The 109548-nt window shown below is 66.4% G+C and carries 96 protein-coding genes, 5 tRNA genes, 4 pseudogenes and 1 riboswitch; of the genes and pseudogenes, 52 read left to right on the top strand and 53 right to left on the bottom strand.

Going from position 1 to position 109548, the window contains the following annotated elements; all coding sequences use genetic code 11:
- Positions 1–123 precede the first annotated feature (123 nt).
- The 8 genes and pseudogenes from AVKW3434_RS20150 to AVKW3434_RS20120 all read right to left on the bottom strand — a co-directional run bounded on the left by AVKW3434_RS20150 (position 124) and on the right by AVKW3434_RS20120 (position 11316).
- Entirely contained in the window at positions 124–483 is a 360-nt protein-coding gene (locus AVKW3434_RS20150; protein WP_284407231.1) for a hypothetical protein, read from the bottom strand.
- Positions 484–692: 209 nt separating this feature from the next.
- The gene (gene imm45, locus AVKW3434_RS20145; RefSeq protein ID WP_284407230.1) at positions 693–1025 is read right to left on the bottom strand and encodes an Imm45 family immunity protein; all 333 of its coding nucleotides are present in this window, start codon (positions 1023–1025) and stop codon (positions 693–695) included.
- 263 nt (positions 1026–1288) lie between these two features.
- Complete coding sequence (locus tag AVKW3434_RS20140) at positions 1289–1756, bottom strand: hypothetical protein (RefSeq protein WP_284407229.1); 468 nt, start codon at positions 1754–1756, stop codon at positions 1289–1291.
- An 11-nt stretch (positions 1757–1767) separates the two neighbouring features.
- Positions 1768–3156 (bottom strand): annotated as a pseudogene (locus AVKW3434_RS24295) (RHS repeat-associated core domain-containing protein); the annotation flags it as partial.
- Between the two features lie 2304 nt (positions 3157–5460).
- A pseudogene (locus AVKW3434_RS24290) lies at positions 5461–6222 on the bottom strand (DUF6531 domain-containing protein); the annotation flags it as partial.
- A 337-nt stretch (positions 6223–6559) separates the two neighbouring features.
- Positions 6560–6991, bottom strand: coding sequence for a DcrB-related protein (locus AVKW3434_RS20130; RefSeq protein ID WP_284407227.1), 432 nt, complete (start codon positions 6989–6991; stop codon positions 6560–6562).
- A 56-nt stretch (positions 6992–7047) separates the two neighbouring features.
- A complete protein-coding gene (locus AVKW3434_RS20125) occupies positions 7048–9615 on the bottom strand; it encodes a type VI secretion system Vgr family protein (protein ID WP_284407226.1) in 2568 nt (855 codons plus the stop codon).
- A 228-nt stretch (positions 9616–9843) separates the two neighbouring features.
- Positions 9844–11316 (bottom strand): aminotransferase-like domain-containing protein, encoded by a 1473-nt coding sequence (locus tag AVKW3434_RS20120; protein WP_284403006.1) that lies wholly within the window; start codon positions 11314–11316, stop codon positions 9844–9846.
- Between the two features lie 127 nt (positions 11317–11443).
- Here AVKW3434_RS20120 and AVKW3434_RS20115 point away from each other — a divergent pair, with 127 nt between their 5' ends.
- From AVKW3434_RS20115 to AVKW3434_RS20045, 15 genes and pseudogenes are all read left to right on the top strand, one after another.
- Complete coding sequence (locus AVKW3434_RS20115; protein WP_284407225.1) at positions 11444–12043, top strand: LysE family translocator; 600 nt, start codon at positions 11444–11446, stop codon at positions 12041–12043.
- An 82-nt stretch (positions 12044–12125) separates the two neighbouring features.
- Complete coding sequence (locus AVKW3434_RS20110) at positions 12126–13115, top strand: DMT family transporter (protein ID WP_284407224.1); 990 nt, start codon at positions 12126–12128, stop codon at positions 13113–13115.
- A 109-nt stretch (positions 13116–13224) separates the two neighbouring features.
- Positions 13225–14415: an aminotransferase-like domain-containing protein gene (locus AVKW3434_RS20105; protein WP_284407223.1), complete on the top strand. Its 1191-nt coding sequence runs from the start codon at positions 13225–13227 to the stop codon at positions 14413–14415.
- 3 nt (positions 14416–14418) lie between these two features.
- Complete coding sequence (locus AVKW3434_RS20100; protein ID WP_284403002.1) at positions 14419–15039, top strand: glutathione S-transferase family protein; 621 nt, start codon at positions 14419–14421, stop codon at positions 15037–15039.
- A 14-nt stretch (positions 15040–15053) separates the two neighbouring features.
- Positions 15054–15920: a PhzF family phenazine biosynthesis protein gene (locus tag AVKW3434_RS20095; RefSeq protein WP_284407222.1), complete on the top strand. Its 867-nt coding sequence runs from the start codon at positions 15054–15056 to the stop codon at positions 15918–15920.
- 218 nt (positions 15921–16138) lie between these two features.
- Entirely contained in the window at positions 16139–17014 is an 876-nt protein-coding gene (locus AVKW3434_RS20090) for a PhzF family phenazine biosynthesis protein (protein ID WP_284403000.1), read from the top strand.
- Positions 17011–17715, top strand: a complete 705-nt coding sequence (locus AVKW3434_RS20085) for a VOC family protein (protein WP_284407221.1) — start codon at positions 17011–17013, stop codon at positions 17713–17715. Before AVKW3434_RS20090 ends, AVKW3434_RS20085 begins: the two co-directional genes overlap by 4 nt.
- A pseudogene (locus AVKW3434_RS20080) lies at positions 17715–17858 on the top strand (LysE family translocator); the annotation flags it as partial. The gene AVKW3434_RS20085 and the pseudogene AVKW3434_RS20080, both read left to right, overlap by 1 nt.
- 107 nt (positions 17859–17965) lie before the next feature.
- On the top strand, positions 17966–18922 hold the full coding sequence (locus tag AVKW3434_RS20075; protein WP_284407234.1) for a threonine dehydratase: 957 nt from the start codon (positions 17966–17968) through the stop codon (positions 18920–18922).
- 402 nt (positions 18923–19324) lie between these two features.
- Entirely contained in the window at positions 19325–20068 is a 744-nt protein-coding gene (locus AVKW3434_RS20070) for a hypothetical protein (protein ID WP_284407220.1), read from the top strand.
- Positions 20065–20415 carry a hypothetical protein gene (locus AVKW3434_RS20065; RefSeq protein ID WP_284407219.1) on the top strand — a complete coding sequence of 117 codons (351 nt, stop codon included), beginning with the start codon at positions 20065–20067 and terminating at the stop codon, positions 20413–20415. Before AVKW3434_RS20070 ends, AVKW3434_RS20065 begins: the two co-directional genes overlap by 4 nt.
- A 3-nt stretch (positions 20416–20418) precedes the next feature.
- Complete coding sequence (locus tag AVKW3434_RS20060) at positions 20419–21525, top strand: hypothetical protein (protein WP_284407218.1); 1107 nt, start codon at positions 20419–20421, stop codon at positions 21523–21525.
- Between the two features lie 84 nt (positions 21526–21609).
- The gene (locus AVKW3434_RS20055) at positions 21610–22659 is read left to right on the top strand and encodes a hypothetical protein (RefSeq protein ID WP_284407217.1); all 1050 of its coding nucleotides are present in this window, start codon (positions 21610–21612) and stop codon (positions 22657–22659) included.
- A gap of 141 nt (positions 22660–22800) precedes the next feature.
- Positions 22801–23472 carry a histidine phosphatase family protein gene (locus AVKW3434_RS20050; protein WP_284407216.1) on the top strand — a complete coding sequence of 224 codons (672 nt, stop codon included), beginning with the start codon at positions 22801–22803 and terminating at the stop codon, positions 23470–23472.
- Between the two features lie 304 nt (positions 23473–23776).
- A complete protein-coding gene (locus tag AVKW3434_RS20045; RefSeq protein WP_284407215.1) occupies positions 23777–26326 on the top strand; it encodes a hypothetical protein in 2550 nt (849 codons plus the stop codon).
- Between the two features lie 52 nt (positions 26327–26378).
- Here AVKW3434_RS20045 and AVKW3434_RS20040 read toward each other — a convergent pair whose 3' ends face one another.
- Entirely contained in the window at positions 26379–27266 is an 888-nt protein-coding gene (locus AVKW3434_RS20040) for a LysR family transcriptional regulator (RefSeq protein WP_284407214.1), read from the bottom strand.
- 155 nt (positions 27267–27421) lie between these two features.
- Here AVKW3434_RS20040 and AVKW3434_RS20035 point away from each other — a divergent pair, with 155 nt between their 5' ends.
- Positions 27422–27814: a carboxymuconolactone decarboxylase family protein gene (locus tag AVKW3434_RS20035; protein WP_272566867.1), complete on the top strand. Its 393-nt coding sequence runs from the start codon at positions 27422–27424 to the stop codon at positions 27812–27814.
- A 14-nt stretch (positions 27815–27828) separates the two neighbouring features.
- Here the strand turns inward: AVKW3434_RS20035 and AVKW3434_RS20030 are convergent, their stop codons facing one another.
- Positions 27829–28689, bottom strand: a complete 861-nt coding sequence (locus AVKW3434_RS20030) for a creatininase family protein (protein WP_284407213.1) — start codon at positions 28687–28689, stop codon at positions 27829–27831.
- 7 nt (positions 28690–28696) lie between these two features.
- Positions 28697–30025: a sulfatase family protein gene (locus AVKW3434_RS20025; protein ID WP_284407212.1), complete on the bottom strand. Its 1329-nt coding sequence runs from the start codon at positions 30023–30025 to the stop codon at positions 28697–28699.
- Between the two features lie 235 nt (positions 30026–30260).
- Here AVKW3434_RS20025 and AVKW3434_RS20020 point away from each other — a divergent pair, with 235 nt between their 5' ends.
- Positions 30261–32054 carry a methyl-accepting chemotaxis protein gene (locus AVKW3434_RS20020; RefSeq protein WP_284407211.1) on the top strand — a complete coding sequence of 598 codons (1794 nt, stop codon included), beginning with the start codon at positions 30261–30263 and terminating at the stop codon, positions 32052–32054.
- An 81-nt stretch (positions 32055–32135) separates the two neighbouring features.
- On the opposite strand, the gene AVKW3434_RS20015 is transcribed toward AVKW3434_RS20020, so the two are convergent.
- The 3 genes from AVKW3434_RS20015 to AVKW3434_RS20005 all read right to left on the bottom strand — a co-directional run bounded on the left by AVKW3434_RS20015 (position 32136) and on the right by AVKW3434_RS20005 (position 35728).
- Entirely contained in the window at positions 32136–34205 is a 2070-nt protein-coding gene (locus AVKW3434_RS20015) for a TonB-dependent receptor (RefSeq protein ID WP_502869133.1), read from the bottom strand.
- A 139-nt stretch (positions 34206–34344) separates the two neighbouring features.
- The gene (locus AVKW3434_RS20010; RefSeq protein WP_284407209.1) at positions 34345–34704 is read right to left on the bottom strand and encodes a DUF2946 domain-containing protein; all 360 of its coding nucleotides are present in this window, start codon (positions 34702–34704) and stop codon (positions 34345–34347) included.
- 70 nt (positions 34705–34774) lie between these two features.
- Complete coding sequence (locus tag AVKW3434_RS20005) at positions 34775–35728, bottom strand: LysR family transcriptional regulator (RefSeq protein ID WP_284407208.1); 954 nt, start codon at positions 35726–35728, stop codon at positions 34775–34777.
- Positions 35729–35829: 101 nt separating this feature from the next.
- Here AVKW3434_RS20005 and AVKW3434_RS20000 point away from each other — a divergent pair, with 101 nt between their 5' ends.
- The 5 genes from AVKW3434_RS20000 (at position 35830) to AVKW3434_RS19980 (ending at position 42209) form a co-directional block, all read left to right on the top strand.
- Complete coding sequence (locus AVKW3434_RS20000; protein WP_284407207.1) at positions 35830–36846, top strand: zinc-binding alcohol dehydrogenase family protein; 1017 nt, start codon at positions 35830–35832, stop codon at positions 36844–36846.
- Between the two features lie 58 nt (positions 36847–36904).
- Positions 36905–38410 (top strand): MATE family efflux transporter, encoded by a 1506-nt coding sequence (locus tag AVKW3434_RS19995; RefSeq protein WP_284407206.1) that lies wholly within the window; start codon positions 36905–36907, stop codon positions 38408–38410.
- Complete coding sequence (locus tag AVKW3434_RS19990; RefSeq protein ID WP_284407205.1) at positions 38407–39210, top strand: alanyl-tRNA editing protein; 804 nt, start codon at positions 38407–38409, stop codon at positions 39208–39210. Before AVKW3434_RS19995 ends, AVKW3434_RS19990 begins: the two co-directional genes overlap by 4 nt.
- A 47-nt stretch (positions 39211–39257) precedes the next feature.
- Complete coding sequence (locus AVKW3434_RS19985; protein ID WP_284407204.1) at positions 39258–41468, top strand: protein-disulfide reductase DsbD family protein; 2211 nt, start codon at positions 39258–39260, stop codon at positions 41466–41468.
- 132 nt (positions 41469–41600) lie between these two features.
- The gene (locus AVKW3434_RS19980; RefSeq protein ID WP_284407203.1) at positions 41601–42209 is read left to right on the top strand and encodes a thioredoxin family protein; all 609 of its coding nucleotides are present in this window, start codon (positions 41601–41603) and stop codon (positions 42207–42209) included.
- Between the two features lie 89 nt (positions 42210–42298).
- Here the strand turns inward: AVKW3434_RS19980 and AVKW3434_RS19975 are convergent, their stop codons facing one another.
- Together AVKW3434_RS19975 and AVKW3434_RS19970 are read right to left on the bottom strand one after the other, a co-directional pair.
- On the bottom strand, positions 42299–42457 hold the full coding sequence (locus AVKW3434_RS19975; RefSeq protein ID WP_272566856.1) for a hypothetical protein: 159 nt from the start codon (positions 42455–42457) through the stop codon (positions 42299–42301).
- A gap of 21 nt (positions 42458–42478) precedes the next feature.
- Positions 42479–43462 carry a TerC family protein gene (locus AVKW3434_RS19970; RefSeq protein ID WP_284402447.1) on the bottom strand — a complete coding sequence of 328 codons (984 nt, stop codon included), beginning with the start codon at positions 43460–43462 and terminating at the stop codon, positions 42479–42481.
- A gap of 229 nt (positions 43463–43691) precedes the next feature.
- Between AVKW3434_RS19970 and AVKW3434_RS19965 the strand changes: the two genes are divergently transcribed.
- The 3 genes from AVKW3434_RS19965 to priA all read left to right on the top strand — a co-directional run bounded on the left by AVKW3434_RS19965 (position 43692) and on the right by priA (position 48579).
- The gene (locus tag AVKW3434_RS19965) at positions 43692–44606 is read left to right on the top strand and encodes a LysR family transcriptional regulator (protein WP_284407202.1); all 915 of its coding nucleotides are present in this window, start codon (positions 43692–43694) and stop codon (positions 44604–44606) included.
- A 79-nt stretch (positions 44607–44685) separates the two neighbouring features.
- Entirely contained in the window at positions 44686–45798 is a 1113-nt protein-coding gene (gene hemE, locus AVKW3434_RS19960; protein WP_284407201.1) for a uroporphyrinogen decarboxylase, read from the top strand.
- Between the two features lie 639 nt (positions 45799–46437).
- Positions 46438–48579, top strand: a complete 2142-nt coding sequence (gene priA, locus AVKW3434_RS19955; protein ID WP_284407200.1) for a replication restart helicase PriA — start codon at positions 46438–46440, stop codon at positions 48577–48579.
- A gap of 72 nt (positions 48580–48651) precedes the next feature.
- On the opposite strand, the gene AVKW3434_RS19950 is transcribed toward priA, so the two are convergent.
- The 5 genes from AVKW3434_RS19950 to AVKW3434_RS19930 all read right to left on the bottom strand — a co-directional run bounded on the left by AVKW3434_RS19950 (position 48652) and on the right by AVKW3434_RS19930 (position 51837).
- Positions 48652–49602 (bottom strand): AEC family transporter, encoded by a 951-nt coding sequence (locus AVKW3434_RS19950; RefSeq protein WP_284407233.1) that lies wholly within the window; start codon positions 49600–49602, stop codon positions 48652–48654.
- A gap of 135 nt (positions 49603–49737) precedes the next feature.
- Complete coding sequence (locus AVKW3434_RS19945) at positions 49738–50097, bottom strand: hypothetical protein (RefSeq protein ID WP_272566851.1); 360 nt, start codon at positions 50095–50097, stop codon at positions 49738–49740.
- 85 nt (positions 50098–50182) lie between these two features.
- Complete coding sequence (locus AVKW3434_RS19940) at positions 50183–50584, bottom strand: roadblock/LC7 domain-containing protein (RefSeq protein ID WP_272566850.1); 402 nt, start codon at positions 50582–50584, stop codon at positions 50183–50185.
- 6 nt (positions 50585–50590) lie between these two features.
- Positions 50591–51133 (bottom strand): GTP-binding protein, encoded by a 543-nt coding sequence (locus AVKW3434_RS19935; RefSeq protein ID WP_284407199.1) that lies wholly within the window; start codon positions 51131–51133, stop codon positions 50591–50593.
- Positions 51130–51837, bottom strand: coding sequence for a DprA-like winged helix domain-containing protein (locus tag AVKW3434_RS19930; protein WP_284407198.1), 708 nt, complete (start codon positions 51835–51837; stop codon positions 51130–51132). Before AVKW3434_RS19930 ends, AVKW3434_RS19935 begins: the two co-directional genes overlap by 4 nt.
- Positions 51838–52108: 271 nt before the next feature.
- Here AVKW3434_RS19930 and AVKW3434_RS19925 point away from each other — a divergent pair, with 271 nt between their 5' ends.
- The 4 genes from AVKW3434_RS19925 (at position 52109) to AVKW3434_RS19910 (ending at position 56242) form a co-directional block, all read left to right on the top strand.
- Positions 52109–54172 carry an ATP-dependent helicase gene (locus tag AVKW3434_RS19925; RefSeq protein ID WP_284407197.1) on the top strand — a complete coding sequence of 688 codons (2064 nt, stop codon included), beginning with the start codon at positions 52109–52111 and terminating at the stop codon, positions 54170–54172.
- Positions 54169–54372, top strand: a complete 204-nt coding sequence (locus AVKW3434_RS19920) for a hypothetical protein (protein ID WP_284407196.1) — start codon at positions 54169–54171, stop codon at positions 54370–54372. Before AVKW3434_RS19925 ends, AVKW3434_RS19920 begins: the two co-directional genes overlap by 4 nt.
- A 14-nt stretch (positions 54373–54386) precedes the next feature.
- Positions 54387–55616: a phospholipase A gene (locus AVKW3434_RS19915; RefSeq protein WP_502869130.1), complete on the top strand. Its 1230-nt coding sequence runs from the start codon at positions 54387–54389 to the stop codon at positions 55614–55616.
- Positions 55617–55855: 239 nt separating this feature from the next.
- A complete protein-coding gene (locus AVKW3434_RS19910; RefSeq protein ID WP_272566840.1) occupies positions 55856–56242 on the top strand; it encodes a hypothetical protein in 387 nt (128 codons plus the stop codon).
- Between the two features lie 16 nt (positions 56243–56258).
- Here the strand turns inward: AVKW3434_RS19910 and AVKW3434_RS19905 are convergent, their stop codons facing one another.
- A complete protein-coding gene (locus AVKW3434_RS19905; RefSeq protein ID WP_272566839.1) occupies positions 56259–56744 on the bottom strand; it encodes a universal stress protein in 486 nt (161 codons plus the stop codon).
- A gap of 131 nt (positions 56745–56875) precedes the next feature.
- Here AVKW3434_RS19905 and tgt point away from each other — a divergent pair, with 131 nt between their 5' ends.
- Together tgt and AVKW3434_RS19895 are read left to right on the top strand one after the other, a co-directional pair.
- The gene (gene tgt, locus AVKW3434_RS19900; protein WP_284402457.1) at positions 56876–58048 is read left to right on the top strand and encodes a tRNA guanosine(34) transglycosylase Tgt; all 1173 of its coding nucleotides are present in this window, start codon (positions 56876–56878) and stop codon (positions 58046–58048) included.
- Between the two features lie 99 nt (positions 58049–58147).
- Entirely contained in the window at positions 58148–58837 is a 690-nt protein-coding gene (locus AVKW3434_RS19895) for a glutathione S-transferase family protein (protein WP_284407194.1), read from the top strand.
- 44 nt (positions 58838–58881) lie between these two features.
- Here AVKW3434_RS19895 and AVKW3434_RS19890 read toward each other — a convergent pair whose 3' ends face one another.
- From AVKW3434_RS19890 to AVKW3434_RS19875, 4 genes are all read right to left on the bottom strand, one after another.
- Entirely contained in the window at positions 58882–60015 is a 1134-nt protein-coding gene (locus tag AVKW3434_RS19890) for a zinc ribbon domain-containing protein (RefSeq protein WP_284407193.1), read from the bottom strand.
- Between the two features lie 98 nt (positions 60016–60113).
- Entirely contained in the window at positions 60114–60917 is an 804-nt protein-coding gene (locus tag AVKW3434_RS19885; protein WP_284407192.1) for a DUF2145 domain-containing protein, read from the bottom strand.
- Positions 60918–60928: 11 nt separating this feature from the next.
- On the bottom strand, positions 60929–61399 hold the full coding sequence (locus AVKW3434_RS19880) for a hypothetical protein (protein WP_284407191.1): 471 nt from the start codon (positions 61397–61399) through the stop codon (positions 60929–60931).
- A 95-nt stretch (positions 61400–61494) separates the two neighbouring features.
- The gene (locus AVKW3434_RS19875) at positions 61495–62022 is read right to left on the bottom strand and encodes a YiaA/YiaB family inner membrane protein (protein WP_284407190.1); all 528 of its coding nucleotides are present in this window, start codon (positions 62020–62022) and stop codon (positions 61495–61497) included.
- 217 nt (positions 62023–62239) lie between these two features.
- On the opposite strand from AVKW3434_RS19875, the gene AVKW3434_RS19870 reads away from it, so the two are divergent.
- Together AVKW3434_RS19870 and AVKW3434_RS19865 are read left to right on the top strand one after the other, a co-directional pair.
- Positions 62240–63832, top strand: a complete 1593-nt coding sequence (locus AVKW3434_RS19870; RefSeq protein ID WP_284407189.1) for a surface layer protein NpdA — start codon at positions 62240–62242, stop codon at positions 63830–63832.
- Between the two features lie 282 nt (positions 63833–64114).
- Entirely contained in the window at positions 64115–65728 is a 1614-nt protein-coding gene (locus AVKW3434_RS19865) for a surface layer protein NpdA (protein ID WP_284407188.1), read from the top strand.
- A gap of 139 nt (positions 65729–65867) precedes the next feature.
- Here the strand turns inward: AVKW3434_RS19865 and AVKW3434_RS19860 are convergent, their stop codons facing one another.
- Positions 65868–66389 (bottom strand): Lrp/AsnC family transcriptional regulator, encoded by a 522-nt coding sequence (locus AVKW3434_RS19860; RefSeq protein ID WP_284407187.1) that lies wholly within the window; start codon positions 66387–66389, stop codon positions 65868–65870.
- A 219-nt stretch (positions 66390–66608) separates the two neighbouring features.
- On the opposite strand from AVKW3434_RS19860, the gene AVKW3434_RS19855 reads away from it, so the two are divergent.
- Together AVKW3434_RS19855 and mdeB are read left to right on the top strand one after the other, a co-directional pair.
- The gene (locus AVKW3434_RS19855; protein WP_272566827.1) at positions 66609–67625 is read left to right on the top strand and encodes a 1-aminocyclopropane-1-carboxylate deaminase; all 1017 of its coding nucleotides are present in this window, start codon (positions 66609–66611) and stop codon (positions 67623–67625) included.
- A 25-nt stretch (positions 67626–67650) separates the two neighbouring features.
- Entirely contained in the window at positions 67651–70347 is a 2697-nt protein-coding gene (gene mdeB / locus AVKW3434_RS19850) for an alpha-ketoglutarate dehydrogenase (protein WP_284407186.1), read from the top strand.
- Positions 70348–70393: 46 nt separating this feature from the next.
- On the opposite strand, the gene AVKW3434_RS19845 is transcribed toward mdeB, so the two are convergent.
- Together AVKW3434_RS19845 and AVKW3434_RS19840 are read right to left on the bottom strand one after the other, a co-directional pair.
- Entirely contained in the window at positions 70394–72337 is a 1944-nt protein-coding gene (locus tag AVKW3434_RS19845) for an MFS transporter (protein WP_284407185.1), read from the bottom strand.
- A 26-nt stretch (positions 72338–72363) separates the two neighbouring features.
- Positions 72364–73335, bottom strand: a complete 972-nt coding sequence (locus AVKW3434_RS19840; RefSeq protein ID WP_284407184.1) for a hypothetical protein — start codon at positions 73333–73335, stop codon at positions 72364–72366.
- A 154-nt stretch (positions 73336–73489) separates the two neighbouring features.
- On the opposite strand from AVKW3434_RS19840, the gene AVKW3434_RS19835 reads away from it, so the two are divergent.
- Entirely contained in the window at positions 73490–74221 is a 732-nt protein-coding gene (locus AVKW3434_RS19835) for a helix-turn-helix domain-containing protein (RefSeq protein ID WP_284407183.1), read from the top strand.
- A 91-nt stretch (positions 74222–74312) separates the two neighbouring features.
- Here AVKW3434_RS19835 and AVKW3434_RS19830 read toward each other — a convergent pair whose 3' ends face one another.
- Positions 74313–75065, bottom strand: a complete 753-nt coding sequence (locus AVKW3434_RS19830; protein ID WP_284407182.1) for a hypothetical protein — start codon at positions 75063–75065, stop codon at positions 74313–74315.
- 386 nt (positions 75066–75451) lie between these two features.
- On the opposite strand from AVKW3434_RS19830, the gene AVKW3434_RS19825 reads away from it, so the two are divergent.
- The 12 genes from AVKW3434_RS19825 (at position 75452) to AVKW3434_RS19770 (ending at position 82250) form a co-directional block, all read left to right on the top strand.
- The gene (locus AVKW3434_RS19825) at positions 75452–75772 is read left to right on the top strand and encodes an FAD-binding monooxygenase (protein WP_272566816.1); all 321 of its coding nucleotides are present in this window, start codon (positions 75452–75454) and stop codon (positions 75770–75772) included.
- A gap of 122 nt (positions 75773–75894) precedes the next feature.
- Positions 75895–76212, top strand: a complete 318-nt coding sequence (locus AVKW3434_RS19820; protein WP_272566815.1) for a R body protein — start codon at positions 75895–75897, stop codon at positions 76210–76212.
- 35 nt (positions 76213–76247) lie between these two features.
- Positions 76248–76751 (top strand): hypothetical protein, encoded by a 504-nt coding sequence (locus AVKW3434_RS19815; RefSeq protein WP_272566814.1) that lies wholly within the window; start codon positions 76248–76250, stop codon positions 76749–76751.
- A gap of 72 nt (positions 76752–76823) precedes the next feature.
- Complete coding sequence (locus AVKW3434_RS19810) at positions 76824–77201, top strand: hypothetical protein (protein WP_284407181.1); 378 nt, start codon at positions 76824–76826, stop codon at positions 77199–77201.
- Positions 77198–77539, top strand: coding sequence for a hypothetical protein (locus AVKW3434_RS19805; protein ID WP_284407180.1), 342 nt, complete (start codon positions 77198–77200; stop codon positions 77537–77539). Before AVKW3434_RS19810 ends, AVKW3434_RS19805 begins: the two co-directional genes overlap by 4 nt.
- Entirely contained in the window at positions 77536–77739 is a 204-nt protein-coding gene (locus tag AVKW3434_RS19800; protein ID WP_284407179.1) for a Ras family protein, read from the top strand. The genes AVKW3434_RS19805 and AVKW3434_RS19800 overlap by 4 nt, the downstream gene beginning before the upstream one ends.
- A 1-nt stretch (position 77740) precedes the next feature.
- On the top strand, positions 77741–77962 hold the full coding sequence (locus AVKW3434_RS19795) for a hypothetical protein (protein ID WP_284407178.1): 222 nt from the start codon (positions 77741–77743) through the stop codon (positions 77960–77962).
- A gap of 10 nt (positions 77963–77972) precedes the next feature.
- A complete protein-coding gene (locus tag AVKW3434_RS19790) occupies positions 77973–78668 on the top strand; it encodes a hypothetical protein (protein ID WP_284407177.1) in 696 nt (231 codons plus the stop codon).
- A gap of 47 nt (positions 78669–78715) precedes the next feature.
- Positions 78716–78856 carry a hypothetical protein gene (locus AVKW3434_RS19785; protein WP_284407176.1) on the top strand — a complete coding sequence of 47 codons (141 nt, stop codon included), beginning with the start codon at positions 78716–78718 and terminating at the stop codon, positions 78854–78856.
- 143 nt (positions 78857–78999) lie between these two features.
- Positions 79000–79422, top strand: coding sequence for a YXWGXW repeat-containing protein (locus tag AVKW3434_RS19780; protein WP_284402473.1), 423 nt, complete (start codon positions 79000–79002; stop codon positions 79420–79422).
- Between the two features lie 148 nt (positions 79423–79570).
- A complete protein-coding gene (locus tag AVKW3434_RS19775) occupies positions 79571–80590 on the top strand; it encodes a Bug family tripartite tricarboxylate transporter substrate binding protein (RefSeq protein WP_284407175.1) in 1020 nt (339 codons plus the stop codon).
- 151 nt (positions 80591–80741) lie between these two features.
- Positions 80742–80852, top strand: a riboswitch (glycine riboswitch).
- 93 nt (positions 80853–80945) lie between these two features.
- On the top strand, positions 80946–82250 hold the full coding sequence (locus AVKW3434_RS19770; protein WP_272566804.1) for a D-amino acid dehydrogenase: 1305 nt from the start codon (positions 80946–80948) through the stop codon (positions 82248–82250).
- A gap of 146 nt (positions 82251–82396) precedes the next feature.
- Here AVKW3434_RS19770 and AVKW3434_RS19765 read toward each other — a convergent pair whose 3' ends face one another.
- Both AVKW3434_RS19765 and AVKW3434_RS19760 read right to left on the bottom strand, forming a co-directional pair.
- Positions 82397–83713 carry an FIST signal transduction protein gene (locus tag AVKW3434_RS19765; protein WP_284407174.1) on the bottom strand — a complete coding sequence of 439 codons (1317 nt, stop codon included), beginning with the start codon at positions 83711–83713 and terminating at the stop codon, positions 82397–82399.
- A gap of 73 nt (positions 83714–83786) precedes the next feature.
- The gene (locus AVKW3434_RS19760; protein WP_284407173.1) at positions 83787–84689 is read right to left on the bottom strand and encodes a PhaM family polyhydroxyalkanoate granule multifunctional regulatory protein; all 903 of its coding nucleotides are present in this window, start codon (positions 84687–84689) and stop codon (positions 83787–83789) included.
- A 277-nt stretch (positions 84690–84966) separates the two neighbouring features.
- On the opposite strand from AVKW3434_RS19760, the gene AVKW3434_RS19755 reads away from it, so the two are divergent.
- Complete coding sequence (locus AVKW3434_RS19755; RefSeq protein ID WP_284402479.1) at positions 84967–85461, top strand: HU family DNA-binding protein; 495 nt, start codon at positions 84967–84969, stop codon at positions 85459–85461.
- A gap of 96 nt (positions 85462–85557) precedes the next feature.
- Here the strand turns inward: AVKW3434_RS19755 and AVKW3434_RS19750 are convergent, their stop codons facing one another.
- Positions 85558–86310 carry a tyrosine-protein phosphatase gene (locus AVKW3434_RS19750; protein WP_284407172.1) on the bottom strand — a complete coding sequence of 251 codons (753 nt, stop codon included), beginning with the start codon at positions 86308–86310 and terminating at the stop codon, positions 85558–85560.
- Between the two features lie 380 nt (positions 86311–86690).
- On the opposite strand from AVKW3434_RS19750, the gene AVKW3434_RS19745 reads away from it, so the two are divergent.
- The 3 genes from AVKW3434_RS19745 (at position 86691) to AVKW3434_RS19735 (ending at position 89430) form a co-directional block, all read left to right on the top strand.
- Complete coding sequence (locus tag AVKW3434_RS19745; RefSeq protein WP_284407171.1) at positions 86691–88097, top strand: diguanylate cyclase domain-containing protein; 1407 nt, start codon at positions 86691–86693, stop codon at positions 88095–88097.
- A 190-nt stretch (positions 88098–88287) separates the two neighbouring features.
- Entirely contained in the window at positions 88288–89121 is an 834-nt protein-coding gene (locus tag AVKW3434_RS19740) for an alpha/beta fold hydrolase (protein WP_284407170.1), read from the top strand.
- Between the two features lie 3 nt (positions 89122–89124).
- Positions 89125–89430, top strand: a complete 306-nt coding sequence (locus tag AVKW3434_RS19735) for a cupin domain-containing protein (RefSeq protein ID WP_284407169.1) — start codon at positions 89125–89127, stop codon at positions 89428–89430.
- A gap of 178 nt (positions 89431–89608) precedes the next feature.
- Here the strand turns inward: AVKW3434_RS19735 and AVKW3434_RS19730 are convergent.
- From AVKW3434_RS19730 to AVKW3434_RS19635, 20 genes and pseudogenes are all read right to left on the bottom strand, one after another.
- Positions 89609–89684 (bottom strand) — tRNA-Phe (locus AVKW3434_RS19730).
- Positions 89685–89735: 51 nt separating this feature from the next.
- Positions 89736–90437 carry a response regulator gene (locus AVKW3434_RS19725; RefSeq protein WP_284407168.1) on the bottom strand — a complete coding sequence of 234 codons (702 nt, stop codon included), beginning with the start codon at positions 90435–90437 and terminating at the stop codon, positions 89736–89738.
- 38 nt (positions 90438–90475) lie between these two features.
- On the bottom strand, positions 90476–92752 hold the full coding sequence (locus AVKW3434_RS19720) for a sensor histidine kinase (RefSeq protein WP_284407167.1): 2277 nt from the start codon (positions 92750–92752) through the stop codon (positions 90476–90478).
- Positions 92749–93372 carry a DUF4390 domain-containing protein gene (locus AVKW3434_RS19715; RefSeq protein WP_502869129.1) on the bottom strand — a complete coding sequence of 208 codons (624 nt, stop codon included), beginning with the start codon at positions 93370–93372 and terminating at the stop codon, positions 92749–92751. Before AVKW3434_RS19715 ends, AVKW3434_RS19720 begins: the two co-directional genes overlap by 4 nt.
- The gene (gene rsmB / locus AVKW3434_RS19710) at positions 93362–94696 is read right to left on the bottom strand and encodes a 16S rRNA (cytosine(967)-C(5))-methyltransferase RsmB (protein ID WP_284407232.1); all 1335 of its coding nucleotides are present in this window, start codon (positions 94694–94696) and stop codon (positions 93362–93364) included. The genes AVKW3434_RS19715 and rsmB overlap by 11 nt, the downstream gene beginning before the upstream one ends.
- A gap of 191 nt (positions 94697–94887) precedes the next feature.
- Positions 94888–95421 carry a LemA family protein gene (locus AVKW3434_RS19705; RefSeq protein WP_284407166.1) on the bottom strand — a complete coding sequence of 178 codons (534 nt, stop codon included), beginning with the start codon at positions 95419–95421 and terminating at the stop codon, positions 94888–94890.
- Between the two features lie 119 nt (positions 95422–95540).
- Positions 95541–99776: a DNA-directed RNA polymerase subunit beta' gene (gene rpoC / locus AVKW3434_RS19700; RefSeq protein WP_272566789.1), complete on the bottom strand. Its 4236-nt coding sequence runs from the start codon at positions 99774–99776 to the stop codon at positions 95541–95543.
- A 17-nt stretch (positions 99777–99793) separates the two neighbouring features.
- Positions 99794–103906, bottom strand: coding sequence for a DNA-directed RNA polymerase subunit beta (rpoB, locus tag AVKW3434_RS19695; protein ID WP_284407165.1), 4113 nt, complete (start codon positions 103904–103906; stop codon positions 99794–99796).
- Positions 103907–104181: 275 nt separating this feature from the next.
- Positions 104182–104559 carry a 50S ribosomal protein L7/L12 gene (gene rplL / locus AVKW3434_RS19690; RefSeq protein ID WP_272550599.1) on the bottom strand — a complete coding sequence of 126 codons (378 nt, stop codon included), beginning with the start codon at positions 104557–104559 and terminating at the stop codon, positions 104182–104184.
- A gap of 39 nt (positions 104560–104598) precedes the next feature.
- The gene (rplJ, locus tag AVKW3434_RS19685; RefSeq protein WP_272566785.1) at positions 104599–105123 is read right to left on the bottom strand and encodes a 50S ribosomal protein L10; all 525 of its coding nucleotides are present in this window, start codon (positions 105121–105123) and stop codon (positions 104599–104601) included.
- Positions 105124–105359: 236 nt separating this feature from the next.
- Positions 105360–106055: a 50S ribosomal protein L1 gene (gene rplA / locus AVKW3434_RS19680; protein WP_272566783.1), complete on the bottom strand. Its 696-nt coding sequence runs from the start codon at positions 106053–106055 to the stop codon at positions 105360–105362.
- A 1-nt stretch (position 106056) separates the two neighbouring features.
- Positions 106057–106488, bottom strand: coding sequence for a 50S ribosomal protein L11 (gene rplK / locus AVKW3434_RS19675; RefSeq protein WP_092941599.1), 432 nt, complete (start codon positions 106486–106488; stop codon positions 106057–106059).
- Between the two features lie 106 nt (positions 106489–106594).
- Positions 106595–107188 (bottom strand): transcription termination/antitermination protein NusG, encoded by a 594-nt coding sequence (nusG, locus tag AVKW3434_RS19670; RefSeq protein WP_272566782.1) that lies wholly within the window; start codon positions 107186–107188, stop codon positions 106595–106597.
- Positions 107188–107571 carry a preprotein translocase subunit SecE gene (gene secE / locus AVKW3434_RS19665; protein ID WP_272550594.1) on the bottom strand — a complete coding sequence of 128 codons (384 nt, stop codon included), beginning with the start codon at positions 107569–107571 and terminating at the stop codon, positions 107188–107190. The genes nusG and secE overlap by 1 nt, the downstream gene beginning before the upstream one ends.
- Positions 107572–107660: 89 nt before the next feature.
- Positions 107661–107736: transfer RNA gene (locus AVKW3434_RS19660), tRNA-Trp, on the bottom strand.
- 11 nt (positions 107737–107747) lie between these two features.
- Positions 107748–108938 carry an elongation factor Tu gene (gene tuf, locus AVKW3434_RS19655; protein WP_272549654.1) on the bottom strand — a complete coding sequence of 397 codons (1191 nt, stop codon included), beginning with the start codon at positions 108936–108938 and terminating at the stop codon, positions 107748–107750.
- A gap of 76 nt (positions 108939–109014) precedes the next feature.
- A tRNA-Thr gene (locus tag AVKW3434_RS19650) sits at positions 109015–109089 on the bottom strand.
- A 51-nt stretch (positions 109090–109140) separates the two neighbouring features.
- Positions 109141–109214 (bottom strand) — tRNA-Gly (locus tag AVKW3434_RS19645).
- 45 nt (positions 109215–109259) lie between these two features.
- Positions 109260–109345 (bottom strand) — tRNA-Tyr (locus tag AVKW3434_RS19640).
- Between the two features lie 58 nt (positions 109346–109403).
- Positions 109404–109548 (bottom strand): annotated as a pseudogene (locus tag AVKW3434_RS19635) (MerR family transcriptional regulator); the annotation flags it as partial.

The raw sequence follows: 109548 nt of genomic DNA, 5'->3' as shown, positions 1-109548 counted from the left end.
CCCGCCGCCGCGTTCGCTTCGCCGTCATTCCCAAGCCCAGGCTGTGCTGCTTCATGTGACTTATCGTCTCAGGGCTTCATCTCCATGCCAAGCATGTCGTGGGGCGATTTATGCAGACCGTCCCTAACTTTCAAAGCAATTTTTATAAACAGTACAGCCTTGGAAAATTAAATACTTTACGGGTAGGCACAAGGAGAAATTCGACCCCTCCTGTTTTATAAAAAATCCGCCACCCTCTGGAATCATAGAGCTTTTTGCAAAATCAAAATCAATTTGATTTTTCAGAACGATATCTCCATGTTTCTTGCCCAACAGCTCAGCAACAATTACATTGTAATCAACACCCCACACACCCCATTTTTCAACCTCTATTGCAGGTCTATTTTTAACAGGCAAGCTGACCGTCACCCGCCCCCCAACATCAAAACCAAGTTGTCCATAAAAAACTTCTCCAAAATCTCCTTCTGGGAAAAGTTTTTTCAAAAAATCATTCCTATCTATATATTCAATCATAAGTGCAAGGAGATCTTATACAGCCACAAAATTCATGCATAACCTCAATTTATGAATTTTCATTGCATTATCCTTTGTAAAAAATCTTCTCGCCAGCTGCTTTATTGCAGGCTACCTACTGACGACACCTGATTGCCGCTTAAGTCCTCAGGCAGCACGCCCTCCATGAGCAATAATTTTCAATCGAAACTTTCTGGAGGTTTATTTTCAATAACAAAAACCTCATTTAAGGGGCACTCAAAATACCCCCATTTTTGCCAATTAGCCGTCAACCACTCCAAATCAACAGCATATCCATCATTTCCAGAAGGCAGAGACTCCAGAGGGAGCACAGCATAAGTAATTCCAGCCTTATACCCGGAAGAGACCATTAAATAATAGTTGCCATCAGCTTTATTAAAACACTCTACAACCATAAAATCCACAAAATCCTCATAAGGACTCTTCCCGGTGCATCTCAAAATTGTGCCGCGGGACAAATTCCCAGAATAGTCAATTAACTTGATAGCCATACAACTCCATTATTAACATTTTAAATTGTGCTTTCCAGAGCTATCTGCGGGCTTTGTTTTTCCCGTCAATTAAAATCATCCATATGACGACCTTTACTATCCGTATGCTCTATTCGTCCATGCTGGGTGTCCGCAGCCCTTAGATCTCCTGAGGCCGTTCTATATACTGCATGCGTCATCCGGTGCTTCGCGTCGTACCGGAAGTGCTGCTCGTTATGTGCACCGATCTATTATATAAAATTTATCTTGACATAGATCACTCATTAACTCTCGAAGAATTTAAAATCACAATCGTAAAATTTTATGAATATCCGCCCATCGGACAATGCGATCTCATGATTCAATAAACCATCTTCGCCAACTGTGACCTCATCTATTAACCATTCACCATGAGTACTGTCACCCAAAGGCCAATTGGTTTTTCTTTTTCTCACAAGATATGATTGAACGCCATAGTAAAAAATTTCAGTCCGACCTCCATACGAACCTTCCAATTCGATAGTCAAGCCAACTTCAGGCGAGTCATTTTTCAAAAATTCTCTTGCGGTTATGCTAATTATTTTTGCATCATGAGGACACTTCTCATTACGATGATCATAATGCCAATCAGCGGAGGCAAAAGCATATGCTTTTACAGGAAACTTATCCTTATAATTCTCTAGATACTTTTCATAACCGCTACTATCTAAATAATAGCCGGATTTCGTAACCTCACATTTAACTATTTTCACTTCATTGATCCTTAGCAACCTGGCTTTTGAGGAACTCCGGAGTTACCGCCTGCGCGGATCTTCTCTGTATACTCTCTGACAGCACGTCTACTACCAGGTGTTCCCTTTGCCGGCAATCCACCATTTTTCCTCAATTCATCCACATTAATTCCATTCAAAGCATTAAATACTTTTTCCGGTATGACGACCTGATTTCCCTTTGTGCCGTGCTTATTGAAGAATCCATCTGGCCCATACACACCCACTTCCTTTCCATTAGGTGCATAAACATGAGTTTCGAAAGAGGTTCCAGATGAAGTATTAAATCTATCTGTCCTGCCTCTATAGCCGTCAGGTAGCGATATCGGAGCTTTTGTATTCGGCGCCAGCCCCCAAGGATCAACCCAAGCAATCGGATTCGGCGCATATTGATGCAGGTTCATTCCACCCGCTAACCCAATCGGGTCTGGCGTCGTGAACGCTCCCACCTCCGGTTCGTAATACCTAAATGTGTTGTAGTGCAACCCCGTCTCGCGATCCAGGTACTGCCCCTGCATCCGAAGGTTCTGCGGTGCTACCGCTTGCCCGCCAGCAACAGCCTGCCCCATCGGGCGTCCCACATCGTCAAAGGCCTGCCAGCTTTCGCTGACGGCACTTCCCCAGGTTTTGTATTGCGCCCGCCAGACCAGATTGCCCCGGTTATCGCTCAACTCCTCTGGCAGTCCGTTGGGCTGGTTGTGGAAGTAGTACACCTGCGCATTGGGCACGGCTGCGTTGCGGCTGAAACTCGGCTCCGGTATCTGGGAGTGAGATTTGCCGCCCTCATTCGCGTCGTTGGCCGCAACCACGTTGAACCGATCCTCCCAATCTGGATTCGTCGTCGGAACAGACTGCGCCTTCCCTTCTTTCGCATTGGCCCCGAACGCATGCTGCGCCGCAGGGTGGGGTTCGATCGCCCCCTGCCCGTCGATCCGTGCCAACGGGCTGTAGCTGTCAGGCTCGTACAGGTAAGTGCTGCAGTGTTCGCCCCGGCGCTCCTGCAGCAGCCGCATACCTTCCCACGTGAACAGCGTGGTACCGAAATCATCCGACTTGGCGATCCGCCGACCAAGCGCGTCGTAGTGGTAGCAGAACACTTGCCGCACAGGCTCACCATTGCCTCCTGCTCGCACCACTGCTGCATGCGTCATCCGGTGCTGCGCGTCGTACCGGAAGTGCTGCTCGGTATGTGAACCGATCCGCTTGCGGATCAGCCGGCCGAAACCGTCGTAGTCGTAGCGCTTGTCCTCCAGAACCTTCACCCGGTTGTCGCGCACCCAGCCACGTCCCTGCGTCGCGAGTGCGCCGGCTTCCAGGGCGTTGATCCGGTTGCCTGCCGGGTCGAAATGGAATGATTCGTTGAGTTGCGGATGTCCAGTGTGCTGCGCACTGGTAACGCGGCCACTCGCGTCATAAAGGTAGCGGGTCTGCCCATTGCGGCTGTGGTGAAGGCTGTGCAGTTCGCCGTTGCGGTCGTAGTCGTAGCGCTTGAGCAGGGTGTCATCCAGGCCCGGCTGCTGCAGCCGCGCGTTCCACTCGGCGCTTTGCGGGCTCCACTGGCCAGTGCCATTGCCGACCCGGAGCATGGCCGGGCGTACCCAGGCCGCGCTTCTACGGCCTGCACCGTCATAAGCGAACCGGCTGGCCAACCGCCCCTGCGTGCGCAGCACTTCGCGGTGCAGATCGTCACGCTCAAAATCCGCCACGACGGCGCCGTCCAGGTTGATCTGGTGCAAATGCCCGCTGCCGTAGTGAAGGTGGTTGATGGTGCGTCCATCGGGCAGCACTGTGGCGATGCGATTGCCCAGTGCGTCGTATTGGTAGCGCACGGTGCTGCTGTGCGGAGCGCCGGGCACCACAGGGTGCACCGCCGTTTCTTGCAGCAATTGGCCCGCCTTGTCGTACTGCCATGCATGGCGAGACAGCAACTGACCCTCTGCGGTTTTCTCTTCCGCCTGCATCAGTTCCCCGGTTGGGCTGTAGGTGTATGCGGTTTGCATCTGCACCTCTGGCTGCTCGGTTTCAGCACTCAGTGATGCCACCGTCTTTTTCACCAGTTGGCCGCCTGCGTCACGCACCAGACGGGTGCGAACCGGTTGTATCGGAGCATGGCCCGGCACTTCGTCACCCCCGCCGGGCATGGGATATTCCGTCACCCCCACCACCTGACCAGCGGCGTCGCGCTCGAGAACCTGCCGCGTGCCGTCGATGCGGGTTTCGCTGACGAGCCGGTCAGCGGCGTCGTAGGCGAACTGGTAAGCCTGTCGGTTTTCGTTGATTAGAACGGCCAACCGGTGGGCTGCGTCGTAGCCCAGTTGGATGTTGCTGTGCTGCGATCCCACGGTGCGGGTGCGACCGATCAACTGGCCGCGGGCGTTGTAGCTGTAGCTCGTGCCATGCCCCATCGCGTCGGTGGCGATGACGCACTGGCCCGCCGCGTTGTATTGGTATTGGTAGGAGCTGCCATCAGGCCGCGTGATGCGCAGCAGACGGCCTTTGGCATCGTGTTCAGTGCGGGTCGATTGCCCCAGCGCATCCGCTTCCGTCAGCGGATGGCCGCGGCGGTCATAGGTGAAGCGGGTGGTCTTGCCCGAGCAATCGGTGTAGGCCGTCAGCAGGCCTCGGGCGTCCCAAGCCAGCCTTTTGCGCCCTCCGTGTGCGTCGGTGATGACCAGCGGCAGGCCGCGCTCATCGTTGGCATAGGTGGTCTGCTGCCCCAGAGGGTCGGTTTCTCCGAGCAGGTTGCCGTAGTCGTCGTAGCGGTATTTCCAGGCGGCGCCTGCAGCATCGATGCTCGACTGCAGCAGGCAGGCCGGGGCCGGGGTCCACCGCATGCGCTGGATACGGCCCAGAGGGTCGGTCTCAGCGGTGACGTTACCGGCGTCGTCATAGGTCCACGTCGTCGTTCGGCCCAATGGATCGGTGTGCTGCAAGAGCTGCTTGGTGTCGCTCCATGCCTGGGTCCAGACACGGCCCAGGGTGTCGGTGTAAGAGACGATCTCGTGATCGGCATTCCAGGTCCAATGCTGGGTTCGGCCCTGAGCATCGGTCACGCCGGTGGTCTGCTTGGCTAGGTCATACGCGAACTGGTATCGCTCGCCATCGTCGGTCCAGTGCTGCACCACTCGAAGGTGCGGGCCCTTGCGCTCGCCCAGCGCCGCATCGAACCGCTCCCACGCGTAGTGGCAGACCAAACCCGTAGGCAGCCTGTGGCTGATCATGTGGCCCTGGTCGTAGGCAAAGCGCCGGACGACTTCCCCGTTACGGTCGATCACCTGCGCGAGTTGGGAATGGCCGGCATCTTGGTGATGCTGGTAACGCACGAGCACTTCCGGTGTTTCGTCTTCCGAGCCGATACGCAGCACGATCTGCCGCAGACGGCGGCTGGCCTCCGCATATTCGAACTCCAGCAGCCGGCCCGTGCTGTCCGCCACATGGGTAAGCCGGTAGTCCGCGTCGTAGCGCAGGGCATGGAAATTGCCGTTTCGGTCCTCGATGCGCCGCAACTGCAGCACGCCCTGGCCTCTTGTCCCGCCCGGTACGGCATCTTCAGGTGCACCGAACCACTGGTATTGACCATCGCCGGTCACCGCAAAGTAATCACCACCCTCGCTACGGAAAACGCCGAAACCTTCCGCCACGCTGAAATGGCCCTCGCCGTGCGCCGGAGCGGCAAAAGTGACATCGCGCCCGTCCATATCGAAATAAGTGACCGTCGGCTCTCCCTGCGCATTGATGCCCAGGTGCAGTTGCACACAGTAAGGGGTGCTCCAGCCTTGGCCGAATGGGCCTTGCGTGCGCAGGTCCAGGCTGTTGTAGGTACGCTGCCAGACAATGGGCAGCACGCCTGGCAACACGAAATCCAGGTCATTGCCACCCGACAGCAGCTTGGCCCCGGTCGCGATGTGCACCGGATTGCCCAAAATGGCGGGCAGCGTCATGGCCGCAGAGCCTGCAGCCTGTGCAGCCTTCAGCAGACAGTTGATGTCCTTCAGGACGGCCCTCGGATTCTTCGCCATCCTCCAGAGACACTTGGCGTTCTTATAGAAACGGCGAGCTTCGAGCACGAAAAGTGCCGCACGCAGGGCGAACGACACTTCGTCATCGTAGTCCCGTACGGTTTCCGGCTCGCCGCCGATGAACACGTTGGCGGACCCTTCATGGATCGACGCTCCGCAAATTACCTTGTCACCTTTGCGCGCGGCCAGCGCGTCGTTGATGATGGTTTGCTTGGGACCCTGGGCCGCTCCTTGTGCAATCAGATTGACGGGTTTGATGGTGTGCTTGCCACATTCGACCTCATCCAGCGGCACCTCATCGGTCGCCCGAGCGGCTCCCTTGCCATTGATGATCACGTCCTGAGAGGCCGTCAGGATCTTGCCGGTGACCTCCCAACTCTCGGGAACGATCGCATCTGCAATCTTTTCGCCAATGGCTCCACCCACCATGCTGACTGCCACCGAAGCCAGCGCACCGGTGGCCACCACAGCGCCCACCAGAATGGGCGCAGCCAGCCCACCACTGACCACCGTGCCAACAGCGGCAACACCGGCCGCCACACCCGCCGCAATGGTGCCGGCGCAGACAGCACCCAGAATGGCAGCACCTGCAGCGATGCCCACCACTTTCGCCAGCAGTCGAGAATTGGCATTGCTGTGCGCGATCGGATCGTGGAGACGGGCAGCTTGCGGAAATTGGCTCATGGATGGTTTGGCAAAAGGCGATTTGCACGGTGCGCATTGGCACGGGAATGCAAGGCAACGGATGCCCTGCCCAACAGCAGGCTCAATCGCGTGGCTGGAAGCTGGCGCAGATGGTTTTCCAACGCTGCATTTGCGTGTCGGTGATAGGCGCCACCGATGCGGCCGTCAACACCAGCACCCGGACTTTGTCCGGCAGCAGCCACGAGCGCTGGCGCTGATAAACCCATTGGCCGTTTTGCTTGAACTTCTGCGAAACCTCCAGCCCGATGAGTTCATCCTGAGCTGCAGATTTCTGCTCGTGCCTCTCCGTGACTTCGAAATCTTTCACCTGCAAAGTCACGGACTTGATCTGGCGCTCCATGAACGCGCCATAACTCTCGCCAGCATCAAGGCGGTCGCGCGTCACTATCAAGCTCAGGTCCAGCCCGCTCGTGCCCGTCATCAGCATGTTCATGCTGTTGTCCTGAAGGCCTGCGGGCAATTCGAACGTGCCCTCTTGGATATGAAACTGCATTCCGTGCTTTCGGTTTTATGGGGGAAAAGCGATCGATCGGCGGGCGGCGTTCCGCCTTACTCACCGGATGAGCAATTGAGTTGAATGGGCGCGCCGTGCACGTCCAATAGTTCAGAAAGATCGATCAGACCGTTCTTGCCCTTGATGACGACCACGCCCTGATCGGTCAGCTTGATCGACGCATGGCCCTCGCCTTCGCCAATGGTCAGGGTGATGCTTTCCCCGGCCTGCAGACGGATGTGCTTGGCGGCCTTGATAAGCACGGAGTCGCTCGTCGCCTGCACGTTGACGTTCTGGTTCCCGATCACGGTAGCCGTGTCGGCTTTGGAGGCCAAGGTGATGTTGTGCTGCGCGGTGAGGTTCATGTTGCCCGTCTGGGCTTCCGACGCCACATCGCCCTGCGCCACGGTGTTGCGCTGGCCGCCTTCGGACACGTGGGTCAGCATGCCGCTCTTGGCCAGTTGCGTGAGCTGTGCACCGCTGGACACCGTGATGTGCTCTTTGGCATGCATGGACGCGCTTTGCCCCGAGCTGATGACAATGGGCTTGGGACTGATCATCGAATGCCCTTCAGGGCTCACGATCGACACGATCGGCTTGGTGATGTCCTTTGACAGTTCACGCAGGGCCTGTGCCTGCGGCATTGCCGGGTCGGTGTTGGAAGGCAGTAGCATTTCAGGACCACCACCACCGCCGCCGTCGCCACCCGATCCGCCGCTGAACGCGGACAGCGCCGCTGAGGCCTTGGACAGCGTGGCGACTGCCGCTTTGCCCCCGGTCATGGCGGCAATGCCTGCGCTCAGTTCCATCATGTGCGAGGTCTTGAGCCCATTGATGGCGCCAATGGCGCTGTTCATTGCGTTGACCGCTTGGCCGGCTTCCTCCATCAACGCCGCAGTCCCCGCCAGCCCATCTCCCAGTTGATCGAACCCATCCGGGTTGTTGCTCGCCACCTTGGAGGTGAAGTCCTGCGGGTACGTGGTGATCAGCAGGCCCTTGTCCGCCCGGATCGACCCCCACAGGTCCGTGCGCAGCTCGAACCCGTACCCGCGCTGCGAGCCGCTGCCCTGGTGCATCAGGTACCCCATGTTCAGGTACGTGTTGCCGTAGGTGTTGGACAGCTCCAGGTGCTCGATGCCCTTCTTGTCCTCAAAGCGCAGCATGCTCGCCCCGCCCCCGCCCTTGCTCCAGTTCGTGAGCGTGCCCGACTGCGTCTTGTTGTCCGGCAGCTTCCACGGCGGCATCTGGATGCCGTTGTACACCCGCCCGGTGATGATGGGGTAGTCCGGATCGCCGTTCAGAAAGTCCACGATGACTTCCTGCCCGATGCGCGGGATGTGGATGCTGCCGTAGTTCAGCCCCGCCCAGGGGTGCGACACCCGCACCCAGCAGCTGGAGTTCTCGTCCATCGCCCCGATGCGGTCCCAGTGGAACTGCACCTTCACCCGGCCGTACTGGTCGGTCCAGATCTCCTCGCCCGGCGGGCCCACCACCACCGCGGTCTGCGGGCCGGTGGTCTTGGGCTTCGGGGTGGTGCGCGCGGGCGTGTACGGCAGGCTGGTGGGCTGGGCCTGCAGGGTGAACTTCTGGAACGAGCCCTCCTCCTGCGGCGTGCCCTTGGTGCCGGGCGCCACGGCGCTGACCTGGGGGTTTTCCTTGAAGTGATATTCCAGCCCGGTCAGCAGGTATTGCTGGTTCTGGTCCTCGCGCGGGTGGTTCTCCAGGGTGAAGGTGTAGCCGGGCGCCAGCGCCCGGTGGCGCGACTCGCCCCGCACGGTGCTGTGCCCGGTCAGGCTGGACTGCAGGCGCGAGCGCGCGTAGGCCTCGCCATCACCGAACTCGGTGTACCCGCCCGGCCATTCGTAGATCTCGTGGCTGTCGTGCGCGTGCCCCGGCGGGGTCTGGCGCATGTTGGACAGGTCGGCCTTGGGTTTCTTGAAGTCGTAGTCGTCGTTGTAGTGCCGCCCGGGCTTGATCTCCTGCGCCAGCTGCCAGGCGTGGATGTTCTCCTTGTCGGCGACGGCGGCCTTCTCGGGCGGGTAGAACGGGATGACGGCGGCGCCCGCGAGCGGGCTGTGCGAGGCGACGATGTCGTCGGCCAGGGTGAGCACGTGCTGGCCGGCGCTGTGCTCGTGGAAGTAGTAGATGCCCTCGTGCTCCATCAGGCGCGAGACGAATGCGCAGTCGGTCTCGTTGTACTGCACGCAGTAGTCCCAGGTGCGGTAGCTCTGGGTGAGCTTGCGCTGCAGCGGGTAGCCGTATTTGCCGAGCACCTCTTCGATGATGTCGGGCACGGTCTTGTTCTGAAAGATCTTGAAGTCGCTTTGCCGCGTGGCCAGCCACAGCCAGGGGCTCAGGCGGGCCTTGTAGGTGTAGAAGCGGTGGTCCTGGCCCTGCAGCCCGAAGCGGGTGACGATGCCGTCCAGGTAGCGCGTGCCGCCCCCTTCGGTCTCCACCACGATGGTGGCGCTCTTGCCCAGCAGGGCCTTGGGGTCGATGGATTTGCTCTCGCTCAGCAGGTCCACGTCCAAGGAGAACAGCTCGGAGAGCGCTTCTTTGCCCTGCAGCTGGCGAAACTGCAACTGCTCGCCCAGGGGCGTCTGGATGGTGACTCGGCGTGTCATGGGTGCAGCGGCCGCGAAGGGCCGGTGGGTCGGATTGGAATGGGCCGAATGATAGTGCGCGGCTGAGCGCATCCCACCCCCCGGAAATCCCCCCGCCAGCGGGAAAATGCCTCTAGATGTAACCAATTGCGGCCGTTTCGGCCGCAACGTACACGAAATCACACAGACCGCCGCCCCATCTCCAGGCCCATGGGGCACCGCCCGGCGGCCACCGGGCCTCCCCCGCAGTCACCCCCGCACGCCCCCGGCCAGGGCTGCTGCCTGCTGCTGGAACACGCGCCAGAACGCCGCGTCCTGCGTGGTGGTGAAGTTGATGCGCATGAGCGTGCACGGCTGGCGGCTGGCGTGGAACAGCGCGCCCGGCGCGAGCAGGTAGCCCTCGTCCAGCATGCGCTGGGCCAGCACGTCGGTATCCACGCCCGTCTCGACCCAGCCGAACATGCCGGCCGGCTCGGCCGCGAAGGTGCAGCCGGCCTCCAGCGCCAGCTGCACGCTGCGCGCACGGGCCTGGGCCAGCCGCTGGCGCATGCGGTCGCTGTGGCGGCGCAGCATGCCCTGCTCGATGCACAGGGCCATGGCTTTTTCCAGCAGCGAGGGCGTGGTCAGCGTGGACAGCAGCTTGGTGTCCAGCAGCGGCTCCACCAGATCGGGCGGCGCGGCCAGGTAGCCGATGCGCCAGTTGGGCGCGAGGATCTTGGCGAAGCCGCTCACGTAGATGGTGCGCGCCAGGCCGTCCAGCACCGTGAGGCGGGTGGCGTGTTCCGGCGCGATGTGGCTGTAGGTGTCGTCTTCGACGATGTGAAAGCCGTGCCGCCCGGCCAGCTGCAGCACCTGGTGTGCGCTGCCCGGCGTGAGGCAGTAGCCGGTGGGGTTGTGGAACACGCTCACGCTCACGAAGAGCTTGGGGGCGTGTACCTCGCAGTAGCGCTCCATCACCGCGAGGTCGGGGCCCTGAGCGCCGCGCGGCACCGGCAGGATGCGCATGCCCAACGCATCGAGCCGCGCGAACTCCACCGACCAGCCGGGTTCTTCCACCATCACGGTGTCGCCCGCCTTCAGCAGGGTGCGGCTCACGATGTCCAGCGCATGCGTGGCGCCCATGGTGGTGATGACCTGGCTGGCCTGCGCGGGCACGCCGAAGCCCTGCAGGCGCCGGGCCAGCACCTCGCGCAGGGTGGGCTCGCCCATGGGGTCGCCGTACTGCAGCGAGCTGTCCTGCAGCGCCCGGCCGCTGGAGACCTTGCGCACCGCCGCGCCCATGAAGGTGTTCTCCAGCCAGTCGCGCGGGAACACGCCGGCCCCCGGCTGCGGGTGGCTGGAGGCCTGGTGGAACATGCCCCGGATCAGTGCCGTGGCATTGACGCACGAGCCCGAAGGCAGCGGGGAAAGCACGGGGGACGATTTGCGGTCGTTTGCTATTTTTTCTATAGCACCATGCCCTAGTGGAATATGTCCTTCAGGCATTTTTTGTGCAATATCGCGCACATAGAAGCCCCGCTGGCTGCGGGCCTCCACCAGGCCCTGCGCGAGGAGCTGGTCGTAGGCGGCCACCACCGTGTACGCGCTCACGCCCTGCAGCCGAGCGCATTCGCGCACCGAAGGCAGCCGCGCACCGGCGGGCAGTAGCCGGGCCCGGATGCGCTCGGCGAAGCGCTCGGCCAGTTGTTCGGTCAGGGATCGGCGGGCGGTGCGGGTCAGCATGGCGGGTGGGCTCCTTCACTGTGCTGATGCAAACACCAATACAGATCATGAAATTGTCGAAATAACTGTATTGCAACTGTAATGGAATCTGCTCCTACATTGGAAGCCACAACCCCTACAACACCCCATGCCCTTCGTCGAATTCACCGCCCTGCTGGCCCTGGCCACCGCCATGAGCTTCAGCCCCGGTCCCAACACCACGCTGGCCACGGCGATCGCCGCCAACCGCGGCCTGCGCCACGCGATGCGCTTCGTCTGGGCGGTGCCCCTGGGCTGGAGCGCCCTGCTGCTGGTGTGCGCGGGCGGTGTCGGCGCGCTGGTGATGGCGGTGCCGGCGGTGCGCCTGGGCATCAAGGTGCTGGGCATCGGCTACCTGCTGTGGCTGGCCTTCAAGCTGAGCCGCAGCGCCCAACTGGGCCAGGCGCAGGCCGGGCGCATGGACGTGGGCTTCTGGCAGGGCGCGGCGATGCAGTTCGTCAACATCAAAGCCTGGCTGCTGGCGCTGACCATCGTGGCCGGCTGGATCGCCGGGCGCGACGATGCCCTGGCGCGGCTGGGCGTGGTGCTGCCGGTGATGGTGGTGTTCGCCTTCTCCAGCAACCTGGTGTATGCCGCCACGGGCGCGCTGCTGCGCCACTGGCTCGCCCAGGGCTCGCGGCTGCTGTGGTTCAACCGCGCCATGGCGCTGGTGCTCGCACTCACCGCCGCATGGATGGTGAACGCATGATCGTCCACCGCCGCCTGGATGGTGAACGCATGACCGCCCGCCCCCGCCGCTTGCGCGCCCTTTGTTTCACCGGACCCCGCCCATGACGCACCCCGCCATCTTGCCGAGCGACCCCGGCGCCCCCACGGCCCCGGCCACCGGCTGGCAGTCGCCCGAAACCCGCGGCCTGCTGTGGGGCCTGCTGGGCGTCACCATCTTCGCCTTCACCCTGCCCATGACGCGGCTGGCCGTGGGCACGCCCGAGGCGCCGCAGATGTCCGGCGTCTTCATGGCCATGGGCCGGGCGGCGATCGCGGGGGTGCTGTCGGCACTGCTGCTGTGGGCGCGCCGCGCGCCCTGGCCGCGGCCAGAGGACTGGCGGCCGCTGGCCTTCACCGCGCTGGGCGTGGTGTTCGGGTTTCCGCTGCTCACCTCGCTGGCCATGCGCCACGTGGGCGCGGTGCATGCCAGCGTGATCATCGGCATGCTGCCGCTGGCCACGGCCGGCGTGGGCGCGTTGCTGCACCGCCAGCGCCCGTCGCCGCGCTTTTGGCTGTGCGCGCTGCTGGGCACGGCGATGGTGGTCGCGTTCGCGGTGCTGCGCTCGGGCAGCGCAGGCCTGTCGCTGCACCCGGCCGACCTGCTGCTGTTCGCGGCCGTGCTGTGCGCCGCCGTGGGCTACGGCTACGGCGCGCGGCTGTCGCAGCGCATGCCTTCGGGCTCGGTGATCTGCTGGGCGCTGGTCGTCTCGCTGCCCGCCACGCTGCCGCTGGGGGCCTGGTCGTGGCCCACGGCGCCCATGCCGGCATCGGCGTGGGGCGCGCTGGCCTATGTGTCGGTGTTTTCGATGTGGCTGGGGTTTTTCGCGTGGTACCGGGGCCTGGCGCTCGGCGGCACCGTGCGCGTGAGCCAGGTACAGCTGGTGCAGCCGTTCCTGGGCATGCTGTTTTCGGTGCCGCTACTGGGCGAATCGCTCGATGCGGTCAGCCTGGGCTTCGGCATCGCAGTGATGGCCACGGTGGTGGTCAGCCGACGCGCCCCGGTGCGACAAGGCCCCGCCAGGAACCCCCAACCCGCCGCGATGCGCGGTTAAGCTCTTTCCCCGGCGGGCCCACCCGCATGCCCGCCACCCGCCGCACAACGGCTTCCTCAACGACGACCCCGGCGCCCCGGAGAACAAGCGCCCCCTGGAGATGCACTCAATGACGAACTGGACCCTGGCCGCACGCGCCGCGAAGATGAACCCCTCGGTGATCCGCGAGATCCTGAAAGTGACCGAGAAGCCCGGCATCATCAGCCTGGCGGGCGGACTGCCCTCCCCCAAGACCTTCCCCATCGACGACTTCGCCAAGGCCTGCAGCGCCGTGCTGTCGCAGGACGGCCAGTCGGCCCTGCAATACGCCGCGAGCGAGGGCTACCAGCCGCTGCGCCAGGCGGTCGCCGACTTCCTGCCGTGGGACGTGAGCGTCGAGCAGGTGCTGATCACCACCGGCTCGCAGCAGGGCCTGGACCTCGTGGCCAAGGTGCTGATCGACGCCGGCAGCCGCATCCTGGTGGAAACGCCCACCTACCTCGGCGCGATCCAGGCCTTCGCGCCCATGGAGCCCGAAGTGGTGAGCGTGGCCAGCGACGACGAAGGCGTGCAGATCGACGACCTCGCCACCAAGGCCGGCAGCGGTGCCGACAAGGCGCGCTTCTTGTACGTGCTGCCCAATTTCCAGAACCCCACCGGCCGCACCATGAGCGAGGCGCGCCGCGCTGCGCTGGTGGCCAAGGCCGCCGAGCTGAACCTGCCGCTGATCGAGGACAACCCCTACGGCGACCTGTGGTTCGACCAGCCCCCGCCCGCGCCGCTGACCGCGCGCAACCCGGAAGGCTGCATCTACCTGGGCTCGTTCTCCAAGGTGCTCGCCCCCGGCCTGCGCCTGGGCTTCATCGTGGCGCCCAAGGCCGTGTTCCCCAAGCTGCTGCAGGCCAAGCAGGCGGCCGACCTGCACAGCCCGGGCTTCAACCAGCGCATGGTGCACGAGGTCATGAAGGACGGCTTCCTGGGCCGCCACGTGCCCACCATCCGCGCGCTGTACAAGCAGCAGCGCGACGCCATGCTGGAGGCGCTCACGCGCGAGATGGCCGGCCTGGACGTGCACTGGAACAAGCCCGACGGCGGCATGTTCCTGTGGGTGCGCCTGCCCGAAGGCATGAGCGCCATCGACCTGCTGCCCGAGGCCGTGGACCGCAACGTGGCCTTCGTGCCGGGCGCGGCCTTCTATGCCGACAACGCCGACCAGCGCACCCTGCGCCTGTCGTTCGTGACGGCCAGCGCCGCGCAGATCAACACCGGCGTGGGCGCGCTGGCCGCGGCCATCCGGGCGCGCGTCGCCCAGAAGGCCTGACGCATGCTGCGGCTCTGGGGACGGCTGTCGTCCATCAACGTGCGCAAGGTCGTGTGGACCGTGCAGGAGCTGGGCCTGGAGCTGCAGCGCACCGACGCGGGCGGGCAGTTCGGCATCGTGTGCGAGCCGCAGTTCCTGCGGCTCAACCCGAACGGCATGGTGCCGCTCATCGAGGACGACGGCTTCACGCTGTGGGAGTCGAACGCCATCGTGCGCTACCTGTGCGCCAAGCACGCCAGCGGCACCCTCTACCCCGAGGACCTGCGCACGCGCTTCGTGGCCGAGCAGTGGATGGACTGGCAGCAGACCACGCTCAACCCCGCGGGGCGCGACGCGTTCCTGCAGTGGGTGCGCACGCCCGAGGCGCAGCGCGACCCGGCCGCCATCGCGCGGTCGGTGGCGGCCACCGAGCCGCTCCTGGACCGGCTGGAGGCGCACCTGGCGCAGCAGCCGTGCCTGGCCGGCGAGCGCTTCACCATGGCCGACATCGTGGTGGGCTGCGAGATCCACCGCTGGTGGGGCCTGCCGCAGGAGCGCGTTGCGCGCACCCACCTCGACGCCTGGTACCAGGGCCTGCTGTCGCGCCCCGGCGCACGCGGCGTGATCGACCAGCCGCTCGCCTGACCCCATCGCCCGCCATGCGCCAGCGCCCCTTCAAGCAGATCGACGTGTTCAGCCACCGCCCCGGCGACGGCAACCCGCTGGCCGTGGTGCTGGACGCGCAGGGCCTGGACGACGCCGACATGCGCCGCTTCGCCGCGTGGACCAACCTGTCGGAAACCAGCTTCCTGCTGCCGCCCACCGAGGCGGGCCGTACGGCGGGGGCCGACTACCGCGTGCGCATCTTCACGCCGCGCGGGGCCGAGCTGCCGTTCGCCGGGCACCCCACGCTCGGCACCTGCCACGCCTGGCTGGAGGCCGGCCACGTGCCGCGCGATGCCGGCCTGGTGGTGCAGGAGTCGGCCGGTGGGCTGGTGCGCATCCAGCGCAGCGGCGACCGGCTGGCGTTCGCCGCGCCGCCGCTGCGCCGCAGCGATGCCAGCCCCGCGCTGGTGCCGCTGATCGCCGGGGCCCTGGGCATCCGGCCGCAGCAGATCGAGGCCGCCCAGCTGCTGGACAACGGCCCGCGCTGGCTGGGCCTGGTGCTCGACAGCGCCGAGACGGTGCACCGCCTGCGGCCCGACCACGCCCGGCTCAAGGACCTGGGCCAGGATGTCGGCGTGATCCACGTCGGCGCCGACGCCCACGATGCCACGCAGCCCGGCGTGGTGGTGCGCGCCTTCGCCGCGCCCATGGGCAACCCCGAAGACCCGGTCACGGGCAGCCTGAACGCGAGCTTCGCGCAGTGGCTCATCGCCGAAGGCCGCGCGCCGCACAGCTACCTCGTGGCCCAGGGCGAGAGCCTGGGCCGGGCCGGCCGTGTGCACATCCGCCAGGACGCGCAGGGCCAGGTTTGGGTCGGTGGCCGCAGCCTCACCTGCATCGAGGGAACCGCCCGCCTATGAGCTGCGCCCCGCCCGCCACCGCACCGCCGCGCCAGATCCCCACCGGCTGACGCGCCGCCCCCTTTTTTGAATGGTCGATGGGTCCCGGCGCCGGCCGCGCCGCGCTGCCGCATGGGCGCGCGGCGCGAAACGCCGGCCTGCCGACCCGCTTCCACCCCGTTTTTCATCGCCCCCGGCCCAGCAGCCGGCCTTTCCTCCCTCGCAAAGAAGCCCACACCATGCGCCAACGCCCTTTCAAGCAAGTCGATGTGTTCACCCAGCAGCCCTACCTGGGCAACCCGCTGGCCGTGGTGCTCGACGGCTCGGACCTGTCCACCGAGCAGATGCAGCACTTCACCAACTGGACCAACCTGTCCGAGGCCACGTTCCTGCTGCCGCCCACCGAGGCCGGCCGGGCCGCTGGCGCCGACTACCGCGTGCGCATCTTCTGCCCGGGCCGCGAGTTGCCGTTCGCGGGGCACCCCACGCTGGGCAGCTGCCACGCCTGGCTGGAGGCCGGCGGCCAGCCGCGCACCGAGGGCGAGGTGGTGCAGGAATGCGCGCTGGGTCTGATCACGCTGCGCCGCGACGGCGACCGACTGGCCTTCGCCGCGCCGCCGCTGCTCAAGAGCGGGCCGCTGGCCGAAGAGGACGTGGCCCTGATCGCGCGCGGCCTGCGCATCGAGCGCAGCGACATCGTGGCGCATGCCTGGTGCGACAACGGCCCGAACTGGCGCGGCGTGATGCTCGCCAGTGCCGAGCAGGTGCTGGCCCTGCAGCCCGACAGTGCCGTCCTCGGCCAGCTGGACATCGGCGTGGTGGGGCCGCGCGGCAAGGTGGGCGTGGTCGGTGCGCATGCCGACGAGGGCATCGCCTTCGAGGTGCGGGCGTTCTTTCCGGGCAACAACGGCCTGGCCGAAGACCCGGTGACGGGCAGTCTCAACGCCGCCCTGGCGCAGTGGCTCATCGGCGCGCACCTGGCACCGCCCAGCTACGTCGCCAGCCAGGGCACGGCAATGGGCCGCGCCGGGCGCGTGCACGTGCATCAGGACGGCGAGCGCATCTGGATCGGCGGCGGTTCGGTCACCTGCGTGAACGGCGAGGTACGGCTGTGAACCTGCCCGACGCCTGCATCGACCATCTCGTGGTGATGGCCGACCGCCTGGACAGCGGCGTGGACTGGTGCCGCCGCACCCTGGGCGTGGTGCCGGCCATGGGGGGCGAGCACCCGCTCATGGGCACGCACAACCGCCTGCTCAACCTCAGCGGCCCGGCGCACCCGCGCACCTATCTGGAAATCATCGCCATGAACCCCGGCGCCCCCGGGCCGGCGGCGGGCACACGGCGCTGGTTCGACATGGACGACCCCGCTCTGCAGGCGCGCGTGGCGCGCGACGGCCCGCAGCTCATCCACTGGGTGGCCTCGGTGCGCGACGTGGCCGCCGCCCATGCGGCGCTGGCCGCGCGCGGGCTGGACCGGGGCGAAGTCGCCACCGCCAGCCGCCCCACGCCGCTGGGGCTGCTGCAGTGGCAGATCACCCTGCGGCCGGACGGCCAGCGCCTGCTGGGCGGCTGCCTGCCCACGCTGATCCAGTGGGGCGAGCGCCATCCCTGCTACAGCCTGCCCGCCGCCAGCGGCGTGCAGCTGCAGTCGCTGCGGCTGGAGCACCCCGAGGCGCCCGCGCTGGCCAGCGCCTGCGCCACCCTCGGCCTGGGCACGCAGGTGACTGTGTCGCCCGGGGCCGCGCCGCGCCTGCAGGCCGTGCTGGCCACGCCCCGCGGCCCCGTCACCCTCGCATCGAAGGAGCCCGTCTGATGTTTCTCTTCACCTTCCAGGACATCCTACTGTTCGCGTTCGCCGCGCTGGTGCTCGTGCTCGTGCTCACGCCCGGGCCCAACAGGGTCTATTGCGTGTCCCGCAGCCTCACGCAGGGGCCGCGCGCGGGCCTGCTTGCGCTTCGCATCCTGTCCGAAAAGAAAGCCACCGCATGAACGCCCCCACCACCGCCATCGACGCCTTCGCTCCCGCATCGGCACCCGCCACGGACAGCGCCGGTTTGCACGCCATGGCCGCACTCCCCACCCTCGCCGACATCGAGGCCGCCGCACAGGTGGTCTACGCGGACTTCGCCCCCACGCCCCAGTACCGCTGGGCGCTGCTGAGCGAGCGGCTGGGCACCGAATGCTGGCTCAAGCACGAGAACCACACGCCCGTGGGAGCGTTCAAGATCCGCGGCGGGCTCACGTACTTCGACCAGCTCGCCCGGCGCGGCGCGCTGCCGCGCGAGGTGGTCAGCGCCACGCGCGGCAACCACGGCCAGAGCATGGGCTGGGCCGCGCGCCGCCACGGCGTGGCCTGCACCATCGTCGTGCCGCGCGGCAACTCGGTGGAAAAGAACGCCGCCATGCGCGCCCTGGGCGTCACCCTGATCGAGCATGGCGACGATTTCCAGGAAGCGCGCGAACACGCCATCCAACTGGCGGCCGACCGCGGCGCGCACATGGTCCCCAGCTTCCATGCCGACCTGCTGCGCGGCGTGGCCACGTACTGGTGGGAATTTCTGCGCGCGGTGCCGCAACTGGCGGTGGCCTATGTGCCCATCGGCCAGGGGTCGGGGGCGTGCTCGGCCATCGCGGCCAAGCGCGCGCTGGGCCACGGCGTGCGCATCGTCGGCGTGGTCAGCGCCCATGCCACCACGTATGCTGACTCCATCGCCGCCGGCCACGTGGTCGAGGCGCCGGTCACCACGCAACTGGCGGACGGCATGGCCTGCCGCGTGGCCGACCCGGCCGCGCTCGCCATCCTGGCACCGCACCTGGACCACGTGGTGAAAGTGACCGACGCCGAAGTGGCCGCCGCCATGCGCGCCCTGTTCACCGACACGCACAACGTCGCCGAAGGCGCGGGTGCCGCCGCATTCGCCGCCGCGATGCAGGAACGCGCATCGCTCGCCGGTCTGCCCGTGGGGCTGGCGCTCACGGGCGGCAACGTGGATGCGGCGATGTTCGCTGGCGTGCTGTAACGCAGCCGATCCCCCAGTCACCGAACGACACGAAGGGAGGAGGTATGAATCAGGGGGGATGTCGATAGGAAAGAACCTCCAGCACAATAAAGATGCCGGCGTATCGTTATTAAAAAATAGCGATTGATTTTGAATTGCCCTGCGCCATACGGCTGGAAGCGAATGAGAAAGTCTGCCGTCACCAAAGCGCTCAAGACGGTGTCGCAATTTTTCTTTTTCAACGGCAGGGAAGGGGCTTGCAGAAATTGCCGCATGTTCGATTGTTGGCCCGTTGACAGGGCGCCTGCATCTGGTCGCAAAGAAAAGCCTGGAGAATCTGCGCGCGCGGCTACAACGTTGCAAAAAAGCTGCAAGAATCACTTCCAGTCGTGGTAACTTTCGGGACTTTTCCGAAAGTTAATCTTGAGCAAAATAATCCATCAACGCGCGCTATCTTTGGTGCTGGTGGCAATGGCGGCTCCCACGGTGCAGGCACAGATCACCGTGCAAGGATGGACGGTTGGGAGTTGGGGATCGGATGGCAGAAGTTGCTACCCCTCCATCCAGGAAGCCTGCACCATTGGCGGGAATGGCCAATTGAGTCCGTCACCGACGGCTGGTACGGGATATACCTGCCGGGAAATGGGCACAGAAGGCCCCTACTGGGCGGCCATCAATAAGTGCTACTACCAGCAATTTCCCACCTTGATCGCTTTGTCGGGACCATCGGAAACGCGCCCCGCCGCCACGGGCGGTTCTGCCGAAATCACCTTGATTGCCAAGGTCACCAACAGCACCGCCGCCAAGTCCGGTGTGGCGCTCGGCTTTTCGGTCGATGTCACCCCCAATTCTGGCGGGCATGAACACCACGACGTGGCCCGGCCCAAGGGCTTGTTGAACGCAACCCAGGGCGTCACGGATGCCAATGGCGAAGTCAAAATCGCCTTCAAAGCTCCCGAAGTGGCGGGGATTCATACGATCCAAGTCGCTTGCGCCGTTTGCTTCAACAGCCCGGTTTCCAAAGAGATACAGGTCAAGGTGCCAGACCTGCTGCCCATTTCTCCGAATCCACCCCAGAATGCAGATGGGACTTTCGTTTATGCATTGACCAGTGTGGATAAAACCCACCAAGGCAATGGGCGGTATCACCACAATCAATACTATTGACACAACAATCGTTGCAAAATCTGCTCGGTTTGATTGGCTCTTTTGCTGCCGAAGGTTGGGGCACTGTGGCATTGAACGATGCCAGCCTATTTTGGGGTGGCCGCTATGACATCACTTCCAACTGGCGCGGGCCACATGCGGGGCATCGAGAAGGTCGTGAAATAGACATTTCATTTGCACGTGCCAACAACCCGATTTCAGCATCTAAACAAAATGACTTTTATGATAAATTTTGCAAAAACAAAAAAGTGAATTTTCCTTTTTCACTTCTTCATCACTACGTGAATGCCCCACACTTTCATGTGTATCTAGAAAAACAAACAGCCTGCTGGAAATCGGAACATTAAATCATGAATATCATTAAGTACACACTCCTTACCTTGCTGACTCTATCATTAGGCACAGGCCAAGCCAACGCTCAAGACAGTGCGGTTTATGATGCATCACTAAATTTGTGGAAGCTCTACTTTCAAGATCCCGAATCCTCTCAATGGATTAAAAGAACCTATGAAGCACGCACAGCCATTCGCCCGGCTATTCAATCAAGCATTACAAAAAATGGCAAACAGCTCACTTACAAATACATCATCCGCAATCAGCGAGGCGCAAAACAAAATATCAGCATTATTAACATCTGGGGAATTCCTATGGTTTATGACGTTCCGAATTTACCCCTAATAACCTCAAGTGCGCAAACAGAGAATGACAAGTGGACCCAACAGTATTGGGATCAATTGACCGCGAAGAGAAGTTTTGAACAAACTGTTGTCAAAGCGCCAAAGGGCTGGAGTGCCGGACTGCGGGTTGACGAAGAAGCAGGGCAGACCAGCTTTGTCTGGACTTTGGGGTTGAAAGACACGGACTCCTATGGGATAGAGCCAGGACACTCGCAGAGTGGATTTACGGTATCCAGGGTCGAATTACCCGGCATAGCACGGACCTACCTACAGGGACGCATTGCCGAGCCTTGGGGCCTGGATGGACTGCCAGACACTCCGTTCTGGAAAGCGAAGGTCGATGAAATCGAAGAACTGGATTATCTGTTAGTGCCTGTTCTAGCCCCCATCATTCCCATCCCCGATCCGTACAACGCTGGCGAACTTGCGCGGCGCCTCAAAGCGCATGTACAAACTTGGCCAAAATACGGCCATGCGAGTACAGACACGCTGGCACGACTCAACCGCCAGTTCGATGTCTTGATTCCCGCGCTGGAAATGAACAACAAGCCAACAGCGCGTGCAGCTATGGCAGCACTGCGCAAGGAATGCACCGATCTCCATCGCGATCTCATGGATGCCAAGGCCGGCGAAGACGATGACACGCAAGCCTCGGTCGCGTTGCCACGCACACCCGCACAACGCAGCGCCACGCCCGCTCCGGCGCTCGATCGCCTAGCGGCCAGGGCGCTGATTTTTGATTTGAGCTATTTGATGGATCGGATGGACTCAGGGCGTTGACTGACTGAATGGTCTTTGGAATAGAGCAATGGAGATTATTCAATTCGTTCGGGCAATGTCGTTGGCACCACTGATTTTTTCGGTTTGGCCCATGCCCAAGACAGCGCCATCTTCGACGCACAGAAAAACGCATGGAAGCTCTACTACCAAGACCCAGAAACTTCGCAGTGGGTGAATAAGACCTACATTCAACAGAATGCGATCAAACCAGGCATCAAGTCTGCCATACAAGCTAGCGGATCAGAGTATATATACCGTTATCGACTAAGCAACAGCCGCGAAGCAAAACAGGCAATCGATCTCTTCCGGATTTGGGGGATCCCACTGGTATATGCAATACCAAATTTACCAGCGGTGACGGCAAACGCAAAAACAGAAAATGACAGATGGACACAGCAATACTGGAATCAATTAATTTCCAAAAGAAATTTTGAAACCAAAATAATCAAGGCGCCCACAGGCTGGAGCGGAAACTTGCGCGTTGACGAGAATGTGGGGCAGACCAGTTTCGTCTGGACTCCGGGCTTGAAAGATACTGATCCGGACGGCATTTCTCCAGGAAAAACACAAGATGGCTTTGTCGTGACCCGTGTAGAGCTGCCCGGCATGGCACGTGCCAAGCTGACGGGGGCCACCGCAGAGCCTTGGGGCTTGGATAACCTGCCTGATACACCCTACTGGAGTCAGAAGATCGACGAAATTCAAGATTTGGATTACGTCTTGGTCCCCGTTCTGGCGCCAGTGATTCCAGTGCCGACGCCATATAGTGGGGCGGAACTGGCTCGCAGGCTAAAAACACACGTTCAGTCCTGGGTGAAATACGAGCATATCCATGCCGATGTGCTCACACGACTCAACCGCCAGTTCGACGTTTTGATTCCCGCATTGGAAATGAACAACAAGCCGACAGCGCGTGCAGCTGTGGCAGCGATGCGCAAGGAATGCACCGATCACCATCGCGATCTGGTGGATGCCAAGGCCGGCGAAGACGATGACACGCAAGTTTCGGTGGCGTTGCCGCGCACACCCGCACAACGCAGCGCGACGCCCGCTCCGGCGCTCGACCGCCTAGCGGCCAGAGCGCTGATGTTCGATCTGCGCTACCTCCTGGATCGGATGGATACGGTCCGTTGATGCCCCGCTGCGGATTCTGCGCAACACCCGCATCGGAACGGCCGCCAGCACAATGAAAACGCCGGCATGCAGCTATTAAAACGATAGCATTCGTCACCCGGGAGACAAAGGCGCGCCCAGGCCCCGCCCAGAATCGCCGGCATGGGAACCCTCTACCTCGTGCGCCACGGCCAGGCCTCGTTTGGCGCGGATGACTACGACCAGCTGAGCCCGCGCGGGCGCGAGCAGGCGGTGCGCCTGGGCGAGTACTGGCGGGCCCGCAACGTGCGCTTCGATGCGGTGATCACCGGCACGCTGCGCCGCCATGTGCAGACGCTGGAGGGCATCGCCGAGGGCCTGCAGATCACGCCGCAGCCACTGGCCCTGCCCGCCCTGAACGAGTACGACAGCGCGGCGCTCATCGCCGCCATCCATCCCCACCCGCTGCCCCCGCCCGACACGCCCGAGCGGTACCGGCACCACTTCCGGCTGCTGTGCGATGCGCTGGCGCAGTGGATGGGCGGCACGATCAGCCCGGCGGGCATGCCCAGCTGGGTGGCGTTTTCCAGCGGCATCCGCGCGGCGCTGGAGCATGTGCGCCGCCATCACGTGGGACACCACGTGCTGCTGGTGTCCAGCGGCGGGCCGATCTCCACCGCTGTGGGCGAGGTGCTGAGCACGCCGCCCGAAGTGACGATCGCGCTCAACATGCGCATCCGCAACAGCGCGGTGACCGAGTTCAGCATCGCCCCCAAGCGGCTCATGATGCAGACGTTCAACACGCTGCCGCACCTCGATACCGAAGAACATGCGATCTGGGTGACGCACGCATGAGCGCGGACTGCGCGGGCACTTGGCAGCCTGTTCTGCCCGCCTCTTCCTGCATGGAGGTGGACGACCCAGGCCGACGCAGGCAACTTCGGATGCGCTGACGCGCTTTCGCGCTACCGAGCGCTCGCCACTCCTTTGCCAGCGATTCTGGTGCATTGTTATTGGTGAAACCATGCCCACTCGCGCACTTGCTGCAAAACCGCCCACGCCCCAACCCTTGCCTCCCCGGCCGCGCCAGCCCGCCAACGCCACAGCATGCCGCCCTTCGGTGTCATCGTCACATGGCTGGCCGCTCGGACTGCGCTCCATGCGGGAGGCCAGAGAGCGCGCCGGGCACAAGCCCGACCCGGAACACCATGCCGAACTGACGCCTTTGGCGATCATCGATGCGGAGGAGGCTGGCTCGAATCTCCTGGCCGCAGTGAAGTACATGACCGATCCATTGCACGGGGCATCCGAGAAAGCCGTGGAATTGGGAACGGAGGGCGTGAACGGCGAGCAAGGGGGAGAAACCTCCGCGGAAGGCGCGGACGGAGGCACGTCCGCCAGCGGAGCGGAAGGGCACCATGCCCAGGATCCGTCCCAGACCACTGCGCAGCAGGGCGCGGACGCAGGCAACCGCCATGGCGCCAGCGTCGGCACGGAAGACGCGGCCCCCCATGCCGATGCGCTGCATAAGCTTGCAGAAGAAGGCACGCCCAGTGGCGTGAGCGACCTTGCGACCACCCTGGGACTGGGCGCGGCCATGCTGCCGCTGTCGGCGTTGGCGATACACACCGGCTACCGGGAATTGCGCGAGGTGGCCGAGCAGCGCACGATCCTCGAACAACAAAAGGATGCGCTGCAGCACCAGCGCGACAGCCTGCCCGCCGCGGCGCAATCCGGCCCCGCGCAGGCGGCGGTTCAAGCCCAGACGCTTGCGCTGGACCAGACCATCGACGACGTGGCCCACCAGCAGCTCATCAACCGGCACGACGGCCGCGTCGCGGGTGCATCCGTCACTTCGGCCAGTCTGATCTTCGCCAAAACTGCAGTGGAAACCTCGGTGCAGGCGGGCCTGTCGATCGCTTCGGGCCATGCCAATGCCGCCAATCTGGTCGCTCACAGCGCCAGTGCAGCCGGCGCGGCGTCGGCCGCCACGGTCGCCAGCACCTTCGTCCTCGGGCCCGCTGCCAGCGTGATGGCGACGGTGCTGGGCGGAGTTTTTCTGCACCAGTCGCACGTGGAAAAGAAGCGTTTTCGTGCCGACTTCAAGCGTGTCAGCGCTTTTCTGGACGGCGTGAGTGCCAAGGGGCTGAGTGGAGAAACAAAGCAATACCATGATTTCCTGAAAACCAAGTTCGACCAGCGCAACCGCTTCGTGAACGGGTTCAACAACTGGAACAAGGGATTCGTCGTTGGCGGCGTGACTTACACCGCCAGCACCGCGGCCAAGGTGGGCGTCGGCATCGCAACGGTGGCGGGCGCCAGCGCCGTGGCTGGACCCGTCGGCCTTGGCCTGCTGATCGGCGTCGGGCTGCTGGGCGCTGTGACCATGGGCGTCGGCTCGCACCAGTTCGTGCTCACCCACGGCAAGGTCAAGCGATATCGAAACTATGATCGCGAGGACGCGGCGGGCATCGACCGGGCCTTCCTTGCCATGGCGGACCTACTGCCGGCAGCAACCCGCAGGGGGCCGTCGGCGCTGGCGGAAACGCCAGCAGCGCAGGAGGGCACCGTTCCATCCATCCACGCGGATTCGGACGCTGAATCCCCAACCGAAATTTCGTCCTATGCGTCGGCGCTCTCGCGAAGGCTATCGGAACCAGACGACACCGCTCCATCCCTGCCTGCGGATTCGGATATCGATTCCCGATCGGAAATTTCGTCCTATGCCTCGGCGCTGCCGGAAACGCCATCGGATCTGGACGAAACAGAGGCATCCATGCACGCGGATTCGGGCATCGAATCCGGGACGGAGATTTCGTCGCATGCCCCACCGTCGCCGATGCAGCATGCCGGCCCAGTGCCCGCTGAGCCCCAGGGATTTGTGCTGCGCAGCGCCCTCTACCAAGCCACCGATGGCCACGAGCGCGCACTGGGCGGGTTTCTTCGGCAAGCGGCAGAGAGCCTGCAAAAGCGCTACAAGGACAAGGGCCGCTCCACCGATCAAGCCCCTCCCGCGGCGCCCACGCACAAGCGTTCCGTGCAACGCGAGGCCAAGGCTGTCCTGCACGGCGGGCTGGCCTACGGAAAGTCGCTGCTGACCGGCCACAAGCCGCGTGAAGCGCGTGACCAGGCCCGCCAGGCGCACGCAAGCAAGACAGGCCGACTCACCGAGACCGTGCTGGCGCAGTGGCTGGACTCTCCGCAGTCCAGGCAAATACAGGTGGATTACATGCGGACCGCGGTCGATCTGCAAAAGAGATACCTGGAAACCAAGTTGGATGCCCGCGAATCGCTGCGGGACCTGGAGGACTTGCTGGCCGGCTCCGACGCAAGCCTTCTGCCCTCTGCATCCGCAGAATCCCTGGAAACGCCGGCATCCCTTTCAGCCAAGCTTCGCAAGGCCCGCGCCGACGACCAGACCCAATTGCACATGCTGCAGTCGCTCCACGGTGATCTTCAGATGAATTTGATCGATGGCCCTTCTGCCCCGCTGCTGCTGCAGTCCGTCAGGCAGCACTTCCTGGTATCCCAGACCGGCAAGGCGCACAGCCCGGAACACACCGCCCGGCCTTTCGCGCACTACTGCATGAAGCAAGCGCAAACACAGGCCACTGCAGTGCGCGGTACCCTGCTCGCCACGGAAATGCAGGCGGCACGCGTTCGTGACCGCGAGCGGCAAGTGCGCGTCGCGGACGTGGCACAAGCGTGAGCGGGAAAGGGGGGACTGGATTGAACCGCCCCTTCTGACGAACCAGTGGCGCTCAGGCAGGGGCCACACCCGCCGCCGCGATCAGCACATCGCGCAGCGGCTGCCGGCCCTCCCGCGTCGCCAGCCCGATGCCGACCGCCAGCGCCTCGCCCTCGGCCAGCGCCCGGTACACCACACCGGGCCGCCGCAGCGCGGTGAACGACCGGGGCAGCAGCGCCATGCCGCGCCCGCTGGCCACCTCCGCCAGCAGGACATGGTGGTCCGCCGGCTCCCGCAGCTTCGGTGCGGCGAACCCATGGCGTGAAAACACCTGCTGGCAGTGGTCGTAGAACGCGGGCTGGCGCGCGCGCTCGAACCAAAAGAGCGCCTCGCTCGCCAGGTCGGCGAGGCGAACCGACCTGCGTCGGGCCAGCGGGTGGGATGACGGCATCGCCAAGACCATGGGCAGGCGATCCAGTTCCTGCACGTCGAGCCCGGGGGCCCGCGTCGGCAGCGCGACGAAGGCGGCATCCAGTTTGCCAGCGCCCAGTTGCCGCACCAGCTTCGGCGAGGCATCGGACACCACCGACACCGTGGTGCCCGGCTGCGCCGCCTGCACCCGCTGCACCAGCCCGCGGAACCAGGCCGGCTCGACTGCACTGGTCAGGCCCAGGCGCAGCGTGGCCGGCATGCCCTGGGCCGCTACCGCCGCTTGCGCATCGCGCAGCAACTGGCCGACGCGGCGCGCGTAGGGCAGCAGCCGGCGCCCGGCCTCGGTGAGCGCCACGCCCTGGGTGGTGCGGTCGAAGAGCCGCGTTCCCAGCCGCTCCTCCAACTCGCGGATGGCCCGGCTCAGGGGCGGCTGGGACAGGTGCAGGGTTTCGGCCGCCTGCCGGAAGCTGAGGGCATCCGCCACCGCCAGAAAAAGCGCGAGGGAGCGGGAATCGAGAAGGTTTGGCATACCAAAAAGGTATCACGAATCGGGTCATTCCCTGGCTGAACGACCCTCCCTAGAGTGGCGGCTTCCATCCACTTTTCGAGAACCGCCATGACCCGTTATCTCCCTGATTTTTTCGCCCGCCAGAACTGCGCGCAGCAGCGCCAGAGCGGCGCCCGATGAGCGCCGGGCGCTACGAACGGGGCCGGCGCATGCTGGCCGCCGTGGACGGCCCTGCCGGCCTGGCGGTGGTCGAAGCGCTGGCCCAGTCGTTTCCGGACTTCGCGCGCTACCTGCTGGAGTTTCCGTTCGGCGACATCTATGCCCGCGAAGGGCTGGGCCTGCGCGAGCGCGAGCTGGCCACCGTGGCGGCGCTGTGCGCCCTCGGCCATGCGCTGCCGCAGTTGAAGGTGCATGTGCACGCCGCGCTGCACGTGGGCTGCCAGCCCCAGGAAATCGTAGAGGTGGTGATGCAGATGGCGGTGTACGCGGGCTTTCCGGCCGCGCTCAACGGGCTGTCCGTCGTGCGCGAGGTGTTCGCGGAGTCGGGCATCGCACTGCCGCTGGCGTGATCGCCAGCGCCTCGTCAGTCCCCGCCCCCGGGCCGGTCCACCACGGTATCGAGCGGCAGCGCGTGCAGCTCGCCCAGCAACTGCACCAGCGCGGCTGCCGCGGCCTGCACCACCGCCCGGCCTTTTTCCGCCGTGGCGCCCGCGGCGTTTCCCACCGCGCCGGCCGGGTGGTAATCCTGCATGGCCCAGCCCATCTTGGCGCTCTTGCCGTTGCCCAGGAGGGCGTAGCGCTCCGCGCGGTCCTGCGAGGTGGAGCGCCAGTGCTGCGCCTGCGCCATGTGCACGGTGCCGGGGGCGAGGTGCAGCATCATCGATGTCTCGATCTCGCCGCCGTGGATGCCGAAGCGGTGCTCCTCGGCGCTGAACTGCGCGCTCACGGCCTCGGGCAGCGGCAGGCTGAACCAGCTGGCGCTGTACACCAGCAGGCCGCAGTGCTGGCGCAGCTCGCGCGCCACGATGTCCATCACGCTCACCTGGCCGCCGTGGCCGTTGAGCAGCAGCAGCTTCTTCACGCCCGCGCGGGCCACGCATTCGCCCAGTTCGGTCCACAGCGCGATGAGGGTGGCGGGCCTGAGCGTGAGGGTGCCGGCATAGGCCGTGTGCTCGGTGCTCAGGCCCACGTTCTGCGGCGGCAGGAACAGCGCCGGCACCTCGGCCGGCAGTTGCGGCAGCGCGGCATCGATCACGCCCTGCAGCAGGGCGGCATCCACGCTCAGCGGCAGGTGGGGGCCATGCTGCTCGATGGCCGCCACCGGCAGCACGGCGACGGTTTGCGCCGCCCGGCCCGAGGCTTGCGCCTGCGCGAAATCGCGGGCGGACCATTCGGCCCAGAAGCGGGAAGGCGGGGCCGGGGGAGCGGTGCGGGGTGAGGTCATGGGCGGTTCAGAAGGTGGCCTGCGGCAATTCGTTGCGGGTGAACACGAGCGAGACCTTGGCCTCCGGCGGGATCGCGGGAAGCGCTGCATCCCACGCCTGCCACGCGGCGCGCAACTCGGCCAGGCGCGCGGGCTCGCGATCGCGCAGGTTGGCGCGCTCGCGCGGATCGGCCACCACGTCGAACAGGTATTCCACGCCGTCCACCTGCAGGTACTTGTGGCGGCCGCGCACCAGCGCGCGCTGCTCGCGGTGCTTCATGCGCCAGCACAGGTCGCGCTCCGGATTCCACGCGGGGTCGTCGAACAGCGGCAGCAGGCTGGTGCCGTCCAGCGGGTAGTCGGGGTGGGCCGCCACGCCGGCCGCGTCGAGGAAGGTGGCGGTCCAGTCCATGGTGAGGCTGGGCGTGTCGCTCACGCGGCCCGGAGCGATGCGGGCGGGCCAGCGCGCCAGCAGCGGCACGCGGATGCCGCCCTCCAGCAGGTCCATCTTCTGGCCCACGAACGGCCAGTTGTTGGAATAGCGCTCGCCGCCGTTGTCGCTGGTGAAGACGATCAGGGTGTTTTCAGCCAGGCCCTTTTCCTGCAGCGCATCCAGCACCCAGCCGATGCCTTCGTCCATGTGGTGGACCATGCGCTGGTAGGTTTCCAGGCTGCCGCCGTCGATGTGCTTGCCGAAGCCGGCGAGCCGCTGCGATTCGGCGCGGTCGTCCCGCGTGAGCCAGGGCCAGTGGGGCGCGCTGTAGTGCAGGCTCAGCAGAAAGGGGCGGTCCGCCGACTGATCGCGCACGAAGTCCACCGCCCGGCGGCTGAGCAGGTCGGTGAGGTAGCCGTCTTCGGTGTGCTCGGTTTCGTTGACCCAGAAGTCCGGGCGGCCGCGCGGGTCGCAATGCGCGAAGTAGTCCGAGCCGCCGGCATGGAAGCCGTAGAACGTGTCGTAGCCGGACATGCGCGGGCCGAAATGCGGCGGGTAGCCCAGGTGCCACTTGCCCACCAGGGCGGTGGCGTAGCCCGCGTCGCGCAGCAGCGAAGGCAGCGTGGGGTGGCCGGGTGGCAGGCCCAGCACCTTGTCGCCGTGCACGCTGGCCAGCGGCTCCTCGGCCGCGCCGCGCAGGCGGTACTGCCAGCGCCCCGTGGCCAGTGCGAACCGCGTGGGCGAGCACACGGCCGAATTCGAGTAGCCCCGCGTGCATCGCAGGCCTTCAGCCGCCAGCGCGTCCAGGCGCGGTGAGACATCCACGGGCACGCTGTAGGCATCGCGGGCGCCGGTGCAGCCCAGGTCGGCATAGCCCAGGTCGTCGGCAAGGATGAAGATCAGATTGGGGCGGGAGGACGTCATGGACCGGTCGCAGTAAGGGGATTGGCGCGAAATTGATGCGGCGCAAACCAGCAAGGGACCGTCGATTGTCGCCGCCTGCCCGGCACCTGAACCCTCGTCCGCTCGCCATCCGCGCACCGGCAGGCTGGTTTGTGTCCTACAGATCGATTACATCAGAGGATTAAAAATTACACATTGACACACACCCATCCCGCCGGCCAAATCGGCATTCGACTCTAGCGAAAAGGCTGCATCCATGAACTTCTTCCAACGCATGAAACTGGGTACCTTGCTGGGCTCGGGCTTTGCTCTCGTGATCGCCATCGGCTTCCTGGTGGCCGCCTTCGGACGGGTACAGCTCGATCACATCGGTGGCAACATCAAGCTGCTGTCGCATGAACGCATCGCCAACCTGCTGGTGCTTCAGGAGATGAAGGACGGCATCAACACGGTGGCCCGGGCCGCACGCAACATCGCGCTGCTGGAAGACATTCCGCAGATGGCCGATGAAAAACGCCGCATCGACAAGGCCCAGGCACGCAATGCCGAACTGCTCAGCCAACTGAACCAGCGCATGACCAGCCCCGAGGCGAAAGCCCTGGTTGCCCAGATCGGGCAGGCGCGGCCGGCCTATGTGGAGGCCCTGAACAAGGCCGTCGACCTGGGCCTGGCCAACCAGAACGATCAGGCACGCGAGCAGTTGCTCGGCCCGGTGCGCCCTGTGCAAGCCGCTTATTTCAAGGCGCTGGACGACCTGGTCGACTACCAGAAGGCCGCCACGGTGCGCACGGCCGACGAGTCCGAGAAGGACGCGGTCGCTGCAGGCACGCTGATGCTCGCGCTGGCCGCCCTCGCGGCCGCCGCTGGCGCCATGGTGGCCTGGGCCATCACCCGGCAGATCAAAGGACAGCTGGGCGGCGAGCCGGCCTATGCCTCCGAAGTCGCGCAGCAGGTGGCCAACGGCAACCTGGCGGTGGGCGTGCAGTTGCGCCAGGGCGACACCCACAGCGTGCTGGCGGCCATGAACGCCATGCGCACCAGCCTGAGCGGCATCGTGAGCCAGGTGCGCGAGAGCAGCGAATCCATCGCGACCGGCGCCGGGCAGATCGCCACCGGCAACGCCGACCTGAGCCAGCGCACCGAAGAGCAGGCCTCCAACCTGCAGCAGACGGCGGCGTCGATGGAAGAGATGAACTCCACCGTCAAGCAGAACGCCGACACCGTGCGCACCGCCTCGCAACTGGCGAGCTCGGCCAGCGCCACGGCCTCCAAGGGCGGCGAGGTGGTGGACAACGTGGTGCGCACCATGGAAGACATCACCGCCAGCTCGCGCCGCATCAGCGACATCATCGGCGTGATCGACTCCATCGCGTTCCAGACCAACATCCTCGCGCTGAACGCCGCGGTGGAAGCCGCCCGCGCCGGTGAGCAGGGCCGCGGCTTCGCCGTGGTGGCCAGCGAGGTGCGCAGTCTGGCGGGCCGCTCCGCCGATGCCGCCAAGGAGATCAAGGCGCTGATCGGTCAGAGCGTGCAGACGGTGGAGCAGGGCTCGGCGCTGGTGAGCGAAGCCGGCGCCACCATGAACGAGATCGTCGACCAAGCCCGCCGGGTGGCCGACCTGATCGGCGAAATCGGCGCCGCCACGCGCGAGCAGGAGCAAGGCATTTCGCAGGTGAGCGATGCAGTGAACCAGCTCGACCAGGTGACGCAGCAGAACGCCGCGCTGGTGGAGGAATCCGCCGCGGCCGCCGACAGCCTGAACCACCAGGCGACCCGCCTGGTGGAGATCGTGAGCGTCTTCCAGCTCGAAGAATCGGCCTCCAGCGCCGTCATCCGCCGCGCGCAGGCGCAAAGCCGGACGGCGCCGGTGCCGACGCCCTCGCTGGCCTCGGCGCCTGCCCCGGCCACCAAGGCCCCGCGCGCCATGCCCGCCCCTGCGCGGAAACTGCAGGCCTCGCCGGCCAAGGCCCCGTTGGTAGCGGCGCCTGCCAAAGCCGCCAAACAGCCAGCAATGGCGGGCACGGGCGCGGACGACTGGGAAACCTTCTGACGCGGCCACTCCCTGCGCCACCGAACGCCGCCCCACGCCCCTCCGGCCGTGGGGCTTTTTTTTGGGTGGCCCGCGCGGCGCCTAGAACCGCCAGCCGAGCGAGGCCGACACGCTGCGGCCATCCCCCGGCGAATAGCCCGACGAGCCGCTGTCGTACCACGCATAGACGTAGCGGCGGTGGGTGGCGTTCTTCACCTGCACCGACACGTCCATCGCGGGCGTGAGGCGCCAGGTGGCGCCGAGGTTCAGCAGCGCGTAGCGGCCAGCGCGGCCCTGCGTGTTGGTGCGGTCCAGAAAGTAGTCGCCCTGCGCGCTGGCCGAGGCGCTCAGCTCCCATTGCTCGCTGGCGCGGTAGGTGATGCCGGCGGTCGCCAGGTGGTGCGGCACGTTCTCGACCTCGCGGCCCGCCGTGGCGGGCGCGCTCGGGTCGGGCGTGGTGATGCGCGCCACCTGGCGCGAATAGGCGAACCAGCCGGTCCAGCGGGCGTGCAACTGCGCGTTGAGCTGCAGGTCGTAGCCCTTGCGCAGCGTGCGGCCCACGTTGCCGAGCCCCCCGGGATCGGGAACTCCATCCACCCCCAGCACGCGCGCCACCTCGCCCGAGGCGCGCTGGCGCCAAAGCGCCGCGCGCGCCTCCAGCCAGGGCAGCGGGCGGAACTTGGCACCCACCTCCCAGCCGTCGTTGATCGAGGGATCGAGGTTGCGCGGCTGCGTGCGGTAGGCATCGATGCCCGTGCCGATCTGGAAGGTGCGGCCCCAGTTGCCGTACACGCTGTTGTCGGGCGTGAGCGCGTAGGCCACGCTGAGCTTGGGCTGGCGAATGGTGCCGTAGTCGTGCACGGGCGCGTTGGTGCCCGCGAGCCCGTCGGAAAAATGCCCGCCGATGCGGTCGACCCGCAGCGCGGGCACGATTTTCAGCGCCGCCACGGGCCGCACCACCGCCTGCAGGTAGGCGCCGCGCGTGTCCAGGTCGAAGTTCCAGTCGCGAAACATCGAGGTCCGCACGCGCTCGATGGTGCGGTAGCGCTGCGCGGCGTTGCTCTGCCACTGGGCATCGACACCGCCTTCGAGCGTGAACTCCTGCGCCCATTCCACCCGCGGGCGCCAGGTGAGCGACGTCATCGCGCCCCGGTGCGTCTCGTCGTTGTCGCGCTCCTGCTGCACGGCGGCCTGCGAAAAGCGCACCCAGCGCTGGTTCTCGTAGTGATTGCCATAGGCCTTGGCGGACCAGGAGAGGCGGTCGGCCAGCTCGCCGTCGATGTGCAGGGCGAGCTGGCCGGTCTCGCGCTCGCTGCGGTCGGCGCTGGCGTAGGCGGGGGACGAGCGCGCCGCGGCCTCGGCCTGCTCGCGCGTGAGGTAGCCCGATTCGAGCGCGCGGTTGCGGTAGTAGCGGGCGGTCAGGCCCGTGCGCCAGCGCCCGTCGTCGCTGGTGTAGAACCATTTGCCCGACAGCGCGCGCTGCGTGCCGTCGGCGTGCGCCCGGTAGCCGTCCGACTCGCGCCAGGCCAGCGTGTAGTTCTGGCTCCAGTTGCCGCTCTCGATGCCCTTGGCCACCTGCACCTCGCGCGTGCCGAAGCTGCCGACCGTGGCGATGGCCCGGCCCTCGTTGCCGCCCGTGCGCGTGACCACGTTGGCATTGCCCGCGATGTTGTTCAGCCCGTAGCGCGGGTCGTTGGTGCCGCGCACGACCTCGATGGCCTCGATGTCGATGGGAAAGACCGCATCGAGGTAGGGCATGCCGCCCGCGTTGTCGTTGGAAGGAATGCCGTCGATCAGCAGCTTGACGGCATTCACGCGGCCCTCGCCGTTGAAGCCGCGCATCGAAAAGCGCCCCGCATCGGTGCCCTGGCGGAACGGCGTGACCTGCACGCCCGGCGCGCGCGCGAACAACTCCCAGGCGTGGTCCACATGCGGGTCCTGCAGCACGCTGGCGCCCAGGATGTCGACCGAGCTGAACACGTTGCGCACGGGCAGCGGGCCCGCGCTGGCGGCCTGCACCTGCACGGTACCGAGCGTGAGGGCGGCATCGGCCGTGGGTTCGGCCGCAGTGCCGGGTGCGGGTTGCGCATGGGCCGCGAGGGCCGTGGCGGTGGCCAGCGCAAGGGTGTGGCGCGCAGCGCCCGAGGGAAAGGAAAGTCGTTTCATGGCCATCGTCCGTGGGCCCTCTCCCGCATCGGCCGGTGCGCGGCGATGCAGGGCAAGGGCGAAGAAAACCGAAGGGCTGCGCCCAGGCGCTCGCCCACGCGCCGCCCCCGGTCCAGCCCCGGGGTGCGGCGCACGATTCAAGGCATCACGAAACGAACGGTGGCCCGCGTGCGGGCAGCGGCGCGCCCACCAGCGCGGCGATGCGCGCAGCCGCCACGGGCTGAACGGCATGGGCCAGCGGCTGCGCCGGCGCGGCGCGCACCCGGAGCGCCGGCGGCGGGGCGCCGCCCGGCAGGCACAGCGCGCAGTCGAGCGTGTGCAGGCCCCCGCCATCGGGCACAGTGCCATCGTCCTGCGCCACGAGCTGGAACACGCCCGCGGCACTGCACACCACCATCAGCGACTGCGGGTGCACCAGGGGCGACACCGCGGCCACGCCCAGCGCCAACGCGAACCACGCCAGGAGCCAGCGGGCGGTGAGGAAGGGCGTGCGCAGCGCATTCATGGGCGGGGGGATTATCGGCGCCCAGGCCGGGCGCGCATGGCGGCCCGGCCATCAAAAAAGGCGCGCGGCGTCACGGCAGGGCCACCCAGCCGGGATGGCCGGGCATCGCGGCTTCTTCGGCCACCAGGGCTGCGCAGCACTGCGCCACGTGATCGACCAGCGCACGCACGCGCGCCGGCACGAACCGGTGGCTGGGCAGCACGGCGTGCAGGGCATAGCGCTGCCCCCGCCAGTCGGGCAGCAGCGCGACCAGGGCGCCCGAGAGCAGGCTGGCGCGCACGTCGATCGCCGACTTGTAGACGATGCCGCCGCCCGCCAGCGCCCATTCATGCGCAATGGAGCCATCGTCCACGCTGCGCTCGCCCTCCACGGTCACCGAGACCGCCTCGCCATCGGCCGCCCGCTCGAAATGCCAGCGCACCTCCCGCCGGCCCGCAATGTGCAGTGTGAGGCAGTCGTGACCCGCCAGGTCGGCGGGGTGCCGGGGCACGCCGCGCCGCGCCAGATAGGCCGGTGCGGCGCAGGCCACGCGCCGGGTGATGCACAGCGGCCGGGCAATCAGTTGCGAGTCGGCCAGCGCACCGTAGCGCAGGGCCACGTCCACCGCATCGCGGCGCACGTCCTGCACCCGGTCGCTGACCGACAAGGCCAGGTGCACGCCCGGGTGCTGCTGCAGGAAGCCGTCGAACCACTGCAGCAGCAGGCTGCGCGACAGGTCCGACGGCGCGGCCACGCGCACGGTGCCGCGCAGTGCGCCGGCCTCCGAGGCCGCCTGGCTCGCGCCCTCCTCCAGCAGTTCGAGCGCCCGCGCGGCGTAGTCCAGCAGGGTCTGCCCCTGGTCGGTGAGCCGCATGGCGCGGGTGGAACGCTCGAACAGGCGCGCGCCCACCTGCGCCTCCAGCCGCTTGAGCATGGCGCTGGCCGCCGCGGGCGTGATTTCCAGCACCCGCGCCGCGGCGGTGAGGCTGCCGCCCCGGGCGGTTTCCACCAGCACGCGCAGGTCGGAGATATTTTCAAATTTCATTTGAAAGAGATAGAGATTCAAGCCGGCTTATCAAATCCATTTTGCCAACCTACAGTGCATCCATCGCTGTTTTTCCCATTTCTTTTCAGAGAAAGTCGCCCATGAAAGCCATCGGCTACCACGCCCCCCATGCCATCGACCACCCCGAAGCCCTGGTGGACCTGGACCTTCCCGCGCCGATCCCCGGCGAGCACGATCTATTGGTGCGCGTTCACGCGGTGTCGGTGAACCCGGTGGACACCAAGGTGCGCGCCAGTGCGGCACCCGAAGGCGGCGCGGCCAAGGTGCTGGGCTGGGACGCCGTGGGCACCGTGCAGGCGCTGGGCAGCGCGGTGCAGGGCTTCGCCGTGGGCGACCGGGTGTACTACGCCGGCGCCATCGACCGCCCCGGTTCCAATGCCGAATTGCATACGGTGGATGCGCGCATCGCCGCCCATGCGCCCGCCACGCTGTCCAACGCGCAGGCGGCCGCCATGCCGCTGACCGCCATCACGGCCTGGGAAATCCTCTTCGACCGGCTGCATATTCCGGCCGGGGATGGCGCGGCGGCAGGGCAGTCGCTGCTGGTGGTGGGCGGCGCGGGCGGGGTGGGATCGATCCTGATCCAGCTCGCGCGCCAGTTGACCGGCCTGCGCGTGATCGCCGCCGCCTCGCGCCCCGAGACGCGCCAGTGGTGCCTGGACATGGGCGCGCACGACGTGATCGACCACCACAAGCCGCTTGCCCCGCAACTGGCCGCGCTGGGCGCGCCGCAGGTGGACCATGTGGCGGCCCTCACCCACACGCCGGCCTACATGGCGCAATATGTGGACTGCGTGCGGCCTCAGGGGCAGATCGCCGTGATCGACGACATGCCCTCGCTGGATGTGATGCCCCTCAAGCGCAAGAGCATTTCGCTGCACTGGGAAATGATGTTCACCCGCTCGCTGTTCGGCACGCCCGACCTGCACCGCCAGGGCGAGCTGCTGGCCGAAGTGGCGCGCCTGCTGGACGCCGGGCGCCTGCGCAGCACCTTCACCACCGACGGCGGGCGCATCGACGCGGCCCACCTGCGCCAGGCGCATGCGCTGGTGGAAAGCGGCCGCGCCATCGGCAAGGTCGTGCTGCAGGGGTTCTGATGACGGGTGCCGGCATCGGCCGACAGCCGGGCCGCCCGGGCGGCTGGCACCATGCCGCATGCCAAAGCCCCCCACGCGCGACCTGACCCAAGGCCCCATCGGCCGCACGCTGCTGGTGTTCGCACTGCCCATCCTCGCGGGCAACGTGCTGCAGTCCCTCAACGGCTCCATCAACGCCATCTGGGTGGGGCGCTATTTGGGGGAGGCGGCGCTCACGGCCACGGCGAATGCCAACAACATCCTCTTCCTGCTGATCGGTGCCGTGTTCGGCGTGGGCATGGCGGCCACCATCCTCGTGGCGCAGGCCATGGGCGCCAGGAACCTGGCGCAGGCCCAGCGCGTGATGGGCACCAGCGCCACGTTCTTCGGGGGCACCTCGGTGCTCATCGCACTGGTGGGGCTGCCGCTGTCGCGCCAGATCCTCGGCTGGATGGGCACGCCGGCCGACGCGTTGCCGCTGGCCGAGGCCTATCTGCGCACGCTGTTCCTGGCGATTCCGCTGCTGTACCTGTTCGCGTTCGTGTCGGCGGTGCTGCGCGGCGCGGGCGACACGCGCACGCCGTTCCTGTTCCTGCTGCTGGTGGTGGTGCTGGACACGGCGCTGAACCCGCTGCTCATCTTCGGCCTGGGGCCGCTGCCACGCATGGGGATCGCCGGCTCGGCCATGGCCACGCTGGTGGCCAATGCCCTGAGCTTCGCGGCACTGCTGGCCTGGCTGCGCTACCGGCGCCATCCGCTGTGGATCGGCCGCTCGCAGTGGCGCCTGTTCGTGCCCGACCCCGCCATCCTGCGGGCGCTGGTGGTCAAGGGCATTCCGATGGGCGTGCAGATGGTGATGATCTCGCTGGCGATGCTCATGGTGATGGGCATGGTCAACGCCCAGGGCGTGGTGACGGCCTCGGCGTATGGCGCGGCGCTGCAGCTGTGGACCTACGTGCAGATGCCGGCCATGGCCATCGGCGCCGCGTGCTCGTCGATGGCGGCGCAGAACGTGGGGGCCGGCCGCTGGGACCGGGTGGACGGCGTGGCGCGCAGCGGCACGCTGTTCAACTTTTTGCTCACGGGCGCGCTGATCGCGCCGCTCATCCTGCTGGACCGCATGGCGCTGTCGCTCTTTTTGCCCGAGGGCAGCGCCTCGCTGGAAGCCGCCCGGCACCTGAACCACATCGCCGTGGGATCGTTCCTGTTCTTCGGCGTGACCTTCGTGCTGTCGGGCGTGGTGCGGGCCACGGGCGCGGTGGTACCGCCGCTCGTCATCCTGGGGCTGGCGCTCTGGGGCATCCGCCTGCCGATCGCCTACGGGCTGCAGCCGGTACTGGGCGCGGATGCGATCTGGTGGAGCTTTCCGGCCAGCGCGCTGTGCGCCATGCTGATGTCCATCGCCTACTACCGGTTCGGCCGCTGGCGCCAGGCGCGCATGCTGCCGCCCGGCGAATCGGTGGCCACGCCCGCCGAGGTGGGCGGCCTTCCGCCCGCACCGGTGTGCACGCCGGCGCACGCCACGCCCACGGCGCGCCGCACGGAGGGCGCTCCCGCAGCCGCCGCCGTTACCATCGGGCCATGACGACCGAAGACCGCTCCGCCCCTGCGACCTCCCCCACCCCCACGCTGGCCACGCAAGACCTCTTCCGCGAAGACGCCTACCTGCGCGAATGCCAGGCCACCGTGGTGGCGGTGCAGCCGGACGGCGGCATCGTGCTGGACCGCACCGTGTTCTACCCGCTCGGGGGCGGCCAGGCCGGCGACAGCGGCGTGCTGGTGCGGGCGGACGGCAGCACCGTCGCCATTGCCGACACGCGCAAGGGCAAGGACGCCGAAGGCCGGCCCACGGCCGCCATCGTGCACGTGCCCGCACCGGGCGAGCCCACGCCCTGGACGGTGGGCGAGGCCGTGACCGCGCGCATCGACTGGGAGCGCCGCCACCGGCTGATGCGCTTTCACACCACCACCCACCTGCTGTGCCACCTGGTGGCGCAGCCCGTGAACGGCTGCTCGATCACCCCCGACTACGCGCGGCTCGATTTCCACATGGACGGCGCGCTGGACAAGGACGCGCTCACCGCTGCGATCGCGCGGCTGGTGGCCGAGGGCCATGCCATCACCCTGGGCACCGTGACCGATGCCGAACTGGACGCCAACCCCGCCCTGGTCAAGAGCATGAGCGTGCAGCCGCCGCGCGGCACGGGCCAGGTGCGCACCGTGCGCGTGGGTGGCACCGGCGAGGCGGGCGCGCCGCAGATCGACCTGCAGCCCTGCGGCGGCACGCACGTGGCGCACACCGGCGAGATCGGCGCCGTGGTCGTGACCAGGATCGAGAAGAAAGGCGCCCTGTCGCGCCGCGTGGTGCTCGGCTTCGCTGCCTGACACCGGCCCAGGAACCAAACCCCGGGCTGCGGCTCCCACCCTGCGACATGTCAAACCGCCTGCTCCAGCGCTTGCTGCCCGCTCTTTTCTTGATAGCTGCCAGCGCTTTTCACGGGGGCGCCGGGGCCCAATTGGGCCCCAAGACCACCGGTGCCAGCAGCGGCAGCAGCACCATCACCACCCCCCATGTGCAAGCCGAGCTGGTGGCCCACGCGCCCGAGGGTGTGGTGCCGGGCAAGCCGCTCTGGCTGGGCCTGTCGATCACGCACCAGCCCGAGTGGCACACCTACTGGATGAATTCGGGCGATTCGGGCCTGCCCACGCAGCTGGAGTGGCAGGTGCCCGCCGGCATCGAGGCCGGCGACATCGCCTGGCCCGTGCCGCGCAAGATCCCCATCGGCAACCTGGCCAACTACGGCTACGAGGGCACGGTGCTGCTGCCGGTGCCCATGGCCGTCTCCGATGCGTTCGCGCCCGGCCCGCTGGCGCGCACCGCCACCTTCCACCTGCGCGCCTCCTGGCTGGTGTGCCGCAAGGAATGCATCCCCGAAGAAGGCGACTTCACCCTGCAGTTGCCGATCCGCAGCACCACGGCGCTGAGCGCCGGGGCCTTCGATGCCGCACAGCAGGCGCACCCCCAGCCGCTGCCGGCGCCGGCCACCGGCGCCCCGGCCAGCAGCGCCCGCGTGGACGGCGGCGCCATCGCCCTCACCGTGGCCGGGCTGCCCGCCGCGCTGCGCGGCAAGGCGCTGGAGTTCTTTCCCGAGACCACCGGCGTGATCGAGACCGCGGCCGACTGGACGCAGGCCTGGCAGGGCGACGTGTGGACGGCGCGCGTGCCGCTGTCGCCGCAGCGCAGCGCCAGCCCCACGCCCATGCCCGTGGTGCTGGCCCATGCCGGCCAGGGCTGGCGGGCCGAACTGCCCCTCACGGGCGGCTGGCCCCCGCTCGCGGCGATGGCCAGCGTCTCGCCCGCGCTGGAGGCGGCCTTGCGCGCCAACGCGGCCCAGGGAGGCGGCGCACCGGCCGCGCCCGCCGTCACCGCCGCGCCGCTCGGCACCCTGCTGGCGGCGCTGGCGGGCGCGCTGCTGGGCGGGCTCATCCTCAACCTCATGCCCTGCGTGTTCCCGGTGCTGGCGATCAAGGTGGTGGGCTTTGCCCAGCATGCGAACCACCGCCGCGCCCACCGCATCGGCGGGCTGGCGTACACGGCGGGCGTGGTGCTGTCGTTCATGGCGCTGGGCGCGCTCATGCTCGCGCTGCGCGCCGCGGGCGAGGCCGTGGGCTGGGGCTTTCAGCTGCAGTCGCCCGGCGTGGTGGCCCTGCTGGCGGCGCTGTTCACGGTGATCGGGCTGAATCTGGCGGGCGTGTTCGAGTTCGGGCGCTTCCTGCCCAGCTCGGTGGCCAGCCTGCAGGCCCGCCACCCGGCGGTGGACGCCTTCCTGACCGGCGTGCTGGCCGTGGCCGTGGCCTCGCCCTGCACCGCACCGTTCATGGGCGCCTCGCTCGGCCTCACGGCCACCTTGCCGGCCGCGCAGGCGCTGGCGGTGTTCGGCGCACTCGGCCTGGGGCTGGCGCTGCCGTATCTGGCCGCCAGCTGGGTGCCCGCGGTGGCGCGCGCCCTGCCCCGCCCGGGCGCCTGGATGGACACGCTGCGCCGGTTCATGGCGTTCCCGATGTTCGCCACCGTGGTATGGCTGGTGTGGGTGCTGGGCCAGCAAAGCGGCATCGACGGCGCGGCGGCCCTGCTGGCGCTGCTGGTCACGCTCAGCATGGCGGTATGGGCGCTCACGCTGGCCGGGCGCACCCGCTGGGCGATTGCTCCTATTTCGATAGCACTCCTGGCATATTTGACTATGGCATGGGCACCAAAAGTGCTTGAAATCGCGCCGACTTCGGCCGCAGCGGCGCCCTCTGCCAGCGGCTGGCGCCCCTGGCAGCCCGGCCTGCCCGAGGAACTGGTGGCCAAGGGCCAGCCAGTGTTCGTGGACTACACCGCCGCCTGGTGCGTGACCTGCCAGTACAACAAGAAAACCACCCTGGCCCACGAGGACGTGCTGAAGGACTTCGCCGCCAAGAACGTGGCCCTGCTGCGCGCCGACTGGACGCGCCGGGACCCCGCCATCACCGCCGCGCTGGCGCAACTGGGGCGCAGCGGCGTGCCGGTGTACGTGCTGCAGGCGCCGGGCCGGCCACCCGTGGTGCTGTCGGAAATTCTGGGCGTGCAGGAAGTGCGCGCAGCCATCGCCGGCCTGTAAGCGCTTCGTTCATCGAGAGCGCCATCGCCCTGCCGGCACGGGGGTTTTGGGTGGCGGCGCGCTGGAGGCTCGGTGACACTGGGCCGCCTCGGGGGCCCCGGCCCCGCTCGTTCTTTCGACAGGAGAAACGCCATGCTTCGACGGACCCTCTTCGCCTGCCTTTTCCTTGCCGCGGGCGCTGCCCAGGCAGCGGCCACCGTGGGCCAGCCCGCGCCCGACTTCGCGCTGAAGGACGCCACCGGCAAGACCGTGCGGCTGTCGGACTTCAAGGGCAAGCACGTGGTGCTGGAGTGGACCAACCCGGGCTGCCCCTTCGTGCGCAAGCACTACGACAGCGGCAACATGCCGGCCACGCAAAAGGGCGCGGTGGACCAGGGGGTGGTATGGCTGTCGGTGAACTCCACCGAAAAAGCCAGCAGCGACTATCTGGCACCCGCGCAATTGGCCGCCTGGTTCACCGAACGCAAGGCCGTGCCCACCGCCCTGCTGCTGGACGAGGAAGGCACCGCCGGCCATGCCTATGGCGCGCGCACCACGCCGCACCTGTACATCGTCGATCCCAAGGGCACGCTGGTGTATGCGGGCGGCATCGACAGCATTCCTTCGGCCCGCCCGGCCGACATTCCGAAGGCAACGAACTACGTGAAGGCCGGCCTGGCCGACGCCCTGGCGGGCAAGCCGATCGCGGTGTCCACCACGCAGCCCTACGGTTGTTCGATCAAATACAAATCGCCGGCATAGGCCGGCGACGGGGCCGGCGACGGTTTATGCCATCCGCCGGCGATGGGCATGGCAGCACGGCCCCGGGCGGGCCGCGTGCCGTGATGCGCTCAGACCACCAGCGCGGTCGCGGCGCCCACGCCGCACAGCGCGGTCAAGCCCGCGAGCAGCCCCACATCGCGGCGCTCGTTGCCCGCGTGCCAGCCGAGGAACGTGGTGATGACCAGGGTCGCCAGCAGGCACAGCAAAATCAATTCGATCATGGACATGGCAGGGCTCTCCTCGGGGGCTCAACGGGGGTCGTGGGGCAAGGCGGGCGTTTCGCGGGGCTGGCCGCGCGAGGTCCACAGCGAGGCGGCGACCGAGCCGGCGATCAGGCCCGCGGTGACCAGCAGCGCATAGCCGATCGGGATCTTGTACAGGTCGATCAGCAGCATCTTCGCGCCGATGAACACCAGCACCAGGGCCAGGCCATAGGCCAGCAGGTGGAAGCGGCTCGCCAAGTCGGCCAGCAGGAAGTACAGCGCCCGCAACCCCAGGATGGCGAAGATGTTGGCGGTCAGCACGATGAACGGATCGTTCGTGATGGCGAAGATCGCTGGAATGCTGTCCACCGCGAAGATGATGTCGGTCGTGCCGATCAGCACCAGCACCACGAAGAGCGGCGTGTAGTGCTTGACGCCGCCGATCATCGTCGTGAGCTTCTCGCCGTCGAAGGTGTCGGCGATGCGCATGCGGCCCCGCAGGAACTTCAGCACCGGGTTGGTGGCGATGTCGGGCTCCTTGCCCGCGGCCAGCCACATCTTCACGCCGGTGATGACGAGGAAGGCGCCGAACACGTACAGCAGCCAGTGGAACGTGGCCAGAAGCCAGGCACCGGCCAGGATCAGCACGGTGCGCAGCACGATGGCACCGATGATGCCGACGATCAGCGCACGCTTTTGGTATTCCGCCGGGACGGCGAAGTAGCTGAACAGCATCAGGAACACGAAGATGTTGTCCACCGACAGGCTTTTTTCCACCAGGTAGCCGGTGATGAACTGCATCGACACCGTGTTGGCCACCTCCCGGCCCTGCGAGCCGTTGAGGTACCACCACAGAATGCCGACGAACACGAAGGCCAGCGAGAACCAGAGCACGCTCCAGCCCACGGCCTCCTTGGTGGTCACCTTGTGCGCCCCCTGGCGCTCCATGACCAGCAGGTCGATCCCGATCGCGACGACCACGAAGACGGCAAAACCCGCCCACATCCACCAGGTTCCAATGGTTTCCATGGCTTTAGCCTCCGATCGGTTGAAAGCCGTGCGGTGACGGCGGTTGGGGGAACGCCGAAGGCGGCGCAAGGGAAACGGGCTGCAGGTGGTTCATGGCTTGTTGGAAAAGTAATTGGAGGGAGAACGAACCGGACTGTGGGGCCGCCGCTGCCAGAAAAGAAGATACCTTCCCGGTACCATTGCTTCGGTTTTTCCGAACCATTCCATTTTCCCCACCGCCCGCCCCGCCATGAGCCAGAGCTTCAACTACCGCCACCTGTACTACTTCTGGGTGGTCGCCAAGGAAGGCGGCGTGGCCCGGGCGGCCGAACGGCTGGACATGGCGGTGCAGACCATCAGCGCCCAGGTCCGGTCGCTGGAAAAGGACCTGGGCGTGGCCCTGCTGCGCAGCGAAGGGCGCAACCTCGTGCTGACCGATGCCGGCGTGGCGGCGCTGCACGAGGCCGACCACATCTTCGCGCTGGGCGAGCAGTTGCCCCTGCGCGTGCGCGAGGCCACCAGCGGGCAGGCGGTGCGGCTGAACCTGGGCATCTCCGACGGCATCGCCAAGCTGGCCGTGCACCGGTTGCTCACCCCGGTGCTGGATGAGCCCCACCTGCGCCTGCTGTGCCACGACGGCGAATTCCAGCCCCTGCTGGCCGAACTGGCGCTGCACAAGCTCGATGCGGTGCTGGCCGACCGCCCCGCCCCGCCCAACCCCGCCCTGCGCACCACCAGCCAGTTGCTGGGCACCAGCGCCATCGGCTGGTATGCGCCGCCGCTGTGGGCCCGCGCCGCCTCGCAGAACTTTCCGCACAGCCTGGCCGTGGTGCCGGTGATCCTGCCCACGGCCCACGCCGCGCTGCGCGCACGCATCGACCACTGGCTGGAGCGCGAGCGCATCCGCCCCCGGCTGGCCGGGGAGTTCGAAGACAGTGCCCTGCTCAGCACCTTCGCCGCCGCCGGCATGGGCGTGATGCCGGCGGCCCTGCTGCTGGGCGAGCACCTGCAGCGCACCTACGGGCTGGAGCCGGTGGGCACCACGGCGGACGTGCACGAGCACTTTCACCTGATCTACAGCGCGCGCAAGGTGATCCACCCCCTGGTCACCCGGCTGGCCGAGGCCGGCGCGGCAGGGCTGCTGGGGGATGCGGCCACGGATTGAAAGGGATGAACCGGCCGCCGGGGCCGGGCATGGACCTGGCGCAAAAACCCGGCCTTGCGGCTACGCCACAATCAGGGGCATGAGCTTCGCCCCCCTCCAGAACGACACCTTCCTGCGCGCCTGCCGGCGCCAGGCCACCGACTACACCCCCCTGTGGCTGATGCGCCAGGCCGGCCGCTACCTGCCGGAATACAAGGCCACGCGGGCCCGGGCGGGCAGCTTCATGGGGCTGGCCACCAACGTGGACTACGCCACCGAGGTCACGCTGCAGCCCCTGGAGCGTTTTCCACTCGATGCGGCCATTCTGTTCAGCGACATCCTCACCGTGCCCGATGCGATGGGCCTGGGCCTGTCGTTCGCTGAGGGGGAAGGCCCGCGCTTCGCCCACGTGGTGCGCGACGAAGCGGCCGTGGCGGCCCTGGCCGTGCCCGACATGGACAAGCTGCGCTACGTGTTCGATGCGGTCACCAGCATCCGGCGCGCGCTCGACGGCCGCGTGCCGCTGATCGGCTTTTCCGGCAGCCCCTGGACGCTGGCCTGCTACATGGTGGAGGGCAAGGGCAGCGACGACTACCGCCTCGTGAAGACGCTGATGTACAGCCGCCCCGACCTGATGCACCGCATCCTGGCCGTCAACGCCGACGCCGTGGCCGCCTACCTGAACGCGCAGATCGACGCGGGCGCCCAGGCCGTGATGGTGTTCGACAGCTGGGGCGGCGTGCTGGCCGACGGCGCCTTCCAGGCCTTCAGCCTGGCCTACACCAAGCGCGTGCTGGAGCAGCTCCAGCGCACCGGCGTGGACGGCACCGACGTGCCGCGCATCGTGTTCACCAAGGGCGGTGCGCTCTGGCTGGACGCCATGAAGGACCTGGACTGCGAGGTGCTCGGACTGGACTGGACGGCCAACCTGGCCCGTGCCCGCGCCCTGGTCGGCGGCGCGGTGGGTGGCCCCGGCAAGGCGCTGCAGGGCAACATCGACCCCAACGTGCTGTTCGCCCCGCCCGAGCAGATCGCGCTGCACGCGCGCGCCGTGCTCGACAGCTTCGGGCCCCCCCACACCGACCGGGCCACCACCGGTCCCACGCACATCTTCAACCTGGGCCACGGCATCAGCCAGTTCACGCCCCCGGAGCATGTGGCGGCGCTGGTCGAAACGGTGCACCGCCATTCCCGCGCGTTGCGCCAGGCTTGACAGGCCTTGACAGCAGGGAATGCAGGCGGGCGAGTTATGCACACTGCGCGCACCACGTTGGCGCACGGCCTGCATTCCCGGGAATCTTTTCGATGGGCGTCAAAATAATTGGTCAGCGCCTGTAAGCCATTGATTCATAAGGACTGGAAGAATTTGCCGAATTTCCGGGCAATGTAACAAAACCACGTGTTTTCAAGGCCTGGCGGCCGGTCGGACGCGGATATCAACAAAGTTATCCACAGAAAATCGGTGCTTTCCCAAAATCCTCGTCAAATCAAGCACTTGCGTCGCCCATTGAAGAAATTGCCCGACCTTCGCACCCCGCCCTAACACAGAATGGCCCCTTGACAAGACCAACACGGGTCCACTTATGCACAAGGTGCTTGATGCGGTGCAGCATCTGGCCCAGCATGACCGGCTGCGGGCGGCATTCACCATATTTTTGATAGATCATTGATTCATATGGATTTTTTTGAATTCCCTCAGGCCATGCAGATTGCCGAAGGGACGCCCCGCCGCCTCTAAGCCAGCAGCCAGGCCTGGGATGTCAACAAAGTTATCCACAGAAAAAGCCTGCAGCCCCTCAAATCCCCGATAAATCAATCACTTAACGCCTGCATCGCCATCCCGTCTGAACAAGTGCCCGTAAACGACGATCCTCCCTCCCCGGCACCCGCCATCCTGCAGATTGCCGTCCAGACCCCTGGGCACAGCAATGTGGGCGACCTGCTGAGCTACGCCAGCGACCGGCCCCTGCCCCCCGGAACGCTGGTGCGCGTGCCGCTGGGCACCCGCGAAGTGCTGGGCGTGGTCTGGGATGCGCCCGAGGGTGGGTTGCCGCCGCTGCCCGCCGGCACGTCCGCCCGCGCCGTTGCCGCGGTGCTGGAGGGCGTGGCGCCGCTGGCGGCGCCCTGGCGCCGGCTGGTGGCCTTCACCGCGCGCTACTACCAGCGCGGGCTGGGCGAGGTGGCCCTGGCCGCCCTGCCCCCCCAGTTGCGCGACCTGGGCCCCGCGCAGCTCGCGCGGCGCCTGCGCCGCCCGGCGGCGTCGTTGCAAGGTGGCGATGCGCTACCGGAGATCGCCCTGAGCGCCGAGCAGGAAAGCGCCCGCGCCGCCATCGCCGCCGAACCCGGGCCCTTCCTGCTCTACGGCAGCACCGGCAGCGGCAAGACCGAGGTCTACCTGCGCTGCGTGCAGGAGGCGCTGGAAGCCGATCCGGCCGCGCAGGCGCTGGTGATGGTGCCCGAGATCAACCTCACCCCCCAGCTGGAGGAGCGCTTCACCGCCCGCTTCGCGCCCCGCTACGGCGCGGGCAGCGTGGTCTCGCTGCACAGCGGCATGACCAACCCGCAGCGCCTCAAGAGCTGGCTGGCGGCGCATGCGGGCACGGCGCGCATCGTGCTGGGCACGCGCATGTCGGTGTTCGCCAGCATGCCGGGCCTGGCGCTCATCGTGGTGGACGAGGAACACGACGCCAGCTACAAGCAGCAGGAAGGCGCCCGCTACTCGGCGCGGGACTTGGCCATCTGGCGCGGCCGCGACCAGGGCGCCAAGGTGGTGCTGGGCTCGGCCACGCCGTCGCTGGAAAGCTGGCATGCCAGCCGGCCCGCCGAAGCCGGCATCCCGGCCGGCCGCTACCGGCGGCTGCACATGCCCAGCCGCATCGGCGCCGGAGAACTGCCGCACGTGCGCCTGGTGGACATGGGCCAGCAGCCGCGCGGCGCCGTGTTCTCCGCCCCGCTGCTGGCCGCCATCACCCAGCGCGTGGAGCGCGGCGAGCAGTGCCTGGTGCTGCTCAATCGCCGCGGCTTCGCGCCCGTGCTGCACTGCAGCGACTGCGGCTGGAAAAGCGACTGCCCGCACTGCAGCGCGCACCAGGTCTTCCACAAGATCGACCGCACCCTGCGCTGCCACCACTGCGGCTACACCCAGCGGGTGCCCCATGCCTGCCCGGGCTGCGGCAACCCCGACATCGCCCCCATCGGCCGGGGCACCGAGCAGTTGGAAGAACAACTGGCCGCCCTGCTGCGCAACGTGATCACGCCCGAGCGGCGGGCGGCACGCGTCGCCCGCATCGATGCCGACACCACCAAGGCCAAGGGGGCGCTCGAATCCCAACTGGCCCAGGTGCATGCGGGCGAGGTGGATGTGCTGGTGGGCACGCAGATGGTGGCCAAGGGCCACGACTTTCGGCGCATCACGCTCGTGGCGGCGGTGCAGCCCGACGGCGCGCTGTTTTCCAGCGACTTCCGGGCGCCCGAGCGCCTCTTCGCTCTGCTGCTGCAGGCCGCCGGCCGCGCGGGGCGCGATGCACGCTACGTGGCCGAGCAAGGCAGCCGGTGCGAGATGTGGGTGCAGACCTACCACCCCGACCATGCCGTGTACGCCGCGCTGCGCCAGCACGACTACCCCGCGTTCGCCGACAGCCAGTTGGCCGAGCGGGCCGAAGCCGCCATGCCGCCCTTCGCCTACCAGGCGCTGGTGCGCGCCGACGCGCGCACGCAGGAGGTCGCCCAGGCGTTCTTGGCCGCGGCCAGCGCCGCCGCGCAAGCCGATGGGTTGCCGGGGCTGGAGCATGTCACGCTGTTTCCCCCCGTGCCCCTGGCGATCCAGCGGGTGGCCAACGTGGAGCGCGCGCAGATGCTGCTGGAAAGCGGCAGCCGCGCGGCGCTGCAGCGCTTTCTGTCGGCCTGGCAGCCGGTGCTGCACGCCACGCGCGCGGCGCCGGAGCACAAGGGGCTGATCCGCTGGCTGGTGGACGTGGACCCGCTGACAATCTGATCCCCGGCTGGATCGTGTCTGGCGGGTTGGCGCCATGCGGCATCGATTGCTACCAAATGAATAGCAAAATGCCTAAGTCAATATTGCGGTGGCGGCCGAAAAGCTCAGAAAGGCCAGCGCGGTGGAGACCAGGATGATCCGCGCGATGCGCCCGTTGTGGGCGCCGAAGCGCTCGGCCAGCAGCGACACGTTGCTGGCGCTCGGCAGCGCCGCCACCAGCACCAGCACCGTGTGTGCGAACGGCGTGAGCGGCACGCCCGCCGCGATCGCGCCATGCCCCGCGCCCCAGACGAGCAACGGATGCACGAACAGCTTGGCCAGCGCAACCGGCACGTAGTCGCGCGGGGGCACGCGGTCGTGCTGGTTCATCTGCGAGCGTGCCAGAACGGCGCCGATCGTGAACAGCGCCACGGGCGACGCCGCGCCGGCCAGCATCGCTACCGTCTGGTCGAGCGGGCCGGGTAACTTCCACTGCAGCGCGGACGCCACGGCCCCCAGAGCGATGGCCCAGGGCATGGGGTTGGTCGCCATGCCGCGCAAGGCCCGGCGCACCGCCACCGCCACGCCGTGCGTGCCCACGCCGTCCAGCCGCGACAGGGCGATGCACAGCGAGGTCGTGAGCACCATGTCCACCAGCATCGTCAGGATGGCCGGCCCCGCCGCGGAGGCCCCGAGCAGCGCCACCAGCAGCGGCACGCCCATGAAGCCGGTGTTGGGAAAGGCCGCCACCAGCGCGCCGAAGGCGGCATCATTCCAGCCCAGGCGCGCCCGGGTGAGCGCCACCGTGGCGCCGACCAGGGCCAGGCCGCACAGGATGTAAAGGCCCGCCACCGCCGGGTCCAGCAACTGGCCGATGGGCGTGTTCGCGCCCAGGCGGAACAGCATGCACGGCAGCGCGAAAAACAGCACGAACGCATTCAGCCCGGGAATGGCCGCCTGCGGCAGCGCGCCCGCGCGCGCGGCCAAGTAGCCGCAGAGCACGAGCGCGAAGAAGGGAAAGGTGATGGACAGAACGGACAGCACGGCCCATTGTCGGCGCAAGGCAGCGTGCAGAGTGCCGCACGTCACCGCGAAAAAAAGCCCGCACAGGGCGGGCAGCGGGACCGGGGCCGATTCCAGGCCCCGATGGCGTGGCGCAGCGCGCCGCAGCCTGTCCGGTCAGATCTGCACGCCCTGCTCCACTTCCTGCACCTTGCGGCGTGCCAGGGCGAGGTTGGAGCGCTCCTTGTCGAGCACCAGGTAGATGAACAGGCCTTCGTGCGCGGCCAGCGGGCGGATCACGTGGTACTGCTTGCCCAGCGTGATGAGGATGTCGTCGATCTTGTCGGCCAGGCCCAGCGAGCGCATGGTCTTGTTCTTGGCACGGACCACTTCGGTGTTGCCGGCAGCCGCCAGTTCCATGTCCACGCCGCTGCCGACGCTGCCCAGCAGCATGCCGCTGCCGCTGTCCACCACGGCCGCGCACAGGGCGCCGTCGATGGAATGGAGTTGGTTCAGAGATTCTTGAAGGGAGGCCATGGGTTCGATTCCTTAAACAGAAAGAGACGAAAAGGGAAGCAAGCACACATGCGCGCCGCCGGCCGACCCGGCAACGCGCGGGGGATCATTCGGGGCGGCCCAGTTGCTGCGCGACCTCGCCGGCGGTCCACAGGGCCCGCCCGAGCACGGCCTGCTTTTCCAGCACCAGGCACAGGATGCAGGGGAAGGCCCCGCCGATGGCCTGGAAGATCGCCAGGCCCGCCTCGGTCTCGAAGGTGAGGCGACGACAACCGGGGTAATCGATCTCGCGGCCCACGGCACGGGCCATGGCCATGAGCGAGCCCGCCATGGCCGCCAGCCGGCGCACCTCCAGGCCACCGCCCACCGACAGCGAGGCCACCTCGAAACCGTCGAGGGTGGTCACCAGCGCCATGCGCACGTCGCCCGCGGGGGCCACCACGCGGTCCAGCACCTCCCGGGCCGCCTGCGCGCGCTCGGGGGGGACGATGTTCGCCTTGTTCATCATGGGATTTCAGTCCATTTCGTTCTGCAGGGACAGCATGGAAGCCAGCACGCCCACGGCCTCCAGCAGTTGGCCGCGGTCGCGCGGATCGGCTTCCAGGATGGGCACCACGCCGTGCGGCGAGGCTGACAGCGCCAAGCCGAACGCCTCGATCTGCGCGGGCGTGGCGGGACGGGCGCTGAGCACCAGGGCCAGCGGCGGATCGGGCTGCACGGCCATTTCGGCGAGCAGGTCGAGCGTCTCGCCCACGGCCGAGGGCCGGGCCACGTCGGCCATGATGAAGACGCCCATCGACACCGAGAGGATCCATTGCCGCACGAAGTCGAAGCGGTCCTGCCCGGGGCAGCCGCACACCTGCACGTGCTCGCCATCGCCCAGGTCGATCTCGCCGAACTCCGCGCCCACGGTGGTGAACGCCTTGGAATGCGCCGCCCGGTCGAGGTTGGGCACGTCGGAGGACGCCATCACGTCGCCGCACAGCGAGCGCAGCGCGGTGGTCTTGCCGATGCCCATGGGCCCCACGAGCGCGATGCGGGGCAGTGCCCCGGTCATGCCTGGCCTCCACCGCGCACCCAGCGCGTGAGCCGCTGAACCAGCCCGCCGTGCCCGGAGGGCTTCGGGCGGTCGGCGCGCAAGGCGGGTGCCGGCGCCGCCGTTTCGGTGCGCAGCACGTTGCGGCGGGACAACTCGGCCAGCAGCGCCTGCGCAGTGGCGGGCTCCAGGCCGCTGTGCTCGCACAACTGCGCCAAGCTGACCGGCGCGCGGGTGAGCAACGCGAGCGCCCGCACATGGCCGCCCGAGCGGAACGGCGCTCCCAGGGACACCCAGGTGCTCAGCCGGAACCGTTGCTGGGGGTCGCCGAACGCAGCGCGCGCTGCTGCAGGAGACTCCCATGCCGTGTCGGCGGAGGCGGCCGTCATCGTCTGGCGCGCCCGCCAGTCCATCAGGAACACGGCGGCACGGTCCAGCACGTCGATCAGGTCCGCCAGCGTATAGCCGGTCTGCAGGCGCGCGGTCCACTGCGCCTGGGGCGCCTTGTCGGGAAACGAGCCCCCTACGCAGACCAGGCACGGCGCGCGGGAGCCCGGCTGCGCCGCGCTGGCGTCGTCCAGCAGCAGCACCTGGGCCTCGGCGGCCGGCACCTCATGCCAGCGGAGCAACGATTTGCGCGACGCCACGCTGAACAGCTTGTGGAACCGCTCGTAAAAGTGGGGAGTGAGCATCTCTGCGGCCACCCCCGCTGAAGCATCGCGCATGGCGGTGACCCCGGTGGAAATAATCAAATTGGAGGGCCAGTATAAAGATGCACATTGATACATTGTCAAGAAATTTGCTAAAAATGAGAAAAATGATTTCTTCTTGACGAATTCCAGATCCCGGCACGCCGTTCCTGGCAAAACCTTGTAGAAAGGGCCGGTTCGATTCCGGCCCATCCCGGTATCATTGCGCGCTCTGGCTCCCTTCTCCCTGGGAAGCGGTGCTCCACCCGTGCCTCGCCGGCGCCTGTCCACCCCCTTTTTTCTGCGCATGTCCGCCGGTCTCAATCTCGCCCAGCTCCAGGCGGTCCACTACACCGAGGGGCCATGCCTCGTGCTGGCGGGCGCAGGTTCGGGCAAGACGCGGGTGATCACCCACAAGATCGCCCGGTTGATCGAAACGGGGCTGGAGGCGCGCCGCATCGCCGCCATCACCTTCACCAACAAGGCCGCCGCCGAGATGCGCGAGCGCGCGCAGGGCCTCATCGGCCGTGCGGCCAAGGACGTGCTGGTGTGCACCTTCCACGCGCTGGGCGTGCGCATGGTGCGCGAAGACGGGCATGTGCTCGGGCTCAAGCCCCAGTTCAGCATCCTCGATGCGGACGACGTGACCGGCATCCTCAAGGACGCGGCCGGCGGCACGACCGACATGGCCACCGCCCGCCAGTGGCAGTGGACCATCAGCAAGTGGAAGAACATGGGCCTGAACGCCCAGGAATCGCTGGCGCAGGCCGCGGACGACCACGAGCGAAGCATCGCCGTCCTGATGGCGCGCTACGAAGAACGCCTGACCGCCTACCAGAGCGTCGATTTCGACGACCTCATCGGCATGCCGCTGCGCCTGCTGCGCGACCACTCCGAGGTGCGCAGCAAATGGCAGCGGGTGCTGGGCCACGTGCTCGTGGACGAGTACCAGGACACCAACGCCACGCAGTACGAGTTGCTCAAGCTGCTCGTGGGCGAGCGCGCGCGCTTCACCGCCGTGGGCGACGACGACCAGTCCATCTACGGCTGGCGCGGCGCCACGCTGGACAACCTGAAAAAGCTGCCGGTCGACTTTCCGCAGCTCAAGGTGATCAAGCTGGAGCAGAACTACCGCTCCACCAGCGCCATCCTGCGCGCGGCCAACAACGTGATCCAGCCCAACCCCAAGCTGTTTCCCAAGACGCTGTTCTCCGAACTGGGCGAAGGCGAGCCGGTGCGCGTGGTGGACGCCGACAGCGAAGAGCACGAGGCCGAGCGCGCCGTGGCCCGCATCCAGAGCCTGCGTGCCGCGGCCAACCCGCCGCCGGCCTGGAAGAGCTTTGCCCTCCTCTACCGCGCCAACCACCAGGCCAAGCCGTTCGAGAAGGCGCTGCGCAAGGCCAACATTCCCTACAAGGTCTCGGGCGGCACGAGTTTCTTTGACCGCGCGGAAATCAAGGACCTGTGCGCCTGGTTCCGCCTGTGGATCAACAACGACGACGACCCGGCGTTCCTGCGCTCCATCACCAGCCCCAAGCGCGGCATCGGGCACACCACGCTGGGCGCACTGGGCGAATTCGCCACCAGGCACAAGCTGAGCATGTTCGGCGCGCTGTTCAACGGCATGCTGCCGGCGGCCATCCCCAAGCGCGCGCTCGACGGGCTGATGGAGTTCGGGCGCTACGTCAACGACCTCGAATACCGCGCCCGGCACACGCATGGCGCCGAGGATTCGCGCGCCTTCCTGGCCGACTGGCTCAAGGAAATCGACTACGAAAAGCACCTGTACGACGGCGAAGACAGCGAGAAGGTCGCCGCCGCGCGCTGGAGCAACGTGCTGGAGTTCTGCGACTGGATGTCGCAGCGCGCCGGCGGCCAGATCGACGACACCTCGGGCAGCGTCGTCACCAAGGAGACCAAGAGCCTGCTGGAGGTCTCGCAGACCATCGCGCTGCTGTCCACCATCAGCGAGCGCGAGAAAGACCAGGACATGGTCACGCTGTCCACGCTGCACGCCTCCAAGGGCCTGGAGTGGCCGCATGTGGTGCTGGTGGGCGTGACCGAAGGCATGCTGCCCTTCAAGCTCGACGACGACGAGGGCCGCCAGCTCAAGGTGAGCGACGACACGCTGCAGCGCCTGCAGGAAGAGCGCCGCCTGATGTACGTGGGCATCACCCGCGCCCAGCGCAGCCTGGCCGTCAGCTGGACCAAAAAGCGCAAGAAGGGCCGCGAGATGGTGAACGCGCAGCCCAGCCGCTTCATCGCCGAGATGGCGCTGGACAAGAATACCGCCCGCGAAGACCCGCGCGAAAAGCTCAAGGCGCTGCGCGCCGAATTCGCCGCGCGCAAGGCCCAGAACGCCACGCCATGACCGGCCGTGCCATGATCCGCCGCCACGTCGCCGTCGGGCGGGCCGCAGCGTGCGCCGGAATGCGCCGGCCGCTGGCACAGAGCGTGCGTGTCGCTGGGCCGCGCAACCGCACCTGGGCGCGGGCATCGCGCGGGGCGGACGGCAAGAAGAACATCAGCGCCACCTGGATCGGCCAGGTGGAACAAGGCAGTTGCGGCTAGGAGATACGAGGAACATGGAACAACGCACCACATCACACCACCGCCCCGTCCGTGCTGCGCAAGCAGTCCGGGCGGCCATGACACCGCGGCGCCTGGGCACCCTGGCCCTGGCCCTGTGCGCCCCCGCGGGCGCTGCGCTGGCGCAGGCGCCTGCCCAGACGGAGGCCGCCGGCGACGCCTGGCGCCGTTGCACCGCCATGGCCGGCGACAGCACCGCCCGCCTGGCCTGCTTCGACCAGTGGGCGGGCCAGCAGGCCTGGAAAGCGCCTGCGGCATCGGCCAGCGCGTCCACCGGCAACACCACGGCCAGCACCGCACCGCCCACCCCCGTGGACACGACGCTGCCGGCCACCCGCCTCATCGACGTGGCCCAGGTGGAAGGCTGCCGCGACGAGCAGTACAGCACGCTGTCGCGCTTTTGGGAATTGGAGTCGGGCAGCGATTGCGGCACCTTCCGCTTCCGGGGCTATCGGCCGATCAGCATTTCGGTGGTCAAGGGCAGCAACGTCAATCGCCAGCCCACCTCGCCCGTGCCGGACCACAACGCCACCTCGGCCGTGGACTACCGGACCACCGAGAACCGCATCCAGCTGTCGGTGCGCACCAAGATCGCCCAGGGCCTGCTCACGCAGGGCCACCCCACGCTGAAGGACTCGGTGTGGGTGGGCTACACGCAGCAGTCGTACTGGCAGCTGTTCAGCCCCGACATCTCGCGCCCCTTCCGCGCCACCGACCACGAGCCGGAAGTGATGTACGTGTACCCCACCGACGCCAAGCTGCCCTTCGGCTGGCGCTGGCGCTACAGCGGCATCGGGCTGGTGCACCAGTCCAACGGCCAGAGCCTGCCGCTGTCGCGCAGCTGGAACCGCGTGTACCTGATGACCGGCATGGAACTGGACAACCGCTGGAGCGTGAACGCGCGCCTGTGGAAGCGCCTGAGCGAAAGCGCCGACAGCGACGACAACCCGGGCATCAGCGACTACATCGGCCGGGGCGAGCTGCAGGTGAACTGGAACTACGACCGCGACAACACCGTGGGCGTGACCGTCCGCCATTCGCTGGCCTCCACGCCGCGCGGCTCGGCACGCATCGAATGGCTGCAGAACCTGGGCAAGGGCCTGGGCGGCAGCAAGAGCAACCTGCGCCTGCACACTGCCCTGTTCAGCGGCTATGGCGACAGCATGATCGACTACAACCGCAAGCGCACGGTGTTCAGCGTCGGCCTGAGCCTGGTCGATTTCTGAGCGCCTGAACGCACGGCCGGCCCCCGCCTGCGCGGCAAGGGGTCGGCCGCATCACATCCCGTTACCCTTTGACAGGACTGCTGCCTTGAATCGGCGCACACGCGCCGACACAATGGCACGCACATCGCAGTCCGGCAGGCCCCGCGCACCACTCCCTGGAAAAAGAGGCGTTTTCATGCCGCTTTCTCCACCATTGCTGGTCCAAGCCCCCGGGACAATGCCCCTCGGAGGACGAAACCATGGACATGCAATATCAGCTCAAGGCTGGAAGTTACTACCTGTACGACATGCGCGAGGCGCCCAGTGCCGTCACGGGCGAGCGCCGTTTCAAGCTGAAGACCGATACCGTCGCCATTGCCTTCGATGCGCACACGGGCGAAGTCCACCAGCACGGCACGCCGTCGCGCATCCAGTCCTGGGCCAGCAACACGCGCCGCCGCCTGCGCGCGGCCGGTGCGCTGGATGTGGCCAACGACATCGTCGTCGTCTCCGGCCCGCTGCCGGTGGACGAGCTCAACAAGTGCCTGTGGATCAACGGCTACTGCCGGCGCATGTTCAAGCGCCTGGCGAGCCTGCCTCACGGCAAGCTGCAGCGCCCGAGCGAGCCTTTCCGCAAGGCCGCCTGAGAGTTGCTGAAAAGGATCAGGCCAGGGTTTCCTGCCCGCCCTCGGCATTCACATCCACGGTTTCCAGCACGTCCGCGTGCTTGACGATGGTCACGGGCACATGGCTCGCATGCACCAGCGCCTGCGACACCGACCCCAGCAACGCGCTGCTGATCGCGCCCTGCCCGCGGGCGCCGATCACCAGCATGCCGCAGCCGTGGCGCTCGGCGATGTCCACCAGCGTGTTCGCCACGTCGCCCACGCCCACATCGGTTTCGTGCTCCACGCCCGCGGCCTCGAAGATCGCACGGGCCGGGGCCATCAGGTGCAGGCCGGCTTCCAGGCTGGCCGCCGCGATGAGGTCCGGGTCGCGCGACACCACCATTTCGTAGAGCGTGGCGGGCTCCTGCACATGGGCCAGCACGACGCTGGCGCGCAGCCCCTGCCGCAGCAGGGCCAGGGTGTGGTGCACCGCATCCAGGGAGAGGTCCGAGCCATCGACGGCGATGAGGATCTTGAGCATGTCCGTGTCCTTTCCGGGAGTCTGAGGGGCCTGCCGGCGATGCGCTCCGCTCGCCCGGCAGGCAGTGCGGTCCAGTGTACCGGCGCCCCGCCGCGCCCCCGACCCTGTGGGCGTCTGGGACAATGCGCGCCATGCTGCAGTTCGACCTCCTGACCACCGACCCCGAAAGCCACGCGCGACGCGGCACCCTCACCCTGAACCACGGCGTGGTGCAGACCCCCATCTTCATGCCCGTGGGCACCTACGGCACCGTCAAGGGCGTGATGCCGCAGAGCCTGCACGACATGGGCGCGCAGATCATCCTGGGCAACACGTTCCACCTGTGGATGCGCCCGGGGCTGGACGTGATGCAGGGCTTCGGCGGCCTGCACGCGTTCGAGAAGTGGGACAAGCCCATCCTCACCGACTCCGGCGGCTTCCAGGTATGGAGCCTGGGCGCCATGCGCAAGATCACCGAGGAAGGCGTGCACTTCGCCTCGCCCGTGAACGGCGACAAGCTCTTTATGTCGCCCGAGGTGAGCATGCAGATCCAGACCACGCTCAATTCCGACATCGTGATGCAGCTGGACGAGTGCACCCCGTACGAAACCAAGGGCCACCTGACCACCGAGCGCGAGGCGCGCACCTCGATGGAAATGAGCCTGCGCTGGGCGCAGCGCAGCCAAGACGAATTCCACCGCCTGAACAACCCCAACGCACTGTTCGGCATCGTGCAGGGCGGCATGTTCGAGAACCTGCGGGCCGAATCGCTCGACCGGCTGGTGGAGATGGATTTCCCCGGCTACGCCGTGGGCGGCGTTTCGGTGGGCGAGCCCAAGGACGAGATGCTGCGCATCATGGCGCACACGCCGCACCGCCTGCCGGCGCACAAGCCGCGCTACCTCATGGGCGTGGGCACGCCCGAGGACCTGGTGGAAGGCGTGGCGCAGGGCGTGGACATGTTCGACTGCGTGATGCCCACGCGCAATGCGCGCAACGGCACGATCTTCACGCGTTATGGCGACCTGAAGCTGCGCAATGCGCGCCACAAGGCCGACCACCAGCCGCTCGACACCACCTGCACCTGCCATGCCTGTGCGGGCGCCGAGGGCGTGGCCTGGGACCAGGGCGGGCGCGGCGGCTTCAGCCGCGCGTACCTGCACCACCTGGACCGCTGCGGCGAAATGCTGGGCCCGATGCTCACCACCATCCACAACCTGCACTACTACCTGAACCTGATGCGCGAGGTGCGCGAATCGCTGGATGCGGGCCGCTTCGGCGAATTCCGCCGCCAGTTCGCGGCCGATCGCGCGCGGGGCGTGTAACCCCGAAGCCCCGGCGCCCTGACGCCCCAGGCCCCGGGCGATGTCCGCTGCGGGACGGCGGTGGTATCCGGCCCGGCGCGCGCCCGCTACGATGGCGCCATGCTGACCGTCCACCACCTCGAAACCTCGCGCTCGCAGCGCGTCCTGTGGCTCCTGGAAGAACTGGGCGTGCCCTACGAACTCCGGACCTACCAGCGCGACCCGCGCACCCGCCTGGCGCCGCCGGAGTTGCGCAAGATCCATCCGCTCGGCAAGTCGCCGGTCATCACCGAAGGCGACGACGTCATCGCCGAATCGGGCGCCATCATCGAAACCCTGGTGGACCGCTACGGCGCGCAGGCGCAGGGCGAGCTCGCGCACCTGGAGCCCGCGCGCGGCACGCCCGAACGCCGCCAGTGCCGCTTCTGGATGCACTACGCCGAAGGCTCGCTGATGAACTGGCTGGTGATGAAGCTGGTCTTTCAGACGCTGCCCAGGCAGCCCATGCCGTTCTTCGTGCGGCCCATCGCGCGGGCCGTGTGCGGCAAGGCGGAGCAAAAGCTGGTGGACCCCAACCTTGCCACGGCCCTGGCCTTCATCGACGACCACCTGTCGCGCAACGCCTGGTTTGCCGGAGCCGACCTCACCATGGCCGATTTCCAGATGAGCTTTCCGGTCGAGGCGGCCATGAGCCGCGTGCAGAACGCCGACCGGCACACGCACCTGAAGGCCTACCAGGCCCGCATGCGGGCCCGCCCGGCCTACCAGCGGGCGCTGGCCAAGGGCGGCCCGGTGGTGATGGGCGGCTGAGGCGCCACGCCCCCTGCATACCAGCGCCCTTTCAAGCAGATCCCCTAAAGCGGTCCCGCCGGGGCCGGGCCACCGGCCAATGGCCCGGCGGCGTGCGGCACCACCGCCGCACTGGCGTCCGAGTCGCTGCCGGGCAGCAGCCCCCGGCCCGCGCCTGCGCCGCAGGCATGGCAGAACCGGGCGAAAGCGCTCTTGCGGGTGTTGCACGCGCCGCAGTGGTCGAACAGCCCGATGCCGCAGTGGGGGCAGAAGTCGATGGTGGGGTCCTTCAGGTCCACCGGCCGCTCGCACCCCGGGCACACGCCCTTGGCCAGGCGCGCCAGGGCGACGTCGTAGCTCAGTTCCTTGCGGCGCTCCTGGTCGGGCAGCGCCTCGGCCCGCTTCTGGCGCTCCAGGTAGCGGTTGAGCGCCACGATGGCGTACCGCCCGACCAGCGCGGTCACGACGATGCCGACCACGTAGCGCACATAGCCGCCGTAGCTGGGCAGGTAGGGCACCAGCTCCACGAAGAACGCGAACAGCGCGAAGAAGATGAAGCCCCACACGAACGGCCAGTAGGTGCCCTTGCGCTTCTTCACGAAGAGCCAGCCGGCCACCACCAGCAGCGGCAGCGTGAGCGCCAGCCGGTACAGGAACACGCGCAGCTGCACCTTGCGCTGCTGCACGGCCATGCGCTCGTAGCCATCCTTTTCCAGCGCGGCCAGGCGTTGCTGCGCGGCCGTGGCTGCCTGGCGCGCATCGAGCGCGGCCTGCTGCTGCGCTTCGACCGCCTGTTGGGTCTGGCGCTCGCGCAGCTGGAGCCGGTCCAGCGCCTGCGTGCGCTGCACCACCTCGGGGTTGTGCTCGGACTGCTGCGTGGCGCTGCGCGTGGCCAGCCAGTTGTTGAAGGTCTCGCGCTCCGCCGCGGTCTCGCTGCGCGACTTGGCGCGCTGCAGGCGGGCCTGGTCGAGCGCCGTCTCCGCGCTCTCCTCGGCCTGCTGCGCGTTGCGCACCTGGGCGCGCAGCGTCTCCGCGGCAGGGCGGTCCAGGAAATCGTCAAGCTGCAGGGTGGCCTCGACCTTGGGCAGGTCGTCCACGACGGTGCCGCCCAGCCCGATCAGGAAGCTGGCGAACACCAGCGACACCAGCCACAGGCCCCGGCGGAACCATTTTTCCGACAGGCGAAGGGATTTGCTCATGACCAGCTCCTCGGCATTGAAATACTATTAATTTGATAGCAACACAGACAATCAATATCCCGGCATCAGCGGCTTTTGACTATAAACCCGCGTTGGCGTCACGGCGGCGGCAGCGCCACCGGGGCCGATGCCAGTTGCGCGCGCTGCAGCCACGCCAGGGCGGAGTCCACGGTCACCGTGGCGATGCGGTTGGCAAAACGCTCGCTGTCCGGGTGGTCGTCGAACGCCACGTTCGCCGCCGTCACCCGCCCACCCAGCCGCGTGAGCGCGCCGACCTTGAGCACGGTCGGCTCATACCCCTTGTAGCGCAGCCAGGCCTGCGCCTGATCGCGCCGGAGCACGGTGCCGGGCTCCATGGCCGCGGCCAGCGTCTCCAGCGCCCACTGGTTCGACTGCTGGTACTTCGTGCCCCAGGCGTAGCTCACCATGCTGTAGGGCCGCTGGTGCATGGCCGTGGCGCGCGTGCGGTCGGCGAGCACCGCCATCATCCGCTGCTGCACCTCGGGCGTGGGCACGGCCCACACGGCCTCGTAGCGCCACAGGTCGTCGAGAAAGAACTCGCCCAGCCCCTGCCGGTACACCACGCCCACCGCGGTGCCGCACTCGTTGAGCTTGTGCACCACGCGCCAGGGCCCCTGCGGCGTGCGGTAGGCCCAGCCCAGGTGCGAGTAGCGCAGCCCGTAACGGGACAGGTCCTGCCCCGCACGCGCCAGGACCACCACCTGGGTGCCCGAGCGGGCGTGCTCCGCGTCCAGGGCCCGGGCCGTGCGGGCGGCCAGATCCATGCCGCGCTCGATGAGCTGCGGGGTCGGCTTGCGCGCCTCGCAAGATCGGCCCGCGTGCGCGGCGCCGGTTCCGGCGAGAGCAACCGCCGCCAGGGCGGCCAGGGCCCGTCTGCGCATGGTCCGCCCCCTCACAGCCGCTCGTTGTAGAGCAGTGCACGGCCCAGGGCATTGGGCACGAAGGCCAGCGCCTCGCCCGCCACCGACAGGACGACGCCGGTGCCGATCACGCTGCAGGCCACCGCCGACCCCACGGCATGGACCGTGCCGGAGGCCGCGCGGCCGGCCACCTCCACGCTCACCTGCGCACCATCGGACGCCCGCTCCAGCACATACACGGTGCCGTTGGCCGACGCCTCCACGGCCTTCACGGTGAGGATCGCGCCACCCACCGACAACGCGACGGGAACGGCCGCCACCGCCCCGGCGGCCGTGGACGCCACCGAAGCGGTGCCCACGACCGAGGCCACGGGCAGCAGCGACAGGCCGACGGACACCTCGCTCTGCGCATGCACGGCGCCTGCCGCCAGCGCAAAGGCCAGGCCGAAGCCCGCGGCCCGGCGGGTCCAGGAAAAACGGGGGATCAGAGTCTCGATGCGCATGGTCTTTCTCCAGAAAAAGGGCGCGACAGCGGGGCCGCCGTGCGCGCAAGGGACGGCCGGGAAAGCGGGCACCGCGCCCGCTCCGGCCCCCGGGGTCACTCCGCCGCCGCCTTGCCCGCCTTGTCCGGGGCGGCGGCCGGTGCGGAAGGGGTGCCGCCGGCTGGCATGGAGGCCTCGCGGCGGCCCTGCCAGCGGGCGTCCGCCAGGTCCGCCTCGTGGCGGTCGCGCAGCATCTTGGCCAGCGTGAAGGCGGTAGTGATCAGGTAGAGCCAGCTCACGCCCAAAAAGGCCTGGTAGGTGGGGTTGATGTCCATGCTCCACAGGCCCCAGCCCGTGAGGCCCACGGCCACCGCGAACGCGCCCCAGACGACCAGCTTGAACATCGGCGTGTCCGCACCGTGGCGCGTCTGGTTGTCCCGCACGAACTTCGCCAGCATGAACACGGCCGAGAGGCAAAAGACGTAACCCATCACCATAAAGGCCCGCTCCATGGCCACCCCTGGCAGCCACGCCAGCCCCACCGCACAGCAGAACACGGCGATGCCGAACGAGACCCAGACCTGCAGGCGCCAGGCGGGCGTATCGCGCTGGATCAGGGGCGAAGGAGCGAAGGGGTGTGACATGGAGAGAAGGGCTTGCGGCCCGTGGTGGAACATGGGGCGGATCATGCGCAGGCCGCCCACCCCGGCCCGCCCTGGAATGCACGGGTGGCAGGCTTTCGGCTGCCAGGTATCGCGTGGCGATACTTTCCCTGCTTCCCCAGTCCCTCGGCGAGTGCCACAGCCGCGCGGATTGCGGTAATCTGCCGCCATCATTGGCTCTCCCTCCGAAGGACTCCGCATGCCTATCCAGAAGATCGCGGCCGCGTGCGCCCTGCTGTGCAGCGCCGGCTTCGCCTCCAGCGCCCTGGCCGGCGTCATCGCCGGCACGGGGGGCACGCCCTCCAGCAGCGTGATGGGCACCACCGATGCCACCACCTATGCCATCGCCGAAAGCGGCCCCGGCCACAGCCTCGTGGTGCCTTACTTCACGGCGCAGAACGGGCAGATGACGGTGCTGCACCTGGTCAACACCGACTTGAACAACGGCAAGGCCGTGAAGCTTCGCTTTCGCGGCGCCAACAACGGCGATGGCCTGCTGCACATGACCGTGCTGCTGGCCCCAGGCGACGTCTGGACCGGCGCGGTGACGGCCGGTGCCAACGGCATCGCGCAGCTCACCACCGCCGATGGCACCTGCACCTCGCCCCGGCTCGCGCCCGGCGTGGCGCAAGCCTTCGTGACCGAACGGCTCAACCCCCTGTGGACCGCCGACGTGCAGGCCAACCACACCCGCGAGGGCGCCATCGAGGCGATCGTGGCGGCCGACATTCCCGCCGCCGCCTTATACGGCGCGGGCCAGCAGGAGCGCTCCGCCCTCTTCACGGCCATCCGCCCGGTGAACGGTTCGGCCCCCTGCACCGATGCGGCGCTGAACGCGGCGCTGCTGGAGGACACCAGCGCCGAGGCCACGGCCGCTTCCCGGGGCCTGGCCACGCCCACCGGCGGCGTGGCGGGCACCTGGTACATCATCGACGTGCCCAACTCCACCACCTTCTCGGGGGCCGCCACCGCGATCCGCGCCGTCAACAACGCGGGCCGCAATGCACGGGGCAACTACGTGCTGTTTCCGCCCACCGCGCAGACCGTCACCGCGCCCGAGCGCTACACCGCCGACCCACTGCTGGTCTCGGCCGGCTTCGCCACCCGCGTGAAGAACATCGACGGCGAAACCAGCGAGCCCACCAATGCGGCCGTCATCCAGGCGCGCTACTACGACCTGCCCGACCTGTCCACGCCCTACTACCTGCCGGCCGGCGAACGCAACGCGCGCAGGACGGCGGGGGACCTGTCGGCGCAACTGGCGGCCACCGAAGTGATGAACCAGTACGCCACCGACCCCTCCATTTCCGCCCGAACGGATTGGGTGCTGTCCATGCCCACCAAGCGCTACAGCGTGGCCTACGACTACAGCCAGCCCCCAGCGGTCGCCCGCGTGTATTCGGTGGTGCCGCCCTCGGACCTCGGCAGCCAGTATTTCTCGGGCGACGACACACAGGTCAAGACCAGCCCCGAGAGCGTGTGCAGCCAGTGGAACCTGACCTATTTCGACCGCCAGACCAGCACCAAGCTCGCCCTCAGCCCCGTGGTGGCCTGCGGCACGGTGGCCACGCTGGGCTTCCAGGAGGCGGGCCGCTCCGGCGTCTCTGCCTCAATCACCGCGCAGCCCCGCTCGGACGCCTTCGTGTCCGGCTGGGCCAGCATCGCCACCAATGCGTCGGATGGCCGACCCATCATCGGCGCCGCACTGCTCAAGCTCACCAACCCCAATGCCACACCTGGCGTCGCGGGCAATTACGGCCTGACGATGCCGCACATGTATAAAGCGCCCTGAGCGCACGCAGGGCGGCGGCCGATTGAGGCCGTCATGGGCCCGGCGCTCGGAACGGGTTCACGATCCTTGCCGGAGCCGCCGGGCACCATCGCACGGCATGGCTCCCATCCTCAGCGCGGTGGTTTCGATTTGCGGGTGGCCTGCTGCATGCAGCGGCCGCCCAGGCGGGCCTTTGGCCCCGCCCCACCACCGTGCCGACCCCATCGCGTGACAGGCTGCCTTTGCGGCCCACGGGCGATGGCGAAGACGTTCCCACCTGCCATCCCAATCACAGGAGAAACCGTGAAAGTCAAAACCATTTCCGGGGCGGTCAGCGCCCTGCTCGGCACGCTGGCCATGGCCGGCGCAGCACACGCAGGCGTGATCGCCGGTACCGGCGCCACGCCTTCCAGCACGCAGCTGGGCGGGACCGATGCCGTCAGTTTCAAGGTGGCCGAAGGCCAGGCCGGCCATGCGCTGCTGGTGCCCTATTTCACGGCACAGAACGGCCAGATGACCGTGCTGCACCTGGTGAACACCGACCTTGACAACGGCAAGGTGGTGAAAGTGCGCTTTCGCGGTGCCACCAACGGCGACAGCCTGCTGAGCGTGCACGTGCTGCTGTCGCCCGGCGATGTGTGGACCGGCGCCGTGACGGCCGGCGCCGACGGACTGGCGCAACTCACCACGGGCGACCGAACCTGCACGATGCCGCACCTCGCCCAGGGCGTGGCGCAGCCGTTCTCCACGGGCCGGCTCGACCCGGCATGGACGCCCGAGGTGATGGCGGCCAATACCCGCGAAGGCGCCATCGAGGCGATCGTGATGGCCGACGTGCCGCAGGCGGCTATCTATGGCACGGATGGGGCGAGCAAGTCGCCCCTGTCCGTGGCGATCCAGCAGGTGAAGGAAGTCGCCCCCTGCACCGAATCCGTGCTGAATGCAGCGGTGCTGCAGGACACCAGCAGCGAGGTCGTCGCCGCCAGCCGCGGCCTGGCCACCCCGAGCGGACAGCTCAGCGCCACGTGGTACATCATCGACGTGCCCGGCTCCACCACGTTCTCCGGCGCAGCGACGGCCATCCAGGCCGTCAACAACACCGGGTTGCCCGCGCGTGGCAACTACATGCTGTTCCCGCCCACCGACACGGCGGTCATGCAGCCAGAGCGCTACACGGCCGACCCCTTGCTGGTGTCCGCCGGCTTGGCGACCCGCAACAAGGACCTGCAAGGCAACACCTCCTTCCCCACCGCGTCCGCCGTGATTCTGGCCCGCTACAACGACCTGCCCGATCTCTCGACGCCCATCTATCTGCCAGCCACCGCGGCAAGCGCCCGCACGACGGCAGGCGACCTCTCCCGGCTGCTGGCCGTGCGCGAGTTCAAGAACCAGTACGTGCTCGACGAGTCCATCTCCGCGCGCACCGACTGGGTCGTGGCGACCCCGACCAAGCGGTACAGCGTGGCCAAGGACTACAGCCAGACGGACCCTTCCAACCAGCGCGTCTATTCCGTCGTGCCCCCGCTTGGCGGCGGCGAGCAATACTTCCATGCACTGAACACCCAGGTCCGAGACGGCATCTGCAGCCAGGGCGGCAGCTGGAGCTTCCGGCTGGGCTCGCGCGACGGCAGCCTCACGCCGGAAAGCGTGGTGGCGGATTCGGCTTCGCAACCGGAAAGCTGTGGCGCGCTGTCGGTGCTGTCGTTCTCCGACAGCCGGTCGGCCGTTTCCTCCTCCGTGGCCCGCAAGGCATTGCAAGGCACGTTCTCCAACGGCTGGGCCATCTTCCGCATGCCGGACGCGCGGGGCATTCCCCTCATCGGCACCTCGTTCACCAAGCTGAGCAACCCCAGTGCCGCTCCAGGCGTGGCGGCCAACTACGGGCTGACCTTTCCGCACGTTGTGAAGGCGCCCTGAGACCGCCCGCGGGCAGATCCCCCCTGACCGCCGCTGCGGCGGCAGTCAGGGGGGCAGGTGCCCCGATGGTCGCTGCGCCCGGTCAAGGGGCCGATCCATGCGGCGCAGCCCCCACTCGGGCCGACCGGCCGGCCCCGACTCAGATTGCCATGGGCAGCTGCGTCGTCGAGAGCACGTTGCGAATCACCATGAACGAGCGCACCTGCCGCACGCCCGGCAGGTAGAGCAATTGTTCCGCGTGCAGGCGGTTGAAGCTTTCGCTGTCCTTGGTGCGCACCAGCAGGAAATAGTCGAACTCGCCCGTCACCACGTGGCATTCCATGCAGCCCGAGATCTTGGCGGCGGCCTTCTCGAACTCGGCGAACGAGTCGGGCGTGGAGCGGTCCAGCACCACGCCGATCATCACCAGCATGCCCGCGCCCACGGCGCGCGGATTGAGCAGCGCCACCACCCCGTCGATCAGCCCCAGGCGCTTGAGGCGCTCCACGCGCCGCAGGCAGGCCGGGGCGCTCAGGTGGACCTTGGCCGCCAGGGCCACGTTGGAGACCGAGGCATCGCGCTGCAGAGACCGAAGGATCGCCCTGTCGGTGCGGTCCAGTTCGCCGGTGAGATCGACGGCGGCCGCCGGTGTCGCCGGCTTTCTTAATTTTGTTGCGCACATGAATGATTTCCTGCAATCCAATCGGGCCAAATAGCCTGATCCCTCTTTTTTAAAGCCGATTCACGATCCATTTTCGCAACCCTGTTGCGCCCGCATTTTCCTACCATTCCAGGCAACGGACCGCGTTGGGCGGTTGCTCCTGCCACCGCGTGGCGGCAGCAGCCCACCGCGGCGCCGCCATCCCGCTCCCATGCCCTTCCCTTTGCCAGGATGCTTCCCATGAACTTGCAGAAATTCCCCCGCCATTCGCTGACCTTCGGCCCCACGCCCATCCAGCCGCTGCCGCGCCTGTCCGCCCACCTGGGCGGCAAGGTCGATCTGTACGCCAAGCGCGAGGACTGCAACTCGGGCCTGGCCTTCGGCGGCAACAAGACGCGCAAGCTCGAATACCTCATTCCCGAGGCGATCGAAGGCGGCTACGACACGCTGGTGTCCATCGGCGGCATCCAGTCCAACCAGACGCGCCAGGTGGCCGCCGTGGCCGCCCACCTGGGGATGAAGTGCGTGCTCGTGCAGGAGAACTGGGTGAACTACTCCGACGCGGTGTACGACCGCGTGGGCAACATCGAGATGAGCCGCATCATGGGCGCCGACGTGCGGCTGGACGCCGCGGGCTTCGACATCGGCATCCGCCCGAGCTGGGAGCAGGCCATGGAAGACGTACGCCAGGCCGGCGGCAAGCCGTTTCCCATTCCCGCAGGCTGCTCCGAGCATCCCAAGGGCGGCCTGGGCTTCGTCGGCTTCGCCGAAGAAGTGCGCCAGCAGGAAAAGGAACTGGGTTTTCAGTTCGACTACATCGTCGTGTGCTCGGTCACGGGCAGCACGCAGGCCGGCATGGTGGTGGGCTTCGCGGCCGATGGCAGGGCGGACAAGGTGATCGGCATCGATGCATCGGCCAAGCCGGAGCAGACCCGTGCGCAGATCCTGCGCATCGCGCAGAACACCGCCCAACTGGTGGAACTGGGCCGTGACATCACCGAAGCCGACATCGTGCTGGACACGCGCTACGGCGGCCCCGAATACGGCCTGCCCAGCGAGGGCACGCTGGAGGCGATCCGCCTGTGCGCGCGCCAGGAGGCCATGCTGACCGACCCGGTCTATGAAGGCAAGTCGATGCACGGCATGATCGAGATGGTGCGCAACGGCGAATTTCCGGCAGGCTCCAAGGTGCTGTATGCCCACCTGGGCGGCGTGCCCGCCCTGAACGCCTACAGTTTCCTTTTCCGCAACGGTTGATCACTCCCCAGGAGAACGCAGCACCATGACACGACTCGGCTGGCCCGGCGCCACCCCCTTGCCCGATACGCTCGATCCCGGGGAAGTCCAGGAATGGTGCGATGCGCTCGACGGCCTTCTGGCCGCCTGGGAGCCCCGCCAGGGGCGCGAGCGGGCCGCGGCGCTGCTCGACGCGTTGCTGGCCCATGCGCGCCAGCGCGGGCTGCAATGGAGCCCGGCCGGCATCACCTCGTACCTCAACACCGTGCGGGTGGAGGAACAGCCGCCCTACCCGGGCGACCCGCAGATCGAGCAGCGGCTGTCGGCCATCGTGCGGTGGAACGCGCTGGCCATGGTGGTGCGGGCCAATGCCGCGCAGGGCGAACTGGGCGGCCACATCGCCAGCTACGCCTCGGCGGCGGACCTGTTCGAGGTGGGCTTCCACCATTTCTTCCATGCGCACACCGAGCAGCACGGCGGCGACCTGGTGTATTTTCAGCCGCATTCCGCGCCCGGCGTCTATGCGCGCGCCTACCTGGAAGGCCGGCTGAGCGAAGACTCCCTGCGCCACTACCGTCAGGAACTGGCCGCCGAGGCCAAGGGCATCCAGGGCCTGACCTCCTACCCCCATCCCTACCTGATGCCGGATTTCTGGCAGTTTCCCACCGGCTCGATGGGCATCGGCCCGATCAAGGCGATCTACCAGGCGCGCTTCATGCGCTACCTGGCCGACCGGGGCCTGTGCGACACGGCGGGCCGCAAGGTCTGGGGCTTCTTCGGCGACGGCGAGATGGACGAGCCCGAATCCATCGCTGCGCTCACCCTCGCCGCGCGCGAGGGGCTGGACAACTGCATCTTCGTCATCAACTGCAACCTGCAGCGCCTGGACGGCCCGGTGCGCGGCAACGGCCGCATCGTGGACGAGCTGGAATCGCTTTTCACCGGCGCCGGCTGGAACGTCGTGAAATGCCTGTGGGGTTCCGAATGGGACGCGCTGCTGGCGCGCGACCATGGCCACGCGCTGGCCCGGGCCTTCGCGCAGACGGTGGACGGCGAGTTCCAGACCCTGAGCGCGAACGACGGCGCCTTCAACCGCCGCCACTTCTTCGGCAAGAGCCCCGAGCTGCAGGCCCTGGTGGCCCATCTGTCGGACGACGACATCGACCGCCTGCGCCGCGGCGGGCACGACCCGGCCAAGGTGCATGCCGCCTTCGCGCGCGCGGCTGGCCACACCGGCCAGCCCACCGTGGTGCTGGCCAAGACCATGAAGGGCTACGGCATGGGCAGCGTGGGCCAGGGCCGCATGACCTCGCACCAGCACAAGAAGCTGGGCGCCGACGAACTGCTGGCCTACCGCGACCGCTTCCACCTGCCGCTGACCGACGAAGAGGCCCGCACCGCCGCCTTCTGCAAGCCCGCCGACGACAGCGCCGAGATGCGCTACCTGCATGACCGCCGCCAGGCGCTGGGCGGCTACCTGCCCGCACGCCGCGCCCGTGCGCCCGAAGTGGCCGTGCCGCCGCTGCCGGTCACCGGTGGCTTTGCGCTGGAGGCCGACGGCAAGGCCATGAGCACCACCATGGCCTTCGTGCGCCTGATGGGCAACCTGCTGAAAGACGAGGCGCTGGGGCCGCGCGTGGTGCCCATCGTGGCCGACGAGGCCCGCACCTTCGGCATGGCGGGGCTGTTCCGCCAGGTCGGCATCTATGCGCCGTTCGGCCAGCTCTACCAGCCCGAGGACAACGCCTCGATGCTGGTGTACCGGGAAGAAAAATCCGGCCAGATCCTGGAAGAAGGCATCACCGAGGCCGGCGCGCTGGCCTCGTGGACGGCGGCGGCCACGAGCTATTCGACGCACGGGCTGTCGATGCTGCCGTTCTATATTTTCTACAGCATGTTCGGCTTTCAGCGCGTGGGCGACCTGATCTGGGCCGCGGCCGACCAGCGGGCGCGCGGCTTTCTCATCGGCGCCACCTCGGGCCGCACCACGCTGGGCGGCGAGGGGCTGCAGCACCAGGACGGCAGCAGCCACCTGATGGCCTCCACCATTCCGAACTGCCGTGCCTACGACCCGGCCTTCGCGGGCGAGCTGGCCGTGATCGTGGACCACGGCATGCGCCGCATGGTCGAGGCGCAGATCGACGAATTCTTCTACATCACCGTCACCAACGAGAACGTGGCCAACCCCAGCCTGCCGGCCGACGCGCACGACGGCGTGGTGCGCGGCATGTACCGGCTGCGGCAGGGCGCGCCGGCACTGGCGCACCGCGTGCAGCTCTTCGGCAGCGGCGCCATCCTGGGCGAGGTGCTCAAGGCCGCCGACCGGCTGGAGCAGCAGCACGGCGTGGCGGCCGATGTGTGGAGCGTGACGAGCTACGTGGAACTGGCGCGCGAGGGGCAGGCCTGCGAGCGCGCCTGGCGCCAGGGCGAGCGCGATGCGGTGGGCAGCTGGTTCGAGCAGCAACTGGCGCCCACGTCCGGGCCCATCGTCGCCGCGAGCGACTACGTGGTGGCATTGCCCGAGATGGTGCGCGCCTTCGTGCCTCCGGGCCGGCGCTATGTGACGCTGGGCACCGACGGCTTCGGCCGCAGCGACTCGCGCGCCGCCCTGCGGGCGCATTTCGCGGTGGATGCCGATGCCATCGTGCAGGCCAGCCTGCGCGCCCGCGAGGAGGACGACACCGACGAGGCGTCGGCCGAGCAGCGGCGGCTGCAGGGCCTGGCCTCGCTCGCCGTCACCTGAGGCGGCGCGCCCCGCCTTCGCGGCGGGGTCTGCGCAATCCCAGCCTTCAGTCGGCCAGCAGGCCCGCCACCCGTTCGCGCAGCAGATCGGGCTGCACCAGCGTGGCCGGCACGGCCGGCCCGACGTTCAGGCCCACCCGGTTGAACAGGCCGCGCCGGAAGGGCCGCGCCATCGCGGTGCCGCGCTCGATGCGGCTGAAATACGAGCCCCACAGGTTGGTCAGCGCCATCGGGATCACCGGGGGCACCACGCCTTCTTCGCGGGCGCGTTCGAGAATCTTCATGATGCCGCCCTTGAACGGCTGCAGCTGCCCATCGCGCGTGATGCCACCCTCGGGAAAGATGGCCAGCAAATCCCCTTCCCGCAGCACCTGCGCGGCGCGCTCGAACGCCGCGGCATAGACCGCCGGATCGTCCTTTTGCGGGGCGATGGGAATGGCCTTGGCCAAGCGGAACAGCCAGCCGAGCACCGGCACGCGGAAGATGCGGTGGTCCATCACGAAGTAGATCGGGCGCGGGCTGGCGGCCATGAGCAGCACCGCGTCCACGAAGCTCACGTGGTTGCACACCAGAATGGCCGCGCCCTGGGTGGGCAGGTGCTCGTCGCCCCGGATCCTGAAGCGGTAGACGAAGCGCGAGGCCACCCACGCCACGAAACGCAGCAGGTACTCGGGCACCAGCAGGAAGATGTAGAACGCCACGATGGCGTTGGCGATGCCCGTGAACAGGAAGATCTGCGGCACAGAAAAGCCCGCGCCCAGCAGCGCCCCGGCGATCAGCGAGCTGCCGATCATGAACAGCGCGTTCAGGATGTTGTTGGCCGCGATGATGCGCGCCCGGTGCGTGGGCTGGCTGCGCATCTGGATCAGGGCATACATGGGCACGCTGTACAGGCCGGCGAACAGGCTCAGCAGCGCCAGGTCGGCCATCACGCGCCAGTGCGCGGCCTGCCCCACGAAGGCGCCCAGCCCCATCTCGGGCGCGGGCGGCAGGGAGCGGGAGGCGAAGTACAGGTCGATGGCGAATACGCTCATGCCGATGGCGCCCAGCGGCACCAGGCCGATTTCCACGTGCCGGCGGCTCAGCACCTCGCACAGCAGCGAACCCACGCCGATGCCCACCGAGAACACCACCAGCAGCAGCGAGGCCACGTGCGCATCGCCGTGCAGCACCTCCTTCGCAAAGCTCGGAAACTGTGAGAGGAACACCGCGCCGAAGAACCACATCCAGCTGATGCCCAGCAGCGAGCGGAACACCACGGGGCTCGCGTGCGCGAGCTTCAGGTTGCGCCAGGTCTCGGTCACCGGGTTCCAGTTGATCGACAGGCCCGGGTCGGTGGCCGGCACGCTCGGAATGAACTGCGCCACCGCGCGCCCGGCCAAGGCCAGCAGCACGCAGGCCGCCGCCACCCAGGCATGGCCGATGTCCGGCACCGCCACCAGCAGCCCGCCCGCCACCTGGCCCAGCAGGATGGCGACGAAAGTGCCCATCTCCACCATGCCGTTGCCGCCCGTCAGCTCGCGCTCATCCAGCACCTGGGGCATGTACGCGAACTTGACCGGCCCGAACAGCGTGGAATGCAGCCCCATGAGGAAGGTGCAGGCCAGCAGCACGGCGGCGCTGGAGGCGAGGAACCCCCAGGCCGCCACCAGCATGATGGCGATCTCCAGGTTCTTCACGAAGCGGATCATGCGGGTCTTGTCGAACTTGTCCGTCAGCTGCCCCGATGTGGCCGAAAACAGCAGGAAGGGCAGGATGAACAGCGCGCCGATCACGAGGCCAGCCATGGACGGCGGCATCCACGACACGCTGAGCTGGTAGGTCACCATCACCGTGAAGGCGAACTTGAACAGGTTGTCGTTCGCCGCGCCGGCGAACTGCGTCCAGAAGAAGGGTGCGAAGCGGCGCTGGCGCAGCAGGGCGAACTGGTTGGGGTGCGACGGCTCGGCCGCGCGGGGGTGGTCGGCCATGCGGGCCTGTTCTTGGCTCATGCCGTGCTCCTGTGTGGAATGGTTCTTCAGACGCGTTGCGCCGCGGCGCCAGGCTGGGCCCCCTCGTCCGCGCTGGCGGCGATTGTGCCCCGGCGCAGGCCCGTTGCGGCCGCCGCCGGGCGGCGCCAGGGCACCGCCCGCACGCACTGGGCCCAGTAGGCGCCCGGCAGTGGGGCGCGGTGCGGTGCCAGCGCTGCGATCACCGGCCATGCGGCCAGGGCCGCCGCCACGTGCTTGAGACTGTGGCCCGACACCCAGCCGCCCGTCCAGCCGAACACCGCGTGGTCGCCCAACTCCAGCAGCTTGGCCAGGGCATACCAGCCGATCACGGCAACCAGCGACAGGGGCGGCCGGCCGGACCGCGCCGGCACCATCGCCAGCGCCGCGACCAGCAGCATGCCCCCGCCTTGCAGCACGCCCCAGGGCAGCACCTGCCCCGCCATGCCCCAGGCCCGCAGCGACCACGCGCCCGCCAGCGGCACCACACAGGCCAGCACCCAGGCGGGCCGCGCACCCATGCGCCCATCGACCGCCAGACCCAGCAGCCCGGTGAAGGCCACCAGCATGCCCATGCGGTCCCAGAGCAGCGTGATGTCGTGCGGCACCGCGTGGTACAGCGCCGAGGCGCCGGCCGTGAGCAGCAGGCCCGAGAAGAAGATCGCCGACATCACCGCCGTGGTGGTGCGGCCGGTGCCGGCCGCCTGCGCCGCCCCCTCGCCGCGCCCGCCAGCCTTGCCGCTGCGCACCCATTGCACCAGGCGCCGCACGCCCAGCAGCCCCATGAGGGCGAACGGCAGGTTGGTGAGCACGTCCATGGCATGCGCGATGCCCCACAGCGTGCGCTGATCGGCAAAGGCATGCTGGTGCGGGTCCGCCGCCACCTGCGGGCCCCAGGCGCCCACGGCGGCCAGCACCGCCAGGGCGCCATACAAGGCCCATTCGGCCGGGGCCGGACGCGAGAGGAAGGCACGGGAAAAAGAACGAGCGGACAACGGCATGGACGAAACTCCGGAAGGCAGCGGGATGGAACGGGGGACGGGACGGGGAAGGGACGGGCAATGGAACGCAGTCTCTACGCACTTGCCACGCCAAGGCGCACGAAACGCGCCCAGGCCCATCGCCAGCCACGCCGGGTATCCATAATCGATACCCATGAGCACCACCGCCGACCTCGTTACCGCCCTCAAGAAGGAACTCAAATCCGCGCAGATGACCTATGCGGACCTGGCCCAGGCGCTGGGGATGGCCGAGTCCAGCGTCAAGCGCATGCTGGCCAAGGGCGACATGCCGCTGTCGCGCATCGATGCGATCTGCCGGGCGCTGGCGCTCGATTTCGCCGACCTGGCGCGGCGCGTGGCCGACAGCCAGCCGTTGCTCAAGGAGCTGAGCCAGGCGCAGGAAACGGCCGTGGTGGCCGACAAGAAGCTGATGCTCATGGCGATCTGCGTGCTGAGCCAGTGGACGCTGGAGCAGATCGTGACCACCTACCGCCTGAGCGAGGCCGAGGGCGTGAAGTACCTCGCGCAGCTCGACCGCATCGGCATCATCGAATTGCGCCCCCTGAACCGCTACCGCCTCAAGCTCGCCAAGACCTTTCGCTGGCGCCCCCACGGCCCGGTGATGCACTACTTTCGCGACCATGCGCTGCTCGACTACTTCGCCGGCAGCTTCGACGGCCCGGGCGAAGGCGTGCTGCTGGTGCACGGTGCGATCAGCCGCAGCCTGGCGCCGGCCTTCTGGGAGCGCATGCAGCGCGTAGCGCACGATTTCGCGCAGCAGCACCTGGCCGACCAGCGCATGCCCGAGCGCGAACGCGAGGGCTACACCGTCCTGCTGGCGCTGCGCAGCTGGGAGTTCGACGTGTTCACCAGCATGCGAAGGTAAATCGCATTCCGCGCCCTGCCACGTGGTCCGAGAGCGGCCATTTCGAGCTCTCGCGAAGCCTGGCGGCCAAGACAGGCAGTGATGCCGCGGGTCACTTCAAGGATGAAAAAACAGGCTTGAGAGCGCTGCAAATGGACGTCGCGAGTTCCTCCTGCTGTTGAATCCCGAAGTGGACCGAGCAGTCGAAATGCCGAGCCCAGGTGATCCGTTTGAGAGAAGAATCCACCAGCCGTATGGACGCACGGATGCGCTCGGTGTCGATGCGCAGGCTGCTTTCGACGCAATGGTGCGACCTGCCGCGCTGGCTGGTCCCTCCAGGGTCACCGGCATTCGGCCCGGCCGATGACGCGGGCGCCACCAACACGTCTCCAAAAGCACGAAAGAGCTGGTTCACCAGTTCCTCATAGAGCCCGCGGGCGAAAGCATGCCCGTCAACACGCTCCGCAATGCATTGGACCGGCTGCACCATGAGACGGTTGGGATGCACCGGGTCTTCGGGAGGGGATGCAGGGCGGTGGATCACCGGCATGTAGCTACCCACCGGAATGCGGATCTCGATTCCTCCCTGCGGCCTGTGGGCCGCGTAGTAGGCGTCCAGCCTTTGGCGCAGTCGCCCGATCTGAACCCTGACGATCGGGTCTTCACCCGGCATGTAGGCAGAAGCTTCGCGGTCGAAAACCTCGATCCCGATGGTGTGCTCGTTGGTATTGCGATTTTCTCCGGCGACCGCCTGCTCCACGAGAAAACGGAAAAGCCGCTTCATCCGATGCGCCTTTGCAAACGCATCGCTCTCCAATATTGCGTCGCACGCCTCCCTGATTTGATTTTCTTCGATCTCATTCATCTTACGCCTCACTGAGTACCTCATCGGTTAATGGTGCATCCACGCGTGGCCCTCCCAAAAGCCCCAAAAAACGCTGGCACTTCAATCAGGCGACCGGCGCGACTCCAATAACTTGAAAACCATTGGTTGCCGCCATCGCCGGCTTTTCAATACCCGTTTAATGCGCTGCCACGCGCGGCCGACATATTCACCCCTCAACGTGTTTTTCGGGCTGAGCCGTTCTGAATAGATCTGAAAAAAACTGCGCGCCCTCAAAAGGAATACTGTTACGGTAACAGCCGCCAGGAGTTACCGTATCGATACTTCACTTTTTCTTTGCCGGAATTAATATAGCGCCACACCAACCAAATTTGGCAAACGGAACCCCGCCAGCTATGGAGAGATAAATGGCCGACTCACTCCCCGCCGATGTCATTCAGGCAATTGCCATATCCAATGCAAAGTCCATTGGCGAGCAGCCTGCCATTTTGGCGAATCTCGCGCTAGCACAGCAAATATTCAACCAGAATATGCAACAGCAAATCGCCTTGAGCCAGCAGCAGGCCATGAATCAAGTGCAGATGGCCGCCGCCGCAAAATGCGTCACCATGATCGAGAAAAGCGATGGCAAACAAGGCGAGCCTTCCATGGAAAGAATACTCAAAGACATTCAGGAATTCATGAAGGTCATTCAAGAAAAAGCAGCCGGCAACGCATCGGGCCAATAATTCATTCAAGAATGCCATTCATTGCATTTCTTGCAAATGCAATGAACCATCCTCCCAATTCCGGGGTGCGGTAGGTAACCCGCTTTTTTATCAACCTGCAATCCATCTCAAGGAGAAACACCATGGCAACTTTGCCCGAAGAAGTAGTGAGCGCTGTCGCGATCGGCAACCTGAAAGCCATCTCGGAACAGCCCGCGATGCTGTCCAACCTGGCCTATTCCAATACCGTGGCCAATACCAATCTGTCCCAGCAGAACGCGGTGGCCAATCAGCAGGCCATGAACGAACTGGGCATCTCCATCGTTGCCAAGGCATCCAACACGGTGAGCAACATCGGTCCGCTGGAGGCCCGCTCGGCCGTCGATGTCCTGACCAACGACGAACTGGCGCAGACCATCGCCGACATGAAGGCCACGCTGCAGGCTTTCAGCGGTCGTTGATCCCGGCCTCTCAGCGCTGACACGGAGGACAAAACATGATTGATGCACAAGTCACGAGTGCGGTCGCCGTCGGCAATCTGAAAGCCATTTCAGAGCAGCCGGCGATGCTGTCCAACCTCGCGTACGCGAATGTGGTCACGACCAACAACCTGGGACAGCAGAACGCCGTGGCAAACCAGCAGGCGATCGGCGAACTGGGTATTCCGCTGGTGGCGAAGGCCACGAACACCATCAGCACCATCGGACCCATGGAGGCCCGGTCTGCGGTGGATGTTCTGACCAACAACGAGTTGGCGCAATCGATCGCCGATCTGAAGGCGGCGGTGAACGCCTTCGCGGCGCCTTCGGGCGGAAGCGGTGCGGCTGGCCGAGCAACGCTCCGGGCGCTGATGGACAGGGGCCTTCGCGTGGACCCGGCCGGGCAGTTGGTCGTTCCACCGGGTATCACCATCCTTGTCCCCGGAAAAGTGGCCAAGGAGGAGATCCTCATCGATCTCCAGCCCAACTACTTCACCGTGAAGGTCAAGGCGAACGGCTGAATGCGTCGACAAGCTCGATGACAAAGGTGGGGCTGCCTGCGGGCCGCTCCACCCCTTTTCAACGGAGGGAATATGGGAACCATCGAAATCAACAGCGTGGGCGACGACACGCCTCGGCACCCCGCCGTGTCGGCGGTCGCTCTGTCGGGATGGGTGACCGCGCAGCAGCCTTCGGCACTGTCGAACCTGGCGTACGCCAACCAGGTCGGCAATGGCGACCTGAGCGCCAAAGCCCAGGTGGCGCGCCAGGATGCCATGAACCGCCTTCGCCACACGATCGTGGCCTCGGCCGTAGCACGCATCCAGGCGCCGGGGCCTTGCACCGCCCGGTCGTTGGTGACGGCACTCACCAACAACGAATTGGCGCAGACCCTTGCCGGCCTGAAGAGCGCCCTTGGCGCCTTCTCGATGCGGCAGACCACCGCCCCTGTGCGAACGGCCATCCCATGAACCAGGCCACGCGAGAGCCGACGCCGATGGAGCTGCACAACACCCTGCTCATGGAGCAAATCCAGAGCCGGCTGAAAAGCGGATTCGATGCGGCATTGCAGGGCGGCAACTACTACGTGGTCCGAAGCAGCCTGACAGGGGTGCTGTCCGTTCTGGCATCGACCACCATCACCGACGACCACGATGTGGCTTTCGGCCCTCAGCCGTTTTCGCAATGCATCGGCTATGTCAACTCCACCGTCGTCATGCGAACGGCTGAAAAAAACGATTGGGAATCGGACCCCGCCCTCACGCCGGTCCTTCCGAAGAAACACAAAGACAAAGGCACTGAGCAATGAACCAACCCCAATCGCTGGCACAACTGGGCCAGGTCGTCGAAAGCATCGCCGACTCCATGACGAAGGTGGCCACCAACATCGCGATGCTGGGGGTCGAGGGCAACGCCGATGAACAGATGCGGGTCATCACCGAGGAGAACAACAAGGTGCTGGACTACATTCGCCAACTGTACAAACTGCCGCCAGCGCCGGAGCAGTGACATGGCAGCCAGCGGCGCCATCGTGGACGCTCCCCTGTCGGCCGTGGCGGCGCTCAATGCCGTCGCGCTGCCCAGCGCCGAAGCCTCTTACACCCTGATGGTCGAGGTGCTGGAAAGCGATCCCTCCCCACTCATCTTCGGATCGTTGGCCCTGAGCGCCAGCGCCATCATCCGGGGACTGAACGCCTACGAAGCCACCACGGTGGCGGGCAGCCCTGAATAGGGTCACCAGCATGCCACGTCGCGAAACCCCATGGCGGCCTTTGCCGGCACAGGTGGTGGTGGTGGCATTTCCGCAGGCATATCGCCAATATCCCTCCGGCATGGGGCTGGACGGCTATTCAGGCGATTTCATTCTGGTTCAAGCCGACCCAGGCGACATCCAATTGCCTGACAGCGCAGGCGACTGGTTGAACCTTTCGCCGCCCGTGGCACTGTCCCCCGGACTGAGCCGTGTGAATTACGAGGCCACGGACAACACCTTGTCCATGCGCCGTCTGGCGGTTCCAGTCGGTGTCCGAGGAAAGACCTATGCGGTGGAGTTCATGCAGCAGCCCGGTGAACTGGTGCAGACGCAAATGGTGAGGGTGCTGAATTCACCGCTGGCCCTCGATTGCCTGATCGCCGTTTCGTTCATCGCCAGCCTGATCAAGAAGATCCCGATCTCTCCGATCAAGGCGATCGTGGCGGTGATCGCGGTGGTGGCATTGCTTGCGCTGGGAATGGCCGTGTCGTTGTTGCGGCGCAGTTTCATCCTGGTGCCAGAACCCTTGCCGCTGTCCACCGACACCAACGGCGTGCCCATCACCATCGTTCCCGGCGTGTCGGTATCGAATGTCCTGCCACTCGAGAACGTGTTGGCAGAAAACCAGACCATCGCACTGCAGACGATCAAGGCGGTTTATTGGTTGATAAAGGAGGTGCAATGACGTCTGCGACCGGGAGAACCACGGCATGCGTTGGGTCAGGAAAATCCATGGATGACTACACGGGTTTCGGCACCGCCAAGTTTCCGGGGATGGAGTCCCTCGCAAGACCCGAGCCGCCCGGCCCCATGGAACGCAAAGGCGCAAGCCAATATGGATGGCGCAACGGTCTGCCAGCCGCTGAGTTTTGACCTTCAGGGCATAGCCCACCGACCCTCGCGGCCGGAAACACCCGGTCACAACACTTCGCGCCGCGGCGACACCGGCTTGACGTTGGCGGATCACGATGGAGGTGCTGAAAAAAACACACAGCGCTTTTCCAAAGGAGATCGTCATGACCCGCAAGACCATTGCCCTCACCGCCGCCACGCTGGCCCTCGCCGCGATGGGCTCCGTCACTACCGTGGCACGGGCAGCCACCAGTGCCACCGTGATCGTGCAGTCTGGCGGACCGGTGTACCGGCAGCCCGGGCCCGTGATGGTGCAGTACCAGGCACCGCCCCCGCCCCGCCGTGAGGCCGTGCCGCCCCCGCGCCGCGGCATGGTGTGGGAGACGGGCCATTGGGAATGGCGTGGCCATCGCCATGTCTGGGTGGCCGGCCACTGGGTCCGCGCCCGCCCCGGCTATGTCTATCGCCAGCCCGCCTGGGTGCAGCACGACGGCCGCTGGGAGATGCGCCGCGGCGGCTGGGACCGCGACGGCGACGGCGTACCCAACCGCCAGGACCGCCGCCCGGACAACCCGAACCGGTACTGAGCCACGCGGGGCCCGCGCGGCCCCGCGCCCGCCGCATTCCCCCATGGCGGCGGCGCGCCCCCGGCCCATATGCATATGGCGCGCGGCGCATGAACGCTTGCCCACAATGGCGCATCGGTTCTCACCCCGCGTTCAGCGCCCCTCTGCCATGCCGCTCCTCTTTCCCATCACCCACCGCGCCACCCGCCGCATCGCCGCCGCCCTGGCCTGCGCCGCGGCCACCACCTTCAGCTTCGCCGCCCACGCCGACGCCGCCGGCTGGCCCCGGCAGCCCATCACCCTGATCCTGGGCTTTCCGGCGGGCTCGGGCATCGATGTCGTGGCCCGCGCGGTGCAGGAGCCCCTGGGCCAGAAACTCGGGCAGCCCATCGTCATCGACTACAAATCGGGCGCCGCCGGCAACATCGCCAGCGAGTTCGTGGCCCGCGCCCGGCCCGACGGCTACACGCTGGCCTTCGGCACCGCCGCCACGCATGGCAGCAACGCCGCGCTCTACCCAAAGCTGCCCTTCGACGTGGAGAACGACTTCGTCCCCGTGGGCCCGCTGATCGACGTGTCGAACGTGCTCACCATCAACCCCGACGTCATCGACGCGAAGACGCTCCAGGAGTTCGTCGCGCTGGTGAAGGCCCACCCCGGCAAGTACAACTACGCCTCCACCGGCAACGGCGCCGGCACGCACATGGCGTTCGCCGAATTCAATGCGCGCCTGGGCCTGGACATGGTGCACGTGCCCTACAAGGGCGGCCCCGAAGCCATCACGTCGGTGGTGCGCGGCGAGACCTGCTGCATCATGAACCAGGTGCAGACCGTGCTGCCGCACTACAAGGCCGGCAAGGTGCGCCTGCTGGGCGTGACCACCGCCAAGCCCGTGGCCGCCGTCAAGGAGGTGCCCACCATCGCCTCCAGCGGCCTGCCGGGCACGCAGGGCTTCGACAGCTCGATCTGGTTCGGGCTCTTCGCGCCCAAGGGAACGGACGCCGCCGTGGTGCAGAAACTCAACACCGCCCTGCGCCAGGTGCTCGAGCAGCCCGAGGTGCGCGAGCGCTTCGAATCGCAGGGCAACGCCGTGCGCATCGAGACCCCCGCGCAGTTTCGCCAGACCGTCCACACCGACCGCGCCAAGTGGGCCCAGGTGGTGAAGGACGCCCGGATCCGCATCGACTGACCGCACGGCCCGGCCCCCTTCGCCGCGCACGGGGTTTGCGCCGCGCGGCTTCGCTGCTACGATGCACCCCGCAGGAGAGCGAACGGCCCCCGGGCCGCTCCACCGAAGGCGCAAACTCCCATACACGCTCAGGTCCCGTACTGCACCACCATCAAAGCCGTCTGGAGAGCCGCCATGCATGCCATGGCGCACCGAAGGAGCAAGCCCCTCGCCGTGTTGGCGCAGGGTGAATCTCTCAGGTACCAAGGACAGGGGGAGCGGCAGCACGGCAGATCGCCGTCGGCTGCACGCTATCGATTCTATAGCACCACGCCGGCGATCTGCTTGCGCAAACCTTCCAGAAGGCTTGTGAATCATGCGCGTGATCGTTCTCGGTGCCGGCCTGCTCGGCACCACCTCCGCCTATTTCCTGCAACAACTCGGCCACGAAGTGACCGTCATCGACCGCCAGGGCGTGCCCGGTGCGGAAACCAGCTTCGCCAACGGCGGGCAGATCTCGGTGAGCCATGCCGAGCCCTGGGCCAACCCCGGCGCACCGTTCAAGGTGCTGAAATGGCTGGGCCGCGAAGACGCCCCCCTGCTCTTTCGCCTGCGCGCCGACATGCGCCAGTGGCTGTGGGGCCTGCAGTTCCTGCGCGAATGCACGCCGGCCCGCACGCGGCACAACATCGAGCAGATCGTGCGCCTGGGCACCTACAGCCGCGACACGCTGCAGCAGCTGCGCCGCGATACGGGCCTCCAGTACGACCAGCGCACGCAGGGCATCCTGCACTTCTACACAAGCGCCCGGGAGTTCGATGCCGCGCTCGCTCCCGCCGAGCAGATGCGCGCCCTGGGCTGCGAGCGCCGCGTGGTCAGCGCCGATGAGGCCGTGCGGCTGGAGCCCGCGCTCGCCCACATCCGCCCGCAACTGGCCGGCGCCACCTACACGGCCGAGGACGAATCGGGCGACGCCAACACCTTCACGCGCGAGTTGGCCCGGCTGGCGCAGGCAGCGGGCGTGCAGTTCCGCACCGGCTGCCACATCACGGCGCTGCGCACGGCGGGCGGCGCCATCGACCATGCCGAGATCACCAACGCGGAAGGCCGCTTCGAACGCGTGCGGGGCGATGCCTACGTGCTGGCCATGGGCTCGTTCAGCCCGCTGCTGGCCGAGCCGCTGGGCCTGCGCCTGCCCATCTACCCGGCCAAGGGCTATTCGGTCACGATGCCCGTGCGCGATGCCTCGGCGGCCTACGAGGTGAGCCTGACGGACGATGAATTCAAGCTCGTCTTCTCGCGCTACACCAGCGAGCGCGGCGACCGCCTGCGCATCGCCGGCACGGCGGAACTCAACGGCTACCAGCGCGACTTGAACCCCGTGCGCTGCGAAGCCATCGTGCGCCGCGTGGAAGAACTCTTTCCCGGCGCAGGCGACACGCGCCAGGCCCAGTTCTGGACCGGGCTGCGCCCCGCCACGCCCAGCAACGTGCCGCTGATCGGCAAGACGAAAATCGGCAACCTGTTCCTCAACACAGGGCACGGCACGCTGGGCTGGACGCACGCCTGCGGCTCGGGCCGCTCCATCGCCCGCATTGTGAGCGGGCTGGCGCCGGAAGTGGACTTCGCCTTCACCGGCATGCCACGCACGGCCGCGCCCGCGCTCCTGCCGGTGACCTGAAGTCCATTGCTATTATTTTCATAGCAGTCGCCGCATGATTTTCTAGGGCGTGAGGCCAAAAAGGCCCAAAACCCCGTTGGGCCGACCCTGCAAGGGGCGCACGGCCTGCAGGCATGCCGGCGCGGGGCCGCCCGCGGTCACCGGGCTCAGGCCGGCGCGTGCTCGCTGGTGAAGACCGTGAGCACGCCGGTGTAGCCGTACAGCCGGTGGTGGGCGATCTCGCCGCCGGCGAAGAACCCCACCAGCGGCACGTCGCCCAGCGCATGGCGCACGATCTGCAGCTCCGCGCTCGGCCCGCCGAAATGCGGGCCGCCGCGCCCGGAGCAACTCACGTAGATCGCGCCCACGATGTGCCGCTGCACCGGCGCGCGCGCGGCCCCGTCGGCACCGCCGCCCAGGGCCTGCGCCAGCGCGCGGCGCTCGCTGTCGGCCGACGGTGCGGGCAGGGTCTCGGCTTCCTCGGGCGTGAGCTCCTCGCGGATCTCGGCGCAGATGCGCATCAGGTCGGCTCGGGCCGCCGCCACGTTGCGCTGGCAGAACGCCAGGCGCATGCCCTCTTCCACCTGGTCGGCCAGGGCCACGCCCCGGCGCGTGGCGTCGAGCCCCACGATGTGGCGCACCCGGGTGTCCGTGCCGAAATGCCCGGCCCGGCCGAGCGGCTGCACGCCGGCATCCACCAGGCCCGCGAGCGTGGCCCGCACTTCGCGCAGCGCGGGCTGCGGATCGCCGTCGAGCGAGATGTGCAGCGTGTCCAGCAGCGCATCCAGCGCCGGCTGGCCGTCGAGCGCCAGCACCACGTTGTCCTGCGCCTCGGTGATGGTGCACAGCGGCCCCACGGGCTGGCAACCCTGCGTGACGCGCGACAGCAGGCTCACGCCCTCGCTGAAGGCCACGCCCGACAGTCCGCCGTCGAACACGCCGCGCGCGCCGCCCTGCCCCGCGATGTTGCCGTTGCCGCCCACGGCGAACTGCACGCTCGCGTTGCGGCTGGCCGACAAGCCGCCGAACAGGTACCCGGTGGCCGTACGGTCGGCCATTTCATCGATCAGCTCGGCCAGATCGGGCGTGCGGCCGTCCGCGTGCACGAGCGCCGTGTGCGCGACGAACCCGCTGGCCGCATTGCGCGCCAGCGGCGCCACGCCGGAGAACACGCGGTACTGGTCGGACCGCAGGTCCAGCAGCATGACGGACAGTGCCGGCTCGTCGAAGTATTCGGCGTTGTTGGCCGCCACGCCCACGCCCACGGTGCCGCTCCAGTCGGTCACCTCGGGCAGTTCGGCCGAGATGAAGTCGAGCAGGGCCTGCGCCTCGTCCGCATAGTGGTCGGTGATGTAGAGCACCCCCAGGGTGGGCGCGCTGGCGTACTGCGGCAGCGCCATCTGCGCGCGCAGTTGCGCCAGCACCAGCGCGGCCGCCATGCGCCACTGGGGATGGGTGGCGTGGCCGTTGGGAAAGAGTTTCATGGTCGGAGGCAAAGGTCGCGGCGGCCCGCTGCGCGGGCGGCCATGTCGGACAAGAAAGTGCAGGGAGATGCGGTCACGGGCCCGTCCGCTTGCGCGGTGCGGCGGACTTGGCCGCGGCCGGCGCGGCAGCGCGCCGCGCCGCGGAAGGGGGAGCCCCCACGGGCTTCCTGGCAGCGGCCTTTTTCGGCGCAGCGGCCGGCCGGGTGCGCGGGGCTGCGGTGCGGGCTGAGGCAGGGGCCGCGGCCGGCTTGCGGCTGCGGGCGGTTGGCGCCTTGGCATCCTGCGGCGCCTGGGCCATGCGCGTAGCCTCCTGCACGCCCTGCAGCCCCTGGGCGGCCAGTTGCGTGGCCATGTCGGTGGCGGTCTTGAAGGCCTCGGCCGCCGCACCGCGCGTGGCCTCCACCGCGGCCTGGTGCGACGCATCGCCCATCGCCTGGGCTGCGATCTGCTGGAACTGGCTGGTCAGCGCGCCCCACCACTGCATCGGGTCCACGACGCCGGGCAGCGCGGCGGACGCCGCACCTGCGGCTGCGTGGTCGCTGGCGGCGTCTTCTTGGGCCGCGGACTCGGAAGCGGGCGCCTCGGCCGGTGGCTCGCGCTGGGGCTCGCGGTAGGCGGCGGGGCTGGCACGTGCGGGCTCGGGGGCGGGCGCCGCAGGCGATGGCTTGGGCGCGAAGGCACCGGCCAGATCGCCCATCGCCACGTTCATGCCCTTGAGCGTGGCGAGGGTCATCTTCTGCACCTCCAGCGCCTGCACCGTGGCGCTCAACGCGCGCGAGTTCTGCTCCAGCCAGAACTGCACGGCCTTCAATTCATCGATGCGTTTTTCCAGCTCTTCCACGCTGATCGTCGGGGCCACCCAACTGGACAGGCTCGGCATCTGCGGCACGCCGCCCGGCGCGCCTTTGGCCAGGTTCTGGAGGAAGTCGAAGCCCGGCACGAACCTGCCGAAACCGAAGGGGGATGTGTCGCTCATGGCCATTCCTTTGCGATGCGCTGCATGGCGCCGGTGGGGGATGGGACAGCTTAACGCGATTGCCCCGCGGGGCCAACGCCGCGGGCATCGCCCGGCATCGCCAGGGCACCTCGCCGGCACCGCTTTCTGCGCGCGCCTCGGGGCCTTCGAACCCAGCATCCATGCCGCTTGCAGCGTGCAATCCGCGTGCGGCCCGCGCCCGCCGATGCAAACCCCCTAGAATCCGGCGACCAGCATGCTGGAATGTTCACCACTTTTTCCGAGAAATACCAACACCATGGCAACTGCAAAGAAAACCACCGCGCCTGCAAAGAAGGCCGCTCCCGCAGCCAAGAAGGCGGCAGCCCCCGTGGCCAAGAAGGTCGCAGCACCGGCCAAGAAGGCCGCTCCCGTGAAGAAGGTCGCAGCCCCCAAGGCCAAGGCCCCCGTCGCCGCCAAGGCCGCGCCCGCCGCGCTCAAGCCGCTGAAGGAAGTGTTCACGAAGACCTCGCTGATCGCCCACCTGGCGCAGCAGGCCGGCGTCGAGCCCAAGGCCGCCAAGGCCGTGCTCGCAGCACTGGAATCGGCCATCCTGGCTTCGGTGCACAAGAAGGGCTCCGGCGAATTCACGCTGCCCGGCCTGATGAAGATCGGCCTGCAGCAAGTGCCCGCCAAGAAGAAGCGCTTCGGCAAGGACCCGTTCACGGGTGCCGAGCGCTGGTTCCCCGCCAAGCCCGCCTCGGTCAAGATCAAGACCCGCGCGCTGAAGAAGCTCAAGGACGCCACGGTCTGATCGACCGGTGCGCTCCGCGGTGCCTTGGCGGCACCGCCAGCCCAACAAAAAAGCCGGCACCTGTGCCGGCTTTTTTTCATGCGCACCGCGCTCCCATCAGGGCTCCAGATACCACTGCGCCAGGCGCCTGCGCTCGGCGGGGCCCACGCCCAGCCGGTGCTCCAGGTAGCGCAGTACGCCGCCATGGTCCGTCTCCACGGCCTGCAGCGCCGCTTCGAGAAAATCCTGCTGCACGCGCCACAGCACGTTCAGCACCGCCTCCGGCGCGGCCCCGTTCACCTGCGCGGGCCGCCGGTACAACCCGTTGGTGAGCAGATAGTCCTGCATCACCACCTCGCGCGATACGCCCAGCGCCAGCAAGATGAGCGCTGCCGCGAAGCCCGTGCGGTCCTTGCCCGCGGTGCAGTGAAAGACCAGCGGCGTGTCGTTGTCCAGCAGGTGCTCGAACAGCGTGGCGAACTCGCGCGTGTTGTACGCGACGAAAGCGCGGTAGGTGTCGCGCATCAGATCCATCGCGATCTCGGGTGTGAGCGTGTGGCCCGACAGCGCCATCTCCTTGGCACGCTGCACCACCGTCGGCTCGATGGACAGCGGGTAGTAAGCCACGTCGGGCAGCACGTAGGCCAGCGTGGCCCGCTCATGCTCCCCCCGGAAATCCACGGCGCGCGCCAGCCCCAGCGCCGACAGCGCCTGCGCGTCTTCGGGCGTCAGCGCGGCCAGGTGGTCGGAGCGGAACAGGCGGCGCCAGCGCACGGGCCGGCCCTGCTCGCCCGGGTAGCCGCCCAGGTCGCGGAAATTGGTGGCGCCCAGCAGGTTCAGCGAACGGGAGTAGGAAGGTGAGTCGCTCATGCAGCCACTTTATGCGAAAGGCGCGCGGGCCGGAGGGGTGGCCAGGGCATGGCCCATGGCGCCGATCCCTGGGGAACCCCTGCCCCAATCGCGGGGCGCCACCCTATACTGGCTACGGATCACCCGGCCCCGCTGGAAGCCATGGCGGCGGCAAGGATGCAAGTGCACAGAAAGAGGCACGGAGAAAGGACGCAAGGGCGAATGCCTGCCCCTGCCGAACAGGGTCCCGGTGCAGGGGGCCAGGCTCAGCGTGGAGAGGCGCACGACAAGAATCAAAGGCCAGCGACCGCCCACGGTCCGGCCTTCCATTCCATAATTTCAGGAGGGGGCTTGCATCCATGAAGAAGACGCTGGCGAACGCTTCCACCAGAAAGCTCCTGATGCTGCTGGTTCCGGCGCTGATCATCGTCCAGGTGGTGGCGTTCGTCTTCCTGCACTTCGCCAACCGCAACATCGCGCTGGAAAGCGTGGATTCCGCGCTGGAAGGCGGGGCGCAGACCTTCCTGTACACGGCCGCCACGCGCAAGGACAACCGGCAGCAGACCTCGCTGCTGGTCACGAAAGACTACGGGCTGCAGCACACCATCGCCAACGGCAACCGCGCGACCATCGAATCGGCGCTGGCCAGCCAGCTGGCCCGCACGGGGGCCGAGCTGATCGTCCTCACGGACCTCAACCACAAGATCGTGGCCCGCGCTTCCGTGACCCAGTTGCTGAACGAGCGCGACCTGGATCTGGACGCGACGCTGGAGGCCCTCGTGACCGAGGTCAGCGAAACCGGCCGCAGCATCGGCCCGCTGGCCGCGGGCGAGCACACGCCCGTGCTCTACAACTGGGTCAAGGCCACCATCAGCGCCCCCATGCCCATCATGAACATCTTTCTGGGCTATCGCGTCAACACCATGGCGGTGGAGCAGTTCACCAAGATGACGCAGCTGAAGATGGCGTTCCTGTCGCAGGAAAGCGAAGGCGATTTCGTCATCCACACCTCGACCCTGCCCGGCATCGTGCTCAACCGGAGCATCCACGAACACACGCAGTCGTCCGAGAACTTTTCGGCGGAAGGCACGGACGGTGCGCAGTACCGGGCCAAGGTCATCAACCTGGGCGGGCTGCAGGGCTCCAACGTCATCGCGGTGGTGGCCAAGCCGTTCGCGCCGGTCTTCTCGCCTTTCCTGCGGCTGGAGGGGCTGTTCGCCGCCAGCATCCTGTTCAGTTCGTTCCTCTCCATCCTGGCCGCGAACCTCATCACCAACCGGGTGGTCGTGCCGCTTGAGAACGTGGCGCACCGCGATGCGCTGACCCATCTGGCCAACCGGCGGCTTTTCGAGATCAACCTGGAGAACGCCGAGCAGAACCAGCAGGCCCTGAACACCGGATACGCGATCTTGCTGATGGATCTCGACAAGTTCAAGGCCATCAACGACAACTACGGCCACGAAGCGGGGGACGCCGTCTTGAAGGAAGTGGCGCTGCGAACCAAGAAGCACGTGCGCTCGTCGGACACGCTGGCGCGCCTGGGCGGAGACGAATTCGCCATCCTGATGCGCTCGCAGGACCTGCAGCGCGTGCAGGAGGCCGCCGCCGCCATCGTCAACGCCATCCGGCAGCCCATCCAGGTGCGCCCGGACCAGTGGGTGAACGTCGGGGCCAGCATCGGCATCGCGCGCTCGCCCGAGAATTCGACCGTGGCCGCCCAGGTGCTGCATTGCGCCGACCTCGCCATGTACAGCGCCAAGCAGCAGGCCAGCGGGCTGCAGGTGTACGAGGGCACACCGCCAGCGTAATGCCGCGCCGCCACCGCAGGCAACGCGCTCGCGAAGGTGATCGCGTTGCAGCCCGTCCTGCGAGCAGGACCGAATGCGCCAGCGGCTGAGTAGGACAGGTCTGATTGACGTGATTTGAAATTCTGGACCCAATGGATTCCTTCACTCCTCACCCCCTTCACATCCACTCACTGCCGAGGTCCGCACCCCCATGCCCAAGCTCCAAACCGAATCCAGCGCCCGCCATCCCGTCGAGATCCACTACGAAGATTACGGGCAGGGCGCCCCCGTCGTGCTCATCCATGGCTGGCCCCTGAGCGGGCGCTCGTGGGAAGCCCAGATCTCCGCCCTCGTCGAAGCGGGCTACCGCGTGATCGCCTATGACCGCCGCGGCTTCGGCGCATCGTCGCAACCCTGGGAGGGCTACGACTACGACACCTTCGCGAAAGACCTCGATGCGCTGATGACCGGGCTCGATCTCACGGGCGCCACGCTGGTCGGCTTCTCGATGGGCGGCGGCGAACTCGCGCGGTACATCGCGAAATACGGCGGCCAGCGCGTGGCCAAGCTGGTCTTCGCGGGCGCCGTTCCGCCCTACCTCTACAAGAGCGCCGACAACCCGGAGGGCGGACTGGACGACGCGACGATTGCGCAATTCAAAGAGGGCGTCAAAAAGGACCGGATGGCGTTCCTGGAAAACTTCACGCACAACTTCTTCAGCGTGGACGGCAAGCTCAAAGTCAGCGAGGAACAGCGCCAGTACGCCCGCGACATCGCCGCCATGGCATCGCCCAAAGGCACGCTCGACTGCATTGAGGCCTTCGGCAAAACCGACTTCCGCGAAGACCTGAAAAGCGTGAAGGTTCCGACGCTGGTCCTCCACGGCGATGCCGACGCCATCGTGCCGCTGGAAGTGAGCGGAGCCCGCACCCACAAGGCGATTCCTGGCAGCGTACTCAAGGTCATCGTCGGGGCGCCGCATGGATTCAACCTGTCGCATGCGCAGGAATTCAATGCCGCGTTGATCGAATTCCTGAAAAGCTGAGCCATGGCCGAGCCACATGCCCCCATTCCCGCGACCTTCGAAGACTTCGAGCGCGAGGCGCTGGCGAAAGGCTACGAGCAAGCACTCGTTCGCACCTGGGCCCCGCAGCAAATCGTGCAGGAGCATCGGCACGATTTTCATGCGAGTGCATTGGTGGTGGCGGGCGAGATGTGGCTGACGCAGTCGGGCACCACGCGCCACCTGGTGCCTGGCGACATGTTCGAACTGGATCGGTCGGAACCGCACGAGGAGCGCTACGGCCCGGATGGGGCCACGTACTGGGTGGCGCGGAGAACGAGCGCGGCTTGAATCGCCGGATCATCGACAGGAAATGCCGCGTTGGCAGGAATGGTTCGGGTTTTAGTGGTTGGAGCGAGCGCACGCCACCGAACCGCTTGGCCGCTCCACACACGACCGCATCAGGGTGAGGAAAACCATCCGCAAAACAAAAAGCCCCTGGTTCGCAAGAACCAAGGGCTTTGATGACTGGTGGCCTGGGGCGGAATCGAACCACCGACACAAGGATTTTCAATCCTCTGCTCTACCGACTGAGCTACCGGGCCTAAGCCTCAAATTATAACCAGAAAAAAGAGGCGTTCTGAAACTCTGACGACTTAATTGCGTTTGCCGCGGCCCAGGTCCACGCCGAGCTGGCGCAGCTTGCGGTACAGGTGGGTGCGCTCCAGGCCCGTTTTTTCGGCCACGCGCGTCATGGAGCCGCCTTCGCGCGCCAGGTGGAATTCGAAGTACGCCTTCTCGAAACCGTCGCGGGCTTCACGCAGCGGCCGGTCCAGATCGAAGCCCTGGTGCGCATGCGGGCCGGGGTCCTTCGTCACCACGGGCAAGGCCGCCACCGGAGCGCCCTGGGCCTCGGGGGCGGCAGGGGTGGCAGCGGCGGGTGGTGGCGTGGCGGCTGTCGCGGTGGCGGCCGACGACGCCGCCGGCTGGGCGGCGCTGCGCGCCAGGCCCTGTTCGACCGCCTTGAGCAGCTTCTGCATCGTGATGGGCTTTTCCAGGAAGGAAAAGGCGCCGATGCGGGTGGCTTCGACCGCGGTGTCGATGGTGGCGTGGCCGCTCATCATGATGACGGGCATGGTCAGCGTGCCGGCCATGGCCCATTCCTTGAGGAGCGAGACGCCATCGGTATCGGGCATCCAGATATCGAGGAGCACAAGGTCGTACGCATTGGCGGCACGGGCGGCGCGGGCCTGCGTGGCGTTCTCTGCGAGGTCCACGCTGTGCCCTTCATCGTTCAGAATTTCCGACAACAGGTCACGGATGCCCAGTTCGTCGTCGACCACCAGAATGTTTGCCATGGGTTTTGATCAGCCTCGCGATACGTTTCCAAGTGTTGTTAATGTGCCACCACGTGGCCAGGGGCGAATGATAGCGACACTTGCGCGCCGAGCACCACCCCTTCTTCCACCCGATTGACAAGATCGACACGGGCACCATGCTCGTCGGCGATCTTTTTCACCACAGCAAGTCCCAGGCCAGTGCCCCGCGGCTTGGTGGTTACATACGGTTCGAAGGCGCGCTGAAGGATGTGGTTGGGAAATCCCGTTCCGCTGTCGGTCACCGTCAGCCGCACGCGCCGCGACGACTGGCTCCAGCGCGTGGTGATGCGCACGGGTGCGCCGGCGGCCCCGCCCTGCTCGCGGGTGGGCTCGCTGGCGTCCTGCGCGTTCTGCAGCAGGTTGTGAATGACCTGGCGCAGTTGCTGCGCATCGCCCGCGATCTCGGGGCAGCGGGGATCGAGTTCGGCCTCCACGGGCACGGTCGCGTTCTCGGCGCCGTAGAGCTGCAGCACGTCGGTGACGAGGGCGTTCAGGTCGAGCGCATGCAGCTCCGCTGCGGGCAGGCGGGCATAGTCGCGAAACTCGTTGACCAGCCGCTTCATCGCATCCACCTGATCGACGATGGTGCGCACGGATTTGGTCAGCACGGCTTGCTCGGCATCCGGCAGCTTGCCGGAGAGCTTCATCTCCAGGCGCTCGGCGGACAGTTGGATCGGCGTGAGCGGATTCTTGATTTCATGGGCCAGGCGCCGGGCGACTTCGCCCCAGGCCTGTGCACGCTGGGCCGAGACGATTTCGGAGATGTCGTCGAACACCAGAAGGCGCAACGCGTTGGGCAGCTCCGCCCCCCGGGCCACCAGGCTGGTGCCGTTGGCGGCCACGCCCGAGGCGGGCGAGCCGTAAAGGTCGAAGGAATGTTGCCAGTGGTCCAGTCCATGCTGCTCGCGGTCGCCCAGGAAGGCCTCGAAGTGGCCCTGCACGGCACTGGCGAATTCGGCCAGCCCGGGCACGTCGGCCAGCGGCCGGCCTTCGAAGGCGGCCATCGGGGCCCGCAGGATGCGGGTGGCGCCGGGGTTGGTGGAGCGGATGCGCCCCTCGGCGTCCAGCACGATCACGCCCGCGGTGAGGTTGTCCAGAATGGTCTGCAAGTGGGCCCGCGCCGCATCGACCTCGCCCATGCTGTGCTCGACGGCGGTGCGGGCGTCGGACAACTGCTGGGTCATGACGGCGAAGGAGCGGGTCAGCCCGCCCAATTCGTCGTTGCCCTGCAGCACGGCCTTGGGGCTCAGGTTGCCCGATGCGACCTCGCGCACGCCCTCGGCCAGCACCAGCAGGGGGCGTGCCAGTTGGCGGCCCAGCAGCACGGCGAGCAGTACGGCCCCGAAGACGGCCAGGAACAGGCTCAGGGTGAGCGTACCGATGTACATGCGCCGCAGCCCCTCGCGGGCCAGGGCGCGCTCCTGGTACTCCCGGTTGGCCTCCTGCACGGCGATGGCGTTGGACACCAGCACCTGCGGCAGCCGCAGCGTGGCCTGCAGGTAGCGGGGTTCCACCAGGAGCCCCACGCTGGCGTTGCCGACGGCCACGAGGGTCTTGACCCGGGCGTTCTGCACGGCAGCGGGATCGGCGATGTCGTCCAGCCCCTCGATCTGGAAGGTGGCGCGCTGCTGGCGCGCGTTGCGCAGCAACTGGGCGCTGGGCCGCTCGGGGCTGAGATCGAACCGGGATTGCCCGGCACTGGCCACCGGCTGGCCTGCCGTGCTGAACAGCACCACGTCGCTGGCCCCCAGCTGGTCGCGGATGCGTTCGAGCACCACGCCGGCCGCCGCGTCGGGCACCTGCGCCAGTTGGCTGCTGGCGGTGCGTGTTTGCATGGCCATGTCGCTGGCGATCGTGTCCAGCGTGACCCGGGCCAGGCTGACGCCGGCGGACAGGGCGCCCTCCACCTTCACGTCGAACCAGCTTTCGATGGAGCGCGACACGAACTGGTAGGACACCACATAGATCAGCAGTCCTGGCAGCAGCCCCACGACCGCAAAGATGCCTGCCAACTTGACCAGCAGGCGGCTGCCGAAGCGCCCCCGCCGCAGCCGCACCGCCAGGCGCACCACGACCCACACCAGGACGGCGAGCAGCAGCACGGCCACCAGGACGTTCAGGCCGAACAGCCAGGCGTAGTTGCGCTCGTACAGCGCACGGTTGTTGGTAGCGACGGTGAGCAGGAAAAGCAGCACCAGCCCGATCGCGCACATGATCGCCACGCCCACGCCCAGGGCCCAGCGGGAGGCACGGGCCTGCTGTGGCGTGCGGGGAACGCTGTGGTCGTCGGTCATGGCGCGCGCTCGGCCACGGCGCGCACGCTGCGCGACAGCATCAGGTCCCAGCCCGAGCGCCCCACCGCGCCGATCTGGAACGGGCGGGGCAACTGAGACATGTCGAGGCGGAACTGAAAATGCACGGTATAGGGCCCGCCGGAGACCTCGTCCGCGTCGGCGATCTTCCAGCGGCTGATGCGCTGCATGGCGGAAAGCGCATCGCCCAGTTCGTCGAAGTTCTGGCCCAGCGCCACCCCCAGCCCGGTGTTGGCGAACGGCGTGGCGGACTGATTGAGGCGCCACCGGCGCGTGAGCGGCTGGTAGCTCAGCCGCAGGTAGCGCACCGAGTGGGCCACCGCCTTGTCATACCAGTACCAGCGCTCGCGGACCACGTCGGCCTCAGCCACGAAGTACATCGAGATGCCTTTGTAGAGGGCGTCTTCCGCCAGCTCGGGCAGGTCGAAGTGCAGCGTGGTCGACAGGTACAGGCCCTCGTCGTTGGCTTCGACGCGCAGGTCGCCCGCATCGGGCTGCGCCAGCACCGCCGGGGACCACAGCGCCAGGCACATGCACAGTAGCGCGGCCATGGCCACCGCAAGCCACGCGGCAGGGCGCGAAGCGGGCTGTTCAGGCCGCATGTTTTTGCAACAGGGCGTAAAAGAATCCGTCATGATCACCCGGACGATTCTCCGAGACGCCGCCGCTTTCGTCCGGTTTGCCGGGTATTAAATGGCCGGGAGACGGCAGCAAACGGGCGTCGGTGTTGCGCGCAAGAAACGTTTGCACCTGCGCTTCGCCCTCGGTACGAAACACGGAGCAGGTGCAGTAGAGCAGCCGCCCGCCGGGCTGCAGCAGCGGCCAGAGCGTGGCGAGCAGGCGGGCCTGCTGCTGGGCCAGTTGCTCGATGTCGGACTCGCGCCGCAGCCAGCGCACGTCGGGGTGGCGGCGGACGATGCCCGAGGCCGTGCACGGCGCATCCAGCAAGATGGCGTCGAACCGCCCGCCCCCACTGGCGTTCAGCCACCCGTCCTGCGGCCGTGCCGCATCGGCCACGAGGACCTGGGCCCGAACCCCCACCCGGTCCAGCGTTTCGTGGATGCGGGTGGCGCGGTCGGCGTCGATTTCCAGCGCCACGACCTGCATCGGCGAGGCGGCACCCGCGTATTCGAGCAAGTGCGCGGTCTTGCCGCCGGGCGCTGCGCAGGCGTCCAGCACGCGCAGCGGCTGCGACAGGTCCAGCCCCTCCAGCAGCAGCGGCGCCGCCATCTGGGCCGCGGTGTCCTGCACCGAGACGTGGCCGTCTGCAAAGGCCGGCAGTTGCTGCACGGCCACCGGGCGGTCCAGGACGATGCCGAACGGCCCCGCAGGAGATGCTTCTAAATTGATAGCAGATAGCCCTAGTAAATATTGTGCTGGAGTCGTTTTTTGCACATTGACCCGGAGCGCCATCGGTGCATGGGCATTGTTGGCCTGCAGGATCTGCTGCCAGTGCTGCGGGTGGTCCTTGCGCAGCCGGGCGATCCACCAGGCCGGGTGGTTCCACTGGGCGACCGGATCGCCGTCGGTGGCGGCCACCAGCGCATCGCGTTCGCGCAGAAAGCGGCGCAGGCAGGCGTTCAGGAACGGCGCCTGCGCTTGCGATGCCGGGTTGCGCTTGGCCGCCTCCACCGCCTGGTTGACGAGGGTGAACGCCTCGTAAGGCGCCTCGTCGGGCGACCAGGCCAGCGCCAGGGCCGTGCACAGCAGGGCGTCGGCCCGCGGCGGTGGGTTGCGGGGCGCCAGTTGCTTGCGCAGCGCCTGCGCCCGGCCCAGATTGCGCAGCACCTGGAACAACAGCGCCTGCACCCCGGGCCGCAAGCCCGGCTCGACAGCGGCCAAGGCCGCCGTACCCGACTGCCCGCCGCGCACGGCCTGCAGCGCGGTCACCACCGCATCCAACTGGCGCCACAGCGCGGGCTCCATGCGGCGTTCGCCCTCCGCCGGGGGCGGAAAGAAACGGGAGGGCGGGCGCGGCTGCGGATCGGTCATGTTCTGTCTGAGCCTGTCTTGAATAGGAAAAAACCGGTTGCGGTTGCGGACGCCGTAGCGGCCACCCCTCGAATCAATGTCAAACCACCCACGCCCCTCCCGGGATACGGGGATGGGCACGCAGCCTACAGCGTTCTGGCCGCCTTGAACCCGAAGAGCCACGCCAGCAGGCGGGCCGGGAACTGGCCGATGGCCTGGTTGTACTGCAGCGCCGCATCATTGAACTGCCGGGTGGCCAGCGCATTCTGGGCCACCAGTTCCTGCCACCGCTGCGCCCACAAAGGCAGCGCCGCGCCATCGCCGGGTGCTGGCGGAACCTCCGCGACGCGCACCATGGTCAGCCAGGCGGCCTCGAGCACCTCCCGCCCCGTCAGCAGCGCGGCCGCAGCGCCGGCATCCAGCGGGCGGGCCCGCGCGACGGCCAGCGACGCGCCGAACTGGGTGGTGGCGGCCCACAGCGCCGCCCGTGCATCGGCATGTGCCGCGGGCGTGGGACCCTGCGCGGCCTCGTATTCACCCAGCATGGCCATCATGCGCATTAGGTGTGCGTCCAGGCCCCCGAAGGCCTGGATGGCGGCCGAGCGCAATCGCACGATCCGGTTGTAGGCACCCACGGCCCAGAACAGCAGCAGGGCAAGAAAAATCCAGGAGGACAGCATTGCGTCTGCCGAGCCCGCAGGGGTCCGCGGTCTCGGCGCAAAAAAGAGAAAACGGATAAGAAAACGCTCCCGGTCTGCCAAAGCGCAGAGCGGGAGCGTTTCAGGGGGCGTACCGTGGCTTATTGGGCCGTGGCGTCGCCCAGGCTGGTGGTGCTTTCGACGTCGGACGAGTCTTCGGTCGTGGCAGCCATTTCAGCGGCTTCGGCATCGGCGATGGCACGGCGCTCGGCGTCGTCCATGGCTTCCTTGGCCTTGCGCGCCTGGTGGTAGGCCAGGCCGGTACCGGCAGGGATCAGGCGACCCACGATGACGTTTTCCTTCAGGCCACGCAGCTCGTCGCGCTTGCCCATGATGGCAGCCTCGGTGAGCACGCGGGTCGTTTCCTGGAAGGAAGCGGCCGAGATGAAGGAATCGGTCGACAGCGAAGCCTTGGTGATCCCCAGCAGCACGTTGCTGTACGTCGAAGGGATCTTGCCTGCGGCCTGCAGCGCCTCGTTCGTGTTCAGTATCTCCGAACGCTCGACCTGCTCGCCGGCGATGTAGTTGGACTCGCCCGGGGCCTCGACCACGACGCGGCGCAGCATCTGGCGAACGATCACCTCGATGTGCTTGTCGTTGATCTTCACGCCCTGCAAGCGGTACACGTCCTGCACTTCATCGACGATGTAGCGCGACAGCTCTTCGATGCCCAGGAGGCGCAGGATGTCCTGCGGATCGGCCGGGCCGTCCACCACGGACTCGCCCTTGTTCACGACCTGGCCTTCGTGCACCAGGATGTTCTTTTCCTTGGGGATCAGTTCATCCCAGACCTTGCCGTCCGGATCGGTGATCTGCAGGCGCACCTTGCCCTTGGTTTCCTTGCCGAAGGACACCGTGCCGGTGATCTCGGCCAGCATGCCCTTGTCCTTGGGCGAGCGCGCTTCGAACAGTTCGGCCACGCGGGGCAGACCGCCGGTAATGTCGCGGGTCTTCTGGCCTTCGACCGGAATCCGCGCCAGCACTTCGCCGGGGCCCACGTCCTGGCCATCACGCACCTGGATCAGCGAGCCGATCTGGAAGCCGATGGTCACCGAGTGGTCGGTGCCGGGGATCTTCACTTCCTGGCCTTGCGCGTCGATCAGCTTGACCTGAGGGCGCACCACCTTGGCGGAGCCGCGGCGCTTCGGATCGATCACGACCAGCGTGGACAGACCCGTCACATCGTCCACCTGCTTGGCGACCGTGAGGCCTTCTTCGACGTTCTCGAACTTCACCTGGCCGGCGAACTCCGTGATGATCGGGCGGGTCAGCGGGTCCCAGTTGGCGAGGATGGTGCCGGCCTTGACCGTCTGGTCGGCCTTGACCGCCAGCGTCGCACCGTACGGCACCTTGTGGCGCTCGCGCTCGCGGCCGTGTTCGTCATGGATGACGATCTCGCCGGAACGGGCAATCACCACCAGTTCGCCCTTGGTGTTGCTCACGTAGCGCATCGTGGCGTTGAAGCCGATCACGCCGTTGGACTTGGCCTCCACGCTCGATGCGATGGCAGCGCGCGAAGCGGCGCCACCGATGTGGAACGTGCGCATGGTCAGCTGCGTGCCGGGTTCGCCGATGGACTGGGCAGCGATCACCCCCACGGCTTCGCCGAGGTTGATCAGGCCGCCGCGGCCCAGATCGCGTCCGTAGCACTTGGCGCACAGGCCGTAGCGGGTTTCGCAGGTCAGCGCCGTGCGCACCTTCACCTCGTCCACGCCGGCGACTTCGAGTTCCTCGATGAGGTCTTCGTCGAGCATCTGGCCGGCAGGGGCCAGCACCGCGCGCGTTTCGGGGTGCAGCACTTCGTCGGCCGTGGTGCGCCCCAGGATACGGTCGCGCAGCGATTCGATGACTTCACCGCCCTCGACGATGGCGCGCATCAGCGAGCCATTGGAGGTGCCGCAGTCTTCTTCGGTCACCACGAGATCCTGCGTCACATCCACCAGGCGGCGGGTGAGGTAGCCCGAGTTGGCCGTCTTCAGCGCCGTATCCGCCAGGCCCTTACGGGCACCGTGGGTGGAGATGAAGTACTGCAACACGTTCAGGCCTTCACGGAAGTTGGCCGTGATGGGGGTCTCGATGATGGAGCCGTCCGGCTTGGCCATCAGGCCGCGCATGCCGGCCAGCTGGCGAATCTGCGCTGCGGAACCGCGGGCGCCGGAGTCGGCCATCATGTAGATGGAGTTGAACGACTCCTGGTCCACCTCGTTGCCGTGGCGGTCGGTGGTCTTTTGCTTGGCCAGTTGGGCCATCATGACCTTCGACACTTCGTCGCCGGCCTTGCCCCAGATGTCCACCACCTTGTTGTAGCGTTCGCCAGCCGTCACCAGACCGGACACGTACTGCTGTTCGATCTCCTTCACTTCCTTCTCGGAACGCTCGATGATCCCGGCCTTTTGCGGCGGCACCAGCATGTCGTCCACGCAGATGGAAATGCCGGCGCGCGTGGCGAGGCGGAAACCGTTCTGCAGCAGCTTGTCGGCGAAGACCACCGTCTCCTTCAGGCCGCACTTGCGGAAGCTCACGTTGATGAGCTTGGAGATTTCCTTCTTCTTCAGCGCCTTGTTGATGTTGCTGAAGGGCAGGCCCTTGGGCAGGATCTCGGACAGCAGCGCACGGCCGGCCGTCGTTTCCACCAGCGACGTGGAAGGCACGAATTCACGCGTTTCCTTGTCCTTGGTCCACTCGGTCAGGCGCACCGTGATGCGCGCGGCCAACTCGACCTCGTTGGCATCGAGCGCGCGCTGCACTTCGCCGGTGTCGGCGAACACCAGGCCTTCGCCCTTGCCGTTGATGCGATCGCGGGTGGCGTAGTACAGGCCCAGCACCACGTCTTGCGACGGGACGATGGAGGGCTCGCCCGAGGCCGGGAACAGCACGTTGTTGGAGGCCAGCATCAGCGTGCGGGCTTCCATCTGCGCTTCCACGGACAGCGGCACGTGAACGGCCATCTGGTCACCGTCGAAGTCGGCGTTGAAGGCCGCGCAGACGAGCGGGTGCAGCTGGATAGCCTTGCCTTCGATCAGGATGGGCTCGAACGCCTGGATGCCCAAACGGTGCAGCGTGGGCGCACGGTTCAGCATGACCGGGTGTTCCTTGATGACCTCTTCCAGGATGTCCCACACCACCGGCGTGCCGGATTCGACTTCCTTCTTGGCGGCCTTGATCGTCGTCGCGATGCCCATGGCTTCCAGGCGCGAGAAGATGAAAGGCTTGAACAACTCCAGCGCCATCAGCTTGGGCAGACCGCACTGGTGCAGCTTGAGCGTCGGGCCCACGGTGATCACGGAACGACCGGAGTAGTCCACGCGCTTGCCCAGCAAGTTCTGGCGGAAGCGGCCGCTCTTGCCCTTGATCATGTCGGCCAGCGACTTGAGGGCGCGCTTGTTCGCACCCGTCATGGCCTTGCCACGGCGGCCGTTGTCCAGCAGCGAATCGACGGCTTCCTGCAGCATGCGCTTTTCGTTGCGCGCGATGATTTCCGGGGCCTTCAGCTCCAGCAGGCGGCGCAGGCGCGAGTTGCGGTTGATGACGCGGCGATACAGGTCGTTCAGGTCGGAGGTCGCGAAGCGGCCACCGTCCAGCGGCACCAGCGGACGCAGGTCCGGCGGCAGCACCGGCAGCACGTCCAGCACCATCCACTCGGGCTTGATGCCGGACTTCTTGAAGGCTTCCAGCACCTTCAGGCGCTTGGCGTTCTTCTTGACCTTGACTTCGGAGCCGGTCAGATCGCCGCGCAGCTTTTCGATTTCGAGGTCGATATCGATGGCTTCGAGCAGGTCCTTGATGCCTTCCGCGCCCATCTTGGCGATGAACTCGTCACCGTATTCCTTGCGCTTGGCGTCGTAGTCGTCCTCGGACATGATGCTGAACTTCTTCAGCGGGGTCATGCCGGGGTCGGTCACCACATACGCTTCGAAATACAGCACGCGCTCGATGTCGCGCAGCGTCATGTCCAGCACCAGGCCCAGGCGCGATGGCAGCGACTTCAGGAACCAGATGTGGGCGCAAGGCGCGGCCAGATCGATGTGGCCCATGCGCTCGCGGCGCACCTTGGTCTGCGTGACTTCAACGCCGCACTTCTCGCAGATCACACCGCGGTGCTTGAGGCGCTTGTACTTGCCGCACAGGCATTCGTAGTCCTTGATGGGACCAAAAATCTTGGCGCAGAACAGACCGTCGCGCTCGGGCTTGAACGTGCGGTAGTTGATGGTCTCGGGCTTCTTCACTTCGCCGAAAGACCACGAACGGATCTTCTCGGGCGACGCCATGCCGATGCGGATGGCATCGAAATGCTCGTCCGGGGTGAATTGCTTGAACAGGTCGAGTAGTGACTTCATAAACCTAGTCCCTTCGATTAAGAACGTTCGAGTTCGATGTCCAGGCCCAGGGAACGGATTTCCTTGACCAGCACATTGAACGATTCCGGCATGCCGGCCTCGATGGCGTGTTCGCCCTTGACGATGCTCTCGTACACCTTGGTACGGCCCTGCACGTCGTCGGACTTCACGGTCAGCATTTCCTGCAGCACGTAAGCGGCGCCATAGGCTTCCAGCGCCCACACTTCCATTTCCCCGAAGCGCTGGCCACCGAACTGGGCCTTGCCGCCCAGAGGCTGCTGCGTGACGAGCGAGTAAGGACCCGTGGAGCGGGCATGCATCTTGTCGTCCACCAAATGGTGCAGCTTCAGGTAATGCATGTAGCCGATGGTGGTCGGGCGCTCGAAGCGCTCGCCGGTGCGGCCGTCGAACAGGTACGCCTGCGTGCGTGCGGAGGTCAGGCCCTTGCGCTCGGCGATGTCGTCCGGATAGGCGATCTTGAGCATGTCCTTGATCTCTTCTTCCGAAGCGCCGTCGAACACCGGGGTGGCATACGGCACGCCGTTGGTGAGGTGACCGGCCATGGCCATCAGTTCATCGTCGTTGAACTGCGACAGGTCTTCCTTGCGGCCGCGCGAGTTGTACACCTCTTCGAGGAACTTGCGCATGTCGGCCGCCTTGGCCTGCTCCTGCAGCATGTTGCCGATGCGCTGGCCGATGCCCTTGCCGGCCCAGCCCAAGTGCACTTCGAGCACCTGTCCGATGTTCATGCGCGATGGCACGCCCAGCGGGTTCAGCACGATGTCGGCAGGGGTGCCGTCGGCCATGTAGGGCATGTCTTCGACCGGAACGATCTTGGACACCACACCCTTGTTGCCGTGGCGGCCGGCCATCTTGTCGCCAGGCTGCAGGCGGCGCTTGACGGCCAGGTACACCTTGACCATCTTCAGCACGCCCGCGGGCAGTTCGTCGCCTTGCGTGAGCTTCTTGCGCTTTTCCTCGAAAGCCAGATCGAAGCTGTGGCGCGTCTGCTCCAGCGAGTTCTTGATCGACTCGAGCTGCGTGGCCACTTCGTCTTCCGCCGGGCGGATGTCAAACCAGTGGAACTTCTCGACGGAGGCCAGGTAGGCCTTGTCGATCTTCGTGCCCTTGGCCAGCTTTTGCGGGCCGCCGTTGGCCACGCGGCCGTTCAGCAGCTTCTCGATCCGGTCGAACGCGTCGGCCTCCACGATGCGCAGCTGGTCGTTCAGGTCCAGGCGGAAGCGCTTGAGTTCGTCGTCGATGATCTGCTGGGCGCGCTTGTCGCGCTGGATGCCTTCGCGGGTGAAAACCTGCACATCGATCACGGTGCCTTGCGAGCCCTGGTCCACGCGCAGCGAGGTGTCCTTCACGTCGGAAGCCTTCTCGCCGAAGATGGCGCGCAGCAGCTTCTCTTCAGGCGTCAGCGTGGTCTCGCCCTTCGGCGTGACCTTGCCCACCAGCGTATCGCCGGGCTGCACTTCGGCACCCACGTAGATGATGCCGGACTCGTCCAGGCGGTTCAGCTGCTGTTCCGACAGGTTCGGAATGTCGCGCGTGATTTCTTCGGCGCCCAGCTTCGTGTCGCGGGCCATGACCACCAGTTCCTCGATGTGGATCGAGGTGTAGCGGTCTTCTGCCACGACGCGTTCGGAGATCAGGATCGAATCTTCGAAGTTGTAGCCGTTCCAGGGCATGAACGCGATCAGCATGTTCTGGCCGATGGCGATTTCGCCGAAGTCCGTCGATGCGCCGTCGGCGATCACATCGCCCTTGGCCAGCACATCGCCCTTCTGGACGATGGGGCGCTGGTGGATGTTGGTGTTCTGGTTGGAACGCTGGTACTTGATGAGGTTGTAAATGTCCACACCCACTTCACCGGCCACCGCTTCCGCGTCGTTCACGCGGACCACGATGCGGGTCGCATCCACATAGTCCACCACACCACCGCGGTTGGCGGTCACCACGGTGCCCGAGTCCACGGCGGCCACGCGCTCGATACCGGTGCCCACCATGGGCTTTTCCGGACGCAGCACAGGCACGGCCTGGCGGGACATGTTGGCGCCCATCAGTGCGCGGTTCGCGTCGTCGTGCTCGAGGAACGGCACGAGCGAGGCGGCCACCGACACGATCTGTGCAGGCGACACGTCCATGTACTGCACGCGCTCGGCGCTCAGCAAGGTCGACTCGCCCTTTTCACGTGCCGACACCAGGTCGCCCGTGAGGCGGCCTTCCTTGTCGAGCGTGGCATTAGCCTGGGCGATCACGTACTTGCCTTCTTCGATGGCGGAGAGGTAATCGATCTGATCGGTCACCTTGCCGTCCACCACGCGGCGGTACGGGGTTTCGATGAAACCGTATTCGTTCAGGCGAGCGTACAGGGCCAGCGAGTTGATCAGCCCGATGTTCGGGCCTTCCGGCGTTTCGATCGGGCACACGCGGCCATAGTGGGTCACGTGCACGTCGCGCACCTCGAAACCGGCACGCTCGCGGGTCAGACCACCCGGGCCAAGGGCCGATACGCGGCGCTTGTGGGTGATTTCGGCCAGCGGGTTGGTCTGGTCCATGAACTGCGACAGCTGGGACGCACCGAAGAACTCCTTGAGCGCCGCGGAAATCGGCTTGGAGTTGATCAGGTCGTGCGGCATCAGCGGCTCTTGCTCGGCCTGGCCCAGACGCTCCTTCACGGCCTTCTCGATGCGCGCCAGACCGGTGCGGTACTGGTTCTCGGCCAGCTCGCCCACGCAACGCACGCGGCGGTTGCCCAGGTGATCGATGTCATCGACTTCGCCGTTGCCGTTGCGCAGGTCAACGAGGATCTTGACCACGGCCAGGATGTCTTCGTTGGAGAGCACCATCGGGCCGGTGGATTCGTCGCGGCCAATCTTGGCGTTGAACTTCATGCGCCCCACGCGCGACAGGTCGTACGTGTCAGGGTTGTAGAAGAGGCGCTGGAACAAGGCCTGCACCGCGTCTTCCGTCGGCGGCTCGCCGGGGCGCATCATGCGGTAGATCGCCACGCGCGCAGCGAATTCGTCCACCGTTTCGTCGATGCGCAGCGTCTGCGAGATGTAGGCGCCCTGGTCGAGTTCGTTCGTGTAGATGACTTGCAGGTCCTGCACGCCGGCGGAACGTAGCTTCTTGAGCAGCGCTTCGGTCAGCTCTTCGTTGGCCTTGGCAATGATTTCACCGGTGTCGCCGTCGACGATATTGCGCGCCACCACGCGGCCGATCAGGAAGTCTTCGGGCACGCTGATGTGCGTGGTGCCGGACTGCTCCAGTTCGCGGGTGTGGCGGGCAGTGACGCGCTTGTCCTTGGCCACGACCACCTTGCCCGACTTGTCGGTGATGTCGAAACGCGCCACTTCGCCACGCAGGCGGTCGGAGACGAACTCCATCTGCGCGCCGCTGTCCATCAGGCGGAAGTTGTCGTTGACGAAGAAGTTCGCCAGGATCGATTCGGGGTTCAGGCCGATGGCCTTCAGCAGGATCGTGACCGGCATCTTGCGGCGGCGGTCCACGCGGAAATACAGGATGTCCTTCGGATCGAACTCGAAGTCCAGCCACGAACCGCGGTAGGGAATGATGCGCGCCGAGAACAGCAGCTTGCCCGAGCTGTGGGTCTTGCCCTTGTCGTGCTCGAAGAACACGCCGGGCGAGCGGTGCAGCTGCGAAACGATCACACGTTCCGTGCCGTTGATGATGAACGAGCCTTTGTCAGTCATCAAAGGCACCTCGCCCATGTAGACCTCTTGCTCCTTCACTTCCTTGACGACCTTGGACTGCGACGTGGAGGACTCGCGGTCATAGATGATCAACTGCACCTTGGCCCGCACGGCCGAGGCAAAAGTCAAACCACGGGTCTGGCATTCACGCACATCGAATGCCGGCTTGGCGAGGTTGTACTCGATGAACTTCATCTCGACAAACCCATTGTGCGAGACGATCGGGAAAGCAGCGTCGAACGCGGCCTGCAAGCCTTCTACGGTTCTTTTCTGGGGGGCTTTGTCAGCTTGCAGAAACTCGGTGTATGCGTCCTTCTGCATCTGCAGCAGGTAAGGGACTTCCAGCACGCTGTCGCGGCTGCCGAAACTTTTGCGAATCCGCTTGCGTTCGGTATAGGAATAGGCCATGAGATCTCCGGGCAAAGACATGAGTCCTGGGTCTTCGACGACTGACCTGCAAGGGCGCTTCCTTGCAGGCTTGGCGGTTGGCCACTACCAACCATGGCGGACGGCGATGCGTTGCACATCACCCGAACCAAGGTATCTTCTGCTGTCGGGATGGTCAGAAGACACTAGAAAGCAGTGGCGTGGGCACTGCTTTCTGGTGCGCTCTGGGCGTGAACCCCATAAGCACCAAAGGCTGGGAGCCCTTGCGGAGCCCCCAGCCCTGGAATCCAGGCGAATTACTTGAGTTCAGCCTTGGCGCCAGCTTCCACCAGCTTCTTGACGGCAGCTTCGGCGTCGGCCTTGGCAATGCCTTCCTTGACGTTCTTCGGAGCGCCGTCCACCAGGTCCTTGGCTTCCTTGAGGCCCAGGCCGGTGATTTCGCGCACGGCCTTGATCACGGACACCTTGTTGGCGCCGGCTTCGGTCAGCACAACGTTGAATTCCGTTTGCTCTTCTGCAGCTGCAGCAGCACCGCCGCCACCGCCAGCAGCAGGAGCGGCCATAGCGGCTGCGCTCACGCCAAACTTTTCTTCAATGGCCTTCACCAGCTCATTGAGTTCCAAAACCGTCATGCTGTCCAGCGCGGTCAAAAATGCGTCTTTATCGAATGCCATTTTTATTTCCTAACAATTGGTTGGTTGTCTGCCGGGCAATCAAGCCGCGACAGGTTCGGCGGCCGTTTCGGCAGCGCCTTCGCCTTTTTTGGCCGCCAACGCGCCCAGCACAACGGCCGTACGCGAGATGGGGGACATAAGCAAGCCGCAAATCTGAGCCAACAGAACTTCCTTGGGAGGAATGTTAGCCAGTTGCTTAACGCCGTTGATATCCAGGGCTTTGCCACCGAAAGCGCCACCGCGAATCACCAACTTGTCGTTGGTCTTCGCGAAATCGGCCACCACCTTAGCGGCAGCCACAGCGTCTTCGGAGAAGCCATAGATCAGCGGACCGGTCATCTGGTCTGCCACCACGTCAAACGCGCTGCCAGCCACAGCACGGCGAGCCAGGGTGTTCTTCAGAACACTCAGGGTCACGCCCTTGCTGCGAGCATCAACACGCAGTTTGGTCATGTCGGCGACCGTGATGCCACGGTACTCCGCGATCACAAGCGTTTGAGCTTTAGCGGCGAGGCTGGTCACTTCACTGATGACCGCTTCTTTCTCACTGCGATTAAGACTCAAGGTCTACTCCTTAAAATGTGCACTCGGCACAGGCCTCGTACACGCTCTTGTTGCAGCGACCAACTGTTCAGGAAAATTTTCCATCTGCAGCGGGATCGCCATCTGCGTTGGCATCACTGTGGATTTAAGCGCGACCGGTTCGCGCACCAACGGTCTTGGATGGCCTGCGGCGACCGAAGCAGCCGCAGCCCACCACATCGAACCCATCCAAGGACGGATTCGAAGATTTCTTGCAATTACGCTGCGATGGATTGCGTATCCACGCGAACACCCAGGCCCATCGTGGAAGACACTGCCACCTTGCGCAGGTACACGCCCTTGCTGGTTGCAGGCTTGGCCTTGGTCAGCGCTTCGATCAACGCAGCCAAGTTGCCTTGCAGCTTGTCGTTGTCGAACGAGCGGCGACCAATCGTGCTGTGCACGATACCGGCCTTGTCGACGCGGAATTGCACTTGACCTGCCTTGGCGTTCTTCACGGCCGTAGCGACGTCAGGCGTCACGGTGCCCACCTTGGGGTTGGGCATCAGACCGCGTGGACCGAGGATTTGACCCAGCGTACCGACAACGCGCATGGCGTCGGGGGCGGCGATCACCACGTCGAAAGGCATGTCACCGGCCTTGACCATCGCGGCCAGGTCGTCCATGCCAACGATGTCAGCGCCAGCAGCCTTGGCTTCTTCAGCCTTGGCGCCTTGGGCAAACACCGCCACACGGGTCGTCTTGCCAGTACCGTTTGGCAGCACCACGGCACCACGAACCACTTGGTCAGACTTCTTGGCATCAATGCCAAGCTGAACGGCCACATCGATGGATTCGTCGAACTTGGCCGTAGCGGCTTCCTTCACGATCACGACGGCGTCAGCGAACGCGTACAGCTTGTTGCTGTCGACTTTGCCTTGCAGGGCTTTTTGCTTCTTGGTCAGCTTGGCCATTTTATAAACCCTCCACCGTCACGCCCATCGAGCGAGCGGAACCAGCCAGCGTGCGCACAGCGGCGTCGACATTGGCAGCGTTCATGTCCTTCATCTTGGTCTTGGCGATCTCTTCGAGCTGCGCGCGCGTGATCTTTCCGACCTTGGTGCTCAATGCGTTGGCAGAGCCCTTTTCAAGCTTGATGGCCTTCTTGATCAAGGTCGTCGCAGGCGGCGTCTTGATGATGAAGGTAAAGCTCTTGTCTGCAAATGCCGTGATGACCACTGGCAGGGGCAGACCTGGCTCGACACCTTGAGTCTGCGCGTTGAACGCCTTGCAGAACTCCATGATGTTAAGACCACGTTGACCCAGAGCAGGGCCGATTGGTGGGGATGGATTGGCCTTACCAGCTGGAACTTGCAGCTTGATAAAACCGACGATTTTTTTCGCCATGGTTTACTCCTTGCGGGTATTAGCGCTTAGGCCACGGCCTCAGCTCCCCGGGGTTTACGACTCATCAAACAATTCGCACCGAGTCGAAAAATGCGAATCCAAACAATCAGGTTTTTTCGACCTGACCAAATTCCAGCTCTACGGGGGTAGAACGGCCGAAGATCATCACGGACACGCGCACCCGGCTTTTTTCATAATTGACTTCTTCGACAGAGCCATTGAAATCAGTGAACGGACCTTCTTTAACCCGAACCAGTTCACCCACCATGAACTCAATCTTGTGCCGAGGCTTGTCTGTGCCTTCCTGCATTTGGCTGACGATCTTCTGAACTTCTTCTTCAGAAATAGGAGCCGGGCGATTCTTGGCACCACCAACAAAACCCGTCACCTTGTTCGTGTGCTTGACCAAGTGCCAGGTGTCATCGTCCATGACCATTTCCACGAACACATAGCCGGGAAAGAGTCGACGTTCAGTGGTCTTGCGCTGACCATTCTTCATTTCAACGACCTCTTCGGTCGGAACGAGAATGCGGCCGAACTTCTGCTGCATGCCAGCGCGACCGATGCGCTCCACGATGTTGCGCTCAACCGCCTTTTCCATGCCGGAATAAGCGTGAACGATGTACCACCGCAAATCAGGATTCACAGGAGTGGCCGGGCTGGCAGCGTCAGTGCCGCTGACTTCGATAGCGTCCGTCATTACTTTCTCCACCCCAGAATCAAATCGTACAAAACCCATTCCAAGGTCTTGTCAGTGAACCAGAGAAAGAGCGCCATGATGACGACAAACGCAAAAACGTATGCCGTCATTTGAAGTGTCTCTTTCCTCGTGGGCCAGACAACCTTCTTGACTTCACGCCAAGCATCCTGCGCGAAGCCCACAAATTGACGCCCAGGCTCGGACACCAAGAACACAGCCACCGCAATTGCAAGCCCGACAAGCAGCGCAGCCCACTGAACGATCGGCCCCTGCTTTCCAAGCAAATAGAATCCGGCAATCGCTGCAAGAACAATTGCCACCACCGCAGCGAGCTTGGCTTTATCAGCGCCTGTACTAACAGTTTCAACTTGAGACGTGGCCATACTTAACTGTTTTCTTACTTTAAGTTTCGGCATCCACAAGACACCGAAGCCCGCCAGGGCCTGGCGGGCTTGTAATTGCCACGATCAAGTGGCAGGGGCAGTAGGAATCGAACCTACAACCTTCGGTTTTGGAGACCGACGCTCTGCCAATTGAGCTATACCCCTACATTCACGCTTTAAGCAATGATCTTGGCCACGACGCCGGCGCCGACGGTGCGACCACCTTCACGGATGGCGAAGCGCAGACCTTCTTCCATGGCGATGGGGTTGATCAGCTTGACGGTGATCGACACGTTGTCGCCGGGCATGACCATTTCCTTGTCGGCTGGCAGCTCGATGGCGCCAGTCACGTCGGTCGTGCGGAAGTAGAACTGAGGACGGTAGTTGTTGAAGAAAGGCGTATGACGGCCACCTTCGTCCTTGGACAGCACGTACACCTCGGCGGTGAAGTGCGTGTGCGGCTTGATGGAGTTGGGCTTGCACAGCACTTGACCGCGTTCCACGTCTTCGCGCTTGGTACCGCGCAGCAGCAGGCCGACGTTGTCGCCAGCCTGGCCTTGGTCCAGCAGCTTGCGGAACATTTCCACGCCGGTGCAGGTGGTCTTTTGCGTATCACGGATACCGACGATTTCGATTTCTTCGCCGACCTTGATGATGCCGCGCTCGATACGACCCGTCACCACGGTGCCGCGACCGGAGATCGAGAACACGTCTTCCACGGGCATCAGGAATGCGCCGTCCACAGCGCGCTCGGGCGTGGGGATGTACGAGTCCAGGGCTTCGGCCAGCTTCATGATGGCTTCTTCACCCAGGGCACCCTTGTCGCCTTCCAGGGCGAGCTTGGCGGAACCGCGGATGATGGGGGTGTCGTCGCCTGGGAAGTTGTACTTGTCCAGGAGTTCGCGCACTTCCATTTCGACGAGTTCGAGCAGCTCTTCGTCATCGACCATGTCGCACTTGTTCAGGAACACGATGATGTAAGGCACGCCCACTTGGCGGGCCAGCAGGATGTGCTCGCGGGTCTGGGGCATGGGGCCGTCAGCGGCCGAGCACACCAGGATGGCGCCGTCCATCTGGGCAGCGCCGGTGATCATGTTCTTCACATAGTCGGCGTGACCGGGGCAGTCCACGTGGGCGTAGTGGCGGTTGGCCGTTTCGTATTCCACGTGGGCGGTGTTGATCGTGATGCCGCGGGCCTTTTCTTCGGGCGCTGCGTCGATCTGGTCGTATGCCTTGGCTTCGCCGCCGAACTTGGAGGACAGCACCGTGGCGATGGCCGCCGTCAGCGTCGTCTTGCCATGGTCCACGTGACCGATGGTGCCCACGTTCACGTGGGGCTTGGTACGTTCGAACTTACCTTTTGCCATTTTTTCGACTCCGAAAAAAATTACACCAATACAACATAGACGCCCGCACATTTTTTATGTGCGCGCACCTTGAATTTGGTGCCCATGGCGGGAATCGGACCCGCGACCTCTCCCTTACCAAGGGAGTGCTCTACCACTGAGCCACATGGGCATTTCGAGACGATCACACACTCTCGAGACTAACCACTAACTAACTGCAAATTGGAGCGGGAGACGGGAATCGAACCCGCGTCATTAGCTTGGAAGGCTAGGGTTCTACCATTGAACTACTCCCGCATCGCCTTACAGACTCCGCGTTGCGCCTACGCGCCGCTTCATATTTGGTGGAGGGGACTGGATTCGAACCAGTGTAGGCGTAAGCCAACAGATTTACAGTCTGCCCCCTTTAGCCACTCGGGCACCCCTCCGAAGAATCCATGATTGTAGCAGCCTTTTTGCCGCAAAGGAGTTTCCCCTAATCTAAATTGCTTCGAGGAAGCAGATCAACCGAGTGCGATCGCGAGCGGTGTAGATGCGAGTACGGGCGCCGGGTCCGGTGCGTTGGGGTTGGAGAAGGCCCATGTCTTCATAGAAGCGCATAGCGCGGGTGGTGAGGTCGAACTCTTTGGCG

It is taken from the genome of Acidovorax sp. SUPP3434 (genome assembly GCF_030159015.1).
Taxonomy (GTDB): domain Bacteria; phylum Pseudomonadota; class Gammaproteobacteria; order Burkholderiales; family Burkholderiaceae_C; genus Paracidovorax.
Note: the sequence above shows the minus strand (reverse complement) of the source record. Positions and strands in the feature narration are given on the sequence as shown.

Bases quoted from the DNA above. Each gene is read 5' to 3' on its own strand.
- imm45 (WP_284407230.1), bottom strand. From the start codon at position 1,025: ATGGCTATCAAGTTAATTGACTATTCTGGGAATTTGTCCCGCGGCACA.
- AVKW3434_RS20130 (WP_284407227.1), bottom strand. From the start codon at position 6,991: ATGCAGTTTCATATCCAAGAGGGCACGTTCGAATTGCCCGCAGGCCTT.
- AVKW3434_RS20125 (WP_284407226.1), bottom strand. From the start codon at position 9,615: ATGACACGCCGAGTCACCATCCAGACGCCCCTGGGCGAGCAGTTGCAG.
- AVKW3434_RS20120 (WP_284403006.1), bottom strand. From the start codon at position 11,316: ATGCTGACCCGCACCGCCCGCCGATCCCTGACCGAACAACTGGCCGAG.
- AVKW3434_RS20115 (WP_284407225.1), top strand. From the start codon at position 11,444: ATGCCCTTCGTCGAATTCACCGCCCTGCTGGCCCTGGCCACCGCCATG.
- AVKW3434_RS20110 (WP_284407224.1), top strand. From the start codon at position 12,126: ATGACGCACCCCGCCATCTTGCCGAGCGACCCCGGCGCCCCCACGGCC.
- AVKW3434_RS20105 (WP_284407223.1), top strand. From the start codon at position 13,225: ATGACGAACTGGACCCTGGCCGCACGCGCCGCGAAGATGAACCCCTCG.
- AVKW3434_RS20100 (WP_284403002.1), top strand. From the start codon at position 14,419: ATGCTGCGGCTCTGGGGACGGCTGTCGTCCATCAACGTGCGCAAGGTC.
- AVKW3434_RS20095 (WP_284407222.1), top strand. From the start codon at position 15,054: ATGCGCCAGCGCCCCTTCAAGCAGATCGACGTGTTCAGCCACCGCCCC.
- AVKW3434_RS20090 (WP_284403000.1), top strand. From the start codon at position 16,139: ATGCGCCAACGCCCTTTCAAGCAAGTCGATGTGTTCACCCAGCAGCCC.
- AVKW3434_RS20075 (WP_284407234.1), top strand. From the start codon at position 17,966: ATGGCCGCACTCCCCACCCTCGCCGACATCGAGGCCGCCGCACAGGTG.
- AVKW3434_RS20060 (WP_284407218.1), top strand. From the start codon at position 20,419: ATGAATATCATTAAGTACACACTCCTTACCTTGCTGACTCTATCATTA.
- AVKW3434_RS20050 (WP_284407216.1), top strand. From the start codon at position 22,801: ATGGGAACCCTCTACCTCGTGCGCCACGGCCAGGCCTCGTTTGGCGCG.
- AVKW3434_RS20045 (WP_284407215.1), top strand. From the start codon at position 23,777: ATGCGGGAGGCCAGAGAGCGCGCCGGGCACAAGCCCGACCCGGAACAC.
- AVKW3434_RS20040 (WP_284407214.1), bottom strand. From the start codon at position 27,266: ATGCCAAACCTTCTCGATTCCCGCTCCCTCGCGCTTTTTCTGGCGGTG.
- AVKW3434_RS20035 (WP_272566867.1), top strand. From the start codon at position 27,422: ATGAGCGCCGGGCGCTACGAACGGGGCCGGCGCATGCTGGCCGCCGTG.
- AVKW3434_RS20030 (WP_284407213.1), bottom strand. From the start codon at position 28,689: ATGACCTCACCCCGCACCGCTCCCCCGGCCCCGCCTTCCCGCTTCTGG.
- AVKW3434_RS20025 (WP_284407212.1), bottom strand. From the start codon at position 30,025: ATGACGTCCTCCCGCCCCAATCTGATCTTCATCCTTGCCGACGACCTG.
- AVKW3434_RS20020 (WP_284407211.1), top strand. From the start codon at position 30,261: ATGAACTTCTTCCAACGCATGAAACTGGGTACCTTGCTGGGCTCGGGC.
- AVKW3434_RS20015 (WP_502869133.1), bottom strand. From the start codon at position 34,205: ATGGCCATGAAACGACTTTCCTTTCCCTCGGGCGCTGCGCGCCACACC.
- AVKW3434_RS20010 (WP_284407209.1), bottom strand. From the start codon at position 34,704: ATGAATGCGCTGCGCACGCCCTTCCTCACCGCCCGCTGGCTCCTGGCG.
- AVKW3434_RS20005 (WP_284407208.1), bottom strand. From the start codon at position 35,728: ATGAAATTTGAAAATATCTCCGACCTGCGCGTGCTGGTGGAAACCGCC.
- AVKW3434_RS20000 (WP_284407207.1), top strand. From the start codon at position 35,830: ATGAAAGCCATCGGCTACCACGCCCCCCATGCCATCGACCACCCCGAA.
- AVKW3434_RS19995 (WP_284407206.1), top strand. From the start codon at position 36,905: ATGCCAAAGCCCCCCACGCGCGACCTGACCCAAGGCCCCATCGGCCGC.
- AVKW3434_RS19990 (WP_284407205.1), top strand. From the start codon at position 38,407: ATGACGACCGAAGACCGCTCCGCCCCTGCGACCTCCCCCACCCCCACG.
- AVKW3434_RS19985 (WP_284407204.1), top strand. From the start codon at position 39,258: ATGTCAAACCGCCTGCTCCAGCGCTTGCTGCCCGCTCTTTTCTTGATA.
- AVKW3434_RS19980 (WP_284407203.1), top strand. From the start codon at position 41,601: ATGCTTCGACGGACCCTCTTCGCCTGCCTTTTCCTTGCCGCGGGCGCT.
- AVKW3434_RS19975 (WP_272566856.1), bottom strand. From the start codon at position 42,457: ATGTCCATGATCGAATTGATTTTGCTGTGCCTGCTGGCGACCCTGGTC.
- AVKW3434_RS19970 (WP_284402447.1), bottom strand. From the start codon at position 43,462: ATGGAAACCATTGGAACCTGGTGGATGTGGGCGGGTTTTGCCGTCTTC.
- AVKW3434_RS19965 (WP_284407202.1), top strand. From the start codon at position 43,692: ATGAGCCAGAGCTTCAACTACCGCCACCTGTACTACTTCTGGGTGGTC.
- hemE (WP_284407201.1), top strand. From the start codon at position 44,686: ATGAGCTTCGCCCCCCTCCAGAACGACACCTTCCTGCGCGCCTGCCGG.
- AVKW3434_RS19945 (WP_272566851.1), bottom strand. From the start codon at position 50,097: ATGGCCTCCCTTCAAGAATCTCTGAACCAACTCCATTCCATCGACGGC.
- AVKW3434_RS19940 (WP_272566850.1), bottom strand. From the start codon at position 50,584: ATGATGAACAAGGCGAACATCGTCCCCCCCGAGCGCGCGCAGGCGGCC.
- AVKW3434_RS19935 (WP_284407199.1), bottom strand. From the start codon at position 51,133: ATGACCGGGGCACTGCCCCGCATCGCGCTCGTGGGGCCCATGGGCATC.
- AVKW3434_RS19930 (WP_284407198.1), bottom strand. From the start codon at position 51,837: ATGCGCGATGCTTCAGCGGGGGTGGCCGCAGAGATGCTCACTCCCCAC.
- AVKW3434_RS19925 (WP_284407197.1), top strand. From the start codon at position 52,109: ATGTCCGCCGGTCTCAATCTCGCCCAGCTCCAGGCGGTCCACTACACC.
- AVKW3434_RS19920 (WP_284407196.1), top strand. From the start codon at position 54,169: ATGACCGGCCGTGCCATGATCCGCCGCCACGTCGCCGTCGGGCGGGCC.
- AVKW3434_RS19915 (WP_502869130.1), top strand. From the start codon at position 54,387: ATGGAACAACGCACCACATCACACCACCGCCCCGTCCGTGCTGCGCAA.
- AVKW3434_RS19910 (WP_272566840.1), top strand. From the start codon at position 55,856: ATGGACATGCAATATCAGCTCAAGGCTGGAAGTTACTACCTGTACGAC.
- AVKW3434_RS19905 (WP_272566839.1), bottom strand. From the start codon at position 56,744: ATGCTCAAGATCCTCATCGCCGTCGATGGCTCGGACCTCTCCCTGGAT.
- tgt (WP_284402457.1), top strand. From the start codon at position 56,876: ATGCTGCAGTTCGACCTCCTGACCACCGACCCCGAAAGCCACGCGCGA.
- AVKW3434_RS19895 (WP_284407194.1), top strand. From the start codon at position 58,148: ATGCTGACCGTCCACCACCTCGAAACCTCGCGCTCGCAGCGCGTCCTG.
- AVKW3434_RS19890 (WP_284407193.1), bottom strand. From the start codon at position 60,015: ATGAGCAAATCCCTTCGCCTGTCGGAAAAATGGTTCCGCCGGGGCCTG.
- AVKW3434_RS19885 (WP_284407192.1), bottom strand. From the start codon at position 60,917: ATGCGCAGACGGGCCCTGGCCGCCCTGGCGGCGGTTGCTCTCGCCGGA.
- AVKW3434_RS19880 (WP_284407191.1), bottom strand. From the start codon at position 61,399: ATGCGCATCGAGACTCTGATCCCCCGTTTTTCCTGGACCCGCCGGGCC.
- AVKW3434_RS19875 (WP_284407190.1), bottom strand. From the start codon at position 62,022: ATGTCACACCCCTTCGCTCCTTCGCCCCTGATCCAGCGCGATACGCCC.
- AVKW3434_RS19870 (WP_284407189.1), top strand. From the start codon at position 62,240: ATGCCTATCCAGAAGATCGCGGCCGCGTGCGCCCTGCTGTGCAGCGCC.
- AVKW3434_RS19860 (WP_284407187.1), bottom strand. From the start codon at position 66,389: ATGTGCGCAACAAAATTAAGAAAGCCGGCGACACCGGCGGCCGCCGTC.
- AVKW3434_RS19855 (WP_272566827.1), top strand. From the start codon at position 66,609: ATGAACTTGCAGAAATTCCCCCGCCATTCGCTGACCTTCGGCCCCACG.
- mdeB (WP_284407186.1), top strand. From the start codon at position 67,651: ATGACACGACTCGGCTGGCCCGGCGCCACCCCCTTGCCCGATACGCTC.
- AVKW3434_RS19845 (WP_284407185.1), bottom strand. From the start codon at position 72,337: ATGAGCCAAGAACAGGCCCGCATGGCCGACCACCCCCGCGCGGCCGAG.
- AVKW3434_RS19840 (WP_284407184.1), bottom strand. From the start codon at position 73,335: ATGCCGTTGTCCGCTCGTTCTTTTTCCCGTGCCTTCCTCTCGCGTCCG.
- AVKW3434_RS19835 (WP_284407183.1), top strand. From the start codon at position 73,490: ATGAGCACCACCGCCGACCTCGTTACCGCCCTCAAGAAGGAACTCAAA.
- AVKW3434_RS19830 (WP_284407182.1), bottom strand. From the start codon at position 75,065: ATGAATGAGATCGAAGAAAATCAAATCAGGGAGGCGTGCGACGCAATA.
- AVKW3434_RS19825 (WP_272566816.1), top strand. From the start codon at position 75,452: ATGGCCGACTCACTCCCCGCCGATGTCATTCAGGCAATTGCCATATCC.
- AVKW3434_RS19820 (WP_272566815.1), top strand. From the start codon at position 75,895: ATGGCAACTTTGCCCGAAGAAGTAGTGAGCGCTGTCGCGATCGGCAAC.
- AVKW3434_RS19815 (WP_272566814.1), top strand. From the start codon at position 76,248: ATGATTGATGCACAAGTCACGAGTGCGGTCGCCGTCGGCAATCTGAAA.
- AVKW3434_RS19810 (WP_284407181.1), top strand. From the start codon at position 76,824: ATGGGAACCATCGAAATCAACAGCGTGGGCGACGACACGCCTCGGCAC.
- AVKW3434_RS19805 (WP_284407180.1), top strand. From the start codon at position 77,198: ATGAACCAGGCCACGCGAGAGCCGACGCCGATGGAGCTGCACAACACC.
- AVKW3434_RS19800 (WP_284407179.1), top strand. From the start codon at position 77,536: ATGAACCAACCCCAATCGCTGGCACAACTGGGCCAGGTCGTCGAAAGC.
- AVKW3434_RS19795 (WP_284407178.1), top strand. From the start codon at position 77,741: ATGGCAGCCAGCGGCGCCATCGTGGACGCTCCCCTGTCGGCCGTGGCG.
- AVKW3434_RS19790 (WP_284407177.1), top strand. From the start codon at position 77,973: ATGCCACGTCGCGAAACCCCATGGCGGCCTTTGCCGGCACAGGTGGTG.
- AVKW3434_RS19785 (WP_284407176.1), top strand. From the start codon at position 78,716: ATGGATGACTACACGGGTTTCGGCACCGCCAAGTTTCCGGGGATGGAG.
- AVKW3434_RS19780 (WP_284402473.1), top strand. From the start codon at position 79,000: ATGACCCGCAAGACCATTGCCCTCACCGCCGCCACGCTGGCCCTCGCC.
- AVKW3434_RS19775 (WP_284407175.1), top strand. From the start codon at position 79,571: ATGCCGCTCCTCTTTCCCATCACCCACCGCGCCACCCGCCGCATCGCC.
- AVKW3434_RS19770 (WP_272566804.1), top strand. From the start codon at position 80,946: ATGCGCGTGATCGTTCTCGGTGCCGGCCTGCTCGGCACCACCTCCGCC.
- AVKW3434_RS19765 (WP_284407174.1), bottom strand. From the start codon at position 83,713: ATGAAACTCTTTCCCAACGGCCACGCCACCCATCCCCAGTGGCGCATG.
- AVKW3434_RS19760 (WP_284407173.1), bottom strand. From the start codon at position 84,689: ATGAGCGACACATCCCCCTTCGGTTTCGGCAGGTTCGTGCCGGGCTTC.
- AVKW3434_RS19755 (WP_284402479.1), top strand. From the start codon at position 84,967: ATGGCAACTGCAAAGAAAACCACCGCGCCTGCAAAGAAGGCCGCTCCC.
- AVKW3434_RS19750 (WP_284407172.1), bottom strand. From the start codon at position 86,310: ATGAGCGACTCACCTTCCTACTCCCGTTCGCTGAACCTGCTGGGCGCC.
- AVKW3434_RS19745 (WP_284407171.1), top strand. From the start codon at position 86,691: ATGCTGCTGGTTCCGGCGCTGATCATCGTCCAGGTGGTGGCGTTCGTC.
- AVKW3434_RS19740 (WP_284407170.1), top strand. From the start codon at position 88,288: ATGCCCAAGCTCCAAACCGAATCCAGCGCCCGCCATCCCGTCGAGATC.
- AVKW3434_RS19735 (WP_284407169.1), top strand. From the start codon at position 89,125: ATGGCCGAGCCACATGCCCCCATTCCCGCGACCTTCGAAGACTTCGAG.
- AVKW3434_RS19725 (WP_284407168.1), bottom strand. From the start codon at position 90,437: ATGGCAAACATTCTGGTGGTCGACGACGAACTGGGCATCCGTGACCTG.
- AVKW3434_RS19720 (WP_284407167.1), bottom strand. From the start codon at position 92,752: ATGACCGACGACCACAGCGTTCCCCGCACGCCACAGCAGGCCCGTGCC.
- AVKW3434_RS19715 (WP_502869129.1), bottom strand. From the start codon at position 93,372: ATGCGGCCTGAACAGCCCGCTTCGCGCCCTGCCGCGTGGCTTGCGGTG.
- rsmB (WP_284407232.1), bottom strand. From the start codon at position 94,696: ATGGAGCCCGCGCTGTGGCGCCAGTTGGATGCGGTGGTGACCGCGCTG.
- AVKW3434_RS19705 (WP_284407166.1), bottom strand. From the start codon at position 95,421: ATGCTGTCCTCCTGGATTTTTCTTGCCCTGCTGCTGTTCTGGGCCGTG.
- rpoC (WP_272566789.1), bottom strand. From the start codon at position 99,776: ATGAAGTCACTACTCGACCTGTTCAAGCAATTCACCCCGGACGAGCAT.
- rpoB (WP_284407165.1), bottom strand. From the start codon at position 103,906: ATGGCCTATTCCTATACCGAACGCAAGCGGATTCGCAAAAGTTTCGGC.
- rplL (WP_272550599.1), bottom strand. From the start codon at position 104,559: ATGGCATTCGATAAAGACGCATTTTTGACCGCGCTGGACAGCATGACG.
- rplA (WP_272566783.1), bottom strand. From the start codon at position 106,055: ATGGCCAAGCTGACCAAGAAGCAAAAAGCCCTGCAAGGCAAAGTCGAC.
- rplK (WP_092941599.1), bottom strand. From the start codon at position 106,488: ATGGCGAAAAAAATCGTCGGTTTTATCAAGCTGCAAGTTCCAGCTGGT.
- nusG (WP_272566782.1), bottom strand. From the start codon at position 107,188: ATGACGGACGCTATCGAAGTCAGCGGCACTGACGCTGCCAGCCCGGCC.
- secE (WP_272550594.1), bottom strand. From the start codon at position 107,571: ATGGCCACGTCTCAAGTTGAAACTGTTAGTACAGGCGCTGATAAAGCC.
- tuf (WP_272549654.1), bottom strand. From the start codon at position 108,938: ATGGCAAAAGGTAAGTTCGAACGTACCAAGCCCCACGTGAACGTGGGC.